106 protein-coding genes and 4 pseudogenes are annotated in these 112,718 nt (G+C 60.3%); 56 read left to right on the forward strand and 54 right to left on the reverse strand.

The features are described 5' to 3' along the window. Positions 1–289: 289 nt before the first annotated feature. From HMPREF2943_RS08475 to HMPREF2943_RS08485, 3 genes are read right to left on the reverse strand one after another with little or no spacing between them, the layout of a single operon-like run. Positions 290–1,279: a hypothetical protein gene (locus HMPREF2943_RS08475; RefSeq protein ID WP_246817297.1), complete on the reverse strand. Its 990-nt coding sequence runs from the start codon at positions 1,277–1,279 to the stop codon at positions 290–292. Further along, entirely contained in the window at positions 1,276–2,076 is an 801-nt protein-coding gene (locus HMPREF2943_RS08480) for an ATP-binding cassette domain-containing protein (protein ID WP_070711336.1), read from the reverse strand. The genes HMPREF2943_RS08475 and HMPREF2943_RS08480 overlap by 4 nt, the downstream gene beginning before the upstream one ends. Continuing rightward, positions 2,073–2,447 (reverse strand): GntR family transcriptional regulator, encoded by a 375-nt coding sequence (locus HMPREF2943_RS08485; protein ID WP_070444724.1) that lies wholly within the window; start codon positions 2,445–2,447, stop codon positions 2,073–2,075. The genes HMPREF2943_RS08480 and HMPREF2943_RS08485 overlap by 4 nt, the downstream gene beginning before the upstream one ends. 225 nt (positions 2,448–2,672) lie before the next feature. Here HMPREF2943_RS08485 and HMPREF2943_RS08490 point away from each other — a divergent pair, with 225 nt between their 5' ends. Next, positions 2,673–3,890, forward strand: coding sequence for an NYN domain-containing protein (locus HMPREF2943_RS08490; RefSeq protein ID WP_070711337.1), 1,218 nt, complete (start codon positions 2,673–2,675; stop codon positions 3,888–3,890). Positions 3,891–3,997: 107 nt separating this feature from the next. On the opposite strand, the gene HMPREF2943_RS08495 is transcribed toward HMPREF2943_RS08490, so the two are convergent. Then, the gene (locus HMPREF2943_RS08495; RefSeq protein ID WP_070444720.1) at positions 3,998–4,813 is read right to left on the reverse strand and encodes a PspA/IM30 family protein; all 816 of its coding nucleotides are present in this window, start codon (positions 4,811–4,813) and stop codon (positions 3,998–4,000) included. A 157-nt stretch (positions 4,814–4,970) separates the two neighbouring features. Continuing rightward, positions 4,971–5,336, reverse strand: coding sequence for a thioredoxin (trxA, locus tag HMPREF2943_RS08500; RefSeq protein WP_070644737.1), 366 nt, complete (start codon positions 5,334–5,336; stop codon positions 4,971–4,973). 147 nt (positions 5,337–5,483) lie between these two features. On the opposite strand from trxA, the gene HMPREF2943_RS08505 reads away from it, so the two are divergent. Genes HMPREF2943_RS08505 through HMPREF2943_RS08520 form a run of 4 tightly spaced genes read left to right on the forward strand, consistent with a single transcriptional unit; the run spans position 5,484 to position 9,700 of the window. Further along, positions 5,484–5,684, forward strand: coding sequence for a heavy-metal-associated domain-containing protein (locus tag HMPREF2943_RS08505; protein ID WP_010187886.1), 201 nt, complete (start codon positions 5,484–5,486; stop codon positions 5,682–5,684). A gap of 5 nt (positions 5,685–5,689) precedes the next feature. Next, positions 5,690–7,861, forward strand: a complete 2,172-nt coding sequence (locus HMPREF2943_RS08510) for a heavy metal translocating P-type ATPase (protein WP_070711338.1) — start codon at positions 5,690–5,692, stop codon at positions 7,859–7,861. Between the two features lie 11 nt (positions 7,862–7,872). After that, the gene (locus HMPREF2943_RS08515) at positions 7,873–9,207 is read left to right on the forward strand and encodes an MFS transporter (RefSeq protein ID WP_010187889.1); all 1,335 of its coding nucleotides are present in this window, start codon (positions 7,873–7,875) and stop codon (positions 9,205–9,207) included. Next, the gene (locus HMPREF2943_RS08520; protein WP_371325734.1) at positions 9,197–9,700 is read left to right on the forward strand and encodes a VanZ family protein; all 504 of its coding nucleotides are present in this window, start codon (positions 9,197–9,199) and stop codon (positions 9,698–9,700) included. Before HMPREF2943_RS08515 ends, HMPREF2943_RS08520 begins: the two co-directional genes overlap by 11 nt. Position 9,701: 1 nt before the next feature. Here HMPREF2943_RS08520 and dnaB read toward each other — a convergent pair whose 3' ends face one another. From dnaB to HMPREF2943_RS08560, 8 genes are all read right to left on the reverse strand, one after another. After that, a complete protein-coding gene (gene dnaB / locus HMPREF2943_RS08525; protein WP_070711339.1) occupies positions 9,702–11,126 on the reverse strand; it encodes a replicative DNA helicase in 1,425 nt (474 codons plus the stop codon). Between the two features lie 642 nt (positions 11,127–11,768). Then, the gene (rplI, locus tag HMPREF2943_RS08530; RefSeq protein WP_010187895.1) at positions 11,769–12,221 is read right to left on the reverse strand and encodes a 50S ribosomal protein L9; all 453 of its coding nucleotides are present in this window, start codon (positions 12,219–12,221) and stop codon (positions 11,769–11,771) included. Positions 12,222–12,267: 46 nt separating this feature from the next. After that, a complete protein-coding gene (locus HMPREF2943_RS08535; RefSeq protein ID WP_070444711.1) occupies positions 12,268–12,855 on the reverse strand; it encodes a single-stranded DNA-binding protein in 588 nt (195 codons plus the stop codon). Positions 12,856–12,906: 51 nt separating this feature from the next. Further along, on the reverse strand, positions 12,907–13,197 hold the full coding sequence (gene rpsF, locus HMPREF2943_RS08540) for a 30S ribosomal protein S6 (protein ID WP_210384564.1): 291 nt from the start codon (positions 13,195–13,197) through the stop codon (positions 12,907–12,909). A 147-nt stretch (positions 13,198–13,344) separates the two neighbouring features. After that, positions 13,345–13,527 carry a hypothetical protein gene (locus tag HMPREF2943_RS08545; protein ID WP_070644733.1) on the reverse strand — a complete coding sequence of 61 codons (183 nt, stop codon included), beginning with the start codon at positions 13,525–13,527 and terminating at the stop codon, positions 13,345–13,347. Beyond that, positions 13,524–14,879, reverse strand: coding sequence for a glycosyltransferase family 87 protein (locus tag HMPREF2943_RS08550; RefSeq protein ID WP_141750575.1), 1,356 nt, complete (start codon positions 14,877–14,879; stop codon positions 13,524–13,526). Before HMPREF2943_RS08550 ends, HMPREF2943_RS08545 begins: the two co-directional genes overlap by 4 nt. Before the next feature lie 63 nt (positions 14,880–14,942). Further along, entirely contained in the window at positions 14,943–17,171 is a 2,229-nt protein-coding gene (locus HMPREF2943_RS08555) for a transglycosylase domain-containing protein (RefSeq protein ID WP_070444706.1), read from the reverse strand. 76 nt (positions 17,172–17,247) lie between these two features. After that, positions 17,248–17,607, reverse strand: coding sequence for a DUF5318 family protein (locus HMPREF2943_RS08560; protein WP_070644730.1), 360 nt, complete (start codon positions 17,605–17,607; stop codon positions 17,248–17,250). A gap of 170 nt (positions 17,608–17,777) precedes the next feature. Between HMPREF2943_RS08560 and HMPREF2943_RS08565 the strand changes: the two genes are divergently transcribed. From HMPREF2943_RS08565 to HMPREF2943_RS08575, 3 genes are all read left to right on the forward strand, one after another. Next, complete coding sequence (locus HMPREF2943_RS08565; RefSeq protein ID WP_070644729.1) at positions 17,778–18,257, forward strand: MarR family winged helix-turn-helix transcriptional regulator; 480 nt, start codon at positions 17,778–17,780, stop codon at positions 18,255–18,257. An 83-nt stretch (positions 18,258–18,340) separates the two neighbouring features. Next, entirely contained in the window at positions 18,341–19,324 is a 984-nt protein-coding gene (locus tag HMPREF2943_RS08570) for a universal stress protein (RefSeq protein WP_070711340.1), read from the forward strand. A gap of 11 nt (positions 19,325–19,335) precedes the next feature. Further along, positions 19,336–19,818: a hypothetical protein gene (locus HMPREF2943_RS08575; RefSeq protein ID WP_070444698.1), complete on the forward strand. Its 483-nt coding sequence runs from the start codon at positions 19,336–19,338 to the stop codon at positions 19,816–19,818. A gap of 6 nt (positions 19,819–19,824) precedes the next feature. Here the strand turns inward: HMPREF2943_RS08575 and HMPREF2943_RS08580 are convergent, their stop codons facing one another. Together HMPREF2943_RS08580 and HMPREF2943_RS08585 are read right to left on the reverse strand one after the other, a co-directional pair. After that, on the reverse strand, positions 19,825–20,754 hold the full coding sequence (locus HMPREF2943_RS08580; protein ID WP_070711341.1) for an oxygen-dependent tRNA uridine(34) hydroxylase TrhO: 930 nt from the start codon (positions 20,752–20,754) through the stop codon (positions 19,825–19,827). Between the two features lie 221 nt (positions 20,755–20,975). Then, on the reverse strand, positions 20,976–22,472 hold the full coding sequence (locus HMPREF2943_RS08585; RefSeq protein ID WP_070711342.1) for a DUF1846 domain-containing protein: 1,497 nt from the start codon (positions 22,470–22,472) through the stop codon (positions 20,976–20,978). Between the two features lie 77 nt (positions 22,473–22,549). Between HMPREF2943_RS08585 and HMPREF2943_RS08590 the strand changes: the two genes are divergently transcribed. Then, positions 22,550–23,365: an Fpg/Nei family DNA glycosylase gene (locus HMPREF2943_RS08590; RefSeq protein ID WP_070711343.1), complete on the forward strand. Its 816-nt coding sequence runs from the start codon at positions 22,550–22,552 to the stop codon at positions 23,363–23,365. Positions 23,366–23,375: 10 nt separating this feature from the next. Continuing rightward, positions 23,376–24,977 carry an NAD(P)H-hydrate epimerase gene (locus tag HMPREF2943_RS08595; RefSeq protein ID WP_070711344.1) on the forward strand — a complete coding sequence of 534 codons (1,602 nt, stop codon included), beginning with the start codon at positions 23,376–23,378 and terminating at the stop codon, positions 24,975–24,977. Between the two features lie 139 nt (positions 24,978–25,116). Here HMPREF2943_RS08595 and HMPREF2943_RS08600 read toward each other — a convergent pair whose 3' ends face one another. The 3 genes from HMPREF2943_RS08600 to HMPREF2943_RS08610 all read right to left on the reverse strand — a co-directional run bounded on the left by HMPREF2943_RS08600 (position 25,117) and on the right by HMPREF2943_RS08610 (position 27,640). Continuing rightward, entirely contained in the window at positions 25,117–25,893 is a 777-nt protein-coding gene (locus HMPREF2943_RS08600) for a YwaF family protein (protein WP_246817298.1), read from the reverse strand. Between the two features lie 101 nt (positions 25,894–25,994). Beyond that, a complete protein-coding gene (locus HMPREF2943_RS08605; RefSeq protein ID WP_070711345.1) occupies positions 25,995–26,645 on the reverse strand; it encodes an ABC transporter ATP-binding protein in 651 nt (216 codons plus the stop codon). After that, positions 26,645–27,640 (reverse strand): ABC transporter permease, encoded by a 996-nt coding sequence (locus HMPREF2943_RS08610; protein WP_070644723.1) that lies wholly within the window; start codon positions 27,638–27,640, stop codon positions 26,645–26,647. Before HMPREF2943_RS08610 ends, HMPREF2943_RS08605 begins: the two co-directional genes overlap by 1 nt. Positions 27,641–27,755: 115 nt before the next feature. Between HMPREF2943_RS08610 and HMPREF2943_RS08615 the strand changes: the two genes are divergently transcribed. The 3 genes from HMPREF2943_RS08615 to HMPREF2943_RS08625 are packed head-to-tail and all read left to right on the forward strand — an operon-like array spanning position 27,756 to position 30,534. Further along, complete coding sequence (locus HMPREF2943_RS08615; RefSeq protein WP_070444684.1) at positions 27,756–28,922, forward strand: histidine kinase; 1,167 nt, start codon at positions 27,756–27,758, stop codon at positions 28,920–28,922. Further along, positions 28,897–29,517, forward strand: a complete 621-nt coding sequence (locus HMPREF2943_RS08620) for a response regulator (RefSeq protein WP_070644721.1) — start codon at positions 28,897–28,899, stop codon at positions 29,515–29,517. Before HMPREF2943_RS08615 ends, HMPREF2943_RS08620 begins: the two co-directional genes overlap by 26 nt. After that, complete coding sequence (locus tag HMPREF2943_RS08625; RefSeq protein ID WP_070711346.1) at positions 29,518–30,534, forward strand: NAD(P)-binding domain-containing protein; 1,017 nt, start codon at positions 29,518–29,520, stop codon at positions 30,532–30,534. A gap of 3 nt (positions 30,535–30,537) precedes the next feature. Here the strand turns inward: HMPREF2943_RS08625 and HMPREF2943_RS08630 are convergent, their stop codons facing one another. Next, a complete protein-coding gene (locus HMPREF2943_RS08630) occupies positions 30,538–31,110 on the reverse strand; it encodes a VanZ family protein (protein WP_070444679.1) in 573 nt (190 codons plus the stop codon). An 86-nt stretch (positions 31,111–31,196) separates the two neighbouring features. Here HMPREF2943_RS08630 and HMPREF2943_RS08635 point away from each other — a divergent pair, with 86 nt between their 5' ends. Then, the gene (locus HMPREF2943_RS08635) at positions 31,197–32,162 is read left to right on the forward strand and encodes an MDR family oxidoreductase (RefSeq protein WP_070444677.1); all 966 of its coding nucleotides are present in this window, start codon (positions 31,197–31,199) and stop codon (positions 32,160–32,162) included. A 46-nt stretch (positions 32,163–32,208) separates the two neighbouring features. On the opposite strand, the gene metS is transcribed toward HMPREF2943_RS08635, so the two are convergent. The 5 genes from metS to HMPREF2943_RS08660 all read right to left on the reverse strand — a co-directional run bounded on the left by metS (position 32,209) and on the right by HMPREF2943_RS08660 (position 37,960). Next, on the reverse strand, positions 32,209–32,376 hold the full coding sequence (gene metS / locus HMPREF2943_RS08640) for a methionine/alanine import NSS transporter subunit MetS (RefSeq protein ID WP_070444675.1): 168 nt from the start codon (positions 32,374–32,376) through the stop codon (positions 32,209–32,211). A gap of 25 nt (positions 32,377–32,401) precedes the next feature. Further along, positions 32,402–34,021, reverse strand: a complete 1,620-nt coding sequence (locus tag HMPREF2943_RS08645; protein WP_070444673.1) for a sodium-dependent transporter — start codon at positions 34,019–34,021, stop codon at positions 32,402–32,404. A 279-nt stretch (positions 34,022–34,300) separates the two neighbouring features. Then, positions 34,301–35,626 (reverse strand): MFS transporter, encoded by a 1,326-nt coding sequence (locus HMPREF2943_RS08650; RefSeq protein ID WP_070444671.1) that lies wholly within the window; start codon positions 35,624–35,626, stop codon positions 34,301–34,303. Positions 35,627–35,734: 108 nt separating this feature from the next. After that, a complete protein-coding gene (locus tag HMPREF2943_RS08655; protein ID WP_253287237.1) occupies positions 35,735–37,000 on the reverse strand; it encodes an AMP-binding protein in 1,266 nt (421 codons plus the stop codon). Between the two features lie 339 nt (positions 37,001–37,339). Further along, entirely contained in the window at positions 37,340–37,960 is a 621-nt protein-coding gene (locus HMPREF2943_RS08660) for a TetR/AcrR family transcriptional regulator (RefSeq protein WP_246815718.1), read from the reverse strand. A 110-nt stretch (positions 37,961–38,070) separates the two neighbouring features. On the opposite strand from HMPREF2943_RS08660, the gene HMPREF2943_RS08665 reads away from it, so the two are divergent. From HMPREF2943_RS08665 to HMPREF2943_RS08710, 10 genes are all read left to right on the forward strand, one after another. Continuing rightward, the gene (locus HMPREF2943_RS08665) at positions 38,071–38,529 is read left to right on the forward strand and encodes a hotdog fold thioesterase (RefSeq protein WP_070711347.1); all 459 of its coding nucleotides are present in this window, start codon (positions 38,071–38,073) and stop codon (positions 38,527–38,529) included. 111 nt (positions 38,530–38,640) lie between these two features. Next, positions 38,641–39,627, forward strand: a complete 987-nt coding sequence (paaA, locus tag HMPREF2943_RS08670; protein WP_070444663.1) for a 1,2-phenylacetyl-CoA epoxidase subunit PaaA — start codon at positions 38,641–38,643, stop codon at positions 39,625–39,627. Positions 39,628–39,675: 48 nt separating this feature from the next. Next, positions 39,676–39,963: a 1,2-phenylacetyl-CoA epoxidase subunit PaaB gene (paaB, locus tag HMPREF2943_RS08675; protein ID WP_039672784.1), complete on the forward strand. Its 288-nt coding sequence runs from the start codon at positions 39,676–39,678 to the stop codon at positions 39,961–39,963. Further along, positions 39,960–40,796: a 1,2-phenylacetyl-CoA epoxidase subunit PaaC gene (gene paaC / locus HMPREF2943_RS08680; RefSeq protein ID WP_070444661.1), complete on the forward strand. Its 837-nt coding sequence runs from the start codon at positions 39,960–39,962 to the stop codon at positions 40,794–40,796. The genes paaB and paaC overlap by 4 nt, the downstream gene beginning before the upstream one ends. 27 nt (positions 40,797–40,823) lie before the next feature. Next, positions 40,824–41,363 (forward strand): 1,2-phenylacetyl-CoA epoxidase subunit PaaD, encoded by a 540-nt coding sequence (gene paaD / locus HMPREF2943_RS08685; RefSeq protein ID WP_070711348.1) that lies wholly within the window; start codon positions 40,824–40,826, stop codon positions 41,361–41,363. After that, positions 41,363–42,523 (forward strand): 1,2-phenylacetyl-CoA epoxidase subunit PaaE, encoded by a 1,161-nt coding sequence (gene paaE, locus HMPREF2943_RS08690; RefSeq protein ID WP_070711349.1) that lies wholly within the window; start codon positions 41,363–41,365, stop codon positions 42,521–42,523. The genes paaD and paaE overlap by 1 nt, the downstream gene beginning before the upstream one ends. 11 nt (positions 42,524–42,534) lie before the next feature. Next, positions 42,535–43,311, forward strand: a complete 777-nt coding sequence (locus HMPREF2943_RS08695; protein WP_070711350.1) for an enoyl-CoA hydratase/isomerase family protein — start codon at positions 42,535–42,537, stop codon at positions 43,309–43,311. Positions 43,312–43,367: 56 nt separating this feature from the next. Further along, a complete protein-coding gene (locus HMPREF2943_RS08700; RefSeq protein WP_070711351.1) occupies positions 43,368–44,564 on the forward strand; it encodes a thiolase family protein in 1,197 nt (398 codons plus the stop codon). Beyond that, complete coding sequence (locus tag HMPREF2943_RS08705) at positions 44,565–45,332, forward strand: enoyl-CoA hydratase/isomerase family protein (RefSeq protein ID WP_070444651.1); 768 nt, start codon at positions 44,565–44,567, stop codon at positions 45,330–45,332. It abuts the gene before it with no gap. A gap of 28 nt (positions 45,333–45,360) precedes the next feature. Continuing rightward, entirely contained in the window at positions 45,361–46,212 is an 852-nt protein-coding gene (locus tag HMPREF2943_RS08710) for a 3-hydroxyacyl-CoA dehydrogenase family protein (protein WP_070444649.1), read from the forward strand. Positions 46,213–46,245: 33 nt separating this feature from the next. Here the strand turns inward: HMPREF2943_RS08710 and HMPREF2943_RS08715 are convergent, their stop codons facing one another. After that, positions 46,246–46,653 carry a PaaI family thioesterase gene (locus HMPREF2943_RS08715; protein WP_070444647.1) on the reverse strand — a complete coding sequence of 136 codons (408 nt, stop codon included), beginning with the start codon at positions 46,651–46,653 and terminating at the stop codon, positions 46,246–46,248. A 102-nt stretch (positions 46,654–46,755) separates the two neighbouring features. Between HMPREF2943_RS08715 and paaZ the strand changes: the two genes are divergently transcribed. The 5 genes and pseudogenes from paaZ to HMPREF2943_RS12705 all read left to right on the forward strand — a co-directional run bounded on the left by paaZ (position 46,756) and on the right by HMPREF2943_RS12705 (position 52,766). Continuing rightward, entirely contained in the window at positions 46,756–48,834 is a 2,079-nt protein-coding gene (paaZ, locus tag HMPREF2943_RS08720) for a phenylacetic acid degradation bifunctional protein PaaZ (protein ID WP_070444645.1), read from the forward strand. 60 nt (positions 48,835–48,894) lie between these two features. After that, positions 48,895–50,595 (forward strand): FAD-binding dehydrogenase, encoded by a 1,701-nt coding sequence (locus HMPREF2943_RS08725; protein WP_070711352.1) that lies wholly within the window; start codon positions 48,895–48,897, stop codon positions 50,593–50,595. Between the two features lie 27 nt (positions 50,596–50,622). Continuing rightward, entirely contained in the window at positions 50,623–51,906 is a 1,284-nt protein-coding gene (locus tag HMPREF2943_RS08730) for a hypothetical protein (RefSeq protein ID WP_070711353.1), read from the forward strand. Positions 51,907–52,402: 496 nt separating this feature from the next. Beyond that, positions 52,403–52,594, forward strand: a pseudogene (locus HMPREF2943_RS12735) (hypothetical protein); the annotation flags it as partial. Between the two features lie 46 nt (positions 52,595–52,640). After that, positions 52,641–52,766 (forward strand): hypothetical protein, encoded by a 126-nt coding sequence (locus HMPREF2943_RS12705; RefSeq protein ID WP_256380933.1) that lies wholly within the window; start codon positions 52,641–52,643, stop codon positions 52,764–52,766. A 68-nt stretch (positions 52,767–52,834) separates the two neighbouring features. Here the strand turns inward: HMPREF2943_RS12705 and leuS are convergent, their stop codons facing one another. Then, a complete protein-coding gene (gene leuS, locus HMPREF2943_RS08740) occupies positions 52,835–55,678 on the reverse strand; it encodes a leucine--tRNA ligase (RefSeq protein ID WP_070711355.1) in 2,844 nt (947 codons plus the stop codon). A 187-nt stretch (positions 55,679–55,865) separates the two neighbouring features. On the opposite strand from leuS, the gene HMPREF2943_RS12740 reads away from it, so the two are divergent. After that, positions 55,866–56,138, forward strand: a complete 273-nt coding sequence (locus HMPREF2943_RS12740; RefSeq protein ID WP_168166187.1) for a type II toxin-antitoxin system Phd/YefM family antitoxin — start codon at positions 55,866–55,868, stop codon at positions 56,136–56,138. Continuing rightward, complete coding sequence (locus HMPREF2943_RS08745) at positions 56,138–56,533, forward strand: type II toxin-antitoxin system VapC family toxin (RefSeq protein ID WP_083315668.1); 396 nt, start codon at positions 56,138–56,140, stop codon at positions 56,531–56,533. Before HMPREF2943_RS12740 ends, HMPREF2943_RS08745 begins: the two co-directional genes overlap by 1 nt. 17 nt (positions 56,534–56,550) lie before the next feature. Here HMPREF2943_RS08745 and HMPREF2943_RS08750 read toward each other — a convergent pair whose 3' ends face one another. Next, positions 56,551–56,934 carry a zinc ribbon domain-containing protein YjdM gene (locus tag HMPREF2943_RS08750; protein ID WP_070711356.1) on the reverse strand — a complete coding sequence of 128 codons (384 nt, stop codon included), beginning with the start codon at positions 56,932–56,934 and terminating at the stop codon, positions 56,551–56,553. Between the two features lie 115 nt (positions 56,935–57,049). On the opposite strand from HMPREF2943_RS08750, the gene HMPREF2943_RS08755 reads away from it, so the two are divergent. Next, entirely contained in the window at positions 57,050–57,658 is a 609-nt protein-coding gene (locus HMPREF2943_RS08755) for a CueP family metal-binding protein (protein WP_070711357.1), read from the forward strand. Positions 57,659–58,074: 416 nt separating this feature from the next. On the opposite strand, the gene HMPREF2943_RS08760 is transcribed toward HMPREF2943_RS08755, so the two are convergent. Next, positions 58,075–58,533 (reverse strand): Fic family protein, encoded by a 459-nt coding sequence (locus HMPREF2943_RS08760; RefSeq protein WP_083315670.1) that lies wholly within the window; start codon positions 58,531–58,533, stop codon positions 58,075–58,077. Positions 58,534–58,647: 114 nt separating this feature from the next. Further along, a complete protein-coding gene (locus tag HMPREF2943_RS12410; RefSeq protein ID WP_141756102.1) occupies positions 58,648–59,364 on the reverse strand; it encodes a helix-turn-helix domain-containing protein in 717 nt (238 codons plus the stop codon). A 115-nt stretch (positions 59,365–59,479) separates the two neighbouring features. Here HMPREF2943_RS12410 and HMPREF2943_RS08765 point away from each other — a divergent pair, with 115 nt between their 5' ends. The 3 genes and pseudogenes from HMPREF2943_RS08765 to HMPREF2943_RS12745 form a co-directional block, all read left to right on the forward strand. Then, positions 59,480–62,008: a hypothetical protein gene (locus HMPREF2943_RS08765; RefSeq protein ID WP_070711393.1), complete on the forward strand. Its 2,529-nt coding sequence runs from the start codon at positions 59,480–59,482 to the stop codon at positions 62,006–62,008. A gap of 29 nt (positions 62,009–62,037) precedes the next feature. Next, complete coding sequence (locus HMPREF2943_RS08770; RefSeq protein ID WP_070444626.1) at positions 62,038–62,688, forward strand: MOSC domain-containing protein; 651 nt, start codon at positions 62,038–62,040, stop codon at positions 62,686–62,688. Between the two features lie 434 nt (positions 62,689–63,122). After that, positions 63,123–63,212, forward strand: a pseudogene (locus HMPREF2943_RS12745) (aminoacyl-tRNA hydrolase); the annotation flags it as partial. A 54-nt stretch (positions 63,213–63,266) separates the two neighbouring features. Here the strand turns inward: HMPREF2943_RS12745 and HMPREF2943_RS12235 are convergent. Beyond that, positions 63,267–63,526, reverse strand: a pseudogene (locus HMPREF2943_RS12235) (HigA family addiction module antitoxin). A gap of 34 nt (positions 63,527–63,560) precedes the next feature. Continuing rightward, a pseudogene (locus tag HMPREF2943_RS12660) lies at positions 63,561–63,665 on the reverse strand (type II toxin-antitoxin system RelE/ParE family toxin); the annotation flags it as partial. 149 nt (positions 63,666–63,814) lie between these two features. Between HMPREF2943_RS12660 and HMPREF2943_RS08775 the strand changes: the two are divergent. From HMPREF2943_RS08775 to HMPREF2943_RS12575, 3 genes are all read left to right on the forward strand, one after another. Continuing rightward, positions 63,815–64,174 carry a Cd(II)/Pb(II)-sensing metalloregulatory transcriptional regulator CmtR gene (locus HMPREF2943_RS08775; RefSeq protein ID WP_005530797.1) on the forward strand — a complete coding sequence of 120 codons (360 nt, stop codon included), beginning with the start codon at positions 63,815–63,817 and terminating at the stop codon, positions 64,172–64,174. Next, positions 64,171–66,063, forward strand: a complete 1,893-nt coding sequence (locus HMPREF2943_RS08780) for a heavy metal translocating P-type ATPase (protein WP_010187976.1) — start codon at positions 64,171–64,173, stop codon at positions 66,061–66,063. Before HMPREF2943_RS08775 ends, HMPREF2943_RS08780 begins: the two co-directional genes overlap by 4 nt. A gap of 520 nt (positions 66,064–66,583) precedes the next feature. Further along, positions 66,584–66,907, forward strand: a complete 324-nt coding sequence (locus tag HMPREF2943_RS12575) for a type IIL restriction-modification enzyme MmeI (RefSeq protein ID WP_049189366.1) — start codon at positions 66,584–66,586, stop codon at positions 66,905–66,907. A gap of 219 nt (positions 66,908–67,126) precedes the next feature. On the opposite strand, the gene erm is transcribed toward HMPREF2943_RS12575, so the two are convergent. From erm to HMPREF2943_RS08805, 5 genes are all read right to left on the reverse strand, one after another. Next, the gene (gene erm, locus HMPREF2943_RS08790; RefSeq protein ID WP_070429178.1) at positions 67,127–67,981 is read right to left on the reverse strand and encodes a 23S ribosomal RNA methyltransferase Erm; all 855 of its coding nucleotides are present in this window, start codon (positions 67,979–67,981) and stop codon (positions 67,127–67,129) included. A gap of 153 nt (positions 67,982–68,134) precedes the next feature. Then, complete coding sequence (locus tag HMPREF2943_RS12665; protein WP_223845690.1) at positions 68,135–68,578, reverse strand: recombinase family protein; 444 nt, start codon at positions 68,576–68,578, stop codon at positions 68,135–68,137. 206 nt (positions 68,579–68,784) lie between these two features. Continuing rightward, positions 68,785–69,573 (reverse strand): zeta toxin family protein, encoded by a 789-nt coding sequence (locus tag HMPREF2943_RS08795; RefSeq protein ID WP_070711359.1) that lies wholly within the window; start codon positions 69,571–69,573, stop codon positions 68,785–68,787. A gap of 3 nt (positions 69,574–69,576) precedes the next feature. Further along, the gene (locus tag HMPREF2943_RS08800; RefSeq protein ID WP_070444618.1) at positions 69,577–69,840 is read right to left on the reverse strand and encodes a hypothetical protein; all 264 of its coding nucleotides are present in this window, start codon (positions 69,838–69,840) and stop codon (positions 69,577–69,579) included. Between the two features lie 30 nt (positions 69,841–69,870). After that, entirely contained in the window at positions 69,871–71,280 is a 1,410-nt protein-coding gene (locus HMPREF2943_RS08805) for an aldehyde dehydrogenase family protein (protein WP_070711360.1), read from the reverse strand. 151 nt (positions 71,281–71,431) lie between these two features. Here HMPREF2943_RS08805 and HMPREF2943_RS08810 point away from each other — a divergent pair, with 151 nt between their 5' ends. Then, positions 71,432–72,352 (forward strand): AraC-like ligand-binding domain-containing protein, encoded by a 921-nt coding sequence (locus HMPREF2943_RS08810; protein ID WP_070711361.1) that lies wholly within the window; start codon positions 71,432–71,434, stop codon positions 72,350–72,352. On the opposite strand, the gene HMPREF2943_RS08815 is transcribed toward HMPREF2943_RS08810, so the two are convergent. The 9 genes from HMPREF2943_RS08815 to HMPREF2943_RS08855 all read right to left on the reverse strand — a co-directional run bounded on the left by HMPREF2943_RS08815 (position 72,349) and on the right by HMPREF2943_RS08855 (position 83,455). After that, a complete protein-coding gene (locus HMPREF2943_RS08815) occupies positions 72,349–73,680 on the reverse strand; it encodes an NAD(P)/FAD-dependent oxidoreductase (RefSeq protein ID WP_070711362.1) in 1,332 nt (443 codons plus the stop codon). The genes HMPREF2943_RS08810 and HMPREF2943_RS08815 overlap by 4 nt on opposite strands. Before the next feature lie 18 nt (positions 73,681–73,698). Beyond that, positions 73,699–75,210 (reverse strand): APC family permease, encoded by a 1,512-nt coding sequence (locus tag HMPREF2943_RS08820; RefSeq protein ID WP_070711363.1) that lies wholly within the window; start codon positions 75,208–75,210, stop codon positions 73,699–73,701. 240 nt (positions 75,211–75,450) lie between these two features. Beyond that, positions 75,451–76,938: an NAD-dependent succinate-semialdehyde dehydrogenase gene (locus tag HMPREF2943_RS08825; protein ID WP_070444607.1), complete on the reverse strand. Its 1,488-nt coding sequence runs from the start codon at positions 76,936–76,938 to the stop codon at positions 75,451–75,453. A 9-nt stretch (positions 76,939–76,947) separates the two neighbouring features. Beyond that, entirely contained in the window at positions 76,948–77,733 is a 786-nt protein-coding gene (locus tag HMPREF2943_RS08830; RefSeq protein WP_070711364.1) for an HpcH/HpaI aldolase family protein, read from the reverse strand. Further along, positions 77,718–78,503 (reverse strand): 2-oxo-hept-4-ene-1,7-dioate hydratase, encoded by a 786-nt coding sequence (gene hpaH / locus HMPREF2943_RS08835; RefSeq protein ID WP_070444603.1) that lies wholly within the window; start codon positions 78,501–78,503, stop codon positions 77,718–77,720. Before hpaH ends, HMPREF2943_RS08830 begins: the two co-directional genes overlap by 16 nt. A gap of 160 nt (positions 78,504–78,663) precedes the next feature. Further along, positions 78,664–79,740, reverse strand: coding sequence for a 3,4-dihydroxyphenylacetate 2,3-dioxygenase (gene hpaD / locus HMPREF2943_RS08840; protein WP_070444601.1), 1,077 nt, complete (start codon positions 79,738–79,740; stop codon positions 78,664–78,666). 49 nt (positions 79,741–79,789) lie between these two features. After that, positions 79,790–81,304 (reverse strand): 5-carboxymethyl-2-hydroxymuconate semialdehyde dehydrogenase, encoded by a 1,515-nt coding sequence (gene hpaE / locus HMPREF2943_RS08845; RefSeq protein ID WP_070444599.1) that lies wholly within the window; start codon positions 81,302–81,304, stop codon positions 79,790–79,792. A 16-nt stretch (positions 81,305–81,320) separates the two neighbouring features. Next, entirely contained in the window at positions 81,321–81,983 is a 663-nt protein-coding gene (locus tag HMPREF2943_RS08850; protein WP_070645205.1) for a GntR family transcriptional regulator, read from the reverse strand. Further along, positions 81,980–83,455, reverse strand: a complete 1,476-nt coding sequence (locus tag HMPREF2943_RS08855; protein WP_070711365.1) for a fumarylacetoacetate hydrolase family protein — start codon at positions 83,453–83,455, stop codon at positions 81,980–81,982. Before HMPREF2943_RS08855 ends, HMPREF2943_RS08850 begins: the two co-directional genes overlap by 4 nt. A gap of 124 nt (positions 83,456–83,579) precedes the next feature. On the opposite strand from HMPREF2943_RS08855, the gene HMPREF2943_RS08860 reads away from it, so the two are divergent. Together HMPREF2943_RS08860 and HMPREF2943_RS08865 are read left to right on the forward strand one after the other, a co-directional pair. Continuing rightward, positions 83,580–84,944, forward strand: coding sequence for an MFS transporter (locus HMPREF2943_RS08860; RefSeq protein WP_070444593.1), 1,365 nt, complete (start codon positions 83,580–83,582; stop codon positions 84,942–84,944). Between the two features lie 223 nt (positions 84,945–85,167). Continuing rightward, on the forward strand, positions 85,168–87,018 hold the full coding sequence (locus HMPREF2943_RS08865) for an FAD-binding monooxygenase (RefSeq protein WP_070444591.1): 1,851 nt from the start codon (positions 85,168–85,170) through the stop codon (positions 87,016–87,018). 172 nt (positions 87,019–87,190) lie between these two features. Here HMPREF2943_RS08865 and HMPREF2943_RS08870 read toward each other — a convergent pair whose 3' ends face one another. Genes HMPREF2943_RS08870 through HMPREF2943_RS08880 form a run of 3 tightly spaced genes read right to left on the reverse strand, consistent with a single transcriptional unit; the run spans position 87,191 to position 89,820 of the window. Next, a complete protein-coding gene (locus HMPREF2943_RS08870) occupies positions 87,191–87,979 on the reverse strand; it encodes an ABC transporter ATP-binding protein (protein ID WP_070711366.1) in 789 nt (262 codons plus the stop codon). Positions 87,980–87,982: 3 nt separating this feature from the next. Further along, positions 87,983–88,840 (reverse strand): ABC transporter permease, encoded by an 858-nt coding sequence (locus HMPREF2943_RS08875; protein WP_070711367.1) that lies wholly within the window; start codon positions 88,838–88,840, stop codon positions 87,983–87,985. Beyond that, complete coding sequence (locus HMPREF2943_RS08880) at positions 88,837–89,820, reverse strand: ABC transporter substrate-binding protein (RefSeq protein WP_070444585.1); 984 nt, start codon at positions 89,818–89,820, stop codon at positions 88,837–88,839. Before HMPREF2943_RS08880 ends, HMPREF2943_RS08875 begins: the two co-directional genes overlap by 4 nt. A 432-nt stretch (positions 89,821–90,252) precedes the next feature. Here HMPREF2943_RS08880 and HMPREF2943_RS08885 point away from each other — a divergent pair, with 432 nt between their 5' ends. From HMPREF2943_RS08885 to trpA, 6 genes are read left to right on the forward strand one after another with little or no spacing between them, the layout of a single operon-like run. Then, positions 90,253–91,752, forward strand: a complete 1,500-nt coding sequence (locus tag HMPREF2943_RS08885) for an anthranilate synthase component 1 (RefSeq protein WP_070711368.1) — start codon at positions 90,253–90,255, stop codon at positions 91,750–91,752. Further along, positions 91,749–92,393: an anthranilate synthase component II gene (locus HMPREF2943_RS08890; protein WP_070711369.1), complete on the forward strand. Its 645-nt coding sequence runs from the start codon at positions 91,749–91,751 to the stop codon at positions 92,391–92,393. Before HMPREF2943_RS08885 ends, HMPREF2943_RS08890 begins: the two co-directional genes overlap by 4 nt. After that, on the forward strand, positions 92,393–93,430 hold the full coding sequence (trpD, locus tag HMPREF2943_RS08895; RefSeq protein WP_070711370.1) for an anthranilate phosphoribosyltransferase: 1,038 nt from the start codon (positions 92,393–92,395) through the stop codon (positions 93,428–93,430). Before HMPREF2943_RS08890 ends, trpD begins: the two co-directional genes overlap by 1 nt. After that, positions 93,408–94,790 carry a bifunctional indole-3-glycerol-phosphate synthase TrpC/phosphoribosylanthranilate isomerase TrpF gene (gene trpCF, locus HMPREF2943_RS08900; protein WP_070711371.1) on the forward strand — a complete coding sequence of 461 codons (1,383 nt, stop codon included), beginning with the start codon at positions 93,408–93,410 and terminating at the stop codon, positions 94,788–94,790. Before trpD ends, trpCF begins: the two co-directional genes overlap by 23 nt. A gap of 45 nt (positions 94,791–94,835) precedes the next feature. Continuing rightward, positions 94,836–96,050, forward strand: coding sequence for a tryptophan synthase subunit beta (gene trpB, locus HMPREF2943_RS08905; RefSeq protein WP_070711372.1), 1,215 nt, complete (start codon positions 94,836–94,838; stop codon positions 96,048–96,050). Beyond that, positions 96,050–96,880 (forward strand): tryptophan synthase subunit alpha, encoded by an 831-nt coding sequence (gene trpA, locus HMPREF2943_RS08910; protein ID WP_070444573.1) that lies wholly within the window; start codon positions 96,050–96,052, stop codon positions 96,878–96,880. The genes trpB and trpA overlap by 1 nt, the downstream gene beginning before the upstream one ends. 291 nt (positions 96,881–97,171) lie before the next feature. On the opposite strand, the gene HMPREF2943_RS08915 is transcribed toward trpA, so the two are convergent. Continuing rightward, positions 97,172–98,377, reverse strand: a complete 1,206-nt coding sequence (locus HMPREF2943_RS08915; RefSeq protein ID WP_246817300.1) for an HNH endonuclease signature motif containing protein — start codon at positions 98,375–98,377, stop codon at positions 97,172–97,174. A gap of 347 nt (positions 98,378–98,724) precedes the next feature. Beyond that, on the reverse strand, positions 98,725–99,960 hold the full coding sequence (locus tag HMPREF2943_RS08920; RefSeq protein ID WP_070711374.1) for a dicarboxylate/amino acid:cation symporter: 1,236 nt from the start codon (positions 99,958–99,960) through the stop codon (positions 98,725–98,727). Positions 99,961–100,117: 157 nt separating this feature from the next. Here HMPREF2943_RS08920 and HMPREF2943_RS08925 point away from each other — a divergent pair, with 157 nt between their 5' ends. The 5 genes from HMPREF2943_RS08925 to HMPREF2943_RS08945 all read left to right on the forward strand — a co-directional run bounded on the left by HMPREF2943_RS08925 (position 100,118) and on the right by HMPREF2943_RS08945 (position 102,803). Next, a complete protein-coding gene (locus HMPREF2943_RS08925) occupies positions 100,118–100,582 on the forward strand; it encodes an SdpI family protein (RefSeq protein WP_070444569.1) in 465 nt (154 codons plus the stop codon). Between the two features lie 223 nt (positions 100,583–100,805). Further along, positions 100,806–101,030, forward strand: a complete 225-nt coding sequence (locus HMPREF2943_RS08930) for a hypothetical protein (RefSeq protein WP_070711375.1) — start codon at positions 100,806–100,808, stop codon at positions 101,028–101,030. A gap of 51 nt (positions 101,031–101,081) precedes the next feature. Next, complete coding sequence (locus HMPREF2943_RS08935; RefSeq protein WP_070645176.1) at positions 101,082–101,453, forward strand: Rieske (2Fe-2S) protein; 372 nt, start codon at positions 101,082–101,084, stop codon at positions 101,451–101,453. Between the two features lie 75 nt (positions 101,454–101,528). Beyond that, positions 101,529–102,488, forward strand: coding sequence for a bile acid:sodium symporter family protein (locus tag HMPREF2943_RS08940; RefSeq protein ID WP_070444563.1), 960 nt, complete (start codon positions 101,529–101,531; stop codon positions 102,486–102,488). Between the two features lie 6 nt (positions 102,489–102,494). Beyond that, positions 102,495–102,803 carry a hypothetical protein gene (locus HMPREF2943_RS08945; RefSeq protein WP_070711376.1) on the forward strand — a complete coding sequence of 103 codons (309 nt, stop codon included), beginning with the start codon at positions 102,495–102,497 and terminating at the stop codon, positions 102,801–102,803. Here HMPREF2943_RS08945 and HMPREF2943_RS08950 read toward each other — a convergent pair. The 4 genes from HMPREF2943_RS08950 to HMPREF2943_RS08965 are packed head-to-tail and all read right to left on the reverse strand — an operon-like array spanning position 102,800 to position 105,904. Beyond that, positions 102,800–103,132 carry a branched-chain amino acid transporter permease gene (locus HMPREF2943_RS08950; RefSeq protein ID WP_070444559.1) on the reverse strand — a complete coding sequence of 111 codons (333 nt, stop codon included), beginning with the start codon at positions 103,130–103,132 and terminating at the stop codon, positions 102,800–102,802. The genes HMPREF2943_RS08945 and HMPREF2943_RS08950 overlap by 4 nt on opposite strands. Next, positions 103,117–103,833 (reverse strand): AzlC family ABC transporter permease, encoded by a 717-nt coding sequence (locus HMPREF2943_RS08955; protein WP_070711377.1) that lies wholly within the window; start codon positions 103,831–103,833, stop codon positions 103,117–103,119. The genes HMPREF2943_RS08950 and HMPREF2943_RS08955 overlap by 16 nt, the downstream gene beginning before the upstream one ends. A 35-nt stretch (positions 103,834–103,868) precedes the next feature. After that, positions 103,869–104,468 carry a YqgE/AlgH family protein gene (locus tag HMPREF2943_RS08960; protein WP_070711378.1) on the reverse strand — a complete coding sequence of 200 codons (600 nt, stop codon included), beginning with the start codon at positions 104,466–104,468 and terminating at the stop codon, positions 103,869–103,871. Positions 104,469–104,470: 2 nt separating this feature from the next. Then, entirely contained in the window at positions 104,471–105,904 is a 1,434-nt protein-coding gene (locus tag HMPREF2943_RS08965; protein ID WP_070711379.1) for a CCA tRNA nucleotidyltransferase, read from the reverse strand. Positions 105,905–105,932: 28 nt separating this feature from the next. Here HMPREF2943_RS08965 and HMPREF2943_RS08970 point away from each other — a divergent pair, with 28 nt between their 5' ends. From HMPREF2943_RS08970 to HMPREF2943_RS08985, 4 genes are all read left to right on the forward strand, one after another. Further along, positions 105,933–106,535 (forward strand): NUDIX hydrolase, encoded by a 603-nt coding sequence (locus HMPREF2943_RS08970; protein ID WP_070711380.1) that lies wholly within the window; start codon positions 105,933–105,935, stop codon positions 106,533–106,535. Further along, positions 106,532–108,673 carry a hypothetical protein gene (locus HMPREF2943_RS08975; RefSeq protein ID WP_070711381.1) on the forward strand — a complete coding sequence of 714 codons (2,142 nt, stop codon included), beginning with the start codon at positions 106,532–106,534 and terminating at the stop codon, positions 108,671–108,673. Before HMPREF2943_RS08970 ends, HMPREF2943_RS08975 begins: the two co-directional genes overlap by 4 nt. Before the next feature lie 8 nt (positions 108,674–108,681). Then, positions 108,682–111,924 carry a murein biosynthesis integral membrane protein MurJ gene (murJ, locus tag HMPREF2943_RS08980; RefSeq protein WP_070645158.1) on the forward strand — a complete coding sequence of 1,081 codons (3,243 nt, stop codon included), beginning with the start codon at positions 108,682–108,684 and terminating at the stop codon, positions 111,922–111,924. A 220-nt stretch (positions 111,925–112,144) separates the two neighbouring features. Further along, positions 112,145–112,678: a YceI family protein gene (locus tag HMPREF2943_RS08985; RefSeq protein ID WP_070444547.1), complete on the forward strand. Its 534-nt coding sequence runs from the start codon at positions 112,145–112,147 to the stop codon at positions 112,676–112,678. The last annotated feature ends 40 nt before the right edge of the window (positions 112,679–112,718 follow it).

The raw sequence follows: 112,718 nt of genomic DNA on the forward strand, positions 1-112,718 counted from the left end.
AAAGTACATTGGCACACTATTGAGTTCTCAGACATCGTCACCACACAGCCATACGGCCCGCTTTAAGCGAAACGCAGTACTGCGAGTAAAGAAAATATTTGTTGTCAGGGCCTGTTTTCCTACCGCCTCTCTCCAAGAACCTCTGTTCCTGTGGGGCGCTGTCGGTCGCGCTGACTCATATAAAGTTACATACGGCCTTGAAAAAACACAAATATGCACTTCAAAGAAGGTTTTTATCCCTTCTTGAAGTGCACAAAGACAACCGTTTAACGCCGACATTGGTTGGCGCTCAGCGTGACCCAAACCAGCCCATGAGGCCCGGGCTAAACACGTTGGTCTTTTTAGCCATCCGGGGATACGCGGCAACCCACACAACGTAGATGATTGCCATCCCTGTGAACGTCCACCCCATCGCAACGTTGGGATTGATAAGCCACGCTATGAACAGTATGGCGATTGCTCCCGCTAGCGCAGTTGTGTAAAGCCACGTCGGTTTGTCGGTAATGGCGAAACTTAAAAGTAGTGACGTTGTAGCAAGACACACGATGGTAAACCCCGCTGGATTGCCGGTCCACATCATCGCTACCAGATCGGCCACGAGCGATAGGACCACGGGGATTGCCGTGCACAGCACAGTGGCCTTAGCCCAGGCACCGCGCGGCAGCCCAAAGGCCACTGCATCTTTGAGTGAGCTGCGGATTGAATCAGCAACTAGCGGCAGGACAATCAACGTAACAATGACACCCACGATGCCCACGGCGGCATCCCACAGCTTGCTCACCACGATGGTTATGGCTATTGCGATGGCTACACCGATCGCAGTCCACATCCACGCGCGGACCTGGGGACGCAACACAATTTGGGAGACCGGGGACGCTGAGAACCAGCCCGTCGAAGAATCACCATCGCTGCCTACGATGAGGGAGCTCGCGGTCATGCGCGATGGCTCGACGCGCTTGGCCACGCAGAATATCCACGCTGCCGTTGGCGCGATGAGAGTCCACCACGGAAAGGCGAAGGGCGCGCTAACAAGAATGAGCACAAGCGTCAGGGAAGCATTGATTCGCCGGTGCCCATTCCACACCCGGGTGCTCAACCCAAAGGTCAGATAACGCGTGAAATCAGGCTGCGAAAGGTAAACCATAAGGACCATAAAGAGTGAGTAACCAATGGCCCACCCTTGCCCGCGATCCATTCCCAGCACCGGAAGGACAACAATCCACAAGGCAAAAAAGAAGCTGTTCCAGCTCAGCGCCATATGTCTATAGAGCTTCATCATGCCTCCCCCAATGCCAACACTGCCTGTTCGAGGGATACCTCGCTGGCACGCAAACCCATTTCCTGGGCCATGTCGAAGACGTTGGTGGTGTGGCTGGGGCGGGCGTCGACAAGCGCGCGGTCTGCCACGGCTGAGGTTTCGCGCTCAAGGACCGGAAGCTGCAGGCGCCCCAGCGCGCGATCGAGGGCTTCGGCAGAGCCGGTGAGTTGGACGACGCCCTCAATGAACTCATCGATGGGTCCGGAGATCGGGCTCTCCCCCATCAAAGCCACGGTATCGAGCAAACCGGATAACTCGTTGAGGTGGTGGGTGGAGACAATGATGGTGCGGCCATGCTCCTCGCGTAAGACTTCGTAGAATACTTCCCGCTTGGAAGCGTCGAGGCCGAGATAGGGTTCGTCGAGAAGCATGTACGGCACCCCCGAAGCCACCGCGACAATGAAGCTCGCCGCCGACTTCTGCCCGCGGGAAAGCCCCGAGTAGTTCTTCATCGGGAGCTCGAAACGCTCCACCAATTCCTCGGCGCGCTCCTTGTTCCAGGTGGGCCAGCGCAGGCTGGCTACGGTGAAGACTTTCTTCACGTTCCAGCCTTCGGGCAAGGGGTTGTCGATACCCATAAGCACAACCTTGTTGAGCACCTTTTCATTGTCATAGGGCTTGTCGCCATCGACCTTGATGCCGGAAGCATTCAGCTGTCCGGCAATCTTGCGTAGCAACGTGGTCTTACCAATACCGTTGGGGCCGACGAGGCCATGTGTGAGGCCGTCGCCGAAGGTGAAGTGTGGGGTGGAAATCATGAGTAGAGTCCTCGGCTTTCTGCGACAAGATCAATGAGGTCATGGAGCTGCTGGCGGGTATAGCCCAGGTGCACGGCTTCGTCGATCAGCGGCGCGGCGTACTCGGCTGCAAATTCTTGGCGACGCCGCGCGCGAATCATTTCGGCTGCACCTGAGGTGACAAACATCCCGATGCCCCGGCGCTTTTCGAGGATCCCCAGATCCACGAGAAGAGAAAGGCCTTTACGGGCGGTGGCGGGATTGATGCTATGGAAGGCGGCCAGCTCGTTCGTGGACGGCGCCTGTGCCCCTTCGGTGAGGGTGCCTTCGATAATGGCGTCCTCAATGAGCACAGCTATCTGACGGAAGAGCGGCTGCGCGGAGTTATCCATGCCGACTCCTTAGCTGGTTGGTTACTCATGTAACTAACCATATAACCATCCTTTAGTCCTGGCAAGACTGCATCGAGCCCTGACTTTGACCTGGGAATTCCCTCAAGGTTATCGACGTTTTGTGACTAATGGGGCACACTGGAACACACCGGCCTTAGGCTGGAAGACCTCACAGAAGTGACCTAAGAAAATTATTTAGAAGAAATAGAACGGAATTTAGGAGCCATGCTTGAACGAACACTTGTCTTCGTCGACACGTCATATCTACTCGCCAGTTTCTATAACTCATGGGAAACGGGTGCCCGAGCCCAGCTAGAGATTGATTTACCCGAAGTAGTCAGCTCCCTTGGTTCCATGATTGAGAACCAGGTTGGAAACCGTATTCACCGCCAATACTGGTATGACGGAATCCCGGATACTGGGCCCCACCGCTACCAGCGAGCGTTGCGCGTCTGCGATGGCGTGCAGCTGCGTACCGGCCAACTCATCGAATGGGGCGAGCGCCGCACCCAAAAAGCGGTGGATACCCGCCTTGTCGCCGACATGATCGTCTCCGCTATGAAGGGCCAAGTCACGGACTTTGTTTTGGTCTCCGGCGACGCCGACATGATCCCCGGAGTGCAGGAAGCCGTCAATAACGGCGTGCGCGTGCACCTCTACGGCTTCGGCTGGGATTCAATGTCCTCCGCTCTGCGCCATGCGTGTGATTCCACCACAATCCTTGATCCGCGCGAGGACTTCGCCGATGCAATGGAGCTCGAGGTTCTCGAAGGCCCGCTACCGCCAACCATCCGCGAACCCCAGAATTCCGAGGACGGCAGCGAGGACGTGAGCGATGCCGCTAGCGAGCTCGCTCCGGAATGCGAAGAACCTACCGAGGCACAAGCTGCTTTCCCCTCCGCACCGAAACCCGGGCCGGCCACTCCTTCTGCCGCGGCACAAGATGTGGCGGCCACGGCCGCTCACCCCGAGTCAGCAGCACCCAGCGCCCCCGCCGAGGACGAGGAGCCCTCCCAGCCTGGAACCGCTGCTCAGGAGCCTGCCGACAAAGAGTCGGAAGCAGGCACCGAAGCCTCGAAGCCTGCTCCCAAGCCGGCCGCGCCAAAGCCGTCGATGATGGCACCGCGCCGCAAGCTACGTTCGAAGTACGTTCCGCTCCCTGAAGAAGTGTGGAGCTCCGCCGGGTTCCAGTCTCCCTTTGATGTGGGACAGCAATATGCCTCGTGGTGGTTCGACAACGCTGCGAGCGCTGATCAACGCGACCAGGCTCACCTGCTATCGGGCGGCGGGCTGCCACCGGAAATCGACCGCCCGCTGCTGCAGTTCGCCTGTGAAACGCTGCACGAGTACACGCTCACCGAAACCCAGCGCGTCAACCTGCGCGATGGCTTCCACTCGGGCATCCGCGGCGTGCTCATCAATATCCGCCGGCAAGATAGCTAAAACACCACAGAGACCTTTGAGAGCATAAGGCGCTGAAACTCCCAGGCCGCGCTACGCGGCCCGCTCTCAAAGGTCCCTTTTCTATGCGGTGATGTGGTCCGCGGTGGCTACTGCTTGCCCTCGGTGGTCTCCGATTCGGAACCAACACCAGCTTCGGTGCCAGTCTCAAGCGCTTGGTCGCTAGCGAAGGGGGAACCTTCGATCTCCTTATTCTTGGCCATCTCGGCGCGAATCTCGTCCAAGCGGGACGCGGCGGCCGTATCGTGACCCGCGGCCGAAATCTCCTGAATCCGGCTGCCACCAGTTGCCTGGTGCAGCTCCTGAGCGCCGAGGGCATCGGCGTAGCGCTTCTCAATCTTGGCGCGTACCGAATCCAACGTTGGCGTGGAATCATCGGGCTTGAGCTCGTTCATAGAGTCCAAGGCCTCAGCGTTCTTCTCCTGCATCGCTGCCTGATCAGCCTGGGACAGCAACTGGTCCACCTGCGCGAGCTGCTCCTTAAGGCGGGCCTCCGACTGCTGCTGCTGGGCCTTCGCCTGCTCGGCAGCTTGGGCGGCGGCCTCGTGCTGGGACTTCAGATTGGCCAACTCATTCTCTACGGCGACCAGCTGGCTCGCCACGACCTCTGCCGCTTGGTTGTACTCGGCGGCCTTCTGCGGATCCTCGGAAGCATCCGCCAGCTCCAGCGCCCGGCGGGTCTGGTCTTGGTAGTCCTTCTGGGACTTCACCAGGCGGTTGAGCTGCATTTCCAGCTGGGTTTTGCGTCCAATAATCTCCGCCGCATGTTCGGAAATCTGGCGATGTTGCTCTTTCGCACCTTCCACGGCCTGCTGGATCTGGACCTTGGGGTCAGCGTTCTCGTCGATCTTCTGATCGAAAGAAGCCATCACATACTTCCAGCCTTTGCTAAATGGATTTGCCATCGCACTCACTCCTTAGTGGTTCCTGCAACAGTATTTGATGCAGCTCTTATTAGTGGCCTATATAAAAAGACGCTTTCCTGCGAGTGTAGCGATACTCACAGGAAAGCGCGCGCGGCGGGCGTACTTGGCCCTCCGCACCAAGGAGAAGTCTTCGGGACTATTCCGCCTTCTGGCTCTCCACCTGGGCGCGGACTTCGTCCATGTCGAGGGCCTTAACCTGGCCGATGAGATCCTCCAGGGCTGCCGGCGGCAGGGCGCCAGCCTCACGGAAGACCAGGATGCCATCGCGGAAAACCATCAAGGTAGGGATGGACTGAATCTGCAGCTTCGCAGATAGCTCCTGGTTGGCCTCAGTATCCAGCTTGGCAAACGTAGCATCAGGGTGCTCTTCAGATGCCTTCTCAAAGACCGGGCCGAAGCGCTTGCACGGGCCACACCATTCCGCCCAGGCATCGACGAGCGTGATGCCGTCGGCAGAGATGGTCTCCTGGAACGTGTCCTCAGTAATGTCAATCGTTGCCATGTTGTTCCTATCAGTCTCGGGGATTTTTGTCGGTTCTATCAACCCTCAACGGTACACAAGACTCGATTATTCCTTGCGCGTATACCCCAGGGGGGTATATTCTTGGCAGTAGCATTAACCGTTAAGAAGAGAGAAGGATTCATCACCATGAGCACCACCACCTACACCGTTACCGGCATGACCTGTGGCCACTGCGAGCTTTCCGTCAAGGAAGAGATCTCAGAGATCAGTGGCGTAACCGACGTTACTGCCGACCACACCACCGGCGCAGTCACCGTCACCGGGGAGGGTTTTAGCGATGAGCAAGTTGCTGCTGCCGTCGCCGAAGCCGGCTACGAATTGGCCTAAACACCATGACTACCAGCCTCACCCTCGGCATCACTGGGATGACCTGTACGTCGTGCTCCTCCCGCGTCGAGCGCAAACTCAACAAACTCGACAACGTTGAAGCCACGGTCAACTTCGCCACGGAGTCTGCCTCCGTGAGTTATGACCCTGCAACAACGACGCCCGCCGATCTCATCGACGTCGTCGAAGGCGCGGGCTACGGAGCCTTCACCATGGACGGTGAGGGGGAGGAACCAGCAAGCACGGCGGAGGATGCTCGCGAGAGCGAAGCCTCCGACATCCTTCAGCGCACCTTGCTCTCTGCGGCACTCTCGCTACCAGTGATGCTGCTTTCCATGGTCCCGGCCCTGCAGTTTCAGCACTGGCAGTGGGCCTGCTTGATGCTCACGACACTCGTCTACGTCATCGGCGGAGCACCCTTCCACCGCGCTACCTGGGCCAATCTGAAGCATGGCGCTGCCACGATGGATACTCTCATCACACTGGGCACTACCGCCGCTTTCGGTTGGTCGCTCTACGCGCTCTTTTTCGGCGATGCCGGAATGCCCGGTATGACCATGCACATGACGCTACGCTCCAATGACGCGCAGATGGACCACATCTACCTCGAATCCGTCGGCATGGTTATCACCTTCCTGCTGCTTGGACGGTGGTTTGAGCTCAAAGCTAAGGGACGCTCCTCCGAGGCGCTCACCACGCTGCTGACTATGGGGGCTAAAGAAGCCACCGTGCTTCGCGACGGCACCGAAACCCGCATTCCCGCCAGCGAGCTCCACGTAGGCGATGTTTTTGTGGTCCGTCCCGGCGAGAAGATCGCCACCGATGGCGTGGTTCTCAGCGGTCATTCCGCCGTGGATGAATCCCTGCTCACCGGCGAGTCAATGCCGGTTGAGGTTTCACCCGGCAGCACGGTGACGGGCGCTACCATCAACGCCTCTGGGCGCCTTGAGGTGCGCGCCACCCGCGTTGGCTCCGACACCGTTTTGGCCCAGATGGGCGCGCTGGTCACTGCGGCCCAGACCTCGAAGGCCCCTGTACAACGTCTCGCGGACCGCATCGCCGCCGTCTTTGTCCCGATCGTCATCGGCATCGCTCTCCTCGCCCTCGTGGCACACCTGTTGTTCGGTGGTATCGCCCCAGCCTTCGTGGCCGCCGTCTCCGTCCTCATCATCGCGTGTCCGTGCGCCATGGGCTTGGCGACGCCCACCGCAATCCTCGTGGGCACCGGGCGCGGCGCCGAACTGGGAATCCTCATCAAGGGCCCGGAGATTTTGGAATCGACGCGCCAGATCGACACCATCGTTCTAGATAAAACGGGCACCATCACGGAAGGCCAGATGTCGGTGGGAGCAATCCAATCTACGGCAGGGCACACGCAGCAGGACGTTCTTCGTCTCGCCGCGGCCGCAGAGCAGGGCTCCGAGCACCCCATCGCACGCGCCATCCGCACGGCTTACGACGGCGAGCTCCCCACAGCCGAAGACTTCCACGAGCTTCCCGGCCAAGGCATCGAGGCAACGATTGAGGGCGCGCACGTGCGAGTCGGCCGGCCGCCTGCGGGCTATGAGGGCACCGGGACCCAAGTCGGCGTCTACGTCGGTGACACCCTGGCAGGCACCATCGAGCTGCAGGATCGCATCAAGGAATCCTCCGCCACCGCCATCGCGGCACTGCACAAGCTAGGACTTACACCTCACCTACTCACCGGGGATAACGCCGGCGCGGCGCGTGCAGTGGCGCGAGCCGTTGGCATTGATGATGCCAACGTGACAGCGGAGGTCATGCCGGCAGACAAGGTAGAGGCTATCGCTCGACTGCAGGAGCAGGGGCGGACCGTGGCGATGGTGGGCGATGGCGTCAACGACGCCGCAGCGCTCGCGCAGGCAGACCTCGGAATCGCGATGGGCGCGGGAGCAGACGTGGCCATCGAAGCTTCCGATATCACGGTGATGAACAACGACCTGCGCTCCGTCGCCGAGGCAGTGCGACTCGCGCGCAGCACCCTGCGCATCATCAAGGGCAACCTATTTTGGGCGTTCGCCTATAATATTATTCTTCTTCCTGTGGCAGCATTTGGCCTGCTCAACCCCCTACTGGCGGGGTTGGCAATGGCCCTGAGCTCAGTCTTTGTGGTGACCAATTCTCTGCGGCTGAAAAGCTTTACCCCCGAGGAGTAAGCTTAGCCTGCATGAATCGTCTTGATCATCGCTCTATCTCACGCACGGAAAGGCTCGACCGCCTTCCCGTCACTGGAAAACACAAACGTCTCCTCTTCGGCTCCGGCATCGGCTGGGCGCTCGACGCCATGGACGTGGGCCTCATCTCCTTCATCATGGCCGCTTTGGCCGTGCACTGGGGGATCACACCGACCCAGTCCTCATGGCTGGCGTCCGTGGGCTTCATCGGCATGGCCCTGGGCGCCACCTTCGGCGGCCTGTTGGCCGATAAGTTCGGCCGCCGCCACATCTTTGCTCTGACTCTGCTGGTCTATGGCCTTGCCACGGGCGCTTCTGCCCTGGCAACGGGCCTCACGCTCCTCATCATCCTGCGCTTCTTCATCGGACTTGGCCTCGGCGCTGAGCTGCCGGTGGCCTCCACGCTGATTTCCGAGTTCGCACCGCTCAAGGTGCGCGGGCGCATGGTCGTTCTGCTGGAGGCCTTCTGGGCGGTGGGGTGGATCCTCGCTGCGGTAATTGGAACGTTCGTGGTGGGGGCGTCGGAAAGCGGCTGGCGCTGGGCCCTAGCGCTTGGCATGGTGCCCGCGCTCTACGCTCTCTATGTACGCCTTCACTTGCCTGAATCAGTGCGCTTCTTGGAGTCGAAGGGCCGCCACGAGGAAGCAGAAGAAATCGTCGCTTCCTTTGAGGCCGAGGTAGACGAGGCGGACATTGACCGCACGACCCCGGCACCGACCTACTCCGAGGAAGATGTCACCGCCACCAGCATTTGGTCAAAGTCCTTGCGCGGGCGCACGCTGGCGCTGTGGACCATCTGGTTCTGCGTCAACCTCTCTTACTACGGCGCCTTCATTTGGATTCCGTCACTGCTCGTCGCGGATGGCTTCTCCCTGGTGAAGTCCTTCAGCTTCACGCTGATTATCACCCTCGCCCAGCTACCCGGCTACGCCGCAGCCGGCTGGCTCATTGAGGTCTGGGGCCGCCGCTCGACCCTAGCGATATTCCTCGTGGGTTCCGCCCTGTCCGCCGGGTTCTTTGGTTTCGCTAACACTGAAGCCATGATCATCCTGGCCGGTTGCCTGCTCTCCTTCTTCAACCTTGGCGCGTGGGGTGCGCTGTACGCCATCGGCCCGGAGCTCTACCCCACCGCCCTGCGCGGGCGCGGTACCGGTGCGGCAGCTGGCTTCGGCCGACTCGCATCAATCCTGGCACCGCTCATCGTTCCGCCGCTCATCGCGGTGGCAGGAACGGGCTCGCTCTTCGCGCTGTTCGCAGCAGCCTTCGGCCTCGCAGCTGTAGCAGCACTGACACTGCCAGAGTTCAAGGGCAGGACCCTTGCTCAATAGGGTCGCCCTTGGCGCGTGGATCGCGGTCATGGCCGCGCTCACCACGCTTAAGCCCTTCTATCAGATTGGCTACCTCTGGAAGCCGGAGAACCAGCGAGTTCGTGACCTGCGTTTGGTGCCACTTGATGAGTTCTCCGGAGGCACCTGGTTTGGCCCGCTTTTTGAGTATGCGGGCAATACCGCCTTTTTCATTCCTTTCGGCATGCTCGTCTTCAGCATGTGCCGATCAATCAAGGCAACGGCCGCGTGGGGATTCGCGCTGAGTTTGGCGCTGGAAACAGTCCAGTATGCCTTCGCGCTCGGACGCACTGATATTGATGACCTCATCTTCAATACGATCGGCGCGCTCATCGGCGCGGCATTTGCCCGGCTTTGTGGCGAGCGCTTCTTCCCGGTGTGGCGATGGCTGGCGCTCGCCGCGGCTGCGGTCTTCTTGGTCTTGGTCATCCTCGGCCCACGGTTGGGTGACCCCAACGCTGTCGTGGACCTGTAATTTAACCGTGCGCCATGTTGACGAACTTGGAGTAGTGCAGCTGGTGCGCCACCTTCACCGTGTCGATCGGGCCGCCACGGTGCTTGGCCAGGATGATATCCGCCTCACCGGCGCGGGGATCATCGCGGTCTTGTGAGTCTGGGCGGTAGAGCAGCATAACCATATCGGCGTCCTGCTCAAGCGAGCCGGATTCACGCAGATCCGCCAGCTGCGGCTTCTTATCGGTACGGGATTCTGGACCACGGTTCAGCTGCGAAATCGCGATGAGCGGAACTTCCAGCTCCTTGGCCAACAGCTTGAGCTGGCGCGAAAACTCCGAAACCTCTTGCTGGCGGGACTCCACCTTTTTGCCTGAAGACATCAGCTGCATATAGTCCAGCACAATGAGGTCTAGACCGTGCTGCTGCTTGAGGCGGCGGGCCTTCGAGCGAATTTCCATCATGGTGAGGTTCGGGGAATCATCGATGAACAGAGGCGCATCCTGGATGCGGTTGAGGGTGTCATCGATCTTGGCCCAATCCTCCGTGGACACGCGGCCACCGCGCATATCCGACAGCTTCACTTCCGCCTCCGCAGACAACAGGCGCATGACGATCTCTGAGGCAGACATCTCCAGGGAGAAGACCACGGAGGTCTTGTTATGCTGCAGTGATGCCGAGCGCATGAAGTCCATGGCCAGCGTGGACTTACCAACGCCAGGGCGGGCGGCGACGATGATCATCTGGCCGGCACGCAGACCATTGGTCAGGTTATCGAGGTCGATGAAACCGGTGGGCACGCCGGACTCCACGCCGTTTTGTTGCAGGGCGGCGAGTTCATCAATGGTGGGATCGATGAGATCACTCAGCGCACGGTAATCCTCGGTCGTTTTCTTCTGCGCGACAGCGAAAACTTCCTGCTGGGCGCGGTCCAGCACGGACTCAATCTCCATGTCTTCGGAGCCTTGGAAGCCGAGTTGGACGACTCTTGTTCCAGCGTCCACCAGCTTGCGCAGCACCGCCTTCTCCGCGACAATCTCCGCGTAATAGCGGGCGTTGGCAGCGGTTGGCACCGTGGCCAACAGGGTATGCAGGTAGGGCGCACCGCCAACGCGCTCGAGGTTGTTATATCGATCGAGTCGGGCCGCCACAATCACCGCATCAATGTCGGTGCCTGCGGCATAAAGGTCAATCATGGCCTGGTAGATGAGCGTGTGCGCAGGATAGTAAAAATCCTCCGGCTCCAGCTCTTCAATGACCTCCATGACCGTGTTCGGGCTCAGGAGCATAGCACCAAGGACGCCTTGTTCTGCCTCACGGTCCGCGGGCGGCTGACGGAATTCGCCGTAACGCTTAGGCTCCTCCTGCCGGTAGGAGCGGCGGGTTTCCTCCTCTACCGGCTCCGGTGGTGGTGGAACCTGGTCATCATCAAAACTGGCATTAGTCATTGCTCATTAATCCCACCGTTCATTAATCCCACCCTGGCCGTGTGCCTGAAATCCTCACTCTTCTCCGCGCCGGACGGCCAGGCTTCGATGCAGTGCCGAGCGGCAACCGCGCGTTGTACACAACAGTCTAGCTGAGGGTCAAGACACTACCCCTTGGGCATAACTCCCATAGTTATCCACAGAGACCTGTGGAATTCCCAGGTCAGCAAAGACACGGTGTGCAAAGACAGAGGTCAGGGCTGTGGATAACTTTGCAGCGCTGTGACCTGCGATGATTATTTCCACTGGTCAGGATAGGTTTTTCCTAGTGTGAAAATCCGCACAAACCGGTGGAAAAGTAGGCCCCCAACTGAATATCGCCCCTACCAGCGGGTTAACACCGTGCGCCGTGAGTAAATTCACCGTTAACTCACCACCAAGTTATCCACAGATAGTGCGAGTTATCCACAGTTTGAGTTTTTCCCCAAATCTCTATCCCCAAAAGCCCACAAAACGGCCTGAGGCCGTGCTTCCTCTCACCACCTCACATAGTGGGAGGAGCACGGCCTCAAGCCTTGCTGTTGTCTTAAGGTCAAGTCCTGCGTACCGGCGCCGCGCCTCACACGCGGGCGGACGGAGGGTGACCGTCGTGCGCCTTAGTTCTTAGGCAGCGACGACCGAGAAGTTCACCTTGCCGATAACGTCAGCGTGCAGCTTCAGCTCGACTTGGTAGTTGCCGGTCTTCTTGACCAGGCCCTTGGGAAGCACAACAATGCGCTTGTCCAGCTTCGGGCCGCCAGCGGCGGCAACGGCGTTCACGATGTCCTCTGCGGACACGGAGCCGAAGAGCTTGCCGGACTCGGAGGTCTTCACCGGGACGTTAACGTCCTTGAGCTCCTCCAGCTGGGTACGGATCTCGCGTGCATGGTCCAGGTCGCGGATTGCGCGAGCTTCCTGGGCGCGCTTGATGCCCTCGATCTGCTTCTCAGCACCGCGGGTGGCAACGATAGCCAGGCCGCGCGGAAGCAGGTAGTTACGTCCGTAGCCGTCCTTAACCTCTACAATTTCGCCGGGGGCGCCGAGGTTCTCAACGGCAGCGGTGAGGATCAGCTTCATGATCCCTGCCTTTCAATTGAGTTAAATGAATACTTGCGTGACAGTCTTAGAACGGGGGTTCTGCATCCGCACCACCAAAGCTTCCTGCTTGGGGTGCCGAATTCCACGGATCGTTGCTCGGAGCCGACTGCTGGGACTGCTGCGGGGCAGAGGACTGGGACTGGTTTCCAGAGAAACCACCCTGGTTTCCGGAGAAACCGCCTTGGTTGCCACCGCTGTAGTTAGCACCACCCTGCTGCTGGCCGCCATAGTTGCCGCCGCCGTTGCCGGACTTGCGGTTAACCTGGGCGGTTGCATAACGCAGGGACGGGCCGACCTCATCGACCTCAATCTCAAAAACAGTGCGGTTCTCGCCCTCACGAGTCTGGTAAGAGCGCTGGCGCAAACGGCCATTAACGATAACGCGCATGCCCTTGGTCAGGGTCTCCGCAACGTTTTCTGCGGCTTGGCGCCACACGTTGCAGGTGAGGAACATGGCCTCGCCATCCTCCCACTGGGAAGTCTGCTGATTATAGCGACGCGGGGTGGAGGCAACACGGAAATTCGCTACTGCGGCACCCGCCGGGGTGAAGCGCAGTTCCGGGTCAGCAACGATATTGCCGACAACCGTGATGTTGGTATCTCCCTGAGCCATGTCTTTACTCCTTAATATCGGTTACGTGGATTGCTCGAAACCCAGTATCCGCTATTTGCTGTCGGTGCGCAGAACCTTGGTACGCAGGATGGAGTCGTTCAGGTTCAGACGGCGATCGAACTCGAGAACGGAGTGGGATTCACACTCCAGCTCCACGACTGCGTAGATGCCCTCTTCCTTCTTGTTGATCGGGTATGCAAGACGGCGCTTGCCCCACACGTCAACCTTTTCGACTTTGCCGCCATCCTTGCGGATTGCCTCGAGGAACTTGTCTAGGGACGGGGTTACGGTGCGCTCATCCTGATTAGGATCCAGAATGATCATGACTTCGTAGTGACGCACGGACCTCATCACCTCCTATGGTCTAGTAATTGGTATCGGCCATATCACCTTTGCGGATATGACAGGAGGGTCTGTTGCGTCAAGCAACCCTCACACAGTACCGCACTGACCGGCGGAAAAGGAAATCCCCTATCTCCTCGGCCACATCTAGTGTGTCGCCGCGACAAAGATCGCCGCACCAGCAGGAATCACAGTGAGGAACAAGAGAGCCAGCAGCCCCAGCACAATGGGCCAGGTGCGGTCTTGAGAGCGTTGAAACAGGTAATAGGCGCTCAACACGCAGATAAAACCCAGCGTGATGGAGATGATGCCCAGGATCGTCATAGTCATAGCGCAAAATCCCCCGCCAATGGATCCCTACCGCCGTGCGCCGCACGGACCTTATCTTCCGCTTTGCCCCACATCTGACGGATGATCAGCACACCGATGGCAATGATGAAGCCATCACGAGTAATCACGGCGATATCCAGCATCTCGTGCGGCAGGCCCTTATTCTCAGCCCCAAGCATGTGCCAGGTAAGGATGGGCCAGAGGAGGGCGTCGGCAAGCGCCCAGCTAAAGATGAGGCGCCAACGTGGCAGGGCCAAGAGTGCCGGTACGACGAGCCACAGTGAGTACTGCGGCGACCACACTTTGTTGAAGATCAGGAAGGCCATGATGATGAGATAGATCATCTCAGCTACCCGTGGCGCACGCGGCGTAGTAAGCCCCATAATGGCGATGGCAGCGCAGCACGCTAGGAAGGCCACGAGGGAGAAGGTGTTGAGGAATTCGGCTTCGAAGCCCACGCCCGTCACGCGACTCAACAGCGCATAGATCGTGGTCCACTCCGCACCGCGCTCTTGATTGAGCCTGAAGAACTCGCCCCACGCTTCGGGGTAGGCCAGTGCCACGGGAAGGTTCACCACGAGCCACGTCACAGCGGTTGCCACGATCATCTTGAAGAAAGGTGCCCACCGTTTATGGCGGATGGCCAACACTAAAAACGCACCCAGGATAAACAGGGGCCACAATTTAAAGGCCGTGCCAAGGCCGATGAGGATACCGGCAAGCCAATTCTTGCGCTTCGTCACTGCGAGTAGCGCACCCACCATGAAGGCCACCGACGGAATGTCCCAGTTTGTAAAAGCGTGAATAACCACGAGCGGGCTGGCCGCCATGAGGATGGTGTCCCATGCCCGGTTCCCCGTGAGCTGAAAAACCATCACCACGGTGCCGACCCACACGAGAGACATGATGAACGCGGTCAGTCCGAAGTACCAGCTGACATCTGCCATCCCAAGCCACTCGACGGCCGGATAGGTGGTGCGCGCCAGCCACCCGACGGCTCCCTGGAAGAGGCCGGCCAGTACTGGGTACTCCATGTAGCGGGTGAGATCGCCCTCAACCCAGGAATAGGCATAGGGGAAGCCCGGCTGATCGAGTCCGCGCCCACCATAGAGAGGGACGATGTCGTTATAGCAAAAGGCCGTGTATTGGCGGTTGCCATCCCAGTTCAGGCTGATGAGGCCATCCTCGCCCCGGCGACTACCCGCACAGGTTGCCTTACTCAAAAACCCAAACGCCAAAAACGTCCACGCCAGGGTGATAACCACGCGCAAGGGTGTCCACCACCCAGCATAAGCCGAACGAGCAAAGCGCCCCGTCGGCCCACCCAGGGCGTCGACCGCGTTATGGGTCATAGACTCAGATGAGAGAGACACGATCCGCGAAGTAGTGTGATAGCTCACCGGGCGATCAATCTCCTATTGACCAAGTAATTGGTCGAGTCCATCTCCGTTGAGAATGTCATCAAGTGAAGGGACCTCGGGCTCTGCGGGTTCGGCCGGTTGCTCAGGCTGGGCCGGCTGCGCCGGGGCATCACCATGCCCCTCGTCATGGTGTTGGCCTTCCTCTGGTTTTGCCTCGCCCTCGCCCTCAGCGGCTTCGCCCTCCGGGCTTGCCGGGGTCTGGTCCCACGTCGTGGTCTGGCTCGGGTCATAGACATAGCCCGAACCCCAACTGCCGACGCCGTAGTTGATCGGATAGGCCTGCGGGAAGGTCTGCTGCTCGACGTTAGCCAGAGAAGTGTCCAAGATGGACTTCCAGATCTTCGTCGGTGCGTCCGAGCCGTACATGATGCCGCCCCACTGATTGAAAATCGCGGAGGTGTTGTCGGCCGTGCCTACCCACACTGCTGTAGCCAGCTGGGGCGTGGAACCGACCATCCACGCATCTTTGTTCTGACCGGTGTCACCCAGCTGCGTGGTACCAGTCTTAGACGCAGACGGGCGCCCGCCAGCTAGCGCGCCATTCGACCATGCGGCAATTGGCTGCATCGCGGAGATCACGTTGTTGGCCACGTTGGCGGAGACACGGCGTTCACCGCCGTCGGTCGGGTTCTCGTAGAGGACTTCGCCGGCAGCGTTTTCTACCTTTTCCACGAAGTGCGGCTGATGCCATATGCCTTGGTTGGTCAAGGTGGCCATTGCCGTCGCTATATCGAGCGGACGCGACTGGTACTGGCCCAGCACGATGCCCTCGTACGGCGTTCCACCATTTTCAGTGAGGGTCTTTTCAATCCCCGGAAGACTGCGCGGCACGCCCAACGCATGCGCCATATCCGCGGTGTCCTGCGTCTTGTTTTCCAAGTCATCCTGGAGGCGCAGGAAGGACGTGTTATAAGAATTCTTCATTGCCTCAGCGATGGAGCAGCTACCGCAGCCGGCACCCACGTCGTTGGTCACGAGCTGCGATCCAGGCAGCTGGTAGGGCGCCGAGGAGTAATAAGTATTGAGATCGATGCCCTGCTGGAGCGCTGCGGCCAGGGTCATAATCTTGAAGGTTGAACCTGTCTGCAGCGGGGAATTGGCATAATCCCAGCCGCCAGAATCATCGCCGCCATAGTAGCCGCGCACGGCACCCGTAGCCGGGTCAATGGTGACCGCCGCTGCACGTGCATCTTCCTGCAGCACTCCCAGCTCTGCATGAGCAGCATCCGTCGACGCATTCTGGACGGTCATATCAATGGTTGTCGTCACCTTCAGGCCACCAGTGGCCAGCTGATCCTCGGTGATGCCCACACGGGACAGCTCATCGATGACCTGGTTCTTGATGTGGCCATAAGCGCCTGGCGCTTCGGTGTAAGCGGAATACTCAGACGGATCGCGAGTTTCCGGGAAGACCAACTGATCGCGTTCAGCCTGATCCAGGTCACCCATCTCAACGAGGCCATCCATGACGTAGTCCCAACGAGCATGAGAACGTTCCTCATCTACCCACGGATCAAGGACAGACGGTGACTGGATAACGCCCGCGAGCAGCGCGCCTTCTTCCTTCGTGAGGTCCTTGGCGTCCTTATTGAAGTAGGCATTGGAGGCAGCCTCGATGCCGTAGGCATTGCGGCCGAAATAGACGGTGTTGAGGTAGGCGTTCAGGATGTCCTCTTTGGCCCACTCATTGGTCATCTTCACCGAATAGATGAGCTCACGGATCTTGCGGACGTAGGAATACTCGTCACCAACTAGGGTGTTTTTCACGTATTGCTGGGTGATGGTGGAACCACCACCGGCGGTGCTATCACCCGTGAGCTTGCCCAAGACGGCGCGGCCCAGACCAGTAAAGGAGAAGCCCGAGTTGGTCCAGAACTCACGGTCCTCGGCAGCGAGGACCGAGTCCTCCACATAATCCGGGATCTCTTCCAACGTCACCTGACGGCGGTTGCCTTCCGGCGGAACGAGCTTGGCCAGTTGAGTTTCACCATCGCCGGCGACGATGGTGGAGATCTGGCTCGGCTGCAGCTCCTTGGGCCCGGGGACGTCGTATTGCGTATACGCGTAGCCGAAGAGCAGGGCAGGAATGCCCACTAGTACAAACAAAACAGCCAGCACGATCCACGGCCAGCGGCGTTTAGAGCTGGATGAATGTCGTGCGCTGCGCGAGGGGCTCTTCCGACGTTTACCGGCCTTTCGCCCAGAGGTTTCCTTCTCGGTCACTGATCCGTGTCCTCATCAATCCTGTACAGAAACTGTAAATATATGCAGCTTACCGGCGCGAACTGGGAAGCCAAAACTACCCTAGAGCATAGACCGTGGCGGCTCGAAGCAGATGATTCCAGCGGCACGCCGGACACACTTCCACGAAGTGCACGGTAAATTCCAGCCCTTCTGCGGCCATGTCCGCAATTTCCGCAGCGCTCCGCGCACTTCCCGCCCGGCGCTTTAAAGCATCTCCATAAACCCAACGGGTCAGTCGCATGTCTGATTCACACACCGGGCACGGCTTGCGCATGTCGACGCCATGGTGTTCCGCCGCCGCGCGAAGGAGAAAGTCGGCATCGCATAGCTCTTCGCGCGTCACCTTTCCCGCGCGAAGCTCACGCAGATGCTGTGCACGCTCCCATTCATAAGAGACTTCGTTGCGGTAGGCCACTTCTGGCCTTGTCTTTGCAGACTCTGCCTTTGACGGAGAATTCACGCCGGACAGTGTAGTGCCGGCGGCGTCAACAATCTAGGCCCTTTCATAGTGCTTCGCGGTGGGAAACCAAATTTTTTAATCGGCTAACTACCGCTCCGCGAAATTACTAGCTACACTTATTTTCCATGAGTGAAGAAACTATCGAATCCCCCATCCCTTACGAGGATGCCCTGGAAGTCGCCCGCCAGATCCAGCCCGCGCTCAACAAACTCATGCTCATTTTCCAGCGCACGACAGAAGGCACATCCCTCACCACGTCGCAGGTCTCCATCATGAACCAGCTGCGCATGCGCGGCCCTTCGCGCGTGAGCACCATCGCCCAGGCAGAGCTCATCCGGATGCCTACCGCCTCCAATGCGCTGTACCAATTGGAACGCCAAGGTTTCGTGGAACGGCACCGCGACGAAAAGGACCGCCGCGGTGTGCTCGTCGCCCTTACCCAGCTCGGTGAATCCGAGCTGACCATCGTCTCTCGCCAGCGTGCGGCGGCTTTGGCAGAGATCCTGCGTTGGCTCGATCCAGAGGATATCAAGGACGCTGACGCTTTGGTCAATCTCATCTCCAAGCTTGCCGATGTCTACCGTCCAATCATGGAAGGGAAATAGACCAAAAAGTGCCGGTAGAGCGGATTTTATTTTCCGGCATGAAGGGTCGATAATGAAGAAAACGACCCCGAACTTTTTATTGAATGGCTAAGAATTCTTCACACCCTGCGGAAGGGCCATGCTCCCCGGACGACCAGCTCCCTCCGCTCCGCGTCCTCGTGTCGTGGAGTCCTAGCTCCACCGGCACGGAGGCCATCGAGTTTGCCGCGTGGCTCGCACGTTCCACCTCCGTTCGGATTCGCGTGGTTTCAACCATTTCGCAGCCCCTCACCGTGACGTCGCTCAGCAAGCTCAGCGGTTCCTACAAGAAGTGGTTCAAGAAGGAACGCGCGACCTGCGAACGCGCTGTCAAGCAGGCCTTGAACGAAGCCGGGGTGGACAAGGAGCAGCTCGATAAGAATGTCTCCGTTCTCTTGGCAGGGCCCTCTCGCCCCCAGCTCTTGGAACAGGCGGCTAAGGACTTCAAGGCGAGCGTCATCCTCCTTGGAGCCAATCAATCCGCGCCGAAGGGCCGTTTCTTCTCGGGCTCTACCGCTGATGCGCTTCTGCATTATGCGCCACTGCCCGTGGGTTTGATTCCCCGCGGCATCAAATTGTCCAAGCACGGCGTCACCCGCATCAATTTCGCCTTTACCGACTTGGGCAATGCCGACGACCCCGCCCTGCTGCATGCCGCATGCATTGCGCAGCGCGGCGGAATCCCCCTGCGTATCCTGGCGTTTTCCGCCAAGGGGCTGGTCGACGTCCCCCTCGAATATTCTCCGACCTTTCCCCCCGATGCACCGAATTGGCGTGAGCACTCGCTCTCACTGTTGGACCGCGCCCACGATCTCATCGCGGAGACCTACCCGGAGGTATCGGTCACGACGGCCATCGGCAGTGGCCATGGCTGGTCCGGCGCGGTGGATTCACTGAAGTGGAAGAAGGGCGACCTGCTCTGCTTGGGTTCCGCTCCCATGGGGCCCATCGAACGCGTCTTCATTGGCAGCACCGCCACCGAGTTGCTTCCCCACTTGGGCGTTCCAGTACTGGTCTGTCCCAGTACCTACGATAAAGAAGCACGTTAGACTGACAAACCATGGCAGCCGAGCACCCCGAAAACGATCTCACGTCCGACGCGGACTATACGAACCTGCCTCGCCCAGAGCCCCGCAGCTTTGACGAGCTTGCCGACGAACCCGATCCCCTCACCGTCGCCGAGGCCAACCGCCGTTCCTCGCGCCAAGCGCTGTGGTTTATGATTTTCATCCTCGTCGGTTCGGCGCTCTATGCGCTTCTCCTCGCGGGCCTCTTCAAGGTCGCCGGGACCACAACCAATTGCCTCCAGGCCGAATACGCCGCTTGGCTCTGCACGAGGACCCAGCGCACCGTGTTCGCCACGACGACGCTAATCATCCCGTTCATTGGCATGATCGGCTGCGCAGTCATCATGGTGCGCAAGCTCAAAGCCTACGTGCGCTGGCGCGGCTGGATGGCCATCTTCTGGGTCATGGCCGGCAACTTCATGATCTGGTGCATCAACGATATCCAGATCCTGCTGGCCCCGGTGCTCGAAAACTAGCGGAAACTAGGCCTGCGCCTGGGCAGCAGCCGCCTCGGCGCAGTCGGGCCGCCCACAGTGCTGTGTCTCCACGTGCTGGATGCAGTCATCGCAGATGAGCACCTGCTTGCGGCACGTGTCCTCATTAATACAGTTATGGAAGGTATTCGTCCCCTTCCCACAATGCACGCAGTGGCCGAGCTGAATAAAGCCCGGATCCTCTAAGCCCTGGCCAAACTCGTGATGCATGCGCTTGTCAAAGACGTACATCGAGCCTTCCCACAGGCCATCGTTGCCGTACTTCTCGCCATAGCGGACGATGCCGCCGTCAATTTGATAAACCTCGTTAAAGCCTCGGTTCTTCATTAAGGCGGAGAGGATCTCGCAACGAATGCCACCCGTGCAGTAGGAAACCACGGGCTTATCCTTCATCCAGTCATATTTGCCGGATTCAAGTTCAGCAATGAAGTCGTGGGTCGTGCGCACGTCCGGCACCACGGCATTCTTGAATTTGCCGATTTCCGCCTCCATGGCGTTGCGCCCGTCGAAGAAGACGACCTCCTCGCCGCGCTCCTCCACCAGCTTGTTGACCTCTTCGGGCTTGAGGTGGACACCACCACCGATGACGCCGTTTTCATCCACTTTGAGCTCGCCCGGCGCGCCGAAGGCCACGATTTCATCGCGGACCTTGACCGAGAGGCGCGGAAAGTCTTCCGCGCTACCCTCGGACCACTTGAACTCCATCTTCTTAAATCCCGGGTACTCACGGGTTTCGCGCACATAGCGCTTGCACGCATCCATGTCCCCGCCCACGGTGCCGTTAATACCGTGCTCCGAGATGAGGATGCGGCCCTTGAGCCCGAGCTTCTCGCACAGGGATCGCTGCCACAGCATGATCGCGGTGGGGTCCTCGATGGGAGTAAAGCAGTAGTAGAGGAGAATCTTGCCAATAGTCACGCCCGCAAGTCTAGGCCTGCTAGTGGCAAGATCCCCAATCTTTTGGGCCCAGCACTACAACCGCTTTTAAGCCAAAGCCCCAGACCTCGATCCCGAAACTCCCAGGTGGGCAGGTGGGCGTCGGCAAGCGCTTGGCGACGCCCACCTGCAGGTTGCGGGTTTTAGGTCTGGGGAAATGCCTTACGTGGTGGCGCTTTCAGTCAACGTCCGGCGAGTGGGATTTAACGCTTCTGGTACAGCGCGCTCTTGCGGGCAAAGACCGGATCGGAGGTCACCAGGACGCCCAGGTTGCGGAAGATGCCCTCATCCACCGAACCCAAGATGGTGGTGGTGTGAACATCGCAGCCTTGAAGCTCCTTCAGTGCATCGAGCGCGCGGCGGGCATTCTCGTCCTTCGCCGCCGATACCGACAAGGCAATGAGCACCTCGTCGGTGTGCAGGCGCGGGTTCTGTGAACCCAGATGCTTGGTCTTCAGCGTCTGGATCGGCTCGATGGATTCCGGCGAGAGCAGGTGCAGGTCATCGTCGATGCCCGCCAGGTGCTTGAGCGCATTGAGCAAGGTGGCCGCCGAGCAGCCCAGAAGTGGGGAGGTGCGGCCGGTGATGATGGTGCCGTCGTGAAGCTGCAGCGCGGACGCCGGGCCGTCGGTCTCCTCCGCCTTCTGACGCGCCGGGAGCACCACCGGGCGGTCGGTGGACTTGATGCCGGCCTTCGCCATGACTACGGCCGCGCGCTCAGACTGCGTGGTGTCGAGGCCGTTGCGGGCTTCCTCCACCAAAGTCTTGAAGTAGCGGCGGATGATCTCCTGCTGGGAGGCTTCGCGGCAGACTTCGTCATCGGTGATGCAAAAGCCCACCATGTTCACACCCATGTCCGTCGGGGACTGGTAGGGCACGGTGCCGGTCAGTCGCTCCAGCAGGGACTTGAGCAGCGGGAAAGCCTCGACATCACGGTTGTAGTTCACCGTGGATTCGCCGTGCGCGGAGAGGTGGAAGTGGTCAATGACGTTGGCGTCGTTGAGATCCACCGTCGCGGCCTCGTACGCAAGGTTCACCGGGTGATCGAGTGGCAGATTCCAGATGGGGAAGGTCTCGAACTTGGCGTAGCCCGCTGGCACACCGCGCAGATTTTCGTGGTAGACCTGCGACAACGCGGTGGCCAGCTTGCCGGAGCCAGGCCCCGGCGCGGTGACCACGACGAGGTCCCTAGAGGTTTCCACGTAGTCGTTCTTGCCCAGGCCATCCTCGGAGACGATGAGGTCGATGTTGGCGGGATAACCCGGGATGATGCGGTGACGCGCCACGGTCAGTCCCAGGCGCTCGAGGCGCTCGATGAAAGCCTCCGCCTGGCTATTGCCGTCCTCGAGCTGGGTCATGACAATGTTATTGACCAGGAAGCCGCGGTCCCGGAAGACGTCGACAAGCCGCAGCACATCATCTTCGTAGAGGATCCCCAGGTCACCGCGCATCTTCTGGCGCTCGATGTCCTTGGCGTTGATGCAGACGAGGATTTCTACGTCATCCTTGATGCGCTCGAGCATCGCAATCTTGTTATCCGGGGTGAAACCGGGCAGCACGCGGGAGGCGTGCATGTCATCGAAAAGCTTGCCGCCCATCTCAAGGTAGAGCTTCCCGCCGATTTCTTTGCGCCGAGCGTTAATATGCTCCGACTGCAGTTCAATATATTTTTCACGATCAAAACCGAGCGCGCGCCCCATAGTATTTAGGCCCTTCCGTTCAACGGGTAGTACCCGAAAAGTCTACAGCAGCATAGCCCCCGCGTAGACTTCCTGACATGCCTGAGGGACACGTTATTCACCGCCTTGCCCGCACACTCAATGCGGATTTCCGTAACAAGCCGCTAGCCGTGAGCAGCCCCCAAGGCCGGTTCGCTGCGGAGGCCGCGCTTGTCAGCGCCTCACCCCTCTTACTCGCCGAAGCCTTTGGCAAGCATCTCTTTCTCCACTTCGATGCGGATAACCCGCGCCACGTTATCTATATCCATTTAGGCCTCATTGGCTCCCTGCGCTTTGAGCCTTCTGCCGATGTCTGGGGGCAGATCCGTCTGCGCATTGATAACGGAACAACAGCCGCGAACCTGCGCGGCCCGCAGTTCTGCACGCTCATCACGGAGGAGGAGTACCAGGCCAAGGTGGCGAAGGTGGGCCAGGATCCACTCCGGAAGGACGCCGACCCTGATGCCTTGTGGTCCCGGGTCCATGCCTCGAAACGCAGCATCGGTGCACAGCTCATGGACCAAGGTCTCTTTGCTGGCGTGGGCAATATCTACCGCGCAGAAGCCCTTTTCCGCCAAGGGCTCTCCCCCTTCATCCCGGGCAACCAGCTCGACCGCGCGGAGTTCGATGCCATCTGGTCTGACCTGGTCGATCTCATGGACTACGGCGTGGAGCACGGCCGCATCGACACGGTTCGCCCCGCGCACACACCGGAGGCCATGGGCCGCGAGCCGCGCAAGGATGACCACGGCGGCGAGGTCTACGTCTACCGCCGCGCCGGGCTGCCGTGCCATGTGTGCGGCACCGAGATCCGGGAGCAGGTCATGCAGGGCCGCAACCTCTTTTGGTGCCCCACCTGCCAACCCGCGCGCTAGGGTGTGGGTTATGCGCCCCGCTTATACCGTTGCCACTGTCCGTGCCGCTGAGAAGCACCTGTTAGAACAGCAATCTCATGAGGATCAGCTCATGAAGCTGGCCGCCGCGGCGGTGGCAGACGCTGCTTCAGTGATGCTGGAGGCACGCCCCGGTGCGGTGCTCGTTCTCGCTGGTTCCGGCGGCAACGGCGGGGACGGGCTCTTTGCCGGGGCGGAGCTGGCTTCGCGCGGTGTCACGGTCCATGCTCTGGTTCCGGAACGCTGCCGCGAGGAGGCCCTCGCTGCGTTCCGTGCCGCCGGTGGCACGGTACTTCCTTCCGACGCGCTGCCTAACGGCAGCGCGCCCTCAGACAGCTCACTGGTAATCGATGCCATCGCTGGCCTCGGCTCCGCCCGGGGCTTAAGCGGCACCGCGCTCTCGCTTTACCGCGAAGCCACCGCTGCCGGGGCTGCAGTCTTAGCCGTCGACATGCCCACCGGCGTCGACGCCGACACGGGAGTGTGTGCTGCGGATGCCGTTAACGCCGATGTCACCGTCACCTTCGGCTCGCCGCGTCTCGGCCACGCGTTGGCCGCCGAATGCGGGCAGGTTGTGGTCTCTGATCTCTTCTTACCCGGCGCGTCCTCCTTCGCTGAGACCCTCGCCGAACTGGATAAACCCGCCGGCTTCATCGCGCACGAACCTTCCGTGCCGACGGCCTTTGCGTGGCAATCGGGCGAACTCGATCTTCCTGGCGGGCGCGCTTCCCGCCCCTGGCCGGTTGGCTGCACCGGCCCCATCGTTGATCCCACACCAGGCGCGCGCTCGGATAAGTATTCCGGGGGCGTCGTTGCTCTGGCTGCCGGCAGCGATACCTATCCGGGTGCTGGGATCCTCTGCGCCACCGCAGCGGTGCGTGCCACCCCCTCGATGGTGCGCTTCATCGGCGATAACTCGATTACTTCCCTTCTCCCCGAGCTGGTCTGCCATCCCGATGTGGCCTCCGCCGGACAGGCCCAAGCCTGGGTCGTGGGCCCCGGCCGCGGTACCGATGCAGCGGCGGCCACCGAACTGCGAAAGGTACTGGCGCAGGGACTTCCCACCATCCTCGACGCCGACGCCCTCACGCTGCTGGCGCGCAACACCTCCTTGCGCCAGAAAGTCACCGAACACCCGCTGACCATCCTCACCCCGCATGAAGGCGAGTTCCGCCGCCTCTACGAGGCCGCTTTCGGCTCTGCTCCCGATGCGGCCACCGGCTGGAGCCGCGCCCTCCACGAGCTAGCCGAGGAACTGAACAGCATCATCCTGCTCAAAGGCCGACTGACCCGCGTTACCGCGCCGGGCCAGCCTTTGTATTCCTTCAACGCCGGTCACTCCTTTGCCGCGACCCCCGGCTCTGGGGACGTGCTCTCCGGGATCCTCGGCGCTGTCATCGCCCAGCTTTCCGCCACCGCTTCCTCCCCGTCCCCCACCGAAATCATCACCGAAGTTCTCCACGCCGGCGCCATCCACGCCCACGCAGCGGCCATCGCGGCCGAGACCCCCGAGGGCTTCGCGCCCTGTTCTGCCTCCCAGATCGCCGCGGCCATCCCGCAGGCCATCGCGCGGCTCCTCAACGCCGAGCGCTAGCTCCGCCGCTGAGTACGTTTCGATCAAATAGCACCCCAAAAATACGATCTGGGGTCTTATTTGATCGATCCGTGCCTGGCCGCCGCCGTCTTGGTACGTTTTCGCAACGAAGCCCTAGAATTTTGCGATTTCCGGGCCACTATCTACGAAAACGTACCGTGGCCCGGCGCAGGATCCCGGACGCAGTACCGACGGACTTGCGCATGAGCCCGCGCGGGCCGACCGCCACCGTGCCGCGGCGCAGCGAGGTGCTTTCCCACGGCCACGTCATCCCCGCCCATGCTGCCGCGACGGCAAGGGTCTCCACCACGATGTAACCGGGCCATGGGCCGAATAGGTTGATGATGGAGGGACTGCCCGGCGCGTGGTTAAGGAAACCATAGTTGCCGTCGGTCTTTGCATTGACCGCCATGGCCAGTGCCATCCACACGGGCGTGACCTTGACGGCGAAGCGGTAACCCTTCCAGGTGGGGCGGTAACCAAGACCAAAGGTTAGTGCCAGGGGCGCGGCAAGTGCCACGATGTGGAAAAACCAGTAGGTGGCAAACCGCAGCCAGCGCGGGGAAAAGTAGTAGATGACATCCGGGGTGATGATGGCCTGCGGGTTGAGGATGATGCCCCAGAAGTAGGTCAAGGTCAGGGCATGCTCGTTGCCAGTAATGAGGCCCAGCGCCAGGATCGGACGCAGCACGTCACACAGGTGCAAAGGCAAAGACTCACGGATATCGAATTGCTTCGGGTCTAAGGAGATGATCGTCCACGCAATACCCGCCACCAGCAAGGCCCAGCCCACCATCCGGCGGATGAAGGTCTCGCGGGAGGTTCCCTTGATCCTGCGGGCGGCAACAATAAAGACCCCGCAGGCCACCACGGTAATGCTCAACATGAGCGCATGCAGCGCAGTCCACTGCTGCATGCGCGGGTAGTCAGTTGGGCTTACTCGGGGCTTGCGGGGTCGTATCATAACGGGGTATTAATTTACCCCTTTGTATGAACATGTGAGAGATGAGGAGGTTCCTAGGCTGCTAGCTCGGAGTATTCGGAGAGTTTTCCGTCCTTGACTTCGACCACAGTGTCGGCATAGTCGAGCAAGCTGCGGTCGTGGGTAATAAACAGGGTTGCGGTATCGAAGTCTTCGGTAACACCGCGCAGGAGCTTGGCAATGTCGCGCGAAAGCTTGGAATCGAGGGCGGAGGTCGGCTCGTCTGCCAGCAAGACGGAAGGCTGGCCCATGAGCGCGCGCGCAATATTGACGCGCTGGCGCTGGCCGCCAGAAAGCTGGTTCATGCGGCGGTTGCCAAAGCCCTCCAAGCCCACGAAGCTGAGCAGCTCATCGGCACGATCCTGGCGCGGCTTGCGGCCCTCCATGTGGTCAATGATGAGCAGCTGTTCGCGCGCGGTAAGGGCGGCTAGCAGGTTGGCCTGCTGGAAGATGAGCCCGCGGGAGCCAGTTCGCTCCACGGTGCCGGAGTCCGGCTCAATGAGGCCGGCGGCTACGGAAAGCAGGGTCGACTTGCCGGACCCAGACTCACCGATGACGGCGGTGAGCTCGCCCGGCTTGACGTCGAGGCTGACATTATCCAGCGCTGTGACGCGGGACTCACCATCCGGGTAGGTCACCACGACATCGCGAAGGGACAGTGCAGGGGCAGAAGCAGTGGTAGTCATTAGGCGTTGCCTCCTAGGGCGTCAAGCGGATTGATTTTGGATACGCGGCGGGTGGCAAGAAAGGCACCGGCAATGCCGAGCAGCCAGATACCGAGTGCGGGGACGATGACGGTCATGGCGGAGACCTCGAAGGGCACAGCGCCCTGGGCGGCAAGGCCCAGCAGCCAGCCGACGAGCGCGCCGACCCCCACGCCAATCGCCAGGATGATGGCGGCCTGCGCGATGGCATCCTTGAGCAGGTACTTCACGCTGGCGCCAAGGGCACGCAGGATGGACAGGTCACGGGTGCGCTGGATGGTCCAGATGCTCAGGAAAGCGATAGTGACCAGCGCGGAAATACCGTAGAGGAAGGCTTGCATGGTCAGCAGCGAACCGCGCTCCGAACTATAAGCCGGAAGACCGGACAGGGCCTTGCCCATAGACACGGAGGTGTCGGTCGGCTCCGGGGACAGCACGGCTACGCCCACCATGTCCTCAGGAGAATGGGAGACCTGCTGCCAGGTTTCGGTAGAGACCCACACCACCGGGGAGTGGGAGTAGTACTCATCCTCAACCACCGCGGTGACGTCCAAATCCACACCGCCGAGGGTGCCCCGGGAGGGCGCGTTCATCTCTTCATCGATGGATTGGCTCAAGACCATGCCTTCCTCCGGAATCACGGTGCTGGAGCCAGGAATCTGGGTACCTTCGGGCAGGCCGAAGACCGCCACGCCGCCGTGGCCCTCCAGCTTGGTCTGCGAAGTACCCAGCGGAATACCAGAGGCAGGCACATCCTCGGCAAAGATCTCCGACTCGGTGAAGGAGGGATCTTCCGTCGAAAAGGTCACGTTCGGAGTCTGCTCCCCGAGTGCCTCAAGGGCGGAAGTATTCTGCTTGGACAGGCCTTGGGTCAGGCCGGACAACATAACGAGCAACAACGTAATTAGAGCCACGACGCCGCCGATCAGGAAGAACCGACCGCGGGCGGTGACTATCTCTCTTAATGCCAGGAACATACTATTAATCCTGCGTGTGCGTGCGCTGAAAGTAATCGGGTAGCCAGTTGAACCTCCACTCAACCAGTTGGTTGATTCGCCCTCGACCAGCCAGCGGATAAGCTGGACTGCCGTGATGATGAGCAACAAACTGTGGACCGTGGGACTGCACACCATGTTCGGTTTTCTCCTCGTGTTTGGAGTGCTGCGCGCATGGGCCGATGGCCGTCTCGACGCCCGCGCCCTCGGCCTCTCCATCGCACTCGCAGTGGTCTACACGGGGTTTGCCATCTTCGGCTCTCGCACCATCACCCGCCCCGTCCCCACCACGCTGTGGCTCGCCGCCCTGTGCCTGCTGTGGATCGGGCTTATGGTGCACGCCCAAGACTTCATGTGGCTCGAGTTCCCGCTGGTCTTCGTCTTTATCCATGCGCTTCCCTTCTGGCCAGGAATCGTCGCCAGCGTGGTGCTGTGGGCCGTCGCCGCCTTCGTCCCCGCGTGGATCCACCCGCAATTCTGGACCGCGGCCGCGGCCATCGGGCCGTTCATTGGCACCTGTTTCGCCGTGGCCGTCTACCACGCCGCCCGCCGGGTTCAGGCGGAGGCGGCGCACCACGCGGCCGTCGCCAAGCAGCTGCGTGAGACCCAGGAGGAGCTGGCGGCCAGCGAGCACCAAGCCGGGCGCCTTGAGGAACGGGAGCGGCTCTCCCGCGAAATCCACGACACCGTGGCACAGGGGCTGTCCTCCATCGTCCTGCTCAGCCGCGCCGCCAAGAACACATCCGCGCAACAGGACGTGACCGAGCAGCTCGCACTCATTGAAAAGGTGGCCCAGGATAATCTGGCCGAGGCCCGGCGCTTCGTCAAAGAGCTCGCAGCCCCTGCCTCCTCCCTCGACGCGGAACTGCGCTCCCTCGTGGATGAGCTCCAAGCCCAAGCTAAGGGCCTGGGGCTGCGCACCCGCTTCGGGCTCAAGCTCACCGGCAGCGCCGACGTCCCCACCGAGTTTTCCCACGTCATCTTGCGCGCCGCGCGGGAAGGGCTGACCAACGTCATGAAACACGCCGATGCCGACAAGGCCGTGGTCACCCTCGGCTCTTTCGAGGATGGAATCATCCTCGATGTGGTCGACGACGGCCGCGGCATCGAAGGGCCACGTGGCTTCGGGCTGACCGGCCTGGAGCAGCGTGTTCGCAGCGTCGGCGGCAGCGTCCAGGTAGAATCTTCACCCGCCGGCACCGCGCTCGCGGTGCGAATCCCAACAGGAAGCAGCAGCAATGGTCAACGTGATGCTCATCGATGATCACCCCGTGGTCCGCGCCGGGCTGCGCGCGATTCTTAACGCCTTCCCCGACATCGAGGTGGTGTTGGAAGGCTCCGACGGCTCGACCGTCGAGCAGCTGACGGATGCTGATGTTCCCCACATCGATGTGGTTGTCTGCGATATTCAGATGCCAGACGTCGATGGCATCGCCGCCACCCGGCGCGTGCGCGAGCTCGATGGGCCACCGGTGCTCATCCTGACCACCTATGACACACAGGCGGATATCCTGGCCGCCGTGGAGGCGGGCGCATTGGGCTACCTGCTCAAGGACGCCCCCGAAGAAACGCTGCACACCGCGGTCCTCGACACAGCTGCGGGAAAGCGGACCTTGGCACCTGAGGTCACCAACCTTCTGGCGGAGCGCTTGGCGCAGCCGGAGACCGCGCTGTCCGCGCGTGAACTGGAGATCCTGCAGGCGCTGTCAACGGGAGATTCCAACAAGCAGATTGCCCAACGGCTCTTCATCTCCGAGGCCACGGTCAAGACCCACTTGATTCACGTCTATCAAAAGCTGGGCGTAGAAACCCGCACGGCGGCCGTCTCCGCTGCCCGCGAACGGAAGCTCATCCAATAAATGCATACGTACGATTGCATCGTCGTGGGTGGCGGCCAATCCGGCCTGGCCACCGGCTATTACCTGCGCCGTCAGAAGCTCGATTTCCTCATCCTCGATGCCAACTCCTCCCCCGGCGGGGCCTGGCAGCACGTGTGGGATTCACTCACGCTCTTTAGCGATGCCCAATCCTCCACGCTGCCCGGCTGGCCCATGCCTTCTTACCCGGGTTTCCCGCCGGCTTCCCATGTGGTGGACTACCTCACCCGCTATGAGCAGCGCTATGACCTGCCGGTCCGGCACGGGGTGGCGGTGGAGCGCGTGCTTGACGACGACCCCCGCTTCCGCCTGCTTACCACTCACGGTGAATTCCGTTCCCGCACCGTCGTGGCCGCGACGGGCACGTGGTCCGCGCCGTTCATCCCCTTCTACCCCGGTGAATTTGCTGGCCGCCAATGGCACACGGCGACCTACCCCGGCCCTGCGCCGTTTCTCCCCGGAACGCAGCCAGAAACCCAGCGCGTCGCCGTCGTGGGCGCAGGCAACTCGGGTGCCCAAATCGCCGCCGAGCTTGCCTTGGAAGGCGTGGACACCACGTGGTTTACCACGCATCCGCCGCGGTGGATGCCGGATGACGTGGATGGCCGCGTGCTCTTTAGCCGCAACCGGCAGCGTATGCTCGCCTTAGCAAAGGGGGAGCCCGATCCCGGATCGGAGTCGGAGCTCGGCGATATCGTCATGGTTCCGCCCGTCCTCAAGGCCCGGGATAGCGGGCTGTTGGGCACTACCCCGATGTTCGATTCCCTCGATGAACTCACCGAGCAGGGCTTCAGCGACCTCATCTGGGCCACCGGCTTCCGCCCAGCGCTACGCCCGTTCCCTGGGCTGTTGGCAGAAGGAAAGCCCACGGTGGAAGGTTTCTTCCCCGTGGGCTATGGCTCGTGGACTGGTCCGGGCTCGGCCACGATTACTGGTGTGTCACCCTATGCGCGGCAGGTAGCAGGGGACGTCGCCAAGCTCGTTCGCTCTACCCACTAGGCGCTACAACGCCACCATGGCGAGGAGCACCACCGCTGCCAGCGCAAGGAGAAAACCTAGGCGGCGCAGGATCTTCATCTGTTCTTCGCGCCCCATACGCGCCATGAGTGCGGCGCCGAAAACAGAGCCCACGGTGTTGTAGAGAAGGTCATCGACATCGCTAAAGCCCAGGGCAAAGATGTACTGGGCGCTTTCAATGCAGAGGCTGACTACGAGGCCGATCAGCATCGCCCCGCCCAGGCCCCAGCGAATCCTGGCACGGTCGCGCCCGGCCACGTAGATCGCCGCGCCCAGCGGCATGAAAAGAGCGATGTTTCCTATCAGATCGGTCCACGCGCCGTACCACACGGAGGCGTTCTCAAAACCACCAAAGAGCTGTGTATTAACCTGGCGTACCGCATGTGCGGAACCATCCACCACGCCGGGGATATCCATAAAGGGTTTGCCCACCGTCGCCAACATCACGACCACCAAGGACAGGGCCGTGACCAGGAAGGAATCACGACGCAGGTGCGGATATGAATCCGGCGCGGGCCGCAGCCTATTGCGCGGGTGTTGAGCTTCTATCCCAGTCATGCGCTTCACCCTAACTATGTTCTCTGGAAGCCAGCTGAAGCAAAAGCCAGAAAACGCTGCTTCACATCCTCTGTACGATAGTGCCCATGAGCACACTCATTGTCACCCGCGCGGATTCCGGAGTAACCCATTCCTTCCAAGAACAGCCCCTGCTCGGGGAAGGCGACACGGTCGTGGATGTGCAGTTTTCTTCCCTCAATTACAAGGACGCCATGGCCTTGGAGGGCGATAAAGGGGTCATGCGCATCAATCCCCTCGTCCCCGGCATCGATGTCGTGGGCACTGTGTCGGAGACTTCTGATTCTCGCCTGGACCCCGGCCAGCTTGTCGTCTCCTGCGGCGATGGCTTGGGCGAATTCCGCCATGGCGGCTACACCACCCGCCAGCGCGTCAACGCTGAAGCCACCATCCCCGTGCCCCAACGCTTCAGCGCTCACGATGCCGCCGCCATCGGCACGGCCGGATACACCGCCGCTATCTGCGTGAACCAGCTGCGCACGCACGGCACCACGCAGGGCCATGTCTTGGTGACCGGCGCCACCGGAGGCGTGGGCTCCATCGCGGTCCAGCTGCTCAAGTCTTCCGGCTACGAGGTCACCGCCGTCACCGGCCGCGTGGAATCCCAGTCGGACTACCTCACCTCACTCGGCGCGGATCACGTGCTCGACCGCGCAGCGCTGTCTGAGACCGGCCGTCCGCTGCAGAAGGCGCTGTACGACGGCGCCATTGACACCGCCGGCTCCACCGTCCTAGCGAATGTGCTGGCGCAGGTGCGTTGGGGTGGTGTGGTTGCGGCCACCGGCATGGCAGCCGGCCCGGACCTTCCCGCTTCGGTGCTGCCGTTCATTTTGCGCGGCATCGTGCTGGCCGGCGGCAATTCGGTCGACGCGCCCCGCGAGGTGCGCGAGGAGGCCTGGCAGCTTCTCGACGAACACCTCGACCTCGACATGCTGAACTCTATTACCGAAACGGTTCCGCTGGCTGATGTTGCCACCGCCGCTCAAGAGCTCCGCGCGGGCTCCCGACATGGGCGCACGGTGGTCGAGATATAGGCTGGGACAGATTTAAGCTGGGCAGCGGTGTGCCGCCCGCTCCCTTTTAGTGGTGTACGCGGTGCGACAGGGATTCGTCGTCAGTGCCGGGGGTATCACCCAGCTCGCCCGTGGTGTTATCGTCGCTGCGGGCCAGCCAGATGGAAGACACCACCAGTCCGCCCCAGATGACGACGACGAAGAGAATGAAGAGCAGGATTGCGCTTGTAGTCATTGTCGTTCTCCTTTCTTAATAGCCGTTACTTGTCGTCCGTGATCGGTGCGGCAGGCTTACCCGTGGCAAGCGGGTTCGGTGTGCCGGCCGGGCGGCCGCCCACAGGAACGCCGTAGTCCGAGGTCTCCATTCCGTCCAGGTACTTGTTGCCGCGGAAGGCCACCAGCGGCATGACGAAGCTGGCGAGCAGGATGACGCCCAGCGCTGCCCAGCCGAAGAGCCCAATCTGGGTGGAGGAGTAGCCCTCATAGCCCTCGCGGGCAATCGTGATGATCTCGTTGACCAAGAAGTAGACGAGCAGCAGCGGGGTGGCGATGAAGGTCAGGAACTGCCAGAAGCCACCGACCTTGAAGTGCGAGACGGCGTTGAGGTGCTGCTGGATCTCGCGGCGGCGACCGGTGACCCAGCCGACGACCACTAGGGCACAGATGGCGCCGAAGACGATGCCCAGGTTGTTGGTGAACTTATCCATGATGTCCAGGGTGACCAGGCCCGAGGAGGTGGAGAACAGGAAGCAGGACACGACCGCCATGGTGCCGCCAACGGTGATGGCAGAAACGCGGCGAGAGACGTTGAACTTATCTGCCACAGCAGAGACGACGACCTCCATGATAGAAATCAACGAGGTCACACCAGCCAGGAAGAGGGAGCCGAAGAAGAGGACACCAAACAGTCCGCCGAGCGGCATGAGGTTGATGATCGTCGGGAAAGCGATGAAGGCCAGGCCGATACCGGAGGACACCACCTCATCCACGGCCACGCCCTGCTGGGCAGCCATGTAGCCCAGGGTGGCGAAAACGCCGATGCCGGCGAGAACCTCGAAGGAGGAGTTTGCAAAGGCGGTAACCAGACCCGTATTGGTGAGGTTGGTGCGCGGCTTGAGGTAGGAGGCGTAGGTGATCATGATGCCGAAACCAATGGACAGGGAGAAGAAAATCTGCCCATAGGCGGCGATCCACACCGATGGGTTGCTCAGCACGGACCAATCCGGAGTGAAGAAGGCGTTGAGACCCTCGGCGGCGCCGTCGAGGAAGAAGGCGCGGATCACCAGAATGATGAACATGACGGCCAGGACCGGCAGGAAAATGGAGGTCAGCTTACCGATGCCCTTGTTGATGCTCGTGGCCAACGTGGCTATGCAGACGATCCACACGAGGATCATGACGCCGAGAATGGCGGGGACGACGTGGCCCGAGTAGGTTGCCTCCGGGTTTGCTTGGAGGAAGTCGCTCATAAAGTACGTTGATGGATCCTCGCCCCACGCCTGGTTCACAGACTTGATGGTGTAGAGCGCCGCCCAGGCAATGATGGCGGCGTAGTAGATGGCGATGAAGAAGTTCACGCCGACCTTGAACCAGCCGATTCCCTCCCAGCGGCTGCTGATACGGCGAAATGCCAGCGGTGCAGAACCGCGGAAGCGGTGACCAATGGCCAAGTCGAACCACAGGATGGGAATACCGGCGGTGAGCAAGGCAACCATGTACGGGATGAGGAAGGCGCCGCCACCGTTGTCATAGGCAACGTAGGGGAAGCGCCAGATATTACCTAGGCCGACGGCGGATCCGATGGCGGCCATGAGGAAGACAAAGCGCGTATTAAAAGTATCGCGTGTCGAGCGAGTCTTATGCGGGGTTGATGTGGTCATGAGAGAACTTTCTTCTTGAGCAAATATCGCGCACGGCGAGACCCTAGGAATTGTTTATACGGGCCGCGTACGACGAGTATTAGCGAGAAGCATAGCCTAACTGCCAACCTATAGGTACCGTTTTGAATACTTATTTCTAGTTCTTTATCCCTTCCGAAACCCCATGGCTAGGACCTCAAAACCACTACTACCCCTCAACGCCTAGCACCTGTCCGCAACGATGAATCCGGAAGGAGGCTGAGCGATGAAGGGTAAAGGGCAGAAAAGGATGTGACGCGACTAGACGTGCAGATCGCGGTTCTGAATCCCCTTGGGAACGGCGAGCACACCAATAAGGGAGACGATAGAAATCACAATGCCATAAGCAGCGATGGCCATGGAAGTCTCGAACTTGGAGTAGAGCATCTCCGCAATCATTGGGGCGAAGGCGCCACCGATAATGGAACCGAAGGCATAGCCGATGGACACGCCCGACAGGCGCACTTTAACCGGGAACATCTCCGCGTACATCGCCGATTGCGGGCCGTAGCTCGCACCCAAGATGACGCCCAGCAGGAACACAGCTGCACCGAAAAGCATGACGTTGCCCGAATCTACCGCCAAGAACACCGGGGTGATGTACAACGCCAAGACAACGTAGCCGCCAATAAACGTCGTGCGGCGCCCAACCTTGTCGGAGAAGTGGCCAAAGTACAGCGTTCCAATGAACCAGCCTATCGACGCAACCAAGGCTACCGCGAGGGCCTGAGGGCGTGTATAACCCACCACCTTCGTGCCATAAGCGGTGAAGTAGGCGATGACGAAGTAACCAATAGCGTTGTTGGCGGCAAAGATGAGCGCACACTTAATGACGGTTCCCAGGTGCCCCTTGAACAGGACCGCGAGCGGTGCGGTGGACTTTTCCTTCAGCTCCTCCATTTCCGCGAAGGCCGGGGACTCTTCCACCGCCCGGCGGATCAGGTAGCCCAGAAGAATGAGCACGACGGAGGACAGGAACGGGATACGCCAGCCCCATGCAAGGAACTGCTCCGGGGTGAGGACGGCGGAGAGCACCAGCATAAAGATGGTGGCTAGGAACATGCCGAGGGGCACTCCTACCTGTGGGAAAGCACCAAACAGTCCGCGCTTGCCCTGCGGGGCGTGCTCAACGGCCAACATCGCCGCACCACCCCATTCGCCGCCGGCGGAAAGGCCCTGGAGGATACGTAAGAGCACCAGCAGGATAGGCGCTGCCATGCCAATGGAGGCGTAGGTGGGCAGCACACCCATCAGCATGGTGGCCAGGCCCATGCCGACCAACGTGACGACGAGGACCGGCTTGCGCCCGAGCCTGTCACCCAAGTGACCGGCCAGGATGGCGCCGAGGGGGCGGAAGAGGAAGGAGATACCCAGTGACGCCCAGGAAATGATCTGCGCGAGCGAAGCGCTTTCATTGGAGACCGGATCGAAGTACTGGGTGGCAAAGATCAGGCCGGCGGCCTGGGCATAGATGAAGAAGTCGAACCACTCAATGGTGGTGCCGACCATCGATCCGGCGAGCACGCGCTTGTGCTCTGTGGTAATTCCCGGCCCTTGGGCAGGCTGTTGGGTGACTGGTGCAGACATAGTGGAAGTCTTTTCTCTATGGGTGCAGAAGCACGGCGGATACAGTTAAAGCCAGTGAACTAAGGAGACAAATAGTGAGCTGGGCACGCCCGAAAAACCGAGAGCGGTCTATTGATCGCGGTTGTCGACGATCCTCTTGGCCTTGCCCTCACCGCAATCAACGTGGTCAGTAATCTCGACGCCAACGCTGATGCCGATGCGCTCCTTAATCTGTTTCTTCAACCACTGGGCAGAAGCGTCGATCTGATCGGGGGTCGCGTCCGAGGAGTGCTCAACCACTAGGGTGAGGTGGTCCATGCGGCCGCGCTTGCTCAGCACGCACTGGTAGCGCGGACGAAGCAGACGGTCCTCGGTGATGATCTCCTCGAACTGCGACGGGAAGCAGTTCACGCCGCGCAGGATGATCATGTCATCGTTACGGGCGGAGATGCGGTCGATGCGGCGCATCGACCGCGCGGTGCCTGGGAGCAGGCGGGTGATGTCATGGGTGCGGTAGCGGATGATCGGGAAGGCTTCCTTGGTCAGGGAGGAGATAACCAGCTCACCGTACTCACCGTCCGGAACCGGCTGCATGGTCTCCGGATCGATGATCTCTGGGTAGAAGTGGTCCTCCCAGACGGTCAGGCCATCCTTGGTCTCCACGCATTCTTGGGCCACACCCGGACCCATCACCTCGGAGAGACCGTAGATATCGGTGGCCGTAATACCAAAGCCTTCCTCTAGCTCGCGGCGCATACCCTCACTCCAGGGCTCGGCGCCAAAGACACCAGCGCGCAGGGAGGATTCGCGCGGGTCCAGGCCTTCCTTGCGCATACGGTCAAGAAGGTTGAGCACGTAAGACGGCGTACCCAGAATCGCGTCCGGCTGGAAGTCCTGCATGATCTGGATCTGGCGTTCCGTTTGGCCACCGGAGGTCGGGATTGCAGTAGCACCCAAGGCCTCCACGCCATAGTGGGCACCCAGGCCGCCCGTAAAGAGTCCATAGCCGAACGTAATCTGAACCTTATCGCTCTTGCGCAGGCCACCAGCCCGCAGCGAACGGGCTACCAGCTCGGCCCAAATACGAACATCATTTTCGGTGTATCCCACGACGGTCGGGCGACCGGTGGTGCCGGAAGAAGCGTGGATGCGGGAAATTTGGTTCTGTCCTACGGCAAACATCCCAAAGGGGTACTCCGCACGGAGAGTTTCCTTGTCAGTAAATGGAAACAGCGCAAAGTCCGAAAGCTCCTTGAAGTCATCCGGATGAACGCCCTTCTCATCAAATGCACGGCGGTAGTGGGGAACGTTGTAGTACGCGTGGCGCAATTCATTCTTCGCGCGTGCGGTCTGCAGCGCGATAATTTCATCGCGAGAGGCGTACTCAATGCCCATCTGGGGGCCATGGTGGTCAGAGAAAATGTCAAACGTTGCGGTCACGTCATTTGCCTTTCATTTCGAGGAGAGGGAAATTCCACACCCCTCAAGCTCCATCGAAAGTGCTGCAAGAAGTTGGTTAGCTGGGACAACGCACAACATGTGCGAAACTTACTTACCGTTCGGTTGGGTAAGTCTTGTGACGTACACTACAGACCATCGCGGTGATAAACAACACATTTAGGCCAAGTTTTTGAACTGCGACACATCTCCGCAGGCCACGGCGGTTTCGCAAGCAAACGAAGCCCCCACCCCCGAATTGAGCAATAACGCCCCGAGCAAAACACCCGTTCGGGGCTACTGCAGCGCCTGTGGTGCTAGACCACCAAAGATCACGCTCTCAAACGTGCTGGCCAGTTCTTCGGCATCAATTCGCCCCTCTGGTTCGTACCAATCGGACGTCGAGTTGATCATTCCGAAAATCATGCGGGTCAACAGCGGAGCCTCAATGTCGGAGCGGATAGCCCCCTCCTCCTGAGCAGCCTCCACCAGCGGAACCACGGAACGCGTCAGCGTACGGCGGCGCTCCAACGCACTCCGCTCCACCTCGGAGTTTCCACGCAAACGGAGCAAGAGCGCGACAGACTTCGGGTCGGAGCACAGCACCTCAATCGAGCCACGCAATAGCCCGCGGACCCTCTCCCCCGCCGACACATCGGCCGCGGCCATCTCTTCCGCGACCGCCTCCAAACGGCTGAGCGCCTGCACTACCGTCAGTTCCAAGATCTCTTCTTTCGACGAGATGTGGTGATACAGCGCAGACTTGGAAATCCCCAATTCGCTCGCCACGTTATCCATCGACGTGGCGTCGTAGCCGCGGGCAGTAAAAGCACGAACGGCTGCACGAATGACATCTTCACGGGAATAACCGGGGCGGCCACGGGCCGCGCCCTGGACAGCGGATTTCTCATTCTTCACGCAGTCCATTCAAGCAGAGAGCCCCGAGCACCGTTAGACTAGTGAGCCACCACACCCCTTTTCGCTCCCTCGGCAGCACTGCGGAAGACCCTTCCCAAGGAGGATTTCCCATGAGCACCGAGCACCCCATCCTCGCCCCCGGCGTCGCCGAAGGCCCCGAGTTCACCCACGTACGCGCCATGTTCGATGACGACCGCGCCACCGCGGAAATTGGTGCGAAAATTACCGCGCTGGACCTCGGCAGGTGTGAAGGCCACTTCACCATCCGCCCTGAAATGTGCAATGGGCACGGTACGGCACAAGGCGGCTATTTGTACATGTTCGCCGATTCCATCTTCGCCGGCACCTGCAATTCCGGTGGCGACTTGGCCGTTGCCGCGCACAACTCAATCCACTACATCGCCCCCGCCTTCGAAGGTGACGTCGTTGACGGGGTTGGGGTGACCCGCCAAGCCTGGGGCCGCAATGGCGTCGTCGACGTCACCCTCAGCATTAAGGGCAAGCCCATTGCCGAGTTCCGCGGCACGTTCCGCGTCTTGCCCACCAAGCCCGAGAATCGCACAAAGTAGGGCGCAGCTCACAAACGTGGTTGACATAGCTCACACATGGCCCATATACTGACCAACCAGTCAGTAAGTATCACCCAGCCGACACTGAGTAGAGAGGGAACGATTCCTCCCATGACCCCATCAGAAAAAACACTCACCGCCGTTCCGGCCGCGGATGAAGCACAAGCACAGCAGCGCTTCGACGAGCTCATCGCCGAAGACTCCCGCATCGAGCCCACCGACTGGATGCCGGCTGCTTACCGCAAGACTTTGACGCGGCAGATTTCCCAACACGCGCACTCCGAAATTATCGGCATGCAGCCGGAGGCCAACTGGATCAGCCGCGCGCCTTCACTCAAGCGCAAGGCCATCCTCATGGCCAAGGTGCAGGATGAGGCCGGTCACGGTCTTTACCTCTACTCCGCTGCGGAGACCTTGGGTACCTCGCGCGACGAGCTGGTACAGCAGCTGCTCGACGGCACCGCCAAGTACTCCTCGATCTTCAACTACCCGGCGCGCACGTGGGCCGACATCGGAGCCATCGGCTGGTTGGTGGATGGTGCTGCCATCTGCAACCAAGTGCCGCTCTGCCGCGCCTCTTATGCTCCCTACGGCCGAGCCATGGTGCGCATCTGTAAGGAAGAGTCCTTCCACCAGCGTCAAGGCTGGGAGATCCTCTACGAGCTGTCCCACGGATCCCCCGAGCAGAAGCAGATGGCTCAGGAAGCCATCAACCGTTTCTACGGCCCGGCACTGCAGATGTTCGGCCCGCCGGATGATGACTCACCCAACTCCAAGCAGTCCATGGCATGGAACATCAAGCGCTTCTCCAACGATGAGCTGCGCCAGCGCTTCGTGGACATGATCGTTCCACAGGCCGAGGCCCTTGGCCTGCACTTCGAGGACCCAGACCTGAAGTGGAACGAGGAGCGCGGCCACTATGACTTTGGTGAGCTTGACTGGTCCGAGTTCAAGGCCGTCATTAAGGGCGAGGGTCCCTGCAACGTGCAGAGGATGCAGCGTCGCCGCCAAGCGCATGCCGATGGCGCCTGGGTCCGTGAGGCTGCCGCAGCCTACGCCGAGAAGCACCACTCGGCTGATAGCTCGCTCATTGCTTAACGCCTAAGCACACTGCCCAACCAGTTTCGAGACCTTAAGGAAGATTCCATGTCTAGCTCTAACTGGCCCATGTGGGAGGTCTTCGTACGTTCCTCCCGCGGCCTTTCTCACGTCCACGCCGGCTCGCTCCACGCACCGGATGCCACGATGGCCCTGCGCAACGCCCGTGACCTCTACACCCGCCGCAACGAAGGCACCTCCGTCTGGGTCGTACCCAGCGAGGCCATTGCCTCTTCCGACCCTGATTCCAAGGGCGGATTCTTCGAGTCCCCGCAAGGTAAGAGCTACCGCCACGCCACGTACTACGACAAGTCGGAAGGAGTGCCGCACCTGTGACCGGATTTGCAGCCGCCGATTCTGCGACCAAGCAATCGCAGGGCAACGGCATCACCGCAGAAGACATCGCCGCCTCCGGCGCAGTCGCACCCGAGGACACGGCGCGCTATGCGCTCACGTTGGGCGATGACGCCCTCATCCTGGCCCAGCGCCTGGGCTGGTGGATTTCGCGGGCACCAGAGATGGAGGAGGATATCGCCCTAGGCAATATCGCTCTCGATCTCATTGGACATGCCCGCTTCCTCCTCACCTATGCCGGCACCGCATGGGGCAAGACCGAGGATGACTTGGCCTACTTCCGCAATGAGGAGGAGTTCCGCTCCGCCCGCCTTGTCGAGCAGGAGAATGGCGACTTCGGCTACACCATCGCCCGCCAGCTGCTCTTTTCCTATTACCAATACGGGCTCTACACGGCTTTGCTGGAGTCGAAAGATGAAACCATTGCGGCTATCGCAGCCAAGGCCATCAAGGAAGTCGAGTACCACGTCGACCACGCCAACCAATGGGTTCTGCGCCTAGGCCTCGGCACCGAGGAGTCTCACCGCCGTATCACGGAGGGCCTGATGTACATGTGGCCCTACCTTGACGAGCTCTTCGAGGATCTCCCGCTCCACGAGAAGCTGGCGGCAGAAGGCATCGCCGTCTTGCCGTCGAGCCTGCGCGAGCAGTTCGATGAGCGCATCGCCTACGTCTTAGACAAGGCAGGTCTGGCTATCCCGGAGGTCAAGCAAGCCCGCTCCGGGCAGCGCACCGGGCGCTTTTCCGAGCACCGCGGTTTCATCCTCGCGGAGATGCAGTCCTTGGCGCGCCAACACCCCGGCGCGACCTGGTAGAGAAAAGGAAAGGACCAAGGTTTCATCGTGTCCATCACAGATAAGTCCCACCCGCTGCGCCCCACGCAGCCTGACGACGCCCACGTGTGGGACGTCGCCGCCGAGGTGCCCGATCCGGAAATCCCCGTTATTTCCATCGCTGACCTTGGTATTCTCCGAGATGCACGCCTGGAAGGCGATACTGCGGTGGTCACGATTACCCCAACCTATTCCGGCTGCCCCGCCATGGAGCACATCACGACGGACATCACCACAGCGCTGACCGACGCCGGCTACGCCAAGGTGCGTGTCGACCTCGTTCTCCACCCGGCGTGGACCACCGATTGGATGACGGAGACCGGCCGGCAAAACCTCAAGGACTACGGCATTGCCCCGCCCAGCGGTACAACCCGGGCCACGCCGGAAGGTCCTATCCCGCTCACGCTCGAACCGCCGCCGGCCATCGAATGCCCCCACTGTGGCTCCCGCCGCACACGTAAGCTTGCCCAATTCGGTTCCACCTCCTGCAAAGCTCTCTATAACTGCCAGGACTGCTTGGAACCCTTCGACTACTTCAAGGTGCACTAATGACCACGACCCCGTCTGCCCCCGCAAAGAAGAAGGCCACGTTCAACACCCTGACCGTGTCCGAGGTGCGCGCCCTGACTTCAGACTCCGTGGAGGTTTCCTTCGCTATTCCTCCGGAGCTCCAGGACGACTATGACTACATCCCCGGCCAGTACGTTGCGCTGCGGGCAACTATCGACGGCCAAGAAGTCCGCCGCTCCTATTCCATCTGCGATGTGCCTCGCGACGGCGTGCTGCGCGTCGCCATCAAGCGCGACCGCGGTGGCGTGTTCTCCACGTGGGCCAACGACACTCTGCAGCCCGGCGACACCATGGATGTCATGAATCCGCAGGGCGCATTCACCTCGAAGACCCACCTGACCGGTCTGAACAATCCTGAGGCTGTCCGCGAGGAGCTGGAGAAGCTCGAGAATCCGCACCTCGTGGCCATCGCTGCGGGATCCGGCATCACGCCGATCATGGCGATTGCGCAGACGGTGCTCCACAGCTCCCCCGACACCACTTTTGAGCTCATCTTCGCCAACAAAGGCGGCGGTGACGTCATGTTCGCCGAAGAGATCGGTGACCTCAAGGACAAGTTCCCCACGCGTTTTGCCGTGCACCACGTCCTCTCCCGCGAGCAGCGCGTCAATCCGCTATTCTCCGGGCGCATCGACGCTGAAAAACTTCAGACCCTGCTGGATAACGTGGTGCGCACCGACAACGTCGACGAGTGGTTCCTCTGCGGACCCTTCGACTTGGTGCAGCTGGTACGCGATGAGCTGGCCAGCCGTGATGTCGGTGAGAAGGATGTGCGCTACGAGCTGTTCACCACCGGCAAGCCCTCCGGAGACCAGAACCAGGCTGGGCGCCACGTCGAGGTGGATCCGGAAGGCGATAACGTCAGCATTAATTTCCAGCTCGATGGCCTCTCCGGCTCCGTTGAGTCCCCGGTCTCTGCCAACGAATCCCTGCTCAACGCCGCCCTGCGCGTGCGCTCCGACGTCCCCTTCGCCTGCGCCGGCGGCGTGTGCGGCACCTGCCGCGCCAAGCTGGTGGAGGGTGAGGTCGACATGGCGGAGAACTACGCCTTAGAGGCCGACGAGGTCGAGGCCGGCTACATCCTGACCTGCCAGTCGCGCCCCACCACCCCGAACATCGTCCTCGACTTCGACGCCTAGGAGAAACACACATGATCGACCTGCACCACGACGCCGAAGCCGGAGTCGTCGAACTCGTACTCAACAACCCGAAGGCCCTGAACTCCCTCGCGGAGGAGGACCTTGCCGAGCTCTCCCGCACCCTCGATGAAGCCGCAGAGCTTAGGCCCCGCGCGCTCATCCTGCGCGGTGAGGGCAAAGGCTTTTGCGCGGGCCGTAACATCAAGGGGCTCAACCCGCGTGAAGACGATGCCACTGCCTACCTCGCGGACGTTGTCACTCCCGTGCTCAAGAAGATCGACAACTTTCCTGCCCCCACCTTCGCCGCCGTGCACGGCCCCTGCCTGGGTGTCGGCCTCGGTCTCGCTTTGGCCTGTGACGTCGTCTACGTCGCCGAAGACGCCAAGTTCGGCTCCCCGTTTGCCAACCTGGGCGCCACTCTCGATTCAGGTGGGCACTCCCTCTTCGTCGAGCGCCTAGGAACGCACCGCGCGATGGACCTCATCATCACTGGTGACCTCATCTCCGGCGCGGAGGCAGTGCGCGCGGGGCTCTTCTCCCGCGCAGTACCTGCGGAGGAGCTGCTGGAGTTTACCCAGGGCGTCGCCCAGCGCGCAGCCCACGGCGCCACCCAAGCTTTCCTCACCAGCCGCACCCTGGTCCAGGACATCCGCGATAACGGCACCGGACTGTGGTCCAGCGTCGATGCCGAGAACATCGCTCAGGGAAAGCTCTGCGATACCGAGGACTACTACGAAGGCTTCGCCGCTTTCAACGAGAAGCGCCCGCCGGTCTTCCACGGCCGCTAAAACCTCCAGACCTTCTAGAACACACGACAGCTAACCCACCACAGCTAAGGAATCACATGACTGCATACCTGGTATCCGGCTTCCGCACCCCCGTGGGCCGCTACGGCGGCACACTATCCTCGGTTCGCCCAGATGACCTCATGGCCACCGCAATCAAGAAGACGGTGGAGGAGGCCGGACTCGACCCCTCCGCGGTGGATGAAGTCATCATCGGCAACGCTAACGGCGCCGGCGAAGAGAACCGCAACGTTGCTCGCATGTCCTGGCTGCTCGCCGGGTTCCCGGACACCGTACCGGGCATCACGGTCAACCGCCTGTGCGCTTCGGGCATGTCCTCGATTGCCCTGGCCACCGCCCTCGTGGAGTCCGGCCAGGCGGATATTGTCATCGCCGGTGGCGTCGAATCCATGTCCCGCGCCCCCTGGGTCATGGAGAAGCCAAACAAGCCTTTTGCTAAGCCAGGCCAGGTTTTTGATACCTCCATTGGCTGGCGCTTTGCCAACCCGAAGTTCGCGGAGCAGGAGAAGATGACCTACTCCATGCCGGAGACCGCCGAGGAGGTGGCCAACGTCTTTGGTATTAGCCGCGAGGACGCCGATTCCTTCGCAGTGCGTTCCCAGGAGCGCGCGCTCGCTGCCATCGAGGCCGGCAAGTTTGCCAGGGAAATCGTGCCCATCGAGGTCACCGACCGCAAGGGCAACGTCACCGTCGTCGACACCGACGAAGGCCCCCGCCCGGGCACCACGATGGAGGTCTTGGCCAAGCTGCGCCCGGTGACCTCCCTGGGTGACGTCACCACAGCAGGTAACGCCTCTTCGCTGAACGACGGCGCCTCCTGCGTCATTGTCGCCTCCGACGAGGCCCTCAAGAAGCACAACCTGACCGCCCGCGCCCGCGTGGTGGCCAACTCCGCACGCGGTGTGCGCCCAGAGATCATGGGCACCGGCCCCATCCCGGCTACCCGCGACGTGCTGGAGCGCGCCGGCTGGGAGCTGGACAGCGTGGATGCCGTCGAACTCAACGAAGCTTTTGCCTCCCAGTCCGTCGCTTGCATCCGCGAGCTGGGCTTGGATGAGAACAAGGTTAATACCTGGGGCGGCGCCATCGCGCTGGGCCACCCGCTGGGTTCTTCCGGTTCCCGTATCACCTTGACCCTGCTCAACCGCCTGGAAACGGACGGGTTGAGCCGCGGCATCGCCACCATGTGCGTGGGTGTGGGCCAGGGCACCGCAATTGCGATTGAGAGGGTCTAAATGACTACTGCCATTGAGATTTCGACGCGCGGTGAGAATGACGAGATTGTCCTCGCCAAGCTCAACCGCCCCGCCGTCCGCAATGCCATCGATGAGCAGATGGTGGCGGAGTTCCACGAACTCTGCGCGCAGCTCGAGTCCGATCCCCGCATCCTCATCATCACCGGCTGCACCGTGGATACCCCGAAGGGCCCCCGCGGGATCTTCGCCTCCGGGGCGGACATCGCGCAGCTTCGTGAGCGCCGCCGCGAGGACGCCCTCCGCGGCATCAATTCCGGCATCTTCCACCGCATCGCCTCGCTGCCCGCCCCCGTCATCGCAGCGGTGGATGGCTACGCCCTCGGCGGCGGATTGGAGTTGGCCTTAGCCGCCGACTTCCGCGTGTCCACTCCTTTTGCCAAGTTTGGCCAGCCTGAAGCCGGCCTGGGTATCGCTGCCGCCGCGGGTGCCACCTGGCGCCTCAAGGAGTGCGTGGGCACCCCGCTGGCGAAGGAGATTCTGCTGGCCGGGCGCATCCTCAACGGCGAGGAGGCGCTGGCCAATCACCTGGTCAGCGAGCTGCACGAGCCGGATGCGCTGGTCGACGGCGCCCTGGCACTAGCCGAGCGCATCGCCCAGCAAGATCCATTGGCCGTGCGTTTGACTAAGCAGCTCATCTCTATGCCTGATGCAGCGCACCCGGCGGTGGACAACATCGCCCAGGCCGTGCTTTTTGAGTCCCCCGCCAAGTTTGAGCGGATGCAGGCCTTCCTGGACCGCAAGAAATAAACCTTCCACCCACAAGGAGAATCAACTCATGTCCTCAGAACTGCAGGTTCCTGCCAAGGTCGGCGTTCTCGGCGGCGGCCGTATGGGCGCGGGCATCACGCACGCCTTTCTCGCCGCCGGCGCGTCCGTGACCGTAGTGGATATCAACGACGACGCCGTGGCCGCCGCTCGCGAGCGCGTGCACAAGGCCATCCGCGGCTCCCTCGACCGCGGGGCGGACGGCACCTTCGAATCCTGGGATCAGCGTCTCAGCTTTTCCACCACCGCCTCCGCCTTCGCCGGCTTCGACCTCGTGGTTGAGGCAGTTCCAGAATCGATGGATCTCAAGGTGGCCGCCTTCCGGGATATCGCCGAAGCGGCCCCAGAGGCTGTCGTCGCCACCAATACCTCCTCACTGTCGGTATCGCAGCTGGCAGAAAGCATCCCCAACGACGTCATTGGTCTGCACTTCTTCAACCCGGTCCCAGCTTCCAAACTGGTGGAAGTGGTTGTTGCCGAGTCCACGCCGGAGGCGCTCGTGGACACCGCCAAGGACTGGGTCGAGGGCTTGGGCAAGACCGCGGTGGTGGTCAAGGATGCCCCCGGCTTCGCTTCCTCCCGCCTCGGCGTGGCCATCGCGCTGGAGGCCATCCGCATGGTGGAGGAAGGCGTGGCCTCACCGCGCGATATCGACAACGCCATGGTGCTGGGCTACAAGTTCCCCATCGGCCCGCTGGAGCTGACCGATATCGTAGGCCTTGATGTGCGCCTCGGCATCGCCGAATACCTCGAATCCCAGCTAGGTGAGCGTTTTAGCCCGCCGCAGCTCATGCGCGACATGGTCGCCCGCGGGGAGCTGGGCCGCAAGTCCGGCAAGGGCTTCTACGACTACTCCGAATAAGCCGCACTCCCCCTCCACTATTTCCTAGCGCTCCTACTTCTTGTCCTTCGACGCCACGAGCGCGTTAGTGATGCGCGCCGTACACAGCCTCCTCCCCTCGTCATCTGTAATGATGATCTCGTGGGAGCACAGCGTCTTGCCCAGCTTGATGGCGGTGGCCGTCGCCGTGACCAGACCCGCGCGCCCGGAAGCGTGGTGCGTTGCGTTGATGTCCACGCCGACGGCGACCTTGCCCAGCGTCGAAGCGTGAATCACCGCCGCCCAGCTACCAACGGCCTCCGCTAGGCACGCCATGGCCCCACCGTGGAGCAGCCCGAAGGACTGGGTATTGCCCTCGACCGGCATGGTGGCCACCACTCGCTGGGCCGACTCTTCCAGGATTTCAACACCCATCTTCTTGTCCAGCTCACCCAACTGAATCTTCCATACCTCTGCGGTCATGCCGTACTCCTTACTTAATCCTAGAAATGTGACGCAGACTATACTAGCCTGTATTTACTGACCAACCGTTCGGAAACTAATGGAAAGGCCAAACTTTTCGCTATGACTGAAGCCCTCGTCCCCAGCTACCTCTCCGGCCAGTGGCTCACCCCGGACAACCCCTCACGCGTCGCTGACGTGCACGATGCTTCCACTGGAGAAGTCATCGCTCGAGTCAGCGCCAAAGGCCTCGACATCGCCGGCGCCATCGACTACGCCCGCAGCACCGGGCGCGAAGGCCTCCAGAAGCTCACCTTCCACGAGCGCGCCCTCAAACTCAAGGAGCTGGCGATCTACCTCCAGGATCACCGCGAAGAGCTCTACGAACTGGCCAACAAGGCCGGCGCCAACAAGCGCGATAATTTCGTCGATATCGACGGCGGCATTTCCACCATGTTCACCTTCTCCTCGAAGGGCCGCCGCGAGATGCCTAATTCCACCGTCATGCCGGACGGCGAGGCAGAGGTCTTTTCCAAGGACGGCTCCTTCATCGGCCGCCACATCTACACCTCCATCCCTGGCGTAGCCGTACAGATCAACGCCTTCAACTTCCCCGTCTGGGGCATGCTGGAGAAATTTGCCCCGGCCTTCATCGCGGGCGTGCCCTCGATTGTTAAGCCCGCTACGCCGACCGGCTACATCACCGCGGCTTGTGTTCGCCTCATGATCGATTCCGGGATCCTGCCGGAAGGCAGCCTGCAGCTCATCTCCGGCTCCGCCCGCGACATGTTGGATCACCTGGACTACCGCGATCACGTGGCCTTTACCGGCTCTGCCGATACCGCGAATACCCTGCGCGCACACCACAACGTCATCGAGGGCGGCATCCAGTTCAGCGCGGAGGCTGACTCCCTCAACGCTGCCATTCTGGGTACCGATGTCACCGCGGACTCCCCGGAGTTCGAGGCCTTCGTCAAGGCAGTCTTCGGCGAGATGACCTCGAAGGCGGGTCAGAAGTGTACCGCCATCCGCCGCGCCATCGTCCCGCATGCGCTTGTCGACGCCACCATTGAAGCCCTCAGCGCACGCCTGCGCGACAAGGTCGTCGTGGGCGATCCGCGCGATGCCTCCGCCACCATGGGTCCGTTGGTCTCCGCGGATCAGAAGCAGGACGTCGCGGAGGCCGTCGAGAAGCTCAAGGCCGGCGGCGGCGAGGTAGTCTACGGCGGCGAGGAGGCCGAGGGCGCGTTCTTCAACCCCACTATCCTGCGCTTTGCCGATAATCGCACCCCAGCGGTCCACGACACCGAAGCCTTCGGCCCCGTCGTCTCCTTCCTGGGTTACGACTCCCCCGCCGAGGCCATCGAGCTCGCCGCCCTGGGCTCTGGTTCGCTGGTTGCCTCCGTTATTACGCATGACCCGCAGCTGGCACGCGAGTACGCACTCGGCATTGCTGCCCACCACGGCCGCCTGCATTTCCTTGACCGTGATGATGCGAAGACCTCGACCGGCCACGGCTCTCCCCTCCCGCACCTCGTCCACGGCGGACCGGGTCGCGCCGGCGGCGGCGAAGAACTGGGTGGTGTGCGTGGCATCCTGCACTACATGCAGCGCACCGCTATTCAGGGCACCCCGGATCACCTCACCGCCATCACGGGCCAGTGGCACCGCGGCGCGGCCGTGCAGCGCGTGACCCGCGCCGACGTGGAGAATGGCCAGGGCACCCACCCCTTCCGCAAGGACCTGGCTACGCTACAGATCGGTGACCAGTTCGCCTCCGACCTGCGCCACGTCTCCCTCGAGGAAATCCTCGAGTTCGCGGAGAAGACCGGCGATACCTTCTACGCCCACACTGACGAGGAGGCCGCAACGGCCAATCCCTTCTTCCCGCGCCGCGTCGCACACGGTTACCTGCTGGTCTCCTGGGCTGCGGGCCTCTTCGTGGAGCCTGCGCCGGGCCCGGTCCTGGCCAACTATGGCCTGGAGAACCTGCGCTTCATTACGCCGGTCACCTATGACGATTCCATCCGCGTGGAACTGACCGCCAAACGCATCACCCCGCGCGTGACCGATGACTACGGCGAGGTCTGCTGGGATGCCGTGCTCTACAACCAGGAGGATGAGATTGTGGCGACCTACGATGTGTTGACCCTCGTGGAGAAGGTGAACACGACCTACGCCGAGGGCACAGCCTCGGCGTAAAGATGATAATGTGCGAGCCAAGTCACACAATCGAGTCCGGTTTCTTTTATCATTACTGTCATGAAAGAAACTAACTTGGTCACTGGCTCCGTCATCATCGTCGGCAGCGGCCTCGCCGGCATGGTCGCCGGCTATGAGGCCCTCAAGGGCGGAAAGCACGTCATCTTCCTCGAACAAGAAAACCGCAATAACCTAGGCGGCCAGGCCTTCTGGTCCCTCGGCGGGCTGTTTTATGTCGACTCCCCCGAGCAGAAGATGATGCGGGTCAAGGACTCCGAAGAATTGGCCTGGCGCGACTGGGCCAACTCTGCCGACTATGACCCAGTGACCGAGGATGACCGGCACGATTTTTGGGGCGCGAAATGGGGCCGCGAATACGTACGCTTTGCCGCTAATGAGAAACGCACGTACCTCAAAGGCCTAGGCCTCAACGTCCTACCCACCATCGGCTGGGCCGAGCGCGGTTCGGGCGATGCCTCCGGCCACGGCAACTCCGTCCCGCGTTTCCACCTCACCTGGGGCACGGGCCCGGAGGTCGTGCGCGTCTTCCGCGAGCCGCTCCTTAAAGCAGAAGAACAAGGCCAGGTCGAATTCCATTTCCGCCACCGCGTGGACGAGCTCGTCGTCGAAAACGACGACGCTGGCAGCCCGCGCGTCGTCGGCGTGCGCGGCAGCGTCCTCTCCCCCACCAGCCAGCCACGCGGTGAGGCGAGCTCGAGAGAAGTGGTCAAGCACTTCGAGCTGCGCGGCTCTGCTGTCGTCATCGCCACCGGCGGCATCGGCGGCAACCTGGACAAGGTCCGCCGCATGTGGCCGACGCAGCGCTGGGGCGAATGCCCGGAGGAACTGGTCACGGGCGTTCCCGCGCATGTCGACGGCCGCGGCATAGACATCGCCCAGCAGGCGGGCGCCTCCGTGGTCAACACCGACCGCATGTGGGCCTACACCGAGGGCATGACCAACTGGAATTCCATCTGGCCCGGCCACGGCATCCGCATTATCCCCGGTCCGTCAGCACTATGGCTCGACGCCGAAGGCAACCGCCTGCCCACCAACCTCTTCCCCGGCACCGATAACCTTGCGGCCTTGGCCCACATTGGCCAGACCGGGCACGGTTACTCCTGGTTCGTGCTCAACCAGGCCATCGTGGACAAGGAGTTCATCTTCTCCGGCTCGGAGCAGAACCCGGATTTGACGGACAAGGAGTTCAAGAAGCTCGCCGGCAAGCTCGGCCCCGGCACACACGTGGCAGTCAAAGCTTTCATGGAGAACGGAATCGATTGGGTCGTAGAAGATAATCTGGAGGATCTCGTCGCCGGAATGAACCGCATTGCGCCTGAGGGCTCCCCCACCATTGAGGTACCCCAACTTAGAAAAGTCCTGGAAGATCGTGATTCCCAGCTGGATAATGCCTTCAGCAAAGACGCCCAAGTCAACTACCTCCGCGTTGCCCGCGGATTCTTAGGCGATAAGCTCATTCGCGTTGCTCCCCCACACCGCATCCTGGATGAAACCAAGGGCCCTCTCATCGCAGTACGTTTGAAGTTCCTCACCCGCAAGACGCTAGGTGGCCTGGAGACCAACCTGGACGGCCAGTGCCTCAATCCCGATGGAACGGTACTCCCCGGCCTCTATGCTTGCGGCGAGGCCTCCGGTTTCGGCGGTGGCGGCATGCACGGCAAGAATGCGCTGGAAGGCACCTTCCTGGGCGGGTGCATCCATTCTGGCAAGCGCGTGGGCGAAGCTTTGGCGCGCGAATAGCACGGTTTTCTAATACTGTCGGGCACTATGAACCTCGCTAGGAATGTCCGTATCGACGTGGAGAATCCTTTCTTCACCACGGCCCGCTTTGTCGCCGCCCCCGCGGAAGTCACCGTGGGCGAGATGATGATCATCGTCCACGCCGCGCTCGGCCTTGAGCCCTCTCACCCGGGAATCCTCGTGGTTGAGGAAGGCACGCCAATCGACGTCCTCACCATCATTGACCAGGACTTTTTCGAAACATTCCGGGAAGTAGCGCACTACCACCCCTCGGACGGCGCATGGAATATCAGCATCAGCGTGGCGGACACCTCGCGCGTCGTCATGGGTCTGCCAGCCCTCATCGCCGGTGAGGGTCCTGATCTCATGAGTGAGCTGGGCAGTGCCGAGGCGATGTTCAAGGTGGTCCTCGATGTCCAAGCGACCATGGCCTACATGGCTGTTCCTACCGACAGCATGGAGCGCATTTTCGCGCTCTTCCCCAACTACACACTGGACCAAATCCATCAGCGCCTCACCACTTTTTACCCGCCCGCCGTGGCGCAGCGCCTGGCCACCATGGGCACGGAGGCCGCCAACCTGGAAGGCGGCACCAAGCCCGCGCTGCCTGGAGATCTCCCCCTCGATCCTTTCCGCTCCACTCCCTTCGAGGACATCCCGGTGCCCTCCTCGGAGATGCTGGAGGAATGGCGCGCGGAAATCCACGCGGCCTACCCGGAGCTGCGGCCCGACTATGAGCTGCCGATGCTTGACGACGCCATCGCCGCCCACGTAGGCCAGCGGGTGCGCGAATACCTCGAGGTCATCGAAGAATTTCCACGCCTGACCGGTGCCGGTTACCTCAAACAGGCGGCCGTGGCACGCCTGAAAGAGGGCCTCAACAGCCCCAATGATTTTGATGATGTCAAGCGCGAGGACTACCACCAGCCGCTGCTGAACCTGCGCGGATTCCTCACGGACCTGGATTGGCTCAAGACCACAACGACGCAGATCAAGCTCACCAAATATGGCCGCAAGGCCATGAACGATCCGCTCTGGGCAACGCAGGTCATCATGCACAACATCCCTTATGCCTACGCCGAACCGGAGGGCATTCCTCAGCTCTCCTTTGAACTAGTCCATTTGTTCCGCGGGGAGTGGGAGTTCAACCCAGAATACGACTACACGCACGCCATCACCCGCGATCTGTTATTCACGCTCGGCGTCATCGAGGATGACTCCACGTTCCCTGACATCACCGATGGGTGCGAGGGCTTCCTCGGCGAGATCATCGCCAAGGTGCGCCAGGAGCTGAACCAAGAGCTGGATTAGCCCTGGTTCAGCCCCCTCCAGGCCGCATGCCGCTGCCTACAACTACCGCGAACAACTCACAACAACCTCGAAACAACTACAAACAACCAGCAACAACCCTTTTGAACTGCCCTTTTCCAACCGATGGGAGCGCTAAACCAGACACAGTTGGCAAAGTTGTTTAAGAGTTGTTTTTCGCGACACTCAAGCCTCAGAAAAACAACTTCCTGGGAAATGGATATCGAAGAGAGGTGAACCAGGCAAGGGATTTTTTGAAAATTCACGCTCGAGGGAATGCGCACGTCCATGTTTTGGACTCAAAGAAGGAGCGCCAACCGCATACAACCAGCAATTTTGAAAGAAGGAATGAGTATGAATTCCACCTGCAGAATTGGACGTACCGTCATTTGCGCCTTAAACCCTAAAAGTCGCGCCGCCCCGAAAATTACATATGGCTACTTAATAGAAGATAGCTTTTACTAATGGCATGGACCGTGACACGCGCAAGGCCACGGTCATGGATTTAGCCGATGAGCTGGGGAATTTAGTCGCGGTCTCCTCCGCCCTGGAGGAACAGCTCGGCGTGGGCCTTCCCCGCTTAGTCCGCACCATCATCGGGTTGGACGAATCCGCGGCGCGTTCCGCGTTTGCGGACATGATGGACGGCGCACGCCTGAACTCGGTGCAGCTGGCCTTCATGAACCAGATCATCGGCGGGTTAGTCCACAACGGAATCGTCACTGTCGCGGAGCTCTTTGAGAGCACCTTACGACGACTATGGTTCCCCTTTCGACGTCTTCGACGGCAACGTGGCCACCATCCACGACATCAAGGAGCGCCTAGAGCGCGCATTGAACACAGCGTGGATAAGGTGCCCCTAAGGCCGTTCCTGAGGCACCTCAGAGGCGGTGCCGGAGTAACCGCAGGAACGGCGCTTTCTTGGGGTGAGTTAGTTCACAACGAGGTTGACCATGCGGCCCGGGACGTAAATCTCCTTGACCACGTTCTTGCCCGCCGTCAGCTCAGCGATGCGCTCATCTTCCTTGGCAATACCCACGACGGTGGCCTGGTCGGCGTCGGCAGGCACCATCACGCGTGCCTTGACCTTGCCGTTGATCTGCACCGGAACCTCAATCTCGTCGTCGACGAGGTACTTTTCTTCGAACTCCGGGAAGGCCTCATAAGTGATGGTCTCCTCATGGCCGAAGCGCTTCCACAGCTCCTCCGCGATGTGCGGGGCAACGGGGGAGACCAGCTGGGCCAACGGCTCCACGGCGGCGCGCGGCGCGCCCTTCGGGTAGGCCTTGGTCAGGTAGTTGACGTACTCAATGAGCTTGGCCACCACGGTGTTCAGGCGAAGGTTCTCGTAGTCATCACGCACACCGGCGATGGTGCGGTTGAGGTGCTTCAGGTCATCCTCAGAAAGCTCTGCATCCGTCGTAGACAGCTCGCCGCTGTTCTCATCGACGGCTAGGCGCCACAGGCGCTGCAGGAAGCGCTGCGCACCGACGACGTCCTTGGTAGCCCACGGGCGCGAGGTATCCAACGGACCCATCGACATCTCATAAACGCGCAGGGTATCGGCACCGTAGTCGCGGCAGATGTCATCCGGAGCCACGGAGTTCTTCAGGGACTTGCCCATCTTGCCGTACTCCTGGTTGACCTTTTCATCCCCGTAGTAGAACGCGCCATCGCGTTCTACTACCTCAGCGGCAGGCACGTAAACACCGCGGGAATCGGTGTAGGCATAAGCCTGGATGTAGCCCTGGTTGTACAGGCGGCGGTAAGGCTCCTTCGAGGTCACGTAGCCCAGATCGAAGAGAACCTTATGCCAGAAGCGGGCGTAGAGCAGGTGCAGCACGGCGTGTTCAACGCCACCGACGTAGAGGTCAACGCCACCCGGATCGTTCGGGCCGTGCTCCTCTGGACGAGGGCCCGTCCAATAACGCTCGTTCTCGAGGTCGCAGAAGATCTCATCATTGGTCGGATCGATGTAGCGCAGCTGGTACCAGGAAGAACCTGCCCACTGCGGCATGACGTTGGTGTCGCGGTAGTAGGTCTTCGGGCCATCGCCTAGGTCGAGCTCGACCTCCACCCACTCGCGGGCCTTGGCCAGCGGCGGCTGCGGGGAGGAATCGGCATCATCCGGGTCGAAGGAGACCGGTTTGTAGTCTTCTACCTCCGGCAGTTCGATGGGCAGCATCGACTCCGGCAGCGGGTAGGCCTGGCCGGCCTCGTCATAGACGATGGGGAAGGGCTCACCCCAGTAGCGCTGGCGAGCAAACAGCCAATCACGCAGCTTGTACTGGATCTTCTCGCGGCCTACTCCTTGTTCCTCTAGCCACGGGATAATGGCGGCGATGGCCTCATCCTTGGACATACCGTTGATGTCCAGGGAATCGTTGGCGGAGTTTACGGCCTTGCCGGACTCCGTGTAGGCCTCCTTGGTGATGTCGCCGCCAGCGACTACCTCAGTAATCGGCAGGCCGAAGACGGTAGCAAACTCGTAGTCACGGGTATCGTGCGCTGGGACCGCCATGATGGCACCGGTGCCATAGCCGGTCAGAACGTAGTCCGCGATGAAGATCGGGACCTGCTTGCCGTTGACCGGGTTGGTGGCATAGGTGCCCAGGAAGACACCCGTCTTTTCCTTGTTCTCCTGGCGCTCCAAGTCGGACTTCGCGGCAATGGAGGCGCGGTAGGCCTCTACGGCCTCCTTCGGATCATCGTGGCCGAAGGTCCAGCGCTCATCCACGTCATCGTCATAAGGGATGGGGGAGAGGAGGGCATCGACAAGCTCATGCTCCGGAGCCAGCACCACGTACTCCGCACCGAAGAGAGTATCTGGTCGGGTAGTGAAGACGTCGATGTTGTAGCCCTCGGCGTGGAAGCTGACCTCCGCACCACGGGAGCGGCCAATCCAGTTGCGCTGCATGGACTTGACCTTCTCCGGCCAGTCCAGAAGCTCCAGGTCATCGAGAAGACGGTCGGAGTAGGCAGTAATGCGCATCATCCACTGCGACAAGTTCTTGCGGAAAACCGGGAAGTTACCGCGCTCAGACTTGCCCTCTGCGGTGACCTCCTCATTGGCCAGCACCGTGCCCAGGCCCGGGCACCAGTTCACGGTGGAGTTGGACAGGTAGACCAGACGGAACTCGTCGAGTGCTTTGCGCTGCTCTTCCTTGCTCAGGTCCGCGTAGTAGCGGCCGTCCTTGGTGGTGCGCTTGCCCACCTCAAGCTCCTTGATGAGCTCAGAAATCGGGCGCGCCTTCTGCTGCTCCTCATCGAACCAGGAGTTATAAATCTGCAGGAAGATCCACTGCGTCCACTTATAAAACTCCGGGTCAGTCGAGGCCACCGAGCGGCGTGGATCATGACCCAGGCCGAGAAGACCCAGCTGGCGGCGCATATTCTTGATATTCGCCTCCGTCGTGGTGCGCGGGTGCGTACCCGTCTGGATGGCGTACTGTTCTGCCGGCAGACCAAAGGCGTCATAGCCCAGCGTGTGCAAGACGTTCTTGCCCAGCATGCGTTGATAACGCGCGTAGGTATCCGTAGCGATATAGCCCAGTGGGTGGCCCACGTGAAGGCCCGCGCCGGAAGGGTAGGGGAACATGTCCTGGATGTTCATCTTCTCCGCTGGAAGTTCCTTACCCTCCTCCGCGAGCGGCCCAACTGGGTTCGGCGCATTAAAGGTGCCGTTATCCTTCCAGTACTGCTGCCAGGCACTTTCAATTTGCGCGGCGAGCTCCGGCGTGTAGCGGTGGGTGGTGTTATCGCTCGGGTTAGTCATGGTTAGACAGTGTAGTCACCGCACGGACATCTCCCCAGTTAGACCCAGGCAAGCCGCATTCTGCTCCGCAGTGCGGCGACGCGACTGTCGACGCCCCCTTGTTCTCCTTAGGCGGGGCCATTACAATCAACATTGTTCTACTGTTCTACATTTGGCGAACAGACAATCAGGAAAGGCGGTTGGAGCGATGACCAACATCTCTTTGCGCGAACTCAACCAGCGTTCTGGCCGCATAGTGCGCGAAGTCGCCGCTACAGGTCAAAGCGTGATCATCACTGACCGCAATCGGCCCATTGCTCGCGTAGTACCCATTTCGTCTCTAGATAGCCCCGTGGAGCAGTTAGTAGCTGCCGGAATCTTGAGCCACAACCCGAAGCCTTACTCACAGCCAAGCAACACAGACTATCTGCCTTCCGAGACAGACGTTGTATCACTACTAGATAGGGAAGACCGCTTGTGATGATCTACGTCGATACTTCGGCACTAGCGAAGTTGGCCTTACCCGAGCGCGAAAGCTACGAAGTCGCTGCACTCCTTGAAGGCCAACAACTGTTTTCTTCTGCACTCATTGACATCGAGTTATCCAAAGTGTGGCAGCGCAGTGGCCTCACCGGCACCGGTTACCGGAAGTTCACAGAGGGGGTCTCCAAGGTTGGCATCAACGATGAGGTCATTCGCCGAGCATGCTCTCTGACCGGAGTTCGCTCCCTAGATGCTGTCCACCTTGCGAGCGCCTGCCTCCTCCGTGACGCTGGCCTCGCGCTAGCCTTTTTCACCTATGACACGCAGCTCCACGCTGCTGCCCGGTCTCAAGGATTTACTGTCCTTCCCTCAGCCAGTGACGGCCACCATTGACGGTCGTAGAGGTTTCTCTAGACCTTCTTGACCACGGCAGGCTTGAGCTTCATCGCGCCAAATCCATCAATCCGCCAATCAATGTTGTGATCTTCCTGGCCGGTGCCGGCGTCGAAGTTCAAGCGGATGCCGCGCACCTTCGTGCCGGCCTTGAGCGGCTGCTGCGCGCCCTTGACCTTAAGGGTTTTGGTGATGGTGACCGTATCGCCGTCGGCAAGCGCATTGCCCACGGAGTCGACGATGGTCGGCTCGGTTCCTTCCGCGGCCGAGTCGCTGGCAGCAGCGTCGGTGGAGAACTCGTGCGCGCATTCGGGGCAGACAATCAGCGGCGGCATCTCGTAGGTGTACTCGGAGGAGCACTCGGGGCAAGGTGGCAGAGTTGTTCCTGCAGTATCAGTCATAAGGAACAGACTATCCCGCGTAGCGCAAAAAGATGATCCTTCTCTCATTCCATTGATGGATACCCCGGTGGGGTATAGGATTGGGTCAACACAATCGGACCCATTCGGAAGACTTATGAAACGCCTCATTTCTCTTGCTGCCGCCTGCGCCGCAGCCATCACCCTGTCCGCCTGCTCCACGGAGAGCCCCGTTCCGAGCGAAGCCTCGAAGAGCGCCGCTTCCAGCACCGACATCCAACAGGTACCCGCCGAGGAGATCCTCGCCGAGTTCGATCTCGAAGGGTTGGATGGCCCGGAGATCATCGACAAGTTGGACCGCATGCCCAAGGAGGAGCGCCCTAGCGATCTGCACGCCTCCGTATTGCCGAACGAGCTAGTCCTCACCGCCGAGCAGGGCCAAGCATCCCTGCCCTTGCCGGAGGACAAGTTCTACGTCTCCATCGCGCCGTACATGACCCAGACCCATGACTGCTTCAACCACTCACTAACAACCTGCACCGGTGAGCTCAGCAAGGAAGATATCCACGTCACTATCACCGATGACTCCGGAAAAGAGCTGGTCAACGAAGATACAACGACCTTTGACAACGGATTCATTGGATACTGGCTGCCCGCCGACAAAAAGGGCACCATCACCATCAAGCAGGACGGCAAGACCGGTGAGGTTCCCCTAGACACCACCGAGGAGGGCGCTACCTGCATCACCACCCTGCAGATGGCCTAATCCGCTCATTCATTCACCACGGTGAATCCCACGCCCTGGGGTTCACCGTTTGTCCTTTTATGGTGTCCACGCAGTGCTTGCCGACGTCAACAGTGTTCTGGGCAAGCCCCCTTACAGTCACTCCCTGAAGAACATCTCCGAGCAGGCTATTTCCCACGGCAAGTCCGCTGGTGTCGTCAGCTCTGTTCCGTTTAGCCACGCCACCCCGTCGGCGCCGGCTTCTTGGGCGCAGGCGTTGTGGCTGCCTTGCTCGGCGCCATCGCCGCGTTCCTGCAGTCTGTCGGCGTGGTCAAGGTTGACTTCTCCGCCCTGCAGAAGATGTTCCGCTAAGCACTACAGCACTATGCACTAAAGGATGCGCTGAGCATTCAGCCCCCACGTAGGCCTCCGCTTCGGAAGCGGAGGGCCTACTGCGCTTACTGGGAGGACTCCGCTAGGCAGTCGTACAGAAAATCCATCAGCGTTGTGGCGTCGTCAGCATGGAAGAGCTCATCGAGGGCAAGGTTGAACTCCAGCCGCCTAGCGTGGGGGATATTCAATGAGCTGTATCCATGGCTTAACAAGAGACCGGACGCCACAAGCCTGGCGGTCCGCTTATTCCCATCGAAATAGAACTGGCTACGCGTGGCTGAGCAGAAATAGGCCAACGCTTGCTCGACTGGGTTGTCAAGCCCTTGGAGGGAAACCAGCAAATCGGCATGGGCTTCACCCAATTCATCAGCAGGGTCGAAAGGGATGAACCCGCCATCCATGAGCCGCACTCCACCGCCGTCCCCCTCTGCGTCGCCTTCACCACGGAAAAGTCCGGCATCGAGCAACGTGCGGACTTCCGGGAGGGTAAACGTGTTTCCTTCCAGCGCGGCAGCGTTCCACACCAAGTCAGGAAGTTGCTTGGCTAATCGAAATAACGCACGGTCGGTCCCCAACTTCACAATGTGCGGCCGCTCATGGTGTTCCCAGCTCACTCGGCTCGTAGCTCTTCTCATCCCCTATGCCCCTCCCGCATGGTTTTCAGCGCACACATCAATAGCAAGCTGATGCGGTGACACGTAGTGTATTCCTAACTCTTTTCTTGCGCCCGTTAACTCTTCACCGGCGACGGGCACGAGGGTGATCCCTCCGGATACTGGCTCAGCACTGGCACGAATCCGCGTGGGTAATGAAGGCACGATGTCTGCTGGATTTGTGCACCAAATCAATGTTGATCGAGGTTCTCCTGCACCAGCGATATGCCCCGAGACTTGTTGAGCTGCAAAGGCACCCGACATCGCCCATGGTTGCCCGCTCGCATCAACCGCTGAGGCAAGCGTTATGGGATTCGCTGGTAAAAAATGGAGAGCGTCCTTGCGGCCGTAGGGGTTAGACGCCCACGCGGCCCGTTCAATGAGAGCCTGGCAGCTACCGCCGCCGGCCGGGGTGTCACCCCACTGCACGAAGCGGTCAATCCAGGCTTTAACGTCTGGCTCCTCACTTGCGAGATCCCCAAGAAGCACTCTGGCGGCTGTCGCGGCCGCGGCATCACTCATGCGGTGTACCTGTACGGAAACCTCGTATCCGAGCACGCGCATTACCTTCTCCAAGCCAGCCAAACTCGGTTGAGCTGTCTCACGCAACCACAGGTTGAGCGTATTTCGAGAGACCCCCGAACGCCGAGCCACTTCGCTCAGGCTCAGCGGGCTTTTCTTGAGGAGTTGTACTGGGTCCATAGCCCTACTATAGCCAGCTGTCCTATGCTTAGGACACCTGTCCTACCGTTAGGACAATCAAGCCCTCTACCAGCGACATGGCAACAGGACCCCGCCGTGTCCTATGATGAAGCAAATGAGCGCGGAGATTTATTCACTTCCCACAACGCCGTTGGTCACTACCGACATCGCCGAGCAGGGTCCCCGGATTTCACTGCGCCGGGAGAGCAACATTCTCATGCTGGAGCTGCCGGCTACCTATCCTGAGGCAGATCTGTCTGATCCTCGGTGGGTGGTCAAGTCTCACTTCATCGATCGCCCCCATTCGGTGCGCGAATTCGCCACCGAAGAACCGCTGGAAGTCGGCATCCCTGGGCCTTTTACCCGCATCGAGGTAACCCTGCGCGATGGCGATGAGGACCTCATCGAGACCGTCACCTTCACTGGCATCACCGATGAGGCGCCGTTCATCGTCTATGACCGCACCACCCTCATCGCGCCGCAGGGCACGCTCGAGGATGCTGAACCACTCGGCATCTGGGCCGGCTGGGAAGTGGGACCGCTACCGGATCAGGTGAGGGTACCGCAGAGGGAACCGGTGGACGTCGCCAAGCACGGCGATTTCGAGTGGGACTTCGACGTCGCCACCCTGCCCAACGCCCGGGGCCTCGACAACGAGCCCGTGTTCACCAAGTCGCCGCGCGTGCACCTCATTGCGGAAGGGGAGTGGCGCATCGATCTCACTTACGCGCCTCTCGGCGGCGAGCAGGAGGAGATTTCGGAGCAGACCTTCGACGCAGGCATCGCCGAGCCTTTCCCGGGTGACCTCTACGAAGACCCGTGGGTGGGCCGCTACAAGGTGTCGCTGTGGCACGACGAGCAGCTTGTCGACGTCCGCTTCATCTCCCTCGCCGAGGGCCTCCACATGCGCGCCACCAACGACGGCCCGCGCGGCATGGATTTCCGCATCATCGACGCCCTCGGTGCGCACTCGGCCTTCAGCTACACGCTGGCCTCCCCGCCAAAGAAGCCCATCGCACTGGAAAAAGGCCTGCGCACCTTCGAGGACACCGAGGTCTCGCGCCGCGAGGTCGTGGCCAGTGAGGCCGGCTATGAGCTGGAATTCGATGTCTGGCCCGAGGCTTTGTTCAGCCGCGTCAAGCGCATCGGCCTAGAGCCCACCGAGCACTCCGATAAGCCAGTGATTTTCGCCGGTCAGCTCGATCAGGACGACATGTTTACCGTCCACTCGCCACGCCCGCTGCCGCTGGCGAAGTTCGTCACCATCGACGGCCGCCAGAAAATCAAGGAGCTGGCGCGCACCTCGAAGACCACGCAGGCGGTCACCAGCCTCGCCGTCCCCAACGCCGCGCTGGCCAACGCCGTGCGCAAACAGCCAACGGCAGAGCTCTTCCTCATGTGGTCCACACTGTCCTACGAAGATTACCTGGACTCCCTCCCGGCGGGGGAGCGCGAGGCTCACCAGGCCCGCAGCTTGGAGCGGCGCATCGTCGAGTACGAAGCTTCCGCGTCCACCAGCCTGATCTATGCAGCGCTGGCCACCGTCCGAAAGTCCCCGTTCGTCAGCCGCGGCCTGCTTAATGGCGATGAAATCATCATTGAACAGAACGCAGAACCGCAGGCAGACTTAGTGGGCTGGGCCTGGCCATTGGCCGAGCCCACGGTGGCGCCTACCCAACTCACGCCCACCGAAGAGGGGTTTGAGCTGCCCGCCGACCTTGCTGAGCAGGGCTCGCTGCTTGCCGATGTCCGCGAGCTCCGCGCCTCCTCCAACCTCGCTGCCCCTGCACGCCCCTCCAGCGCCTCCATTGTGATCACGCCAGAAGGCTCACCGGCGGCACTCGCATCAAAGGACTGGACCCCGGAGCAGCTCTGGGACACCTTCCGCGCGCTCCACGTGCTCTCGCAGCGCAGCCCGAACCCAAAGCTGCAAGCGATGTTCGACAGCACGATTGACCGCCTACGCGCCCAACCGGAGGCCGCGGTCCACGCCCTGGCGCGCACCGGCGTCAGCGTCAACCAACAAGCCCGCTCGCTTGCGCGCACGCGCTTGTTCCACTCGCCGCTGGAGCCCACCGCCGAGTCCAGCGCCGATAGCTACCTGGATCTTCTCCTCGATCCTTCAGCCAGCGAGAACCCAGAGCTCACCGCCGTGCGCGAGACCGGCGCCGATGGCCTGACCCGCCCGATGCTGCTCAATGCTGCGACCATTCACAGCCCCACACCGCCCGTCGATGATCTGATGGGGGAGGCCGGCCGCGTCGCCGCGCTGCGCGAGTGCTTTGCCAACAACGGCGCCCTCGATGCGCTGGGCACCATCGAGCACCTGCGCAAGGACGCCACGGCACTGGCCTCGCTGGTGCAAAACGCGGGCGTTGACATGTCCGTCAGCCACACCCTCATCGCGTTGGGCGCCTTTGCCAGCGGTAACACTGCCGACGAGCTCAATGCCGCTGCCTGGATGCCCTATATTTCCTATGCCTTCGCCCTGGCCTCCCGCGCTGCGGCGAATGACATCATCATGGAAAGCCCCCTGCTCAAGGAGGACATGCCCATGCTTGCCGACGTCCTCCCCCTCGCCCCCCGCCTCTTCTTCTACGACCTCGTGACTGCGGAGGCGCTCTTCCACGATCGCGACCTGTAAGCCCGTGAGGTGTGCCACAATAGGTGAGCATGAAGGTTATCTCCACGAACGTCGCTGTCCGCCGCCCCGAGCCGCACGGGCGGCACGAGTACACGGGCATCGATAAGCAGCCACGCCCCCTCCTGGATCTGGAAATACCCGGGCCCAACTACGGTGACGGCTCTGGCGTGGTGGGGGATTCCATCGGTGACCACGCCCACCACGGCGGCGCTGAGAAGGCCGTGTATGCGGTGGCCCGTGAGGAGCTCGATTACTGGGAGGGCACGCTCAACCGCGTGCTGCGTGATGGCTACTTCGGGGAGAACCTCACCACAGAAGGGATTTCCTGGCCGAATATGCTGATCAACCAGCGAATTCAGGTGGGGGAGTGCGTGCTCGAAGTGTCTATCCCGCGCACGCCCTGCGCCACTTTCTCCGGTTGGATGGACGAGCCGGGCTGGCTCAAATCCTTCACGGAGCGCGGCGATTGTGGCTCCTACCTGCGCATCATCGAGCCTGGCCGCATCAAACCTGGCGATGAGATTACACTTATCGGCCGCCCCGACCACGACATCACCATGGGCATGGCCTTCGCAGCCAAGATGGGGGACAAGGAGCTAGCCCGGCGCGTCGTGGACGCCGGCTGCCTCGCCCCAGTCCACCACGAGCAGCTGGTTAAGCGCCTGCAGCCCCGCGACTAACTGCATTCCTTCTCCTCCACCTCCAACACTGCGCGGTGCAGCTATAGCCGCCATAGCTAACATTGAGCGCTTCAATGACAACAATTCTCATTGAGGTTGTCATTGATGTTCTCATTGCGCAGTTGACTTAGGCGACGGGCTTCGGCGTTTCCAGCCTCCACTGCATTTCCCCAGACCTGAAACCCGCAACCTGCAGGTCGGCGTCGCCAAGCGCTTGGCGACGCCCCACCACCCACCAGGAGGTTTCGGGATCGAGGTCTGGGGATTTGGCCGAGGTCAGCGCGGCCGGTCAGATGGGATTGTCATTGGCATTCTCATTGAGGCTACATTTCAGCCTTAAAGCCCGCATGTTTAAGAGTTATCCAACCACTCATTTGCTGTTTGACGACTGGATAGCCTCTACATGCCTCACTACGTTACCGAGAACTGGATCCCCGACGCAGAGCTCGGTGCGACGCCGTCTCGAAGCGAAAAAGCGGCGCTCGGAACTCAAGTCCACGCGACGGCGGCCCCAAATTCCCTAGTTCGAACCATCCGCGTGCATATCCTCACGCTGACGGACCTGGTTCGGGTAACCGCTACGCTGAGACAGCTTGGACCGGTTGAATCCGCTCGATTTCCGAGAGGATCTTGTCTTCCGCCACGTCCAAGTCATATTGAGCCTGTAACCCGAGTCAGAACTGGGGGCTCATTCCGAAGAACTTAGCCAAGCGAAGAGCAGTGTCCGCGGTTACAGCCCGCTTTCCGTGGACAATCTCGTTGATCCGGCGGGGCGGAACGCCAATGGAGACGGCGAGCTTGTGCTGGGTGATCCCATTTCCTTGAGAAAGTCCTCCATGAGGATCTCACCGGGGTGAACCGGAGGGAGCTTGTCAGTGGTAGTCAACGATCTCAACCTCCTCTGGCCCCGCGGCGGACCACCGAAAACAGATCCGCCACTGGTCGTTGATTCAAATGCTGAACTGACCCCGCCGATCACGTCGCTCCCGCGTTGGGTGGCAGCCAAACCACAAAGGATCAGTCATCTGCTATCCCATCGACTAATTCCTGCAGGTCGCAGGACCTTCGCGTAACCGTCAGTTCAGTGCATTTTGAATAGTTAAGCACACGTTGTATTGTTCAGCACATGCTGACTATTGCTTCGCGCCTCGACGTCATGAACCGGCTCGGCCGGGCCATGGCTGATCCGACGCGTTCCCGAATCCTGATGACCCTACTCGACGGTCCGGGCTACCCGGCCGAGATTTCGCAAAGCTTGGATCTGACCCGCTCGAACGTCTCGAACCACCTGTCCTGCCTACGCGATTGCGGCATCGTCGTCGCTGAGCCGGAGGGCCGTAAGACCCGCTACGAAATTGCCGATCCGCACCTCGCGGCGGCGCTCGAAGCGCTGGTCAACGCGACACTGGCCGTCGACGAGAATGCCCCCTGCATCGACACTGAGTGCTCGGTGCCCGGCTGCGGCGAGAAAGGAACGGACGCATGAGTTCAGCATGTGGATGCGAACACGAACCCGCCACGGAGATCGAAGAGCTCGATCGGCCATGGTGGAAAGACCCCGAGCTACTGCTACCGATCTTCTCCGGTGTAGCCCTCATTACAGGACTGGCGCTGGACTGGTCCGACTTGGAGACGCCCGCAACGGTACTGTATTGGCTTGGCCTGCTGCTGGGCGCTTATACGTTCGCACCTGGAGCGATCCGGAACCTTGTCACGAAGCGCAAGCTCGGCATTGGCTTGCTTATGACGATCAGCGCGGTCGGCGCGGTGATCCTTGGTTTCGTCGGAGAGGCCGCGGCGCTGGCGTTCCTGTACTCGATCGCCGAGGCGCTTGAAGACAAGGCGATGGACCGGGCCCAAGGCGGACTGCGGGCACTGTTGAAGCTGGTACCGCAAACCGCGACCGTGCTGCGCGACGGTACGACGGCCGAGGTCGCTGCGAAGGACCTTGAGGCTGGCGAGCTGATGCTCGTGCGCCCCGGGGAGCGGATCGCCACGGACGGCATCATTCGGTCCGGACGCTCCAGCCTTGACACCTCAGCGATCACCGGAGAATCCATTCCGGAGGAGGTCGCACCCGGCGACGAGGTACCCGCGGGAGCGATCAACTCCGCCGGTGTGCTGGAGGTCGAGACGACCGCAGCTGGAACGGACAACTCGCTGACCACACTCGTCGATCTCGTCGAGAAGGCGCAGGCGGAGAAGGGTGACCGCGCCCGGATCGCCGACCGGATTGCCCGACCCCTAGTGCCCGGGGTGATGATCCTGGCGGTGCTGGTCGGTGTGATTGGCTCGCTGCTGGGCGACCCCGAGACGTGGATCACCCGTGCGCTGGTGGTCCTGGTCGCAGCGTCGCCGTGCGCGCTGGCAATCTCCGTGCCGCTGACGGTCGTGGCCGCGATCGGCGCGGCCAGCCAGTTCGGAGTAGTCATCAAGTCCGGCGCGGCGTTCGAGCGACTCGGCGGCATCCGTCACCTAGCGGTAGACAAGACCGGAACCCTTACTCGCAACCAGCCCGAGGTTACCGGAGTGGTCCCGGCAGACGGATTCGATCGGGCGCAGGTGCTTTCCTTCGCGGCGGCGGTTGAGCAGCAATCGACGCACCCCCTCGCCGCGGCGATCGTGGCAGCGGAGCCCGAAGCGCCCACCGCCTTGGATATCAGCGAGGAAGCCGGTCATGGCATCGGCGGCACCGTCGAAGGCCGACGGGTGCTGGTCGGCAGCCCCCGATGGATCGACGCCGGGCCACTGAAGGCGGACGTTGAGCGTATGGAGTCCGAAGGCCAGACCTGCGTCCTAGTCACCGTCGATGACGCTCTCGCCGGGGCGATCGGGGTGCGCGACGAGTTGCGGCCCGAGGTGCCCGATGCCGTGCAATCCCTGCACGACAACGACGTGGAAGTGAGCATGCTCACCGGCGATAACACTCGCACCGCCCGGGCGCTGGCTGAAATCGCTGGAATCGACGACGTGCGCGCCGAGCTGCGACCGGAGGACAAGGCAAGCATCGTCGCCGAACTCTCCTCCAAGACGCCGACGGCGATGATCGGCGACGGCATCAACGACGCGCCGGCACTGGCGGGCGCAACGGTGGGCATTGCGATGGGAGCAACCGGCTCTGACGCCGCGATCGAGTCCGCTGACGTCGCCTTCACCGGCCACGACCTCCGGCTGATCCCGCAGGCGCTGCAGCACGCCCGCCGAGGCAGCAGGATCATCAACCAAAACATCGTGCTGTCTCTGGCCATCATCATCGTGTTGATGCCACTGGCGATCAGCGGTGTACTGGGCCTGGCCGCCGTCGTGTTGGTACACGAAGTCGCCGAAGTCATCGTGATCTTGAACGGCCTGCGGGCTGCACGAGCGAAACGCTGAGGCTGTGACCGGCAAGTCTTATAAGGGTTGAACCACGCGCCGAGCGCACACACACGTTGGACCAGGCGAGTCATTCGAGTTCACCGCCTGGTCCTTCTCGATGCGTGCAGGCACGGGAACTGTGGGTGAACCTAATAGTTCAACGGCCTGATACCGCTTGCAGATTCTTCACACGAGGTAGCGGAATGGACCGAGGCCGAACGAAAACCGGAGTTAGAGACAGCGCTCTTCAACCTACCCCCAATAACGCGAAACGTCATTAACGCCTCGCGTTACACGTTGAACTTGAACTCGACGGAGTGTCGGCGATAAATAACCATTTTATTCGCAAGTGCGGAAGTAGCAACGAAATACCGCTAAAACGGACAACATGGGGGTGCACAGAAATACATATAGGTTCTGCGGAAAACCTATAGGGATCGTCGCTATAAACCGCTGTGCGTGGAAAACATAAAGGGTTTACGGACCCGGTCCCAGCCCCCTCAATACTCTGAGCCGGGAGAATGGAAAATGGAAGTCGATGTATCCCCACTATTCATTTTTCCGTTCTTCGGAGTACACCGGGAGCTACTCCTTCGGACCAGCTCCGTGTGAACTAGATGAGAAAGCGCAGCAGCGAATCATCGACGCTGGACAGTTGGTACTGCGGGCCCGCGAGCGGCACCCCGAGGGGTCACTCGCGGAGCACTACAACCCGTTAGCGATGGACCAAACTCTGCTCAAGGCTCACGACGAAATGGACCGAGAAGTAAATAAAGCTTTCGGTGTGGCACGCAAACTCACCAACGAGCGCCAGCGCCAGGAGCTACTGTTCGCCAGCTACGGGGAGTTGTCGAGGGGCTAATCTCCTCGCTTCCATCAAAATCGAAACCACCAGCAGGGTCGTTCCCCGTGCGGGTAATTTTGATCGGCCCCGCTGCTGGGTATAGAACCCTGTCGCCGGCAACGCCGGGAACTATGACTGTGCCCGACGAGAACACGTCACTGTCATAACCCGGCTCACGGTAGACCAGCACTGGTCGTCCACTACTACTGGTGGATTTCGGTTTGGGTGGCGGGGAGATTAACGCCGCCGGCCTCGTTTTTTGCGTTGAGGAGGGCGTTGACTACTTCCCGATTGTGAAATTGGCCGATGGTGCGATGGAGAGGAACCAGTCACCTGAAAGAGATCGATCCAGTCGCTGGTGCGCAATCTGGGGGGTAGGGTTGCGGGGTCGATTCCTCGCGAGCGCAACCATGATTGTGTATCTGAACGTGATGAAAACAACCCTGCCCTTCGGAGAATTTCCCCTATCCCGCGTCCCCGGGCGGTGAAAACGGTGTGCACCATAGCCTGAAAGGCTTTGCGTTGCTCTATCGGGATCTTCGGGTCACCCACCCGGCGGATCACTAAGATCCCCCCGTCAACGTTAGGCTGTGGACGGAAAGCAGACCTTGGTACTCGGGAACCAAGGTGAAACGTGAACCATGGGGACCACTGAGCCGTCATCATCGTGCTTGCGCCTACCCCGGCCCGGCGGCGAGCGACTTCCCACTGCATGAGGAGTACAGCGTCAGTCCATGCCGGCGCATGCAACAACTTTCGAAGAATGGCAGTGGTGAGGTGAAAGGGAATGTTTCCCACAATGACGCAGGGAGTGGCGGGTAACGGGAAGTTAAGGAAATCATCATGGACCACTTCGACCGACGCCGAGGCGGTCTTTTTTGTGAGTTTGGCAGCTAGTTTTGCGTCTACCTCAACTGCCGTTATTGCCCTCCCCAAGCGGGATATCGGGTGAGTGAGGGCACCGCTTCCCGGCCCGATCTCGATGATGGGGCCGGTGGTTTGTTTTACAAGATCGACGATGGTGTTGATGATCTTTTGGTCTGTGAGAAAATTTTGGCCATGTTCGTGACGGCCGTATCCGTATGTAGACATCAGGTGTGCTCCGTGGAGTTGAAACGGAGCCGGGCATGGCAAATGGCCGCCCGGCTAAAGGACCGGAGCGGTTTTTGACCCGCGGGAGGGAGAAAACCGCCTTAGCGGTTGGTGAGCGGCCGCATGAAAACGGAACCTGAAATCAACATGGTTCTATCGTATCCAATTAATTTCGCAGGGTGCAATACGGTGAGAAAGAAGACAACCGCACCGCAACAGTGCAAGACCTCTCTGGATTGGAATTTGTCCTACCTTCGGGGCGTCATACAGACGCCACTGGCGTATTTTGTCTCTGGGCAACGAGGGGGAGTTACCCCCACCTCCGAATGTTTTTAAGGTGCACCCCTGATTACGCTGGGGTGCGGGAGTAATTCTGTCCGACCGATCGGACTGTCCAGCGAGGTCCCAGCAGATGATCGCGTCGATTTCGCCGCGTTCGAGGGATGCCACCATGGCGTCGTAGTTGGGGCGAGCCACATTCTTCTTTGACGCGGAAATGGACTGATCGACGTCGTTATGTCCTATGTCCAACGTGCAAGCCACGCTGCTTTGCAATGACTTCACAGTCCTGAGGCTGCAGGTCGATGGTGCGGCCATCCACGTCAGCGTCTCGTGAGATACGACGGCAAATAGGAGCGCGTGTTGTCAAACGCTATTAATAAGGCCTAGCTACACATTGAACTTAAATTCAACGCAGACGACATCCTCAGCCTGCTCGACCTCGCAGACCGCTAGCTCGCCAGCAGCCGCTTTGACACGAAGCTCCCACCGCCTACCGGGCGCGCAGTTCCACGGGCACAGCCTTAAAGTTTGCGGATACGCTCTGCATCAGCCACGAGGTTGTGCGTGAGCTTCTCAGCTTCAAGCCCACTCAAGTCACAGCTGTCAAAACGGGCCAGCCAGTCGGCCCGAACAGCGGGGGAGTCGAACCAGGTTGCGCGCTCAGTCTCAATATCCTCAATGCCGCTCAAGGTGCGGCCATCGCGGGTGCGGATCTCGAGGTCGTCGACAAGCGGGGCAATCGCTTGCAGTCCTGGGACGATGGCTTTAAAGCCCGACGTGTGGGAAACCTCATTGGTCCAGCGCGGGTAGCGGCTCACGCGCTGCGCCTCCAGGTAGCGCTGGACGACACCGAGCCTGGAGACCTCCTGCGCCACCGCCAAGCCCACGACCCTCACGCGGAAACCCGCGGAGCGAAACTTGGCTATCTCACCCGCGATGAATTCCGGGTTGGACAGCGTGTTCTCAATGATGAGGGAGTGCCCGTGCTGACGGCCATACTCAATCAGCGAGGACATCCAATAGGGCACCGGCCCATTGGTGAGTACGTCCATGCGTAAGGGATCGCGCTCCACAATCTCGTCGAGGGCGGGGTGCAGCTTCCGAATCTCATCGGAATCAAGGACCGCGTGACCGTTCTTTACCGATTCAATGGCCGTTGATTTGCCTGACGCTGGCTGCCCCGCCACATAAATGACCTCTGGAACAGCCGGACCATGAGCATTCGATCGGCCGAAATAGCTGGCTTGCAGAGTCTTTAGCCGTTGCTCCATAACCTGCGGATCAACGGGGAAGTCAGCGGCAGAAAGCATAGGCTATGCCGCTTTGTGCTCGGAGGAGAGGGCTTCAAGCCGCTGCGCAAAGAGAGCCGCAGCGGATCGGATGGCTTCGATGTCAGTTGCATCAACCTCGCCAACCATGTCCTCTACCAGCCAGTTCTGGCGAATCCACCATTGCGATTCAACGTCGTTGCCTGCTTCAGCGGCCCTAGTGAGGTAGGCAGCTTTCAGCGAGGACGCAACCTCCTTCATGGCGTCGAAGGCTGCGTACTCGATCTCCGGGACTTTGGCGGTGCTCATGGCGCTAAGAATAGCAGCGCCACGGCGGTTTTAGCCGTTGATGATCTGCGGGTACGCCAGGCCCTTAAGGCCCTCGGTGCCAAACTCCACGCCGTAGCCGGAGGACTTGATACCACCGAAAGGCACGCGCGGATCCACAGCACCGTGGGCGTTGATCCAGGTAGTACCCGCCTCCAGCTGCGCGGCGACGTCCAGAGCGCGCTCGCGGTTGGAGGACCATACGGAGGAGCCCAGACCCACATCGAGCTTATTGGCCTGCTCAATGGCCCAATCGAGGTCCGTGTACTTCACAATCGGCAGTGCGGGACCGAACTGCTCCTCCACGACCAGCGGGTTGTCCGGGTCGATGTCCGCCACCAGGGTGGTGGGGTAGAAGTAGCCCGGCGCGTCGTAGTCCGGGTCGCCGCCCAGCAGCACGCGGGCACCGGAATCCTTGGCGGCGGTGACGAGGTTGTCCACGATGTCGAATTGCTGCTTGTTCTGCAGCGGGCCGAGCACGTTCTCCTCTTCCAAGCCCACGCCCATCGGGGAGACCTTGGCCACCTCGACGAGGGCTTCGCAGACGGCGTCGTACAGCGACTCCGGCACGTACACGCGCTTCATCGCCGCACAGGTCTGACCGGTGTTGATGAAGGCACCCCAGAAAAGGTCGCCGGCGATCTCCTTCGGGTCGGCATCATCCAGTACGATGCCCGCATCATTGCCGCCAAGCTCCAGCGTGAGGCGGGTGAGGTTGTCCGCGCTGGCCTCCACGATCTTCTTGCCGGTGGCGGTAGAACCGGTGAACATGATCTTGTCGACGCCCTCGTGGGTAGTCAGCGCCGCGCCAACCTCACCGGCGCCGCTAACGACTTGGAGGACACCCTCCGGCAGCACGGAGTTCACTACCTTGAGCAGGCCCAATACGGAGAGCGGGGTGTACTCAGAGGGCTTGACGACGACCGCGTTGCCCATACGCAGCGCCGGCGCAATCTGCCAGATGGTGATCATCATCGGCCAGTTCCACGGGCCAATGGCACCGACAACGCCTAGTGGGCGGTAGTTGACGGTGGCGGTGATGTCATCATCAACGGCGGTGTAGTTGGGGTGCTCGAAGGAGGCGGTAGCATTCAGCCAACCAGAGCAGGCACCGACCTCGAAGCGGGCGTTCGGGCCGTTGAGCGGCTTGCCCTGCTCACGGGAGAGCAGCTCCACGAGTGCCTCGGCATGAGCGTCGATGGCGGCAGCTGCCTTGGTGAGCAGCTCGCAACGCTCAGCGTCGCTAAGCTTGGCAAAGTCCTTCTGCGCTGCGCGTGCGGTCTCAACTGCAGCGTTGAGGTCCTCGACGGTGTTCTCTGGGGCGCGGCCAACAACCTCACCGGTGGCAGGGTTGAAGATGTCGCGTCCGTTCTCATCCGTGATGGCGTTGAGCAGATCAGCGTAGGTGGCGAACTGAGTCATGAGATCTCCTTGTAAAGAAGTCGAGGGCCCCGCGAACAAAGCCCAAAGAAACTTTTACCTAGGATGTTACCTGCACCACACCGACTCTATTGACTCTGAGTGCACACAATTTGTCCAAAAATGTGCCAGTTCTCACGATATGATGCCACTTATGTCTACTTCCGCCGTTGAGTACTTCGATATCGCGTCATGGCGCACCGCGTCATCCGAGTCTTTTGGACAACTCGACGTGGACACTGAGGACCCCTCTTCCTTTCACGCCACGCTGCGGTCAACGAAAGTGGGGGACATATCCCTCTTCGATATGTGCACCTCCCCGCACACCGTGAATCGCTTCAAGATAGCCGCCAGCGAGGCCCCCTTTTGCAAGCTCAGCCTGCAAATCACCGGATCCTCAACCATGAGCCAGGACGGGCGAACCTGTGAGCTACACCCTGGCGACCTAGCGCTGTATGTCACCCAACGGCCTTACACTCTGCGCTATCCGGAGGAGCAAAACACACTCATTGTGCATTTCCCGCAGAGCTTCCTCGATATTTCACCCGCACAGATCCAACGCCTCACCGCGAACCCCATCTCACGCTCGCATGGCCTGGGCGCGGTGGCGGTTCCCCTCTTTGAGCAGCTCGCGAAGAACCTCGATCTGCTCAAGGGCCCGCACGCCACGGCCTTGGTCCGCTCGGCTCTCACCATGTTAGTGTCGGTTCTCTCCTCCGACGTGGCCGAGGAACCTTCCGCGGGCACGCTCCTGTTCAACCAGGCCACCGCCTACATCGAGAAGAACTTGGGCGACCCCGAGTTAGGTCCCAGCACCATTGCCCAAGCACTCTTTGTGTCCGTGCGCCACCTCCACGCCAAGTTTGCCGAGCAGGGACTCTCCGTGAGTCACTACATCAGAACCAGGCGCCTAGAACACATCCGCAGAGACCTCGTGGACCCGCGGCGCTCCGAGGAATCAATCAGCCACATCAGCGCCCGTTATGGCCTGCACGACCCCTCGCACCTTTCGCGCATCTTCAAGGCGGAGTACCACAAGTCACCGAGTGCGTACCGTGCAGCGGCTAGCGGTTAATCACGCAACTTGTTGATAACCTCGCGAGCGGTAGAGATTCCAGTTTCGATGGCTCCATCGACAACCACTCCACGCCAACCGGAAGCCCAGTCTGCTCCAGCGAAGTGCAACGAGGAAGTCGAGCTGCGGAAGTGGTGCCAGCCCTCAGTGAACTGGCCTCGACGCAAGGTAGCCCAAGCCTGGCCCGAATACTCATCTGCTACCCAGTCATGACCGGTGACACCAACAACCTCGAGATCTGGGCGCCACTGGTCGACAACCTTTTGAGCATCCTCAATGCTCTCCAAATCGATCTTCTCGTGATCGGAGCCAAAGGCAACACAGATAGTCGTGTCATCATCTTCGAAGTATTCAGAACGAAGCACGGATACGACTGCAGGCTGGGGCGCGTAACCGAAGATGTTGTGATGACCCTTGATCTTGATCCAAGCCTTGAAACCAGTCGAATTCCACTTCTGCTCGATAGTCTTCTGCGAGCCTTCAGGCAGACCCGGGGTGAATTTAATGTTCCCCAACGCACCAACCGGAACCGTAACAATCACAGCATCCGCCGTCTCGGAGGTACCGTCCGCATACGTAACGGTGGCCGAATCTTCTCCGTGCTCAATCGCAGTCACCGCAGTATTCAAACGGATTTCTCCGGTTAGATCCTTTGCGATGTTGCCGTAGATACCCCGCATGCCATTGACAAGTTTAAATCGCAGCGTTTGCTCATCCACCAATGAAAGACGGTGATCGCACAAGGCTGCCCACTGCTTGGCCATCAAAGAGGACCCCTGCTCTGGGTACCCGATGTATCCAGCCGACCAATACGCATTGCACAGATCCTTTTCTTCCTGGGTAAAGTCACCGTCCTCCAACGCATCGAGAACTCCAGCCTGATCTGCAGCCAGGAAAGCATCCTTCAATTCTTGAGATGCACCGAATTTCTCATCCAGCACAAGCAGCGGCTTGTGCGGTTCTGGGAAGAATTCGCGAGATTTCTCGAAGATCTTCTCCATCGGCCGAGCCAGTTTGGCATCCATTTCTGCTTCCGTTCCGGACTTCAGCTCACCACCGGCATACCAATATGCGGTATCTACAACGGGCGAAGCGATAATATCCTGGCCATAACGAGTGATTTCGGACCAGACATGCGGCTGATGCCAGTGCACCCAGGTTGCGCCAATCTCCAGCGAGCGTCCGAGCCTATCGTCAGTCCAAGCACGGCCACCAATGCGGTCACGAGCCTCTACGATGTGATACCCAATTCCAGCGGTCTGCAACTCTCGCGCTGCCGTTAGACCTGCGAATCCCGCACCAACGACGATTACATGCTTCTTTTCCATGATTACCTTTCTGAAGATTTAGATTCGATCAAGATTGTCTTGAAGACTTGCGTAAATATGCGGCCTAGCGTGCTTGAGGTATTCGCCCCACATCAGCCCAAGAATTCCGGAGGCGATAATGATTCCGGGCATCACCCACACGAGGGCATCCGAACCGGTGTCGCCAATCATGAGCGGGAAATTCATCAGCACCAATGCGAAGACAGCCACGAGTCCGCAAGCTGATACAAGCGGTGCAATGATCCGCGTGAAGAGGTTGTAGCCTTTTTCCTGCTTGTTGAGCCATACCATGATGGACACACTCACCACTGCGAGCAGGAAGACCAGGCCGAACGCCGCGGCGTTGGTCAGCCACGTAAAAAGCGTGAGGACTGGGAATAGTTCGCCCATGTCGCTGCCATTTTCCGCAATTGCAAAGCCACCGACTACTAGGAAAGCAATGGAAGTCTGAGTGAGCGACCCAGCTATAGGTGCTCCTTTGGACGATGACACCGCGAACTTCTCGGGAAGGACGCGTGAGCGCCCAAGGGAGAAGAAGTACCGCGCTGCGGCATTATGGAATGCGACGAGGGCAGCAATAAGCGAAGTTACAAACAAGCAGTTCGCTATGTTGGCAGCAAGCGCTGAATAGTCGCCCAACCACACGAAGACCAGATCGGGACCAAGCTCAGTTGCCTTATCGATGACGACGGACGGCCCCACTCCTTGAGCAAATGCCCACGCCGAAAAGGCGTAAAAAAGGGCAATCGTTCCCACGGCGATATAGGTAGCTTTCGGGACAGTCCGCTCTGGATCACGCGCTTCTTCCGAGTAAATTGCACCCGACTCAAACCCCATAAAGGCTGCAATTCCAAAGGCAAGGAGAACGCCTATACCATCGGTAAAGAATTGGCTCGGGCGTACCGTCTCCGCAGTAATACCCTCTGGGGCAACGCCAAGAGAAAGAACTGAGACTGCAGCAACAACAACGAACTCGAGGGCTACCAATATACCTAGGACTTTGGCAGAAAAATCAACATTGCTGACACCCATGACAGCCACCAAGAGCCAACCAGCCAAGGCGGCAACCCACCACGAGATACTTGTTCCAAACCACCCGTTGATCAGATTGGCCAGAGAGAACCCGAAAATGCCATACAGCCCAACCTGCATCATATTGTAAGAAACCAAAGCCAGAATCGCGGCCGCGATTCCTTGGCGGTTTCCTAGTCCTTCTGACACGTAGGCATAGAACGCTCCAGAGTTCTGAATCTTTGAACTCATAATCCCGTAACCAACGGCGAAAAAGACAAGAATAATTCCCAGGACGAGGTATCCCCAGGGAACACCCAACAATCCAGATACTGCGAAGTTGGTCGGCACTCCTCCCGCAAGCACAGTAAGAGGTGCCGACGCCGCGATAATCATAAAGACTAGCGACGTTGTCCCTAGGCGCCCGGCGCCCAGGCCGCCCTTAAGTTCGGTGGGAGCCCGGTGCCCGGGCTGTACATTTCGAGCGGGTAGCACTGGTGCCTGTGTCGATGTGTCCACGCCAACTCCTCCTTACTAGCTATGTCGGCCCGAGAATCCACCGGACGAACCCGGTGTCTTTCGGTGCATAGCCAGTAATTGTGTCCCAGTGCACACTGAAAAAGTTGTTTGTGCGTGATCACGATTTGACTATGAGTGCTGTCACACAACAGGGTTACGAATACTATGCAGAAAACAATAATGCTGACACCTCCCACCTAGGAGATGCCAGCATTGTCAGCGGCGAAATTAATGCACTAGTTATGCATTCGCGTACGGGTCGCGCATAGCGATGTACTGCAGCGAGGTGTACTCGTCCAAGCCCTCAGCGCCGCCCTCGCGGCCCATGCCGGACTGCTTCACGCCACCGAATGGGGCAGCGGCGTTGGAGATGACACCAGCGTTGAAGCCCATGAGGCCGAACTCGAGGCCGTCACCGATGCGCCACATACGGTCGGAGTCCTCGGTGAACACGTAGGAGGCCAGGCCGTACTCGGTGTCATTAGCAATCTCAATCGCTTCCTTCTCATCGGAAAAGGTCAGGATCGGAGCAATCGGGCCGAAGATCTCTTCCTGTGCCACGCGGGCATCACGAGGAACGTTGGTCAGAACGGTCGGGGCGTAGAAGTAGCCCTTGCCCTCACCCGGCTTGCCGCCGACGATGGCCTTGGCACCCTTCTCCACGGCGTCGTCGACAAGCGCGGTGATGTTATCCAGTGCCTTCTGCTCCACGAGCGGACCACAAGTGACACCCTCATCGAGGCCGTTGCCCACCTTGAGCTCACCGATGCGCTTAGCGAACTTCTCCGCGAACTCATCGGCGACGGACTCGTGGACGATGAAGCGGTTAGCCGCGGTGCAGGCCTCACCGATGTTGCGCATCTTGGCGCCCATTGCGCCCTCGACGGCCTGGTCGATGTCAGCGTCCTCAAAGACGATGAACGGAGCGTTGCCGCCCAGCTCCATCGAGGTGCGCAGGACGTTGTCGGCAGCGGCCTTGAGCAGGGTCTTGCCCACCGGGGTAGAGCCGGTGAAGGAAACCTTGCGCAGGCGGGAATCCGCCATGATCGGCTCGGAGATGGCCGAAGCAGACTTACCGGAGACCACGTTGACCACACCGGCAGGAACGCCGGCATCAATCATGGTCTGTGCGAAGTACTGAGTAGTCAGCGGCGTGAGCTTGGCGGGCTTGACCACCATGGTGCAACCAGCGGCAATGGCCGGGGCAATCTTGCGGGTAGCCATAGCCAGCGGGAAGTTCCACGGGGTGATGAGCAAGCACGGGCCCACCGGCTTGCGACGGGTCACCATGCGCAGGGTGCCCTCCGGCGCCGGCAGGGTACGGCCGTAGTCACGAACGGCCTCCTCGCTGAACCAGCGTAGGTACTCAGCGCCGTAAGTAACCTCACCATAGGACTCTGCCAGCGGCTTGCCCATCTCCAGGGTCATCAGCGCAGCGAACTCGTCCTTGCGCTCCTGCACCAGGTCAAAAGCACGGCGCAGCAGGTTGGAGCGCTCGCGGGTGGACGTGCGTGCCCACTCATCCTGCACGGCGCAGGCTGCATCCAAAGCCTTCTTCGCATCCTCAGAAGTAGCGGAAGCAAGGGTAGCGATAACCTCACCGGTTGCCGGGTTGTCCACGTCGAAAGTGGAGCCATCGGAGGCGTCTACCCACTCACCATTAATCAGCAAGCCAGTTGGAACCTTGGCCAGCAGCTCGTCAATATTGACCTTGTTGTTTTCACTCATGGTTCTTTTTTACCCTCCCAAATGGAATTTGTCTGCCAGTTGGCGTGCCGCACCCGAAAGAAGTTGAACATCCGCCCCAACCAGGGCAAATGATGCGCCAGAAGCCATGTATTTCTGGGCCTGTTCGAGGTTGAAGGCGTTGACGCCTACCTTCTTTCCGGAAGCACGAACTGCTTCAAATGTGTGATTGACCGCCTCGAGCACGTCCGGATGGGTCTGCTGACCCAACAGCCCCATCGAGGCCGCCAGGTCCGAGGGGCCGACGAAGATGTTGTCCACGCCTTCAACAGCCACGATCTCTTCCACGTTCTCCACCGCGGTCGCAGACTCAATCTGCACCGTGAGGCTCACCGTCTCCGACGCGTTGGCGAGGTAGTTCTCCACGCCATTCCAGCGCGAAGAGCGGGCCAGAGCCGAGCCGACGCCGCGCACACCGCGGGGCGGGTAGTGCATGGCTGCAACGGCCGCTACCGCTTCCTCGGCGTTATCAATCATGGGCACCATCAGATTCTGTACACCCAGGTCAAGGTACTGTTTGATCAGCGCCGTGTTATTCACAGGCACGCGAACCACACGCGTAAGACCATAGGCATCAGTGGCGCGGAGCAAGGAAAGAATGGTCTCCAGGCCATAAGGCGAATGCTCGCCGTCGATAAGCGTCCAGCTAAAACCAGCCGAGGCGATGATCTCCGCCGCGGCCTCCGAGCCGGAACAGATCCAGGCACCAACGAGTGGTTGCTCGGCCTTTTCTAGGACGTCTGCAAAGGTAGGCGGCAACTTTACTGGAATCGGCATGTGATGGACCCCAACTTTCCATAGTCTGCATGGACGGTATCGCCCGGTTCAACCCACATGGGCTTGGTGAAGGAACCGGCCAGAATAATGTCGCCGGCGGCAAGGTTATCGCCGTGCGCGTGAAGCTTGTTGGCAAGCCAAGCCACGCCCATTGCCGGGTGGTTCAGCACAGCCGCCGCCACACCCGTATCTTCGATGGACTCGTTGCGGTAGAGCAGTGCGGACACCCAGCGCAGATCGACGTCCGCGGGATCCACCGGGTTGCCGCCGTAGACCATGGCGCCGAGGGCTGCGTTATCCGAGATGGTGTCGACGATAGTGCGGCCTTCCATCTCGATGCGGGAGGAGAGGATCTCCAGAGCAGGGACGACGTACTCTGTTGCACGCAGCACGTCGAAGATGCTGCAATTCGGGCCCTTCAGCTCTTCCTTGAGCACGAAGGCCAGCTCGACCTCAATGCGAACATTGGAGAACTGCGCGTGCTCGATGGTGGAGCCGTTCTCATAGACCTGGTCTTCAAAGATGGCGCCGTAGTCTGGCTCGGTGATTCCCGTGGCTTCCTGCATAACCTTGGAGGTCAGGCCAATCTTACGGCCGACGAGACGACGCCCGTCTTCAATGCCGCGGCGCACCCACTCGCGCTGCACTGCGTAGGAATCCTCGATGCTCATCTCCGGGAAACGGGCGGTCAGCAGCGGGACCATGGTGCGATCCTTTTCGGCTTGCGCCAGTTCATCTGCAATAGCGATGTGCTGTTTCTCATCCAGCATGTACTTCGCTCCTTAAGGTGTTGTAGAACGTATCTGTTCTGTTTAACAGGTTCGTTAAACCTGATGGTTTCACGTGAAACGACAACGCGGTCCCGCGATATGTGCGCTTTCTTATCGACGCCGCGGGACCACGTTCATAAACCTGAGTGCTGAGGCCTGTTTAGAGCTGGTGTCCCAGCTTGTACTCGCCCTGCTTCCACTCCGGCATTTCTTCTGCATCTTCCTTACGGGTGTAGGAGAAGCCGTCTGCGCCAATGGTTGCCTCCAGCTCGGACTCGTCCTCGCGAGCCACCAGCGGCACTGGGTTGCCATCGAGGTCGAGGACGGTGGAGCCATCGCGGTACCAGGAAGGGACAACCGGGGTTCCCCACCAGTCACGGCGCTGGTTATCGTGGACATCCCAGGTCACGACCGGGTTATCCGGGTCGCCGGTGTAGTAATCCTGGGTGTAGATCTCCACGCGGTGGCCATCCGGATCACGCAGGTAGAGGTAGTAAGCGTTGGAGACACCGTGGCGGCCCGGGCCGCGCTCAATGCGGTCGGATTCGCGCAGTGCACCCAACTTGTCACAAATCGCGATGATGTTGTGCTTCTCGTGGGTAGCAAAAGCGATGTGGTGCATGCGCGGACCATCGCCACCGGTCATGGCGGTGTCGTGCACCGTCGGCTTGCGGCGCATCCATGCAGCGTAGACAGTTCCCTCCTCATCGCGAATGTCCTCGGTGGTGCGGAAGCCGAGCTCCTCCATGTACTTCACGGCGGCAGGAACGTCCGGGGTGATCTGGTTGAAGTGGTCGAGGCGAACAAGCGCGCCAGGGATGTGGGCATCGTATGCCCAAGCCAGACGCTCGACGTGCTCAACCTCGTAGAAGAACTCGTACGGGAATCCCAGCGGATCCTGCACACGCACGGAGTCACCGATGCCCTTGACGAAGCCATCCTTGTTACGGCGAACCTCGCAACCACGTGCCTTGTAGAACTCCTCGGCGAGGTCCAGATCCTCCGGCGAACGAACACGGAAGGAGAATGCAGCAACGGCAGCGACGGGGCCTTGGCGTAGCACGAGGTTGTGGTGGATGAACTCCTCGTAGGTGCGCAGGTAGATTTCGTTCTCGTTTTCCTCGGTCACGACGAGGCCGAGGGTGTCAACGTAGAACTTTCGAGATGCAGCGAGATCGGTAACGACGATCTCCATGTAGGCGCAACGCAGAATATCGGGGGCCTGAATGTCAGCCATGATGGCTCCTTAGATAGAAGTAGTGGTGGGGGAGAAGAGAGTGGACGTCTTAGTCCTGCTTGCCAAAGACCGGGTTGTGTACCTTGTCCAGGTTGATGTGGACGGCCTGCTGATCGGTGTAGAAGTCGATCGAACGGTAGCCGCCCTCGTGGCCCAGGCCGGAGGCCTTGACACCACCGAACGGGGTGCGCAGGTCACGGACGTTGTTCGAGTTGAGCCACACCATGCCGGCCTCAACGTTCTGGGCAAAGTTGTGGGCGCGCTTCAGATCCGAGGTCCAGACATAGGCGGCAAGGCCGTACTTCGTGTTGTTGGCCAGCTCGAGTGCTTCTTCGTCGGTATCGAACGGGGTGATAGCAACGACGGGGCCGAAAATCTCTTCCTGGAAGATTCGTGCATCCGGCTTGACGTCAACGAAGACGGTCGGCTGGACAAAGTTGCCTTCCTCGAAGCCTTCCGGGCGCTCACCGCCGGCGGCCAGGGTGGCCTCCTGCTTGCCGATCTCGATGTAGGAGGTGACCTTCTCGTAGTGCTCCGGGTGTACCAGGGCACCGACCTCGGTGGTCGGATCGGAGGGCAGGCCCACCTTCACGCGCTTAGCCTGGGCGGCGTAGCGCTCCACGAACTCATCGTAGATATCGCGCTGAACCAGGATGCGGGAGCCAGCGGTGCAACGCTCACCGTTGAGGGAAAAGACGCCGAAGATGCAAGCATCGATCGCGGTCTCCAGGTCAGCATCACTGAAGACGATGGCGGGGGACTTGCCGCCCAGCTCCATCGACAGGCCCTTGAGGTGAGGAGCTGCGTTGCCGAAAATGATCTGGCCGGTGCGAGACTCGCCGGTGAAGGAAATCAGAGGAACATCCGGGTGCTTAACCAGCGGGTCGCCTGCATAGCCTTCCTCACCGAAGCCGTTGACCAGGTTGAAGACACCCTTCGGCAGGCCGGCCTCCTCGAAGATGCCCGCCCACAGCTGTGCAGAGAGGGGAGTGAACTCAGCAGGCTTCAGGACGACGGAGTTACCGGTGGCGATGGCCGGGGCGAGCTTCCAGGACTCCAGCATGAACGGAGTGTTCCACGGGGTAATCAGGCCCGCCACGCCAATCGGCTTGCGGTTGACGTAGTTGATCTGGCGGCCCGGTACCTTGTAGGCGTCGTCAGCCTGGGCGACGATTAGGTCAGCAAAGAAGCGGAAGTTCTCCGCTGCACGCTTAGCCTGACCGTTGGCCTGAGTGATGGGTAGGCCGGAGTCGAAGGATTCCCACGCGGCAAGCTTGTCCGCGCGGCTCTCGACGATATCCGCAATCTTGTTGAGCACACGGGCGCGCTCACGCGGCAGTGCCTTGGACCACGGGCCGTTCTCGAAGGCCTCCTTCGCAGCAGCGACAGCCTTGTCAATGTCTTCCGGCTTGCCGGAGGCGGCCTTGATGTAGGTTTTATTGGTTACCGGATCCAAGACCTCGAATTCATCACCGTCGATCGACGGGACGAACTCGCCGTTGATGTAGTGAAGGATCTTCTCGGGGAGATCGGTGGGCTTAGCAGCATCGTTGTTGATAGCCATGGGTGATTTCGACTCCTTAGTCGTTTTTCTTGCGATAGGTTCTGAGAGTGGTCAGTCGGTGTTGCCTGGCCACTTTTTCTATGTAGGCGGGTTCCGCGCCAGCCTCGATGAGACTGAGCAATTGCTCGTGCTCGCGCGTTGACTCTTGAGCTCTTTCGGGCACATACCGAAAGGTAGAGACGCGGTGGTATTCCAATTGCTTCCACTGGTCCACCACCAAGTTCTTTAGCCTCTCGTTCGGGCACTTGGAGAAGAGAACGCTATGAAATTCTTTGTTGAGCTGGGTAAATTCTTCTGGATCGTGGTGGATATCGAGCTCCTGCATGCGCTGGTTGATCTCCTGCGCCCGGGCAATATCCTCCGCATCGAGATACGGTGCGGATTGGGCCGTGGCATTTGCTTCTAGCGTGGCCACGATGTCCATGGATTCGTAATAGGCCTCGCGATTGTAGGTGGTCACGCTGGCACCGACGTTGCGTTCGTAGGTGACCATCCCTTCTGCTTCAAGTTGCCGAATGGCCTCGCGGACGGGAACCACACTGACGCCCAGTTCCTCCGCGATTGTTGCTAACACGAGGCGATACCCGGGCTCATAATCTCGAGTACGAATCTTGTGACTTATCCAGTTATAGGCCTGTTGGGACTTGCTTTCCCCAGCTGATAGGGCAGGTTCCGTCATTGACCACCCGCCTTTCCATCACGGAACGCGATATAGGCTTCCTTATTCGCTCCGGTCGGCGGGAAGAGCCCATCCAGGCTGGCGCCCGTCTCCACCTGGGTGGCGACCCATTCGTCTTCGTGCTCCTTGGCCAACGCAGCTTCGGCGACTTCCGCGGCGATATCGCGGGGGATGACCACGACGCCATCGTCGTCACCAACGATGATGTCACCCGGAAGAACGGTGGCGTTGCCACAAGAAACAGCGATATCGCTGTCCCACGGGACATGCTTGCGGCCGAGCACGCAGGGGTGCGCGCCCTGGGTGAAGACGGGCAGGCCAATCTCCTTGACGGCCTCGTAGTCACGCACGCCGCCATCGGTGACAACGCCGGCAGCACCGCGGACTTTCGCGCGCAGCGCCAAAATGTCACCGAGTGTTCCGGAACCGGATTCCTGGCGGGCCTCGATGACGATGACCTCACCCTCCTTGACGGTGTCGAAGACCTTCTTCTGCTCATTGAGACCACCACCGTGGGACTTGAACAGGTCCTCGCGGCCGGCCACGAAGCGCAGGGTGCGGGCAACGCCCACCATCTTGGTTCCCTTCGCCTGCGGGTACACGCCTTCGATCACGGACTGGTTGATGCCGCGCTTGCGCAGCTGAGCGGACAAGCCGGCGGTCGGGGCCTTCTCCAGGGCCGCCTTGAGCTCTGGATCGAGGCCGACCTCACCCTTAGGAGGAAGGCCGGCGGATTCGCGGTCACCGTAGGCATCTTCGCGCTGCTTATCGTCCACGTAGGGCAGGTTGCCCAGCTGCGGATCGAAAGAGGCGGGGACCTCCTTCACGGTGGTCTTCAGCTTGCCGGAGCTCACGCCTCCTGGCACATCAACTTCGACCTCAACGACGTCACCAGGCTCGATGACGGAAGAGCCAGCAGGAGTGCCGGTGAGGATGATGTCACCGGTCTCCAGTGTCATGTGCTGGGAAAGGTCGGCCACAAACTGGGCGAGGGGGAAGATGAGGTCTTCGTCGGAGGACGTACCCTCTTGGACAACTTCTCCGTTGACCCACGTACGCAGGCGTAGGCCCTTGGGGTCGATCCCCTGGGCGTCGATAAGCTCCGGCCCAATGGGGGTGTATCCATCGCGGGACTTGGAACGGGTGTTGGAACCTTTGTCCTGCACCTTGTAGTCATACAGCCCAATGTCGTTCGACGCGGTCACGTAGGCAACGTGCTTCCACGCATCCTCAAGGGAGACATTGCGGGCCGGAGTGCCGATGATGAGTGCGATTTCGCCTTCGAAGGCCAGCAGTTCAGTTCCTTCGGGACGCTCGACAATCCCGTCCGACTCAGCCAGCGTGCTTGTCGCCTTGAGGAAGTAACTCGGGGTTTTGGGCCAGCGGCCGCGCTGTGCCGCGCGGGACTCAAAGGCCACATGGACGGCGATCATTTTGCCCGGTTTTACCGGCAAGAACTCAGGTACAGCCATGAAGAATCCTTAATTGTGAACAAATCCTTGCCCAGATCGTATATTATCCCTAGCACCACCGCAAGTGGTTCAACTCACACGCTTTTCCGTATATGGCACACCCCATGCCGAAAGGAATCACATCATGTCGCACACAGCTGTCACGCCGACAATTTCGACGGCCGAACGCCGCCGTGTCGTCGCCGCGACGACCATCGGTACCGCTATCGAGTGGTACGACTACTTCCTCTATGCAGCGGTGGCCGGACTCGTGTTCAACCACCTCATGTTCGGCCCGCTCGAAGGTGGCCTGGCCACCATCATCTCCTTCCTGACCGTTGGCTTGTCCTTCCTATTCCGCCCAGTTGGCGCGTTCCTAGCAGGGCACTTCGCCGACCGCTTCGGACGCCGCGTGGTCCTCATGGTCACGCTCATCGCCATGGGCGGTGCGACCACCCTGATTGGTGTTCTGCCAACCTATGAAACCGCCGGCATCTGGGCGCCGATTCTCCTCATCACCTTGCGCATCATCCAAGGCATCTCTGCTGGTGGCGAATGGGGTTCCGCGGTGCTCATGGCGGTGGAACACGCCCCGACTGACAAGCGCGGCCTTTACGGCGCAGGCCCCCAGATCGGCGTGCCCGCCGGCCTGCTGCTCTCCTCCGGCGTGCTGTCCATCATGAACACCATCGCGCCTGGCGACGCCTTCATGGACTGGGGCTGGCGCGTTCCCTTCCTCCTCTCCTTTGCCCTCGTCTTGGTGGGCTACCTCATCCGCATGGGCGTCGACGAGTCCCCAGTATTCGCGGAGATTGCGGAACGCGAAGAGGAAGAAGCCACCAACCCCATTGGCACGCTGTTTAAGAAGTTCACCCCGCTCGTCCTCGTCGCCGCCCTCGTCTTCGCGGGTAACGGCACCGTCGGATACATGACTACGGGCGGCTACATCCAGCGCTACGCCACCGACCCGGAGGGCCCCGTCGCACTCGACCGTGGTGATGTCCTCAACGCCGTGACCGTGTCTGCCTTCTCGTGGGCCTTGACCACCTTGTTCGCCGGCTTCATCTCGGACTACATCGGCCGCCGAAATACCTACCTCCTGGGATTCATCTTGCAGGGCATCGGCGCTGCCGCCCTCTTCCCGCTGGTCAATACCGGAAGCCTCGGTCTCCTCTACGGCGCACTCCTCTTCCTCACCGTGGGCCTGGGCCTGACCTACGGTGCGCAGTCCGCGATGTACGCCGAGCTTTTCCCCGCCTCTATTCGCGCCACCGGCGTCTCCATTACCTATGCCCTCGGCTCGGTCCTGGGCGGCGCCTTCGCCCCCATGATCGCCGCCGCGCTCGTCGAGGCAACTGGTACCACTTTTGCGGTGTCAGGCTACCTCGTATCCGCTTCGATCGTCGGCTTCATCTGCACCTTCATCCTGCGCGAACGCAAGGGGATAGCCCTCGGAGCAGAGCACGAGGCCGAGCAATCCCAGGGTCACTTCATCTTCAGCCCGCGCTAGACGACGCCCCTCCACCCATGCGCTCCCCTTTCTGCACAAGCCATTGTGCGCGGGGAACGCATCATATATGATTCTCATATACGACCCAGCTCACATCCTCTTGACGCCTTGAACTGAGTCACCAACTCAACGAGCGAAGCTCACATAGAAGTGGGGGAGCAGCCGCTACCCCCATCACTCTCTTTGTTCTCGTCAACTACAACCGCTAACTAAGGAGTCCACAGTGCAGTTCCACCACAACGGCTACGTTTCGGAAGATCCCCGCGTGCACGAGCCTGCCGGATACGGCATCGATCGCGTCGCTGAACTTCCGGATGAAATGGACGTTCTCATTGTGGGCTCCGGGCCAGCCGGCATGATCGCCGCAGCGCAGCTGGCCATGTTCCCGGACGTCAATACGCGGATCATCGAGCGCCGCCCACACCGCCTCGAGCTAGGCCAAGCCGATGGAATCCAGTCCCGTTCCGTGGAGACCTTCCAGGCCTTCGGCTTTGCCAAGGAAATTACAGAAGAGGCCTACGAGATCACGGAGATGTCTTTCTGGAACCCGGATCCGCAGGATCGGTCCAAGATCATCCGCGGCGCTCGCCCCATCGACGACGAGCAGGGCATCTCTGAATTCCCCCACCTCATTGTCAACCAGGCCCGCGTGCTGGACTACTTCGCTCGCTATGCGCACCGCGCCCCGGGCCGCATCACTCCGGACTACGGCTGGAACTTCGTCTCCCTTGAGGTAGGGGAGGGCGAATACCCGGTAACGGTCCACCTCGAGGATGTCGACGGCAACCCGCGCGACGTACGCGCCAAGTACGTCGTCGGCTGTGATGGTGCTAAGTCCCGCGTTCGCAAGTCCATCGGCCGCTCGCTCAAGGGCGACCAGGCCAATCACGCATGGGGTGTCATGGATGTCGTGGTTGACACCGACTTCCCGGATTGGCGCACCAAGTGTGCCATTCACTCCCAGGCCGGCTCAATCCTGCACATCCCGCGTGAGGGCGGCTACCTCTGCCGCATCTACGTCGACCTCGGCGTCGTGCCCGAGGATGACAATCACAAGGTCCGCTCCACCCCGATTGAGAAGATCATCGAGAAGGCCAACGAGATCTACTCGCCCTACTTCATCGACGTCAAGATGGTTGCTTGGCACTCCGTCTACGAGGTAGGCCACCGACTCGTCGATGCCTTCGACGATAACGACGAGGACCCGCGCGTCTTCCTTACCGGCGACGCCTGCCACACCCACTCAGCAAAGGCCGGTCAGGGAATGAACGTTTCCATGCAGGATGGCTTCAATATCGGGTGGAAGCTCGGCCACGTCCTCGACGGCCGCGCCCCGAAGGAACTCTTGACCACCTACCACGGCGAGCGTCAGCCAGCTGCTCAGAACCTCATCAACTTCGACCGCGAGTGGTCCACCCTCATGGCCACACCTACCGAAGAGCTTGATGATCCGGAGGCAGTGGAGAAGTACTACGTCGCTGCGGAGGAGTTCGCCGCTGGCATGATGACGCAGTACGAAGACAACCTGATTGTCGGTACAACACAGCACCAGGACCTTGCTACCGGCTTCCCGGTAGGCAAGCGCTTCAAGTCCTTTGAGGTCCTCCGCCGCTGCGATGCTTACCCTCAGCACCTGGGCCACCAGCACACCGCCGATGGCCGCTACCGCATCTACGCCTTTGCCGACGCCCCCAAAGCCGGCGAGAGCTCCACTCTGAGCGAGTGGGCCGAGAAGCTCGGTCCCATCCTGGCCGCGTTCACCCCGGAGGGAGCTGATGAAAATACTTACTTCGACGTGAAGGCTATCTACCAGCAGACCAACCATCACGACTATGAGATTCTTGACGCCCCACTGTTGTTCCGCCCGCGCAACGGCAAGTTCAACATTCCGAATTGGGAGAATGTCTTCAACGCTCTCCCTGGCGACAAGGACATCTTCGATGCCCGCGGAATTTCCCGCGACGGAGCGGTGGTCATCGTTCGCCCGGACCAGTACGTAGGCGCTGTTCTCCCTCTCGATGACCCATCAGCAGTCGAGGACTACTTCTCTTCCGCGCTCATCAAGCTCAAGTAAGCTCCACTCACGTTCAACTAGCTTTACCCTTAGAGGGCCCAGCGTTGTGCTGGGCCCTCTTTTTATGTCACCGTCAAACCTTCACAAAGGTGCTAGACCCACGAACAGAAAGAAACCTAGGTGCTGCCAAACACGACACCTAGGTTTCACGTGAAACAACCACGGAGGAACGCTACTGCAAAAGGGTCCTATCGGACGTAGCGCCCTTAATCTTCGCAAACTCCGCCATGAGATCCTCCACCGTGAGCTTCGCCTTCTGCTCGGCGTCGGCGGAGTAAATGATCTCTCCCTCATGCATCATGATGAGGCGGTTTCCCACCTGCAGCGCCTGTGCCATATTGTGCGTCACCATCAGCGTGGTGAGCTGACCTTGTTCCACGATGCGCTTCGTCAAAGTGGTCACCAGCTCCGCGCGTTGTGGGTCAAGGGCGGCCGTGTGCTCATCAAGAAGCATCACCTTCGGGTTGGTAAAGCCGGCCATGAGCAATGACAGCGCCTGGCGTTGACCGCCGGAGAGCAAGCCCACCTTCGTCCCAAGGCGCTCCTCCAAGCCCAGCTCGAGCGACTCTAGCTGTTCCACAAAGACAGCCCGGCGCGCGGAATTGAGGCCCAGACCGAGTCCGCGCTTCTTGCCGCGCAGATAAGCGAGCGAGAGGTTCTCCTCAATCGTCAGGTTCGGCGCTGTACCTGCCATAGGATCCTGAAAGACGCGCCCGACCTTCCTCGCACGCTTGTGCTCCGGCTGGCTGGTCACATCCTTGTTGTCGATCGAGATTTTCCCAAAATCCGGGGTGAGCCGGCCCGCAATCGAGTTCAGAAGAGTTGACTTTCCCGCACCGTTTGAACCGATAACCGTGACGAAGTCACCGGAGGCAAGCTCCAGGGAGACGTCGCGAAGCGCACGGCGTTCGTTGACTGTCCCCGGAAAGAAGGTCTTTGAGATCTTGTCTATGTTGAGCATGATTTAGGCCTTCCTTTTGCCGCGTACCCGCGTCATGCGAGGCACCAGGAGAGCAACAATAACCAGCAGCGCCGTGATGAGCTTCATGTCATTCGGGTTGAGGCCCACCTGGAGGGCGGCGAAAATAATGAGCCGGTAAATTACGGAGCCCAAGGCCACGGCCACCACGGCCAGCCACAGGCGCGACTGGGGGAGTACCGCCTGGCCCAGGATGACGGAAGCCAGACCAACCAGAATGAGTCCGATGCCCATCGAAATATCGGCGAAACCCTGGTACTGCGCGATGAGCGCACCGCACAGACCCACCAGGCCGTTGGACAGGGCCAAGGTCAGGATTTTGGTGAAATCGGTGGACACGCCAAAGGACGTGATCATCTGCTGATTGTCACCCGTCGCGCGCAACGAGAGTCCCAAGTCCGTGGACAGGAACCACACAATGAGCAAGCAGAGCAGCACCGAACCCACCGCAAGCAGACCCACTCCTGCCCAGGTTCCCATTACCGCGTCCAGAGGAGTAAATACCGAATCTTGCGAGAGCAACGGCACATTGGCGCTTCCCATGATGCGAAGGTTGATGGACCACAGGCCGATCATCGTGAGGATGCCAGCGAGCAGCCCGTCAATGCGGCCCTTCGTATGTAGAAGTCCTGTGATGCAACCCGCCACAAATCCCGTGGCGAAGCCAGCCAACGAGGCCACAAAGGGGTTGACCCCATTCGTAATGAGTACGCCTGCAGTGGCAGCGCCGGTAGTGAAGGAGCCGTCAACTGTCAGATCCGGGAAATCAAGCACACGGAACGTCAGGTAGACGCCCACGGCCATCACCGCATAAATGAGGCCTAGCTCGAGTGCACCAATCACAGCGTCTCAGCCTTGTCTAGGATCTCCTGCGGCACCTCAATGCCCTGTGCCTTCACTGCGTCTTCGTTGATCACGTAGGTGTATTCAGAAGCGGTTTCCACCGGAGTTTCGGCCGGGTCAGCGTCATCCTGCAGGATCCGCAGCGCCATCTCACCGGTCTGGCGGCCCAGCTCCTTGTAGTCGATACCAATGGTGGCTGCAGCACCACCTTCGACGGCACCGGAGTCCGCAGCGATGACCGGGATGGTCTTGTCATTCGCTACCTTGATGAGCGAAGAGATGCCGGAGACGACCATGTTATCGGTCGGAATGTAGATGGCATCGACATCACCCAGTGCCTCCACGGCCTGGGGGATCTCCGTCACGGAGGTCACCGTCTGCGACTTCACTTCAATCCCCTTCGGCTTGGCTGCTTCCGTCAGCTGCTCCACCTGCACCTTGGAATTCACCTCAGCGGAGGAGTAGACGACGCCCACAGATGTGGCGTCTGGGACCAGCTGGCTAATGAGCTCTACCTGCTCCTCGATGGGGGCGGCGTCGGAGGTACCAGTGACGTTCTTGCCCGGCTTATCCAGCGACTCCACGAGCTCCGCCTCCACGGGGTCCGTCACCGCAGTGAACAGCAAAGGCTTGTCCTTGATGGACTTGCTCATTGCCTGACCGGCTGGGGTAGCGATGGCCAGGTAGAGATCGTGGTTAGCGTTCGCCATCTGCTGAGAGATGGACACCGCGGTGCCTTGCTCGCCATTGGCGTTCTGAACATCCCAATCCACGTCCACGCCCGCCTCCTCGAAGGCTTCTTGGAAGCCTTCTGCGGCGGCGTCGAGGGAGGGGTGCTGAACCAGCTGATTAATTCCGATGGTGTAGGAGTCTCCGCCTCCGGAATCCCCGCTGGCGCTTTCCGACGACGAGGAGCAGCCCACGAGGGCAACAGTGCTCAGAGCGATAGCTGAGAGAGCAGCAGCAGTTTTAGAGAACATAGTGGTCCTTTTCTACTCAAGAGTGACAGTAGTGACCGTTATTTAATCCTCTTTTCACCCTTTTAAGCAGCAGTTTTATGAATATTTTTCCCGCGCGGGGGTACTATTAGTCCTACAAAAGCTATAGGCCTACAGTTTTAGAGTGTTACATCACACACTCTAGCTGCATGTTTCCTATATCACTTGCAGTTCCATGGCCCCGTACCACCATGAGGCCACGGGGGTACCCGAATGACCTTTATCTGTACGGCGGAAGGTATCGGTGTTAGAGTCAGTGATGTGAAGAACACATCTAACCTTTGGTGGTGGCGCGCGTAACCCGCGGGCCTCGTTGTTCTCCCATATTTTAGGCCCGCAGCTGCGGGCTTTTCGGCGTTTTGCTCTCTTGCGAAGCTCGCGGCAGCACTCACTATCGTTAAAGAAAGACACAGGATGCCGTATACAGCCCAACGCGAGGTCAGGTACATACCGGACGCCAGCGCGCTCTTTTATGCCCTCGCCACTCCGCAGGATTCCCTGCTCTTAGAGTCCGCCGACATCGAGTCCAAGAAGAACCTCACCTGCATCGCCATCACCAAGGCGGCACTCAAGGTGGTGTGCCGCGGCCAGGAAGTCACCGCAACGGCCTTAACTCCGTCCGGGCACCTACTCTTAGATGAACTTCGTCAGGACTTCCGCTCCAGGATGAGCCAGAACGGTGAGGGCAGCGCCACCTTTAGCTTCGAGCTCTCAACCGAGCACGATGAGCGCGCCCGCCTCCGCGCCACCTCAACTGCAGATATCCTGCGCACACTGCAGTTTAGCCAGCTCTATTCCGGCGAGTCGCTGCCTTTCCTTGGTGGGGGATTCGCCTTCGACTATGTCGATACCTTCGAGGCACTGCCGCCGGTTCCTGATGGCCCTAACGAATACCCCGACTATGAATTTCTGGTAGCCGAGCACGTCCTCACGGTGGACCACCTGACGGAGACCGCGAAAATAGAGGGATGGGGCGTCGACAAGCACGCGCTCGAAGAAGAGCTGGACCGGGCCGTTGTCACCGTACCTATTACTCCAGAAGCCCCGGCACCGCGCGAGACCATTCGCGCACGCGCTTCCATTGATGACGCCGCTTTCCGCCGCCACGTCGAGCGCCTCCAAGACAACGTACATGCAGGCGATATCTATCAGGTCGTGCCCTCCCGCGCGTTCAGCCTCGACTGCCCGGATGCCTTTGCCGCCTACCGCACGCTGCGAGAGACCAACCCCTCGCCGTATATGTTCTACCTGCGCGGTACCGAGCACGAGCTTTTCGGCGCTTCCCCCGAATCCAACCTGAAGTACACGGCCGCTGACCGGCAGGTGCAGCTCTACCCGGTCGCCGGCACCCGCCCGCGTGGTGCGACCCACGAGCTGGACATCCGCAACGAACTCGAGATGCGCACCGACTCCAAAGAGGTCTCGGAGCACATCATGCTGGTTGACTTAGCGCGCAATGACCTTGCCCGCGTCGCCGTCCCCGGCACCAGAAAGGTCGCCGACCTGCTCCAAGTGGACCGCTATTCCCGCGTGATGCACTTGGTCTCCCGCGTCGTCGCGACGCTGCACGAGGATTTCGACGCCCTCGACGCCTACCGAGCCTGCATGAACATGGGAACGCTGACCGGCGCACCGAAGCTGCGTGCCATGGAACTCATCCGTGAGACCGAAGGCACTCGCCGCGGATCCTTCGGGGGTGCTATCGGATACCTGCGCGGCGATGGATCCATGGACAACTGCATTGTCATCCGTTCCGCCTACGTCAAAGACGGCACGGCCGTTGTCCAGGCCGGCGCCGGAGTCGTGCGCGATTCCATCCCGCAATCCGAGGCCGACGAAACGGTCCACAAGGCCTACGCGGTGCTCAGTGCCATCGCCCAGGCACACAACGCTTCCCTGGAGGTCATCCGATGAAGCCACACGTCGTCCTCATTGATAACCACGATTCCTTCGTCTACAACCTCGTCGACGCGCTCGCCGGCTACAACACCACCGTTTTCCGCAACACCGTGCCGGTGGAGGAGGTCCTTGCCGCCCAGCCCGACATCATCATCCTTTCGCCCGGCCCCGGTCATCCCCGCGACGCCGGATCGATGATGCAGCTTGTCGACGCCTCCCTCGGCCGCATCCCCATCCTTGGCATCTGCCTGGGCTTCCAGGCGCTGCTCGAGCATTGCGGCGGCAGGGTTGAAGCCTGCGGTCCGGTGCACGGTTCCTCTGTTCCCACGACGCTAACCGACGCTGGCGCGAAGCACCCGCTCTTCCAAGGGCTCACTACTGATTCCGAGCCAGATAACCCGAACTACGTGGGCCGCCTCGTCCCCGTTGCGCGCTATCACTCCTTGGGCTGCGCGAACATTCCCGCCCAGATGCGCAGCCTCGCGGAGACCGAGACCAATATCGGCCCTGTCACCATGGCGGCGGAAACTCTCGACGGTATGGCCCTCGGCCTGCAGTTCCACCCCGAGTCTGTCCTCACGCCGACGGGACCCATCATCATCGAACGCTGTATCAAACAACTTTCCTCTCTCCCCACTATGGAAGGAGCCAAGTAATGACTAATAACCACGCCCTCAAGACACTGCAGGAATTCCTCGACATTTCACATCCAACGCTCGAGCAAGCTATCGAGGTCTTTACCCCACTGACAGTAGGGGAGTACGACGACATTCATATCGCCGCTCTCCTTACCCACATCCGTACTCGCGGCGAAACCTTCGCCGATGTCGCCGGCGCGGCGCGCGCCTTCCTCAATGCCGGGCGTCCCTTCCCAGTCACCGGAAAGGGGCTCATGGACACCGCAGGGACCGGTGGCGATGGCGCTAACACCATCAACGTCACCACCGGCGCATCTCTCGTCGCCTCCGCCGGCGGGGTCAAGATGGTCAAGCACGGCAACCGTTCCGTATCTTCCAAGTCGGGTTCCGCCGACGTCCTTGAGGCCCTCGGCATCCCGCTCGACCTCGATCCGGACCGCGCGGTCCGCCAACTCGAAGCCTCGAATTTCACGTTCCTCTTCGCTCCTGCGTATAACCCGGCAGTTGCTCACGTGCAACCGGTACGCAAGGGACTCGGAATTTCAACCCTCTTCAACACCATGGGTCCGCTGCTCAGCCCGGGCCGCCCAGAGTTCCAGATCATGGGCATCGCCAATCCCGAGCAGGGCCAGCTCATCGCTGAAGTATTCAAGGATCTTGGCCGCACGCGCGCGCTCGTCGTCCACGGCGCGGGTACCGATGAGATTGCCGTCCACGGCACCACCCAGGTCTGGGAGCTTCGCGACGGCTCCATTAGCCACTACGAGCTCACCCCGGAGGACCTCGGCATCTCCCGCCACGAGCTCTCCGACCTCGCCGGCGGCAACGGTGAAGAAAACGCAAGGGCCCTCCGGGCGGTCTTCGCCGGTACCGGCAAGCCTGCCCACTACGACGCGATCGCCGCCACCGCCGGCGCAATGTTCTATCTCAATGGCACTACCGATTCCATCCACGAGGGCGTCGCGCATGCCGACCAACTCATTAAGGATGGAACCGTCGCCGCATGGCTGAAGAAGCACGAGGAGGCGAACTATGGCTCTGCCGACCGTGCTTGAGGGGATCGTCGCCAAGCGCCGCACGCATCTGCCCGCAATCCGTGAGCGCCTGGCACACGTTGATTTAGCTGCTCTCCCGCGCTCAGAACGTTCCTTCTACGATGCACTCAACGGCACCAACCGTTTCATCATGGAGTGCAAGTCCGCCTCGCCATCACTGGGGCTCATTCGGGAACACTATGAACCTGGGGCCATCGCTCGCGTGTATTCGCGCTACGCCTCAGCCATTTCGGTGCTGTGCGAACCGGATCGTTTTGGTGGCGACTACGACCATCTGCAGACTGTGGCGCTATCCACGCACCTGCCCGTCTTGTGCAAGGACTTCATCGTTGACCCGATCCAGGTTTATGCCGCGCGCCATTTCGGCGCCGACGCCATTTTGCTCATGATGTCGATCGTCGATGACGACACCTACGCAGAACTCAAGCAGCTCGCGGATTCCCTTGGACTTGATGTCCTTACCGAAGCAATCACCGAGGAGGAAGTCGCCCGCGCCACTTCCTTTGGCATCGATGTCATCGGAATTAACAACCGCAACCTCCACGACCTCAGCATTGATCTCACACGCTCCGAGCGCCTTTCACACCACGTCCCGTCTGGCAAGGTCATCGTGTCGGAGTCCGGTATTCGCGATAACCAGACCGTTCGCCGCCTGGGATCTCACGCCAATGCTTTCCTCGTTGGCTCTCAGCTCACCGGCGCACCGGACATCGACCGCGCCGCCCGTGAACTCGTCTATGGGCACAACAAAGTTTGCGGTCTTACTACGTGGTCTGCGGCCCAAGCCGCCCGCGCCGCCGGCGCGATCTACGGTGGTCTCATCTTCGAAGAGGAATCACCGCGCAATGTTTCACGTGAAACTGCACTCGATATCATCGCTCATGAGCCCGACCTCAGCTATGTCGCGGTCTCACGCCGCACTGCGGGTTGGGAGGAGTTGGCCATCGATGGGATCTCCGCCTTGCAGATCCACGCGCCTTACCAGGGGAGCACAGAGGCCGAACTCGAACTCATTGAGTCCGTCCGCGCAGTAGCGGGGGAGCGCCAGGTGTGGCGCGCCATCGATATGACTGCACCCCATGGCCCCACCCTTGCCGCTGCGCTTGCCAACGCCGCCGACATGCTCATCCTCGACTCGGGCGCCGGCGGCACCGGTACCTCCTTCGACTGGACAACTGTCCCGGACGAGGTCAAAGCAAAGTCACTTCTTGCTGGGGGCCTGAATCCAGAGAACCTCACCCAGGCGCTTCGCGTCGGCACCGCCGGATTGGACATCAATTCAGGGGTCGAAGTGAACGGTCGAAAAGACAGTGCACTCATCGCTCAGGCCTTCCATATCATTCGTCACTTTACGTATTAATCCCCAACCCGAGCCCTAGCAACAGCCCGAGACAAAAGGACTATCATGACCAACGATCAGGACACCAGGGAGACCATTCTTCCCGCCTACTTCGGTGAGTTTGGCGGACAATTTGTTCCCGAATCACTCATCCCAGCACTCGACCAGCTCGAGGACGCCTTCGTCGACGCCCAGAATGACCCGGCCTTCCGCAAGGAACTTGCCGGCTACCTACGGGACTACCTGGGCCGCCCCACGCCGCTCACCGAAGCGACCAAACTTGGCGGAAAGGCACGCATCTTCCTCAAGCGTGAGGACCTCGTGCACGGTGGCGCTCACAAGACCAACCAGGTCATCGGCCAAGCACTCTTGGCTAAGCGCATGGGCAAGACGCGCATCATTGCCGAAACCGGCGCTGGCCAGCATGGCACCGCGACCGCCCTCGCCTGCGCTCTGCTCGACCTCGACTGTGTGATCTACATGGGTGCCAAGGACGTCGAGCGGCAGCAACCCAACGTCTACCGCATGGAACTCATGGGCGCCAAGGTGATTCCCGTGGATTCCGGCTCCGGAACCCTCAAGGATGCAGTCAACGAAGCTCTCCGCGACTGGACCGCCACCTTCCACGAATCCCATTACCTCCTCGGCACCGCAGCGGGACCGCATCCCTTCCCAACGATCGTCCGCGAGTTCCACAAAGTGATTTCCGAGGAAGCCAAGGCTCAAATGCTGGAGCGCACGGGCGGGCTACCGGATGTGGTCGTCGCCTGTGTCGGTGGCGGCTCTAACGCCATTGGCATGTTCGCGGACTTTATCGACGAAGAATCTGTCGAACTCGTCGGCGCTGAGCCTGGGGGAGAAGGACTCGATTCCGGGCACCATGGCGCCACTATCAATAACGGAACCATCGGAATTCTCCATGGCGCCCGCTCCTACCTCATGCGCAATGCCGACGGACAGGTAGAGGAATCCTATTCCATTTCGGCCGGACTCGACTACCCGGGCGTGGGCCCACAGCACGCCCACCTCGCACAGACCGGCCGAGCCACATATGTCGGCATCACCGACGCCGAGGCCCTCGAAGCTTTTCAGCTCCTCAGCCGCCGCGAAGGCATTATCCCCGCCCTCGAATCCTCGCACGCCCTGGCCTATGCGTTGAAACGCAAAGATGAAGACATCACCATTCTCGTTTCTCTTTCCGGGCGCGGTGACAAGGACATCGATCACGTCCGCCGCACGCTCGACGCGCACCCCGAATTCAAGATCACGGAGGACAAATAATGAGCCGCTACGAGAAACTCTTCTCCAGTCTCGCCGCCCGCAATGAAGGGGCTTTTGTCCCTTTCATCATGCTGAGCGATCCCGACCCAGAAACCGCCCTCACCATCGTTCGCGCGGCCGTCGCCGGTGGTGCTGACGCGCTCGAACTCGGCGTTCCCTTCTCAGATCCGGTCGCCGACGGTCCCACGATCCAGGCCTCACACATCCGCGCCCTCGCAGGCGGCGCGACGGTAGATTCTGCCATCGAGCAAATCCGCACAATTCGAAGCGAGTTCCCAGACCTGCCCATCGGCATGCTCATCTACGGCAACGTCCCCTTCACTCGGGGGCTAGAAACCTTCTATGCCGAGTTCCAAGAGGCCGGCGCCGATAGCATTTTGCTTCCCGACGTCCCCGTTCGCGAAGGCGCCCCCTTCGTCGACGCAGCCGACCGAGCAGGAATCGATCCCATCTTCATCGCACCCGCACAAGCCTCCGGGAAGACCCTCGAGGGCGTAGCGAAGTACTCCAAAGGCTACATCTACGCGATCTCGCGCGACGGCGTCACCGGCACCGAGAAGGAATCGGAGACGCGCGGGCTCGATGAAGTAGTGAGCAACGTGAAGCGTTTTGGTGGGGCACCGATTCTCCTCGGCTTCGGAATTTCGACTCCCCAACACGTCGCGGACGCTATCGACGCCGGTGCAGCCGGCGCGATTACAGGATCCGCGTTAACAAAGATCGTTGACGCACACCTTGACGAAGATAATCGACCCACCGAGATGCTCGCTGCTGCAGTTACCGACTTTGTCTCGAAGATGAAAGCTGCCACTAAGCCCACCGAGCCCTAGTCAGGCCTCATCTGCACTTTGCCGGGTAGCGTTTCGGGCAACGATAGCTAAAAGTGAGATGTCTAGCGACCTAGAGCAGTCCGCCTCCCGACGGCCTCTTTCATCACGCTGCGCGCCACCGCGCACCCCGATGGAAGGGGCCGTTTCACGTGAAACCGTGCCCTAACCGAGTGCACAGGCGGTGAGCCTATCGGTATCGAAATAAGCGACGGCCAATAAACCTCAGTCCACCTTCCCCATATGACTCCTTAATTCTCTGTGAGCTTCTCGATGCTTTCGCAGGCTAAGTGCTTAGAAGGGGATATCGTCGTACCCATTCGAGTAGCGTTCCGCAGGGTCCGTCTTGTCGAATATTTCGACCATCTCTCCGCCGTCCATCTCAACTTTCAAAGCTTGCGCCTCTTCGTGCATCTTGCGACGGTGCGCAACCACATCTTCCGCAATGGTCCGGGCCCACACCTTCGAGGCTGGTGCCAACGGGCCGGTTGCCTCAGTTACGGCCCAAGTTCCGTCCTCGTACAACCACACAACGTCACCAGTAACCGGGTCCAGGATGTAGAACGCCCGTCCATCTGTTTTCATGTTGTGGTGATGCTGGCAAAGAGCAACCAAGTTTGATGCATGCGTTGGGCCGCCATCGGAATAGTTAATCCGGTGGTCCAGCTGACATGTCCATGCCGGACGATTACATCCGGGCGCACGACAGGTACCATCGCGCCCCTCGACATACTTTCGGGTAAATTCAGAAGGCTGATAGCCATCGCACGGTCCTGGAGCTTCACTAAAGTCCCGCGTCACTGTTTTCGACGCTGGAACCCCCTCGCCGGTCCACCCATGTCCCTGAACGTAGACTGGAGCCCCCTCCACGTCAGTAGCTTTGTATTCATGTACGACGACCTTTCCCGCCTCAGGCTGAATTTTGCCCGTAATGAGTAGAATCAAGGCATCCGCCATTGAAACGTCATGCTCTTTGGCGGCAAGCTTAATAGTCTCGTGGATTACGACGCCGACCTTGCTGTCCACCTCAAGCTCAATCGACGCACGCTCTCCCCGAGTAAGAAGCGAGTAGCGATTCTTTTTCCGCTTGTCCCGGAACTCGATTGAATCATCCAAGACTTTGGCGATGTCTCGCACTTTTCGCCGAATCTTTTCAGCACTGGGGAAGACCTGGTTCGGTTTAGTCGGCGTTAGCCACGCCGAAAGTTGACTGTCAATTTCGGCGACCACCGATGAGAGAGGGTTCCCGAGTTTTGCCATTACCTGATCGATAGCGACCAGGGCTTGCATATCGAGCAAGAACTCAGCATCTTGCAGAACCTTTACTTTCGGCAACTCACTGAGACGGATTAATCCCATGACATTCCGCGCCACATGCGCAGGAGACTTTCCTGCCTTTTGCCCTATACGCAAAAAGGCAGTATCTGAATCGGCATCGAGCGGCGGTTGGACACTAGACCAAAACTCGTACTCTATTCTCCGCATGAGTTGGCCCGCCATGCATTCTGGATCGTGCGGGTTTGAGTGAGAAAAGTACGCAGTAGGTACTGACGTTGAAGAGTTTGTTGTGGTTCCCACGGGTAGCTGCACCCCTAAAGTAGCCGAACAATTACGTTCCCCACTCCCACCTATAGAATACATGTTCTATAGGTTTCCCGCAAGAGTTGCTTTATTTTTTCACCGAGGCCTTTGATGGCAAAGTGCGCAATCAGTAGACCACGAAGTTTTCGCCAAAATAAACAAAATCCCCCTCCCAGAGCCAGAGTCCGAGTTAGCGATCTAGACGTATAGACCAGGGATGGAAAGCAGGCTAGGGAGGGGGAAACATCCAGCGTTTCACGTGAAACTTATGCCGTTGCGGGCTCCTCGTCGGCAGCCGCAGCGTCTGACTCAGCCTCTAGGCCGTCAATCTTGTCCCGCGCGAAACGATCGACGATCATCGCAATGGCGCCGTCGCCAGTAACGTTTGCTGCAGTACCAACGGAGTCGATTGCAATATAGGCGGCGATCATCAACGCCACCATCGAATCATCAAAGCCCATATTGGCCTGCAACAAGCCGACCGCGACCATAACAGCACCACCCGGAACGCCGGGGGCGGCGATCATCATGATGCCAAGCAACAGAATGAATCCCAAGGCCTTACCCAGGTCAGCTTCCATACCATCTGCCATAAACACGATCGCGAAAGCGTATAGCGTCAGCTTTATCATCGAACCGGAAAGATGAATGGTCGCACAGAGAGGGATGACAAAGCCGGCTACGGGCTTGGAAATACCATTCTTCAAAGTGGCGTCCAAAGTGACCGGAATCGAAGCCGCAGAAGAAGAAGTACCCAGCGCGGTAAAGTAGGCCGGTGCCATGTTCTTCAATGCGCTGAATGGATTCTTACCTGCAATGGCACCTGCAATGACGTACTGGAGCACAAGGTAAACCAAGGTCATAACGACTGCAAGCAGAAGAACCTTCGTGAAGGCGACCAACACCGTTCCGATATTCCCGTTCATACCTAGGGAAAGGAACATGCCAAAGATGTAGAACGGCAGAAGTGGGATAACGAATCCCCAGATCACCTTGATGACAACATTCTCGAATTCCTTAGTGATCGCGTATAGGTTGTCAGATTTCACGGTGGTCATGGCCACGCCGATACAGAAGGACAGCAATAGAGCTGTCATCACCTCAAAAGGTGCAGGCATTTCGACGGTGAAGTAGGGTTCGAGAGCACCGGCATCAATGTCGGCGACGTCCGTATTAAGCGTTTGTCCACCCAGCAAAGTGGGGTAGAGGGCCTGGGTCAGGCCATAAGCGACAAGGCCCGCCACAATAGTTGAGCCATAAGCGATGCCTGCAGTAATACCCAGCCACTTACCGGCGCCCCGTCCAAGGCCTGCAATTGCAGGGGCAACAAGGGCGAGAATAAGAACGGGGATGAAGAAGCCAAGGAAGTTTGAAAACAGGCCGTTGTATGTGGCGAAGGCCCTTCCGAACCACTCCGGGGCAAACTGGCTAACGATGATGCCCAAAACTATCGCGACGATAATCTTGAACAACAGAGAGTTGAGAACACTCTTGAATGTCATGATTGAGTCTTTTCTATGGTTGCTACCATGTCGGTTTTCTCGCTCGATGATAAGTACATTAATATCTACCAAGCGACACGAAATGTATATTACAGCAGGATGCGAATAATTTGAACCGGCTTTCTCGCCAGCTAGGAAGCCGGATAGACTAAGGGGCATGCTCGTAGTCGGAATCATTTTCCTCATCTTGGCCGCGGTACTTATTGTCGTCGGTGGCCTTGCCACGCTCCGCAAGCTTCCTGGAAATAGCGTCGTTGGCTTACGTCTCGCGGAAATCCGCACATCTAGAGAAGCCTGGGATAATGCCCATGCTGTCGCGGGCCCGTTCTGGTTCTTGGGCGGCGTCGCTTTAGTATTCGGTGGCATCATCGCATTGCGCGCGGAGGGATGGATGTGGCTTATCCCCGCGCTCACCTTCGTCGTGGCAATCCTCGCGCTATCCATCGGTTCAAACATGGGCGCCCGTGCCTCGTACCTGTGGAACCAGGCGCACAAAGGGGACGAAGGCTGCGGTGATTCCTGCAATTGCGGCGATGGCGGGTGCGGGGGAGAAGCGCCGACTGTCGACGTCTCCGCGGCCCGCGCAGCTGCGGCACGCGCCGATAACGTGGACAAGAATTAACACCTACTTTAAAGCACAGTGGCGTAATCAATCGGTACAAATAACCACCACACACTTTTCGTCACATTCAAATAAATACATTGCTCCGCCAACCATGGAATCCCCCACCATTGGCGGAGCCCTTTTCTTTATCCTGTACCAACACTGAGAAGTGTGCACCAACACCATGGGAGAGCGAGGCGGTGCCGTGACAAGACACGATCTTCGGCGCACCATGGATCCCATGAACAAAGTTACAAACATCCGCACGTTTCGAATCATCGCTGCCGCCGCGCTCAGCCTCAGCATTCTAGGGGCAGGGGCTACTTATGCGCTTTCTAGCGATAACCGCACCGGGCACACCATAGCCGGAACAATCTATAGCGATGTCGGCACAAACTACGGTGCCTATGATTTCAGCGGCAGTAGGGAAGACGAGCTCCCCGTGTGGGATGGCAAACTCAGCTAGCTGCCCACCATCCTCCAGAACACACTCCATCAATCAGATAGAGTAATCAGCATGACAACATGTTCACGCCGTCTCTTCCTGCTTGGTACCGCCACCACTTTTGCCGGGGCTTACCTCGCCGCTTGCGGCAAGGAGCCTTCCGCAGAGATCGCTGCGACAGAAATTCCCGTCGGCTCAGCCATCATTGTGGACAAGGTGATTTTCGCTCAACCCACTGAAGGGGAGTTCAAGGCATACTCCCAGACCTGCCCACACCAGGGCTCCCTCATTACAAAGATTGAAGGCATGACTGCCACCTGCACTAGCCACTACTCCAGCTTTGACCTCAGCAGTGGTGAAGTTACCGGCGGACCCAGCCCCAAACCGCTTACAGAGTACGGCGTAGAAAACAACGGTGGAACAATCAAAAACGTCTCCGCCTAGAGGCTATCCCCGGGGACGCAGGGGCTTGAAAAGATGTTTCACGTGAAACCGTGAGGGGCGTCTAGACTCTCTTCTATGATTGAGCGCCTTAAAAGACTCGACCCCCTCATCATCCTCATCCTCTTCGCCGTCGCAATCGCTATCGTTTTTCCCGCACGCGGAAGCTTTGCAGACGGCTTCGATGTCCTCACGAATATCGCGATCGCCCTTCTCTTCTTTCTTTACGGCGCGCGGCTCTCAACGCGAGAAGCCATCAACGGTATCAAACACTGGAAGCTCCATCTCACCATCCTGGTGTTTACCTTCGTGGTCTACCCAATCATCGGCCTCGCACTCCGCCCACTCACCGCGTTCATTCCAAACGATCTTTACTTGGGAATCCTCTACCTCACGCTCGTACCGTCCACGGTGCAATCATCGGTAGCCTTTACCTCAATCGCCCGAGGAAATGTTCCTGGAGCAATCGTCTCTGCGTCTGCATCAAACCTCGCTGGAGTTCTGCTTACGCCATTGCTGGTCATGGCACTCATGGGCGCGGGAGACGGCATCCATATCGATAGCTCAGTTTTCCTTGAGATTTCTGTCCTTTTGCTCCTACCTTTCGTGCTCGGCCAGCTCACCAGAAAATGGGTAGGACAACTCGCAGCGAGCAAGGCCACGAAAGTGGTGGACCGTGGCTCCATTGCCATGGTGGTGTATGCGGCCTTTTCGAAAGGAATGATCGACGGGATCTGGGCGACGATTAGCATATGGCAAATTCTTTTTCAGATTGTGTTCTCCACCGCATTCGTTTTCTTCATGCTGTGGTTGACCAAGGTCGTGAGTAAAAAGTTGGGATTCAGCAGGGAAGACATCATCACTATCCAATTCTGTGGTTCGAAGAAATCCCTGGCCACAGGCCTTCCCATGGCCTCGGTTATTTTTGCCTCCGGTGGTACCTCCTTGGGACTGCTCATCCTCCCGCTCATGATCTACCACCAGGTGCAGTTGATGATCTGCGCGTCTATGGCGGCTCGCTATGCGCGGGTAGAGTGAGAGCACATGAAAAAGCTTTATGTTCGCACCACCATGACTGTTCCTGAGGTCGGCACTGCCATTCACATCGCGGAGCTGGAGGAAATTAACGGCGAGGCCTGCACCATGCTGCGCATGATTGCCCTCGCACCGAATGACGCCATCGTCGGTGCCGCCACGCCAACCGCCTCAGTGGGTGACGCCAACATCCCACAGAGCGTGGTCCCACACCCCGATACCTACAACAAGTACCCCGACATCGACGCCGAGCTTATCGACGCCTTCCAGTTCCACTCCCTGTGGACCGAGGCCATCGCCCTGTACGGGGACTTTTAAAGCACCAGGTTCACTAACACCATGTACACGGCCGTGCCACCGAAGATGGACAAGCCCGAGTTCCGGCGCCACAGGTGCAATACTGCGGTAACCGCTGCGCCGACGAGGGGAGGTATTAGGCTTCCCGTGTCCTGGATCTGACCAAACAAGGTATAGACCACAAGCACCGTCATCACACCCACGGGCATGGTGAATCCCAACATGCTGATGAACTGGCTTCCTTTAAGCGCTTTGACGAACCCGAAGGGCAGCCAACGCAAGAGGACGGTGACTATCCCGACGGGGATCAAAACGGCGAAAATGCTACCGAGGGTTACTCCGTCTGGCATGTCGGCTCCCTCCGCAGAATCAGCGCATTGTCGATACGCGGAGAGAAGTAGCGCACCACCAAGACCACAAAGTAGGCACTCAGCGCCACCATGAGCAGCTGACCGGGAAATAGAAAGCTGGCGAGGATTCCCAGGGCCGCCGCTGACAGGGGAAGGGAGTAATCCTTGTTGTTCTGAAAAGAATCAATCGCGAGCACAATAAACAGGGCAACTAGGGCAAACTCCAACCCCTTCACCGAAGGAGGAATGGCCTGGCCTGCCACCGCACCAATGATCCCGGAACCGACCCATAGGACTTGGCAGTACAGCTGCACGCTAAAAACAAACACGCCACTTGGACGCGAGTTACGGGGGAGGGCCAAGAGCACGGCATAGGATTCGTCGGTAAGCGCGTACGTCGAATAAGCGCGGCCGAGGCGGCTCGAAATCTCATCGCGCGGAAAGGTCAGCCCGTAGAAGATGTGCCGGAAGTTGACCATGAAACCCGTCAGCGCGGCTACGGCGGGCGTCACGCCGCCGGTAACCATGGAAATGGCGAGGAATTCCATCGAGCCAGCGTAAATAATGATGGAAAAGATAGGGGTCCACCACCAGTCAAAACCGGTCTGGACCATGAGCACGCCGAAGGCGAGGCCCAACGGCACCACCCCGACGGCGATGGGCATGCAGGTCCGTATTGCCTTGATGATCTCCGCACGCATGGCAGAGATGTTAGCGCAGAAGAAAAGGACGAGCGCTAATTATCTTCATCGATATAGCGCGGGAAAGTGGCGAACAACGGAAGGGGCATGGCCTGCCTGCGCATGACATCCGACCACGTATCCGTTGACCCCGAGGAAACCACGTCCTGAGGCAGGGCAGGGGCCACGTACCACTCACCGCGGTCAATTTCCTCATCCAATTCGCCAGGACCCCACTCGAAGTGACCGGCGAAAAGACGCATACCCTCTACTAATTCGGTGACGGCATCCGAACCGACCCGCAAATCTACGAGAGCCACGCGCGGGGCGAGGCGGCTCAGCGCCGGCTGCTCCTCAATGGTCACGCCCTGTTTCGTCAGCGCCACACCAATGGCCGCCTGCTGATTGTGCGGACCGCCGATGTAGAGGGCCTGCGGCTTAGCAACCACTGGTAGCCACTCCGGCATGACATTGAAAACAGCGACTTCGGAGCGCTTAGTCAGGTCCACACCATAGGTCCGCCCCGCATGCTGCTCGATGATAAGGATGACGGAGCGATTGTAATGGGGCGCGAGGACGTCGGGAGCCGCCACAAGGAGCTGGCCAGGGGCGGGATCGTTGCGCTCGAGGGCGTTGAAAAGTCTGTCTGCGTACATCCCTATCTAGAATTCCACCACTCGCGCAGCTTCGCAATAGCAACCTCGCGCTCCAGCGGGCCTTCCTCGAGGCGCAGCTCCTTGAGATAAGACCAGGCCTTGCCTACCTCGGGACCAGGTTCAAGGCCGAGGATCTCCATGATCTCGTTGCCATCGAGATCTGGGCGCACGCGCGCCAAGTCTTCCTTGGCCGCGATATCCGCGATGCGTTCCTCCAGCTGGTCATATGTGCGTTGGAGGCGGCGGGCCTTGCGCTCATTGCGGGTAGTGCAGTCTGCGCGCACAAGCTTGTGCAGACGCGGGAGTAGATCACCGGCATCGGTGACGTAGCGGCGCACAGCAGAATCGGTCCACTGGCCATCGCCGAAACCGTGGAAGCGCATGTGCAGGTAGACCAGCTGGCCGATGTCCTCGGTCGTAGCCTTGGGGAACTTCAGCTTGCGCAGGCGCTTGCGGGTGAGCTTCGCGCCCACTACCTCGTGATGGTGGAAGGTGACCTTGCCGTCGGTGGTGTCGCGGGTATCCGGCTTGCCAATGTCATGGAGCAGCGCCGCCCACCGCAGAATCAGGTCGGGGCCGTCCTCTTCCTGCTCCATGGCCTGGCGCAGTACTGTCAGCGAGTGCGCGTACACGTCCTTGTGCTGCGCGTGCTCGTCGGGGGCCATGCGCAACGCCGGGATCTCCGGAAAAATATAATCCGCAATACCGGAGTCAACGAGCAGGTCAATGCCCTTCCACGGCGCGACACCGCAGATGAGCTTATTGAGCTCCACCTGTACGCGCTCTACGGTGATGCGCTGGATTTCAGCAGCCATGTCGATCATGGCGCCGCGCACGCGCTGGGCGACGTCAAACTCCAACTGCGCCGCAAACCGCGCAGCACGAAGCATGCGCAGGGGATCATCGTGGAAAGAAATCTCCGGCGCATCCGGGGTATCGAGGATGCGGTTCGCTAGGTCCGCGAGTCCGCCCATCGGACCGTGGAATTCACGGGTGCCGTCCGGGCGCAGCTCGATGGCCATGGCGTTGACCTTGAAATCGCGGCGCACGAGATCGCCCTCGAGGGTATCGCCGTACATGACCTCGGGGTTTCGGGACTGCCCGTCATAACTATCGGAACGGAAGGTCGTGATCTCAATCTGCTGGCCCTTATAAGCCGCCGAGACCGTACCGAAGTCAATGCCGGTATCCCACACGGTCTCCGCCCACTCTTCAAGAATGGAATAGACCACGTCGGGCCGAGCCGGAGTGGTGAAGTCGAGATCGTTGCCCAAACGGCCAAGTAAGGCATCGCGGACGGAGCCGCCGACGAGGTAGAGGGGGGCGTCGTGAAGCGCAAAGCGCTCCACCAGGCCGCTTAAGAGGCCACTGAGCCGGCTGACGGTAGCGTCAGCGCGGGCAAGAACGCCGATTAGCTGAGTGTCCTGAAAATTCACGGATCGAAGTCTACTACGATTAGCAGGGATGACTAAGAACACGCCAGGGTCCAAACGCCGCCGCCGGCGGGGCGCGGGCCACCGGAACCACCGCACGGGACGCCCCCAGCGCACGTCCACCAACCGCATGACCACGCGGGATGAGACCTCCGCCGGCGGACTTGTCGTGTCCGGATTGGCGGAAGCTGTGGACGAAAACGGCAACGTGGACCTGTCCCAGATCTATGTGGCACTCATCGGCAGGTTGGACCGCCGCGGGCGCCTGCTGTGGTCCATGCCGAAGGGGCATGTGGAAAATGGCGAAGCCAAAGAGCTCACCGCTGAGCGCGAGGTCTGGGAAGAAACAGGAATCCACGGTAAGGTCTTCGCGGACCTCGGCATGATTGATTATTGGTTCGTCTCCGATGGGGTGCGCATTCACAAAACAGTGCACCACCACCTTTTGCGTTTTGTGGACGGCATCATGAATGACGAAGACCCGGAGGTCACAGAAGTGTCCTGGATCCCAGTCTCCGAGCTCATCGAGCACTTGGCCTATGCGGACGAGCGCAAGCTGGCTCGCATTGCCTACGACCTCCTCCCGGATCTCGCGCGAAAGGAAGCTGCCGCAGGAAAGGCGACCCCACGGTGAGGTGGCGCGCAGCGGCGGCCATCGCGGCGCTGGCGGTGGGCTGCGCCGTCCCCGTGGCCCAGGCACAAACTCCCGACACTGGGATTACTGACTCCCACTATTGGCTCGGCTCCCGCGGTCCCGACGAGCTGGAGCTCAGCCTACTTAGCGCAACGGAGGCGCGGGTAGGGGAGACGCTCGAGCTACAATTGCGCATCCATAACCCAACCGAGAGCGCCGTTGATGATTTGCAGATAACCTCCCGGCGCAGCACTGCCGTGAACTCCACCACCCAGGCACGCCAAGAGCTCGCTGCGGGATCCTTTCCTTATTATGGGGCGACACTCGGCGCGGGAAAGCTTGAACCGGGGGAGAGCCGCGAGCTGACCGTGGAGGTTCCCACCGCATTGGGCAAAGACTCCACGCTGGCCATCACGGAACCTGGCGCCTACCCGCTCCTGTTCACGCTCACCGGCACCCGCGACGGCCAGGCGGCCAGTTTCGCGGAGGAGCGGACAATCCTGGATTTCCAAGGAGAAGAATCGGCTCCCGAAGACGAGAGCGAGCATTCCTTTTCGCTGGTCTATCCTGTCACCGCCGAGGTAGACGTGGTGCCGGGGGATACCGGTGGCGAGGAGCTCATCTTAGAAAGCGAGCAGCTGGCGGAACAGCTCTCCCCGGGTGGGCGGCTCGATCAACTGCTCGACGCCTACCTGCAGCATGATCTGCGCGGTTCCGGCTGCATGGCTTTGGACCCCGCGCTTGTTGACGCCGCCGACCGCATGTCCGCCGGCTACACCGTCAACGAGACGCGCCCCTCTACCGCCAAACACCCCACTCGCCTGCGTGATTCCTGGTTTAACAGCGCCGATTCCGATCGCGGCACGCCCGGCGCGGGTTCCCGGGACGCCGCCGCATGGCTGCAGAAGCTCAAACAGGTCGACTGCCGCATGCTCATGCCGTGGGCCAACGCAGACACCGATGCCGTGGCCAAAGTGGGCAATGAGTGGCTCACCCACGAGGCCGTAGAGCAAGGCACAGACACCATCGAGCGCATCCTCGGCGCCCCGCTCAGCACGCAGCTCACCGCGCCGGCCTCTGGGACGAGCGAGCATGCGATGTCCGTTCCGCTGTTGGTGGCGGATAATTCCGAGTGGGTAGGCAAGGCCGCCACCTTTGATGCCTCCCTCGGCGCACTCTTGGCCCAAACCGGATCGAAGCCGCAGACCACCGGGTACTCCAACCCGGAGCTGCGCTACGACTTTTCGATCGATTCGGAACAGGCGAGGGCACTGACGGCGGGGGCGTCGATAAGCGTGGCGTCTGCACAAGAGGAGACCGTGGCCAAGCTGCCGAATTACCAGGACCCTGCCGCCGCACGTGCGGTGATGGAAGCAGCGCAGCGGCTCCTCGATTCTGGGCGCCTCGAACCCCGCCCCGTTACCGCGCTAGAGGTGGAGGAGGGCAGTGGGAGTCCCGGCAGCCCCTACCCGGACCCTTCAGCCTTTCACGACGCCGAGATCACACAGGTAACACAGCAGGCGCGCTATACCGACGAGTTGATGTCCATCATGGTCAACGACCCCGGTATTGCCATGACGCGCTACGACTTCACGGCACCTTTGCGCCACGATCTGCTCACGGCGCTCAGCGCGACCGGCCGCTCCAGCCTGCACGGCTTTCCGACTTCGGTGAAGCAAAGCCGCTCCCGCCTAGAGAAGAACGCGGATATGCTTCGCGAGCTGCGCGCCTCCGTATCCCTCATCCCACCGGGCAACGTGTATACCCGCGTCTCAGAGTCATCGCCGCTGCTCATCGTGGCGGAAAACGGCCTGCCACTGCCTGTCGACGCACACCTGGCTTATGACGCCCCCGACGGCGCCACGTTGAACACGCAGAACATGATTCACATCCCGGCCAAGGGATCCATTACCGTGTCCATGACCGCTGACCTGCCTAGCAACGCTGACCAGACGTCGCTGCGCCTGTGGCTTGCAACACCATCTGAGCACCTCATTTCGGATCCCATCGACATCACGGTGCAGACGCGTGCCGGTATCGTTAGCGTCTATGGAGTCGGCGCGATCGCCGCGCTCGCCCTCGTCCTAGCTGCCCTGTTCCGTCTGGGTAAGCGGAAGAAAAAGAAGTCTCACGGATAGTTTTCTCTATGACACATGAACCTATGTCTGGTGCCCGTCGCCGCATTGTCACGCCCTCGCCGCCGGCACCGGTCCCGGAAAAGCGCGCGCCGAGCGGCGTCGTTGCTGTCGACGACGAACTCGAGGACCGTTCGGGACTGAAGGGCAAGTCTGCCTCGGCCCCGAGTGAGTCCGGCGGCGAAAAGAACTCCGACGGCGCCGTCGTCCGCGCCACCGGTTCCATGGCTATCGCCACGTTGATTTCCCGCATCACGGGATTCATTCGCAACGTGCTCATCGGCTCGTCGCTTGGCCCAGCGATTTCCTCCGCCTTTACCACGGCGAACCAGCTGCCCAACCTCATCACGGAGATTGTGCTGGGTGCGGTGCTGACCTCACTCGTGGTTCCGGTGCTGGTGCGCGCGGAAAAGGAAGATGCCGACCGCGGCGAGGACTTTGTCCGGCGCCTCTTCACACTGGCCTTCTCCCTGTTGGCCACGATCACGGTGCTTTCCTGTATTTTTGCCCCGCAGTTAACGCGCATGATGTTGCCGGAAGACGGCGAGGTCAATGCCGTGCAGGCGACCTCCTTTGCCTACTTGCTGCTGCCACAGATCTTCTTCTACGGACTCTTCGCGCTCTTCCAAGCGGTGCTCAACACCAAGAATATTTTTGGGCCGGGCGCGTGGGCACCGGTGGTCAATAACATCATCTCGATTTCGGTGCTCGTGGCCTACCAGCTGGTGCCGGGCAGTCTGCATCCCGATGCACCCTCGCCGATCACGGACAGGCACGTGCTGCTCCTAGCCCTAGGCACCACGGCGGGCGTGGTCGTGCAATGCCTCATCCTCTTCCCTTATCTCAAGAAGGCAGGCATTAACCTCAAGCCGCTGTGGGGCCTGGATGACCGCCTCAAGCAATTCGGTGGGATGGCCATGGCAATTGTGGCCTATGTGGCGATTTCCCAGTTGGGTTACGTCATCACCTCCCGCGTGGCGGCGCATGCGGATGAAGGCGCGCCCTTTACCTACCAGCAGGCCTGGCTGCTTCTGCAGGTGCCCTATGGCGTCATCGGCGTCACGCTACTCACCGCAATTATGCCGCGTCTGTCCCGCAACGCCGCGGACGGTGACGTCAAGGCCGTGGTTCGGGATCTCACGCTCGGCACGAAGCTGACGTTTATCGCCCTGATTCCGATCGTCATCTTCATGACGGGCTTCGGTATCCCGATTGCCCGCGGCCTCTTCCAATACGGAGCCTTCGACGCCGACGCGGCCGAGCTGCTCGGCCTCACACTGAGCTTCTCCGCCTTTACCCTCATCCCCTACGCCCTCGTGTTGCTGCACCTGCGCGTGTTTTACGCCCGCGAGGAAGCGTGGACACCCACCTTCATCATCGCCGGCATCACGCTGACCAAGGTGGTGCTCTCCCTGTTGGCCCCACACGTTGCGGACTCCCCGGAGCGCGTGGTCATCCTGCTGGGTACTGCCAACGGCTTCGGCTTCGTGGCCGGCGCGGTGATCGGCGGCTTCCTGCTCAAGCGCAAGCTGGGTAGCCTGGGCGGCCGCGCGGTTATCGCGACCACCGTGTGGTCGGTGCTGGCCTCCATCGTTGGCCTAGTCGTTGCTTACGCCTTCAACTACGGCATCAACTTCGTGCTCCCGGCCGAGGTTCCGCCGTTTGTGTACCTGCTCAAGCTCGCCGTCGTGGGCCTGGTCTTCGTGATCGTGACCGGCATCGTGCTCTCGCGTTCGGGCCTGCCGGAAGTCATCAACCTGGGCCGCCAGCTGCAGCGCATTCCGGGCATGTCCCGCTTCATCAAGATCGAGCATGCAGAAGCTATCGAGGTCGAAGCCCCGGAGCAGCTGGAGTTCCAGCCCATCTTCAGCGTGGACGCCTTCAACTCTTCGCCGGTGCCGCCGCCGATGTCTGCCGGTATCGTCCGTGGTCCGCGCCTGGTGCCGGGTGCGCCGGTCTCCGATGGCCGCTTCCGCCTCCTCAAAGACTATGGCTCTGCCGCGGGTACCCGCTTCTGGAAGGCGCGCGAGCAGGCCACCGGCCGCGTGGTGTCGCTGACCTTCGTGGACACCACAGGCGAAGCCCCGATGGCGCCGGCGACCCCGGCCGTGGCCGCCCGCCGCTCCGCCGAGGTCTCCCGCGCCACGCGCCGCCTAGCGGAGATGGAACTGGATGCCGTGGCGGAGAACATCGATATCCTGTCCTACCGCCAGGGCTGCCTCGTCGTGGCGGACTGGGTAGAGGGCACCTCGTTGAAGACAGTGTCGGAGGATGAGGACCTCGATCCGCGCGCCGTGGCCCACGCCTTGGTACCGCTGGTGCGCACCACAGCCGCGGCCCATGCGGCGGACCTCGTGCTGGGCATTGAAAACCGCAACCGCATCCGCATCTCTACCGAAGGTATTGCCACGCTGGCCTTCCCCGCGGTGCTGCACAGCAACGATGAGGAAACTGACCGCTCGGCGTTGGCCTCCGCAATCTCTCTCCTGGTGGACTCCACTAGCCCAACACCGGAGGTGCTACAGGAGATCGCTGCCGACGCCGAAGAGGGCCAGGACTCCGATCTCGAGGACATCGCCCACCGCTTGGCGGTCTTCGCCGGCGACGGCGAGGACGGCGAGGAAACCCTCCAGGTACCGGTGGAGGAGACCCCGCGCAAGGAGGACCCGAGCCCTGCACCGGGCTTCGGCGGCCGCGGTTATTCTGGCTCCGGGATCATCGTGCTCGGTGTGCTGGCTACCCTCTTCGTCGTGGCGATGGCCGCACTCAGCGTGTGGATTCTCTCCCAGGTAGGTAATGAGAAAACTTCCCCCGTGGTGACGAAGAGCGAATCCACGACGGAAACGACCTTCCCCAACGTGCCGCCGGTGATCCTGAAAGACGTAAAGACCACCTCCGTTCCGGAGGGCAAGGAAGTATCTGGTTCATGGTCCACGAAAAAGGCAGACACTGGACTCCTGCTCAGCGTTGACAAGCCCACGCAACTCCGCGCGCTACCGCTTCAGCAGAGCAAGTCCACGGGCGCCAAGTACGAGGTCTATGGCGTTAATACCAAGGATTTTGACCCCACGGATCCTGACTCCGGCAAGCTGACCGAGCTCGCACACGGCACCTTGACGAGCGCACGCCAAGACATCGAGCTCAAGGAGAAGCCCGTGGCCTTCGACGGCGCCCTCATCGTTTTCACCGACATGCCCAAGTCCGGCTCCGTCACACTGAAGGAGGCCACCCTGGTGGGTATCCCGACTAACTAACCCACCACCTCACGCATTCCCCCAGACCTCGATCCCGAAACTCCCTGCTCGCTGACTCAGACGCACCACGCGCTTGACGACGCCCACCTGCAGGTTTCGGGTTCTAGGTCTGGGGCTTTATTGTTCTTGCGATTTCTTCCCTTTACAGATCAGACACGGAGCGTATAATTATTGTTGTCACATCAACAATCTAGAGAAACCTAGAAGAAACGAGGAACCCATGACTATCACCGCAGGAACCTACACACTGGACGCAGCACACACCACCATCGGCTTCGTCGCCCGCCACGCCATGATCACCAAGGTGCGTGGCAACTTCACCGAGTTCGAGGGCACCCTGAAGGTGGGAGAGAACATTAACGAGTCCGCAGCTACCGCCACGGTGAAGACCGCGTCCATCGATACCAACAACGCCGACCGCGATGCGCACGTGAAGAACGAGGACTTTTTCGACGTTGAGAAGTTCCCGGAGATGACCTTCACCGCAACCAAGTTCGACGTGAACGAGGCAGGCGAGGGCATGGTCACCGGTGACCTCACCATCAAGGGCACCACCAAGTCCGTTGACTTCAAGGTAGAGGAGACGGGCGTGGCCGAGGATCCCTTCGGTAACACCCGCCTGGGCTTCGCGGCTAAGACCTCCATTAACCGCCTCGACTTCGACATCGACTTCAACGCTCCGCTGAAGACCGGCGGCGTGCTGGTCTCCGAGGAGATCAAGATTGAGCTCGAGGTCTCTGCCATCAAGCAGTAAGCCATCAAGCGCGAAACCTCGCCGTAGGAAGTAGTTCTAA

The organism is Corynebacterium sp. HMSC072D12, assembly GCF_001813925.1.
In the GTDB taxonomy this organism is placed as follows: Bacteria; Actinomycetota; Actinomycetes; order Mycobacteriales; family Mycobacteriaceae; genus Corynebacterium; species Corynebacterium aurimucosum.

Excerpts from the sequence above, each read along its gene's own strand:
- HMPREF2943_RS08475 (WP_246817297.1), bottom strand. The coding sequence starts at position 1,279 with ATGATGAAGCTCTATAGACATATGGCGCTGAGCTGGAACAGCTTCTTT.
- HMPREF2943_RS08480 (WP_070711336.1), bottom strand. The coding sequence starts at position 2,076 with ATGATTTCCACCCCACACTTCACCTTCGGCGACGGCCTCACACATGGC.
- HMPREF2943_RS08485 (WP_070444724.1), bottom strand. The coding sequence starts at position 2,447 with ATGGATAACTCCGCGCAGCCGCTCTTCCGTCAGATAGCTGTGCTCATT.
- HMPREF2943_RS08490 (WP_070711337.1), top strand. The coding sequence starts at position 2,673 with ATGCTTGAACGAACACTTGTCTTCGTCGACACGTCATATCTACTCGCC.
- HMPREF2943_RS08495 (WP_070444720.1), bottom strand. The coding sequence starts at position 4,813 with ATGGCAAATCCATTTAGCAAAGGCTGGAAGTATGTGATGGCTTCTTTC.
- trxA (WP_070644737.1), bottom strand. The coding sequence starts at position 5,336 with ATGGCAACGATTGACATTACTGAGGACACGTTCCAGGAGACCATCTCT.
- HMPREF2943_RS08505 (WP_010187886.1), top strand. The coding sequence starts at position 5,484 with ATGAGCACCACCACCTACACCGTTACCGGCATGACCTGTGGCCACTGC.
- HMPREF2943_RS08510 (WP_070711338.1), top strand. The coding sequence starts at position 5,690 with ATGACTACCAGCCTCACCCTCGGCATCACTGGGATGACCTGTACGTCG.
- HMPREF2943_RS08515 (WP_010187889.1), top strand. The coding sequence starts at position 7,873 with ATGAATCGTCTTGATCATCGCTCTATCTCACGCACGGAAAGGCTCGAC.
- dnaB (WP_070711339.1), bottom strand. The coding sequence starts at position 11,126 with ATGACTAATGCCAGTTTTGATGATGACCAGGTTCCACCACCACCGGAG.
- rplI (WP_010187895.1), bottom strand. The coding sequence starts at position 12,221 with ATGAAGCTGATCCTCACCGCTGCCGTTGAGAACCTCGGCGCCCCCGGC.
- HMPREF2943_RS08535 (WP_070444711.1), bottom strand. The coding sequence starts at position 12,855 with ATGGCTCAGGGAGATACCAACATCACGGTTGTCGGCAATATCGTTGCT.
- HMPREF2943_RS08545 (WP_070644733.1), bottom strand. The coding sequence starts at position 13,527 with ATGACTATGACGATCCTGGGCATCATCTCCATCACGCTGGGTTTTATC.
- HMPREF2943_RS08550 (WP_141750575.1), bottom strand. The coding sequence starts at position 14,879 with ATGACCCATAACGCGGTCGACGCCCTGGGTGGGCCGACGGGGCGCTTT.
- HMPREF2943_RS08565 (WP_070644729.1), top strand. The coding sequence starts at position 17,778 with ATGAGTGAAGAAACTATCGAATCCCCCATCCCTTACGAGGATGCCCTG.
- HMPREF2943_RS08570 (WP_070711340.1), top strand. The coding sequence starts at position 18,341 with ATGGCTAAGAATTCTTCACACCCTGCGGAAGGGCCATGCTCCCCGGAC.
- HMPREF2943_RS08575 (WP_070444698.1), top strand. The coding sequence starts at position 19,336 with ATGGCAGCCGAGCACCCCGAAAACGATCTCACGTCCGACGCGGACTAT.
- HMPREF2943_RS08585 (WP_070711342.1), bottom strand. The coding sequence starts at position 22,472 with ATGGGGCGCGCGCTCGGTTTTGATCGTGAAAAATATATTGAACTGCAG.
- HMPREF2943_RS08590 (WP_070711343.1), top strand. The coding sequence starts at position 22,550 with ATGCCTGAGGGACACGTTATTCACCGCCTTGCCCGCACACTCAATGCG.
- HMPREF2943_RS08595 (WP_070711344.1), top strand. The coding sequence starts at position 23,376 with ATGCGCCCCGCTTATACCGTTGCCACTGTCCGTGCCGCTGAGAAGCAC.
- HMPREF2943_RS08600 (WP_246817298.1), bottom strand. The coding sequence starts at position 25,893 with ATGCAGCAGTGGACTGCGCTGCATGCGCTCATGTTGAGCATTACCGTG.
- HMPREF2943_RS08605 (WP_070711345.1), bottom strand. The coding sequence starts at position 26,645 with ATGACTACCACTGCTTCTGCCCCTGCACTGTCCCTTCGCGATGTCGTG.
- HMPREF2943_RS08610 (WP_070644723.1), bottom strand. The coding sequence starts at position 27,640 with ATGTTCCTGGCATTAAGAGAGATAGTCACCGCCCGCGGTCGGTTCTTC.
- HMPREF2943_RS08615 (WP_070444684.1), top strand. The coding sequence starts at position 27,756 with ATGATGAGCAACAAACTGTGGACCGTGGGACTGCACACCATGTTCGGT.
- HMPREF2943_RS08620 (WP_070644721.1), top strand. The coding sequence starts at position 28,897 with ATGGTCAACGTGATGCTCATCGATGATCACCCCGTGGTCCGCGCCGGG.
- HMPREF2943_RS08625 (WP_070711346.1), top strand. The coding sequence starts at position 29,518 with ATGCATACGTACGATTGCATCGTCGTGGGTGGCGGCCAATCCGGCCTG.
- HMPREF2943_RS08630 (WP_070444679.1), bottom strand. The coding sequence starts at position 31,110 with ATGACTGGGATAGAAGCTCAACACCCGCGCAATAGGCTGCGGCCCGCG.
- HMPREF2943_RS08635 (WP_070444677.1), top strand. The coding sequence starts at position 31,197 with ATGAGCACACTCATTGTCACCCGCGCGGATTCCGGAGTAACCCATTCC.
- metS (WP_070444675.1), bottom strand. The coding sequence starts at position 32,376 with ATGACTACAAGCGCAATCCTGCTCTTCATTCTCTTCGTCGTCGTCATC.
- HMPREF2943_RS08645 (WP_070444673.1), bottom strand. The coding sequence starts at position 34,021 with ATGACCACATCAACCCCGCATAAGACTCGCTCGACACGCGATACTTTT.
- HMPREF2943_RS08650 (WP_070444671.1), bottom strand. The coding sequence starts at position 35,626 with ATGTCTGCACCAGTCACCCAACAGCCTGCCCAAGGGCCGGGAATTACC.
- HMPREF2943_RS08655 (WP_253287237.1), bottom strand. The coding sequence starts at position 37,000 with ATGGGCATTGAGTACGCCTCTCGCGATGAAATTATCGCGCTGCAGACC.
- HMPREF2943_RS08665 (WP_070711347.1), top strand. The coding sequence starts at position 38,071 with ATGAGCACCGAGCACCCCATCCTCGCCCCCGGCGTCGCCGAAGGCCCC.
- paaA (WP_070444663.1), top strand. The coding sequence starts at position 38,641 with ATGACCCCATCAGAAAAAACACTCACCGCCGTTCCGGCCGCGGATGAA.
- paaB (WP_039672784.1), top strand. The coding sequence starts at position 39,676 with ATGTCTAGCTCTAACTGGCCCATGTGGGAGGTCTTCGTACGTTCCTCC.
- paaE (WP_070711349.1), top strand. The coding sequence starts at position 41,363 with ATGACCACGACCCCGTCTGCCCCCGCAAAGAAGAAGGCCACGTTCAAC.
- HMPREF2943_RS08695 (WP_070711350.1), top strand. The coding sequence starts at position 42,535 with ATGATCGACCTGCACCACGACGCCGAAGCCGGAGTCGTCGAACTCGTA.
- HMPREF2943_RS08700 (WP_070711351.1), top strand. The coding sequence starts at position 43,368 with ATGACTGCATACCTGGTATCCGGCTTCCGCACCCCCGTGGGCCGCTAC.
- HMPREF2943_RS08705 (WP_070444651.1), top strand. The coding sequence starts at position 44,565 with ATGACTACTGCCATTGAGATTTCGACGCGCGGTGAGAATGACGAGATT.
- HMPREF2943_RS08710 (WP_070444649.1), top strand. The coding sequence starts at position 45,361 with ATGTCCTCAGAACTGCAGGTTCCTGCCAAGGTCGGCGTTCTCGGCGGC.
- HMPREF2943_RS08715 (WP_070444647.1), bottom strand. The coding sequence starts at position 46,653 with ATGACCGCAGAGGTATGGAAGATTCAGTTGGGTGAGCTGGACAAGAAG.
- paaZ (WP_070444645.1), top strand. The coding sequence starts at position 46,756 with ATGACTGAAGCCCTCGTCCCCAGCTACCTCTCCGGCCAGTGGCTCACC.
- HMPREF2943_RS08725 (WP_070711352.1), top strand. The coding sequence starts at position 48,895 with ATGAAAGAAACTAACTTGGTCACTGGCTCCGTCATCATCGTCGGCAGC.
- HMPREF2943_RS08730 (WP_070711353.1), top strand. The coding sequence starts at position 50,623 with ATGAACCTCGCTAGGAATGTCCGTATCGACGTGGAGAATCCTTTCTTC.
- leuS (WP_070711355.1), bottom strand. The coding sequence starts at position 55,678 with ATGACTAACCCGAGCGATAACACCACCCACCGCTACACGCCGGAGCTC.
- HMPREF2943_RS12740 (WP_168166187.1), top strand. The coding sequence starts at position 55,866 with ATGACCAACATCTCTTTGCGCGAACTCAACCAGCGTTCTGGCCGCATA.
- HMPREF2943_RS08745 (WP_083315668.1), top strand. The coding sequence starts at position 56,138 with ATGATCTACGTCGATACTTCGGCACTAGCGAAGTTGGCCTTACCCGAG.
- HMPREF2943_RS08750 (WP_070711356.1), bottom strand. The coding sequence starts at position 56,934 with ATGACTGATACTGCAGGAACAACTCTGCCACCTTGCCCCGAGTGCTCC.
- HMPREF2943_RS08755 (WP_070711357.1), top strand. The coding sequence starts at position 57,050 with ATGAAACGCCTCATTTCTCTTGCTGCCGCCTGCGCCGCAGCCATCACC.
- HMPREF2943_RS12410 (WP_141756102.1), bottom strand. The coding sequence starts at position 59,364 with ATGGACCCAGTACAACTCCTCAAGAAAAGCCCGCTGAGCCTGAGCGAA.
- HMPREF2943_RS08765 (WP_070711393.1), top strand. The coding sequence starts at position 59,480 with ATGAGCGCGGAGATTTATTCACTTCCCACAACGCCGTTGGTCACTACC.
- HMPREF2943_RS08770 (WP_070444626.1), top strand. The coding sequence starts at position 62,038 with ATGAAGGTTATCTCCACGAACGTCGCTGTCCGCCGCCCCGAGCCGCAC.
- HMPREF2943_RS08775 (WP_005530797.1), top strand. The coding sequence starts at position 63,815 with ATGCTGACTATTGCTTCGCGCCTCGACGTCATGAACCGGCTCGGCCGG.
- HMPREF2943_RS08780 (WP_010187976.1), top strand. The coding sequence starts at position 64,171 with ATGAGTTCAGCATGTGGATGCGAACACGAACCCGCCACGGAGATCGAA.
- HMPREF2943_RS12575 (WP_049189366.1), top strand. The coding sequence starts at position 66,584 with ATGTATCCCCACTATTCATTTTTCCGTTCTTCGGAGTACACCGGGAGC.
- erm (WP_070429178.1), bottom strand. The coding sequence starts at position 67,981 with ATGTCTACATACGGATACGGCCGTCACGAACATGGCCAAAATTTTCTC.
- HMPREF2943_RS12665 (WP_223845690.1), bottom strand. The coding sequence starts at position 68,578 with ATGGCCGCACCATCGACCTGCAGCCTCAGGACTGTGAAGTCATTGCAA.
- HMPREF2943_RS08795 (WP_070711359.1), bottom strand. The coding sequence starts at position 69,573 with ATGCTTTCTGCCGCTGACTTCCCCGTTGATCCGCAGGTTATGGAGCAA.
- HMPREF2943_RS08800 (WP_070444618.1), bottom strand. The coding sequence starts at position 69,840 with ATGAGCACCGCCAAAGTCCCGGAGATCGAGTACGCAGCCTTCGACGCC.
- HMPREF2943_RS08805 (WP_070711360.1), bottom strand. The coding sequence starts at position 71,280 with ATGACTCAGTTCGCCACCTACGCTGATCTGCTCAACGCCATCACGGAT.
- HMPREF2943_RS08810 (WP_070711361.1), top strand. The coding sequence starts at position 71,432 with ATGTCTACTTCCGCCGTTGAGTACTTCGATATCGCGTCATGGCGCACC.
- HMPREF2943_RS08815 (WP_070711362.1), bottom strand. The coding sequence starts at position 73,680 with ATGGAAAAGAAGCATGTAATCGTCGTTGGTGCGGGATTCGCAGGTCTA.
- HMPREF2943_RS08825 (WP_070444607.1), bottom strand. The coding sequence starts at position 76,938 with ATGAGTGAAAACAACAAGGTCAATATTGACGAGCTGCTGGCCAAGGTT.
- HMPREF2943_RS08830 (WP_070711364.1), bottom strand. The coding sequence starts at position 77,733 with ATGCCGATTCCAGTAAAGTTGCCGCCTACCTTTGCAGACGTCCTAGAA.
- hpaH (WP_070444603.1), bottom strand. The coding sequence starts at position 78,503 with ATGCTGGATGAGAAACAGCACATCGCTATTGCAGATGAACTGGCGCAA.
- hpaD (WP_070444601.1), bottom strand. The coding sequence starts at position 79,740 with ATGGCTGACATTCAGGCCCCCGATATTCTGCGTTGCGCCTACATGGAG.
- hpaE (WP_070444599.1), bottom strand. The coding sequence starts at position 81,304 with ATGGCTATCAACAACGATGCTGCTAAGCCCACCGATCTCCCCGAGAAG.
- HMPREF2943_RS08850 (WP_070645205.1), bottom strand. The coding sequence starts at position 81,983 with ATGACGGAACCTGCCCTATCAGCTGGGGAAAGCAAGTCCCAACAGGCC.
- HMPREF2943_RS08855 (WP_070711365.1), bottom strand. The coding sequence starts at position 83,455 with ATGGCTGTACCTGAGTTCTTGCCGGTAAAACCGGGCAAAATGATCGCC.
- HMPREF2943_RS08860 (WP_070444593.1), top strand. The coding sequence starts at position 83,580 with ATGTCGCACACAGCTGTCACGCCGACAATTTCGACGGCCGAACGCCGC.
- HMPREF2943_RS08870 (WP_070711366.1), bottom strand. The coding sequence starts at position 87,979 with ATGCTCAACATAGACAAGATCTCAAAGACCTTCTTTCCGGGGACAGTC.
- HMPREF2943_RS08880 (WP_070444585.1), bottom strand. The coding sequence starts at position 89,820 with ATGTTCTCTAAAACTGCTGCTGCTCTCTCAGCTATCGCTCTGAGCACT.
- HMPREF2943_RS08885 (WP_070711368.1), top strand. The coding sequence starts at position 90,253 with ATGCCGTATACAGCCCAACGCGAGGTCAGGTACATACCGGACGCCAGC.
- HMPREF2943_RS08890 (WP_070711369.1), top strand. The coding sequence starts at position 91,749 with ATGAAGCCACACGTCGTCCTCATTGATAACCACGATTCCTTCGTCTAC.
- trpD (WP_070711370.1), top strand. The coding sequence starts at position 92,393 with ATGACTAATAACCACGCCCTCAAGACACTGCAGGAATTCCTCGACATT.
- trpCF (WP_070711371.1), top strand. The coding sequence starts at position 93,408 with ATGGCTCTGCCGACCGTGCTTGAGGGGATCGTCGCCAAGCGCCGCACG.
- trpB (WP_070711372.1), top strand. The coding sequence starts at position 94,836 with ATGACCAACGATCAGGACACCAGGGAGACCATTCTTCCCGCCTACTTC.
- trpA (WP_070444573.1), top strand. The coding sequence starts at position 96,050 with ATGAGCCGCTACGAGAAACTCTTCTCCAGTCTCGCCGCCCGCAATGAA.
- HMPREF2943_RS08915 (WP_246817300.1), bottom strand. The coding sequence starts at position 98,377 with ATGGCGGGCCAACTCATGCGGAGAATAGAGTACGAGTTTTGGTCTAGT.
- HMPREF2943_RS08920 (WP_070711374.1), bottom strand. The coding sequence starts at position 99,960 with ATGACATTCAAGAGTGTTCTCAACTCTCTGTTGTTCAAGATTATCGTC.
- HMPREF2943_RS08925 (WP_070444569.1), top strand. The coding sequence starts at position 100,118 with ATGCTCGTAGTCGGAATCATTTTCCTCATCTTGGCCGCGGTACTTATT.
- HMPREF2943_RS08930 (WP_070711375.1), top strand. The coding sequence starts at position 100,806 with ATGAACAAAGTTACAAACATCCGCACGTTTCGAATCATCGCTGCCGCC.
- HMPREF2943_RS08935 (WP_070645176.1), top strand. The coding sequence starts at position 101,082 with ATGACAACATGTTCACGCCGTCTCTTCCTGCTTGGTACCGCCACCACT.
- HMPREF2943_RS08940 (WP_070444563.1), top strand. The coding sequence starts at position 101,529 with ATGATTGAGCGCCTTAAAAGACTCGACCCCCTCATCATCCTCATCCTC.
- HMPREF2943_RS08945 (WP_070711376.1), top strand. The coding sequence starts at position 102,495 with ATGAAAAAGCTTTATGTTCGCACCACCATGACTGTTCCTGAGGTCGGC.
- HMPREF2943_RS08950 (WP_070444559.1), bottom strand. The coding sequence starts at position 103,132 with ATGCCAGACGGAGTAACCCTCGGTAGCATTTTCGCCGTTTTGATCCCC.
- HMPREF2943_RS08955 (WP_070711377.1), bottom strand. The coding sequence starts at position 103,833 with ATGCGTGCGGAGATCATCAAGGCAATACGGACCTGCATGCCCATCGCC.
- HMPREF2943_RS08960 (WP_070711378.1), bottom strand. The coding sequence starts at position 104,468 with ATGTACGCAGACAGACTTTTCAACGCCCTCGAGCGCAACGATCCCGCC.
- HMPREF2943_RS08970 (WP_070711380.1), top strand. The coding sequence starts at position 105,933 with ATGACTAAGAACACGCCAGGGTCCAAACGCCGCCGCCGGCGGGGCGCG.
- murJ (WP_070645158.1), top strand. The coding sequence starts at position 108,682 with ATGACACATGAACCTATGTCTGGTGCCCGTCGCCGCATTGTCACGCCC.
- HMPREF2943_RS08985 (WP_070444547.1), top strand. The coding sequence starts at position 112,145 with ATGACTATCACCGCAGGAACCTACACACTGGACGCAGCACACACCACC.